Source organism: Corynebacterium hesseae, assembly GCF_037850265.1.
In the GTDB taxonomy this organism is placed as follows: Bacteria; Actinomycetota; Actinomycetes; order Mycobacteriales; family Mycobacteriaceae; genus Corynebacterium; species Corynebacterium hesseae.
This window is the reverse complement of sequence record NZ_CP137211.1, coordinates 167,571-282,365: the sequence shown is the minus strand read 5'-3', so window position 1 is coordinate 282,365 and position 114,795 is coordinate 167,571. Positions and strand designations below refer to the sequence as shown.

The window sequence follows — 114,795 nt, the reverse complement described above, 5'->3', positions numbered from 1 at the left end:
ACACGATCTACGCGATTTCTACATGCGATTGGTGATGCAAGGAAAATTCAGCCAGCCACGAAAAACTTGACACCATCCATTCAACCGCATTCGCTGCCTGCTCATTTGTTCGTCCGTCTGGCGGGGTGTTGTGCACCGTGACAAGCTTCGTTTAATCGTTCAGCCCGCCTCGACCTAGTCGAGACCTAGTCGAGAGTGGGCTGGATCTTTATCTGGGTTATGCAGCAAGAGTGCACTGGGCAAGGCCGACGTCGTGGTCGCCGGCGGCATCGACGAGCGCTTCATCTCCCAGAAGACACTCACCGGCCACTCCAAAGCGGGTGCCGCGCTCTTCCAAACCGGCGGCATCATCGATGTCTTCCGCACGCACCGCATCCCGGCGAACGTGTCCCTGGACTGCGTCGACCCGCTCATCGCCCCGAAGGCGCCGAACCTGGTGTGGCTGCGCTCCCCGCTGGACCTCGCCGCGGCGGGCCGCAGCGTGAAAGCCGCGGCACTGACCTCGCTCGGCTTCGGCCACGTCAGCGCGCTTATCGTCTACGCCCACCCCGGTGTGTTCGAGCAGGCCGTGTCCCAACAGCGCGGGGCGGATGCCGCTTCCCAGTGGCGTGAGCGCGCCGAGCAGCGCCTGCGCGCCGGCCGCGCCCACTTCGAGGCCGGCATGCTGGGCCGCGCCCCGCTCTTCAAGGTCATCGAGGGCCGCCGCCTCCCGGCACAGGACGCCAAGGCCGCCGAGATTGCCATGCTTCTCGACGACTCCGCGCGCCTCACCGAGGACGGCACCTACCCCTCCGCCTAAGGCGCTGGCCCCTAACAGCAAGCCCTAAGAACAAGCCGAGGACGTCCGCAAAGAAGCGGGCATCCTCGGCTTCTTTTCTGCCTGCGCCCAAGTGCCCCAAAGGCGTCGCAGGTGTCCTATCTGCCAAACTTATCGCCGATCCATGCAACGCGGGGGCAAGGTTTTGTCAGCTAGGCGCGTTTTTGCCTGCTCCCTCTGCTTCCTCCACCAGATCATCCTGCGCCTGCCGCGCGTTATCTGAAATCTCACGCGCCCTTTGCTCCAAGCTCTCCTGGGCGCGGGCCTGAGCTTGGGAAGAATTATCGGCGCGCGGCGGGGCTTGGATGAAACGCTCGGAGTGCAATCCCAGCTGCAGCTCCTTGGCGCGCAGCACCTCCGCATCAATCTTGAGACCGACGATCAGCACCGTGTTCATCAGCCACGTGGCCACGAAGACCGCCATGACGGTGCTCAGCGCACCATAGGCGCTGGCCGCAGCGAAGTACTTCAGGTAGAGGCCTACCAAGCCCCAAGACGCAACCGTGCCCACGAGCGCCACCACGGAACCATAGGTAATCCACCTAAAGCGTCCGGGCCGCACGTTGGGGCTGAAATGATAAAGCACCGCGATGAGCGTGAGCACCACTACCACCGTGACGGGAAAGCGCAGCCAGTTCCACACCGGCAGGAAGATTCGCACCAAGTACGTGGCGACGTCTTCTAGTCCTACGTTGCGCGCAAGCGGAATCAGGCCCTCATTAAGAACTGCATCACGCAACAAGTTGGCAAAGAGCACGATGACCGCGCCGACCACGATGACTGCTGTGAGCCCCCACATCAGCGCCCACGTGCGGATGATGCCGCGGCCCTCCACCCGGCCGTACACGGTATTGGCTGTGCGTGAGAAGGCCCGCACATACGCCGAGGCAGAAAACAGCGAAATAGCCAGAGAGATGATCAGGGCCAGTGTGCCCTGCGCGCTGGATCCGATAATCGTGCCGACGACCGTATGTGCTTGCTCAGAAAGCGAACCGGGGACGTACTGTTCGATGAGCTCTGAGGTCAGTTGCTCCACTTCTGCTTGGCGGGAGGAGAAGATGAGCGTGACAATGGAGTAGGCGGCCAGCACCGTTGGTGCAAAAGCCATGAGTGTGAAGTAGGTCATCCCGGCGGCGCGGTCCATGAAGGCATCGTGGAAGAAGTCATTCCACGTGCGGCGGATGACCAGCCCCCAGCTCTCCTTGCGCAGACGGTTGCCTTTGGCGAGGGGGTTGTGCTCTTCATCGTGGCCCTGGACCTCCAGGACGGTCGAGCCTTTAAACGGCAAGATTGTCTCCGGCTCCTCGGCCGACATAGCGTTGCCGTCAATCTCCTCTTCGCTCATATCTGACCAGCGTATGCGGCACAGCGCGCATTCAGGGGAAGGACACTCGGGCCACAGCCAGAGCCGTGGTTACACTGGGGAGGCATGACTGAGAAGAACACTGAGAACAAGATCAACGTAAAGTCCTTCGAACTCGATCACCGGCTTGTCGCCGCCCCCTATATCCGCGTCGCCGACCGCACCGACCTGGGCGGCGGGGTCGAGATTATCAAGTATGACCTGCGCTTCTGCCAGCCCAACAAAGAGCACCTCGGTACCGAGGCACTGCACTCGGTTGAGCACATGATGGCCAACTTCATGCGCAACTACACCGACAAGCTCATTGGTTTTGCCCCGATGGGCTGCCGTACCGGCTTCTACGCCATCACCAACGGCATGGAGCAGGATGAGCTGCTCCGCGCTGTCGAGGGCGCGCTCAATGACATCCTCAATGCCACTGAGGTTCCCGCCGCCAACGAGGTGCAGTGCGGCTGGGGCGCCCACCACTCACTTGAGGGCGCGCAGGAGGCCGCACGCAACTTCCTCGCGGCCAAGGAAGAGTGGCTCAACGTCATGGCCTAGCCACCCAAGTCCTTCTTAAATACTCACACCCAGCCAGATGGGCTCCGGCTCCAGCGTCACGCCGAAGGCCTTCTGAACCCCGGCGCGGATGTCGCGGGCCAGCGCAACGATATCGTCCGCAGTGGCCTCACCGCGGTTGGTCAGCGCCAGGGTGTGCTTGGTGGACAAGGTTGCCTTCGCACCCGATTCTTCACCCGGGTAGCCCTTGGCAAAGCCGGCGCGCTCGATGAGCCAGGCGGCGGAGAGCTTTTCCTTTTCTTCTCCAGATGCGGTGGACGGCACCGCATGGCGGGGCATGCGGTCGGCATCCTCGTCGCCACGGGCGGCGCGGACGGCTTCCTGGATGGAATCGGCAAGCTCGGGCTCGACGATGGGGTTGGTGAAGAAGGAACCGGCCGACCATGTGTCGTGGTCTTCTGGGTCAAGCACCATGCCCTTGCCGCGGCGCAGCTTCAGTACGTCCTCGCGGACCTCGGCCACGGGGCGGCGCTCACCGGGGTTCTGGGTGAGCTGGCCAAAGCGCAGGGGCCTCGACAGGCCGTCGGTAGTTAGCTGCAGCTCGACGGCCAGCACCACGCCGCGCCCGGTGAACTTCAGGTTGGAGTAGCGATAGGCCAGCTCCAGGTCCGCGGCCGGCACCCACGTCGCGGTCCGGGTAGCGCGCTCGTAGAGATAGACCTGCGTGAGGACGTCGGAGGTCTCCGCGCCATAGGCGCCGACATTCTGCACCGGCACGGCACCCGCATTGCCCGGGATCCCGGAAAGGCACTCGATGCCGCCCAGGCCGCAGTCCACGGACAAAGCCACGACGTCATCCCACACCGCGCCCGCATCAGCACGCACGAGGCCACTGGCCACGGAGACGTCGATGTCCTCAAAATCGAGGATGACCACCACGACATCCAGCTGACCTTCCGCCACCACGAGGTTGGAGCCACCGCCGACGACGAGGTAGTCCTGGGAGGCGTCGTCAAGCGCTGCCAGCGCAGCGATGGCGGCCTCAGCGCTGGCGCAGCGCACCGTCACCAGCGGGGCACCGCCGATGCGCAGCGTCGTGAGATCGGCGAAGGTGGTCTCGGAATCAAGGGTGACTCCGTCAATATCAGCGAGGGTCAGGAATTTATCTAGCACGTCTACCAAGGTAGTCTGTAACTCATGTCAACCCGTAGCGAAAACACCGTGATCATCAACCAGCCCATCGATAAGGTGCACAAGGCACTGTCCACCCAGGAGTACTGGGACTTCATCGTGGCCAAGCTCTCCCCGGAACCGGGCACCGTGCACGAGTTCACCGGCAACACCGCCGTGCTCTACGAGATTCTTCCGACCTCCCTCCTCCCGGAGGCCGTCCGCGCTATGGTCTCCCAGGACCTCAAGGAGAAGCGCACCGTGACCATCGGCGAGGTTGTCGATGATCAGATGTCCGTCTCCTTCACCGCTGACGTCAAGGGCACCCCGGTCGACTTCAAGGGCGACATCACCTACAAGGGCCAGGGCGAGTCCACCGCTCTGGATTACGTCTCTGAGGTTTCCGTCAACATCCCGATGATGGGCGCTGCCATCGAACCGAAGGTTGCTGAGGCTCTGCAGGAGCTCTACACCAACGAGGGCAAGCTCACCGAAGAGTGGATCTCCAACAACCTCTAAACAGCTCTCTACAACGCAGTTGTTGCCATGGCCGATCACGCGCATAACCTGAAGGCTCAGGAAAGCGCTGGTCGGCCTTTTGGCGTTATTACCCGCGGCACCACTAATCCCAACCGCCTGCGCCGCTGCGATCGCTGGATGGTGGCGCACCCGGAAATCTCCTCGCTGCTGCGTTCCACTAAGGAACCGCTGGCTCTCGACGTCGGCTACGGCGCCTCCCACACCACCACGGTGGAGTGGGCCGGGTGGCTGCGCAACGTCAATCCTCACACCCGGGTGACGGGTCTGGAGATTTCCCCCGAGCGCGTCCTGCCGCCGCGCGATGGCGTGGCCTTTGAGCTCGGAGGCTTCGAGCTGGCCGGCTACCACCCGCAGCTGGTGCGGGCCTTCAACGTGCTGCGCCAGTACGACGTGGACCAGGTAGAGAAAGCCTGGAACACCGTGACCTCGCGCTTGGCACCGGGCGGCTTCTTCGTGGAGGGAACCTGCGACGAGCTGGGGCGCAGGGCTGCCTGGGTGCTTCTCGACGCCTCCGGCCCACGCACCCTAACCCTCGCCTGGGATCCCTTCGACGTTGCGCGCCCCAGCGATATCGCGGAGCGCCTGCCCAAAATCCTCATCCACCGCAACGTGCCGGGCGAGCCGATCCACGAGCTCTTGCAGGCGGCCGACGCCGCCTGGGACCGCGCCGCCGGCTGGTCTCCTTATGGCCCGCGAGTGCGCTGGCGCATGGCGCGCGAAGAACTCCGGCACACAGTTCCCATCCATCCGGTACACCGCCGCCTGCGGGATAACGTGCTCACAGTGGATTGGAACCTGGTAGTTGGCCATCTTTAAGCCGGTGCGCCACACTAGTAGTCATGGCTTCTTCTAAATCTTCCGCCTCGACGGCCTGGAAAATCTTCATTGGCGTACTCGTGGTACTCCTGCTCATCATCTTGGTAGCTGAGCTCGGCCTGCGCTGGTTCTTGGGTTCACAGATGAAGAGCCAATTTACCCAGTCCGCCAAGGAGCAGGGCGTGGAGACCTCCGAGGAACCGGAGGTGAGCTTCGGTGCTAGCCCCATGGTCTTTGGCATGCTCAACGGCAAGATTCCGCAGATGGATATGAAGACCCCGTCCACGCTGAAGATTGATGGCACCAACATCGCTGGCCAACCGGCTGCGGATGTCCACGTCGAAGACATGACGCTGTCCCAGGAGCCGGTCGCGGGCACTCTGCGGGCCTCGACGACGGTCCCGGATCAGTTCCTGCTCGCGAGCTTCCAGAAAGCCATTGCTGAGCAGTCTGGCTATGATGCCTTGGGCAACCTCGTGGTCACCGCGATTACCGCCAACGATGCCGAGGATGACCTCGACGTGGAATTTGCCGGCGGCCTGGCCACGCTCTCGCTCAAGCCGGAAGCTCGCGACGGCAAGCTCGCCATCGATGCGAAGGAAGCATCGCTCTTCGGCTTCGACCTGCCGGAGCAGGCGACCTCCGCGATTTCAAATGCCTTGGCCGAAGGCATGGAGGAACAGCTCGCGGGGCAAAAGCTCACCTTTGAGTCCGTGGACGTCGGCGCCGGCGAGCTCACGCTGACCCTCATTGGCCACGACGTCCCGATGAGCGAGCTCGATTCCGCCACGGCACCAGCACCGGAATCGGCACCGGCCAACTAAGGCTTAAGAATTAGGGCACAGGCTCTCTACGGTGAGCTGTGTGTCTAGGTCTTCGTCGTCTGAAACGACGGACCCCGGATCAACAAGGGATTGATAGCCCGCCTGCTCCGCCAGGCGGGCTATTTCTTTAAGCGGCAAGCGCGAGTCTTCGGGAAGAATGAGCCCTAAACGCACGGGCAGCGGGCAGGCCTCGCGGAGGGTGACGAGCTCGGAGAGGAGCGAGGTGACGTCGCCAAGCAGTGCATCCACCGCAACCCACACCTCTGCGGCACCTGATTGCACGGCCAGCCGCGCCTCCGCCGCCTTCACCAAAGAGTGGTGGCGCCCAGTGGGATAGCCGGCGACGGCAATGATGTGCTCGGCGCCCTCGGCTGCAAGCACATGGTGCGGGGAGACAAGCACTCGCTGCTGCCCCGCGGATTGGGTCCGCACCTCCTCCAGGGAGGCCTCAAGCAGGTTCAGCATTAGTAGGAATAATCGCCGTTGATGATGGCCTTGAGCTGCGGGCGCACATCAAACCAGTACACGCCGGTGATGATGGCGCCAATCCAGCTGACAAAATACAGCGGCAGGTTCATCACCAGGGCGGAACCGACGAGCAGCCCGACCCATACCCATTTGTTCTGGCGGTCACCGGCGCGGAAGGCATCCTCCCGCGTCATCGCCGCTAGGACGGCACCGATGAGGGCAAAAAGGGATACCGCCATAAAAATGTACTGCGGTATCGACGAAATAATATTTAGAAAAGTGTGCATTAATTAATTCTCGTCAACGACTTCGCCGTCGATGACATCGTCGTTCGGCTTTGCTGCATAGGGGTTGCGCGGGCTCTGCGGCTCCTGCGGCTGCTGGCCCGCCGCGCGCTGCTCCTTGGCGTTGTTGATAGCGCCCTGAACCCCCTCACGGGTCTCGTTGAAGGCGGTGTTGAAATCCTCACGAGCCTTCACGAAGGACTCCGAGTTGCGGGTCTCACGTGCAGCGGAGGACACAGACTCCCCGATGTTCTTAGCCGTGGAGGTTACGCGGTCAAAGAAGGACTCTTCCTTCGCGGTGCCATCACCCATGCCCGCCGCATCAGCGGCGCGGGCAATGCGTTCCGCCTGCGCGTTCTGGGCCTGGTTCTGGCGCTCTTCCTTGAAACGGCCACCAAAATCCTTGGCCACATCAAAAGCAGAGGAACCGGCATTCTTGATTGAGTCAAATACGGACATGGTCGTCACTCCTTGTTAGACGCCAAAAAGCAGATGATTAACAGTGTAGATAACCAACCCAGCCAGTGCACCCACGACCGTGCCGTTGAGGCGAATGAACTGCAGGTCCTTGCCCACCATGAGCTCGATGTTCTCGGAGGCCTCCTGGGCATCCCAGCGCTTAATGGTCTCCGGGATAATCGCGATGATCTCCGGTGCGAACTTCTCCACCGCGTAGCGCGCGGCCTTGTCCACGAACGCATTGGCCTGGGCCAGGAACTCCGAATCTTCCAGCAGGCGGTGCGCCAATTCTTTCACCTTGGCGGTCATCTTCTGGCGCAGGAAGGACTCCGGGTCGGTGAGCTGTTCAATGAGCGTGGAGGAGACCGTCGCCCACATTGCCGCCGGGGCCTTCTGCGCCTGATCGGAAGTCAGCATTTCCTGCTTGATTCCCTCGATGCGCCCGCGCATATCTTCATCCCACTGCAGGTCCGAGGACAACTTGGACAGGTTGCGGCGAATGGCCAGGCGGGCCTCGTGGTTGCCGTTGCGGCGGACCTCATCGGCGAACTCCACGAGCTCGGCGTAGACCTTCTCCCCCACCATCTCGCGGGCAAAGCGCGGCGCCCAGCCGGGCATGCGCTCATCGATGGCGGTGACCACCGTGGATTCCATGCCGAGGATCTTTCCGTGCGCCCAGTCAATGAGGTCATCTTCCAACGGCCGCGCCTTGCCTTCCGCGATATAGCCCTCCAACAGACGGCCCAGCGGCGGGCCCCACTCGGGTTCTGCCAGACGGTCCATGACCTGGGTGCGGATGAATTGCTCTGCCTCCGCCGGGTCTAGGTCCGCGACCACGCTGGCGGCGCGCTCACCAATCCACGCGGAGACCTCCTCCGCCCGCCCAGGCTCCACGCCCTGGCGCGCCAGCCACAGCGGTAGCTCCGCCTCCCGCACCTTGGCGCTGAGCGCATCCGCGGTGAGGAAGTTCTCCTCCACGAAATCCTTGAGCGCATCACCCACGCGGTCCTTGTTGTTGGGGATGAGCGCGGTGTGCGGGATGGGCAGCCCCATCGGCCGGCGGAACAGCGCGGTCACGGCGAACCAGTCCGCCAATCCACCGACCATTCCTGCCTCCGCCGCCGCGCGCACGTAGCCCACCCAGACGGGAGCCCCGCTTGCCGACGCCTGCCACCACGAGCACCCCAAAAAGATCACCGCCGCACCAATCAGGAAGGACAGCGCAATCGCCTTCCAGCGGCGCAGGTCCGCCCGGCGCGCCTCCTGGTTTCCTGGCTGCGGCACAAACGACGTCTGCGACGCCGACGTTTCCCGAGCCGGCTCAAGCCCTGCGTCTGCGCGGTGCGTCATGGGTTGGTTCTCCTTGGGTCTGCGTAATGATGGGGAATAGTGAATCCATCAATCAACATTAGTGGGCGTACCGGACACATTCGATAGCCACCAACACTAAGATCGACTCCTAGCTTTATGAACGCCAGCCTGCCGAGGGCCCGTTTGTGGTTCCGTGATTCACGCCCCCTTGCAGTGACGCACCAGGGCATCTTTCGTGTTGGCGTAGCCGAGGGTGGTTGCCACGTCCTTGCCGTAGAACAGGACCTGCCCGCCCGAGGTAATGGTTCGGATCGTACCGAACTCGTGGTTGGTTAACACATGTAGCGCGGTAGCCATGACCGACTCCTTTTCCGAGAGCCGGGTAGACAATCGCGGGCGCGGGATACGCCAGGCTCTCACCTGTCAGGCACGGCAGGCACCGAAACCGGACACGGTGTGAGGAAGGCTCTCGCCCCATACGCCCCCGAGCACCGACAAATCCGGACGGGTCAGAGGGCACACTGGTGTGTGAACGAACCGATGGCCCCGTGCCCCGTGCTCTTGCTTCGGCGTCATCAACCAAGTAGCCTTGTAATCAACATGACCGGTTCCGCTGCCCGCCTCGGTGGGAGTCCAGGGCCGGTCTTCGTTTTTGTGTCAAACAGGGGTGCGCGTGGAGCAGGTGAAGCAGTTCAAGACCTACGGTGAACAGGTCGAATTGCTTCGTCAGCGTGGAATGCGAGTGAATGATCCCCAGCATGCTGAGACGCTGCTGGCTCAATTGAACTACTACCGCTTGTCCGGATACTGGTACCCGATGCGCCGTTTCTCCCAAGGCGACGGCACTGCCCGAGATGAATTCGTTGAGGGAGCATCGTTTGATCTGGTGGTAGCTCTCTATGGGTTTGACGAACAATTGCGCCACAGCGTGTTCATCGAGCTTGATCGCGTGGAGTTGGCTATTCGAACCAAGCTCGGTCACGAACTGGGTCGCCTTGACCCGCTGATCTATTTGGATCCCCAGCGTTTGAGCGCCCGGGCACGGCAGCGAAACAAAGACGGGCGTAGCGTGCACGAGGTGTGGCTGAGAAAGTACCAGTCGGCATTGAAAGCGTCGAAGGAGGACTTCGTCGCCCACCACAAATCCAAATATGGCGGGACTCTACCCATCTGGGCGGCTGTCGAAATCATGGATTGGGGGATGCTGTCGTACCTGTACGGCATGTCGCCCAATATCGTGCGCAAACGGATTGCCGAGCCCTGCAGCCTAACTGGCCCTCAGCTTGAATCATGGCTGAAATCCTTGAATATTCTGCGTAATTACGCAGCTCATCATGCAAGGATGTTCAATCGTGTTTACGACATCAAACCGAAACTGAACAATGACGTCAGGCTGGCTCCGGTAGCTGAAGGAATGAATCGCGTGTTCGGACAGCTCTCCCTTATCCAATACTTGCAGCGCCAACTGGACTTGTCTCCAGCCGACCGGCTACCGAAGCTGTTCCACACCTACCCGCACAATCTCATCGTGCCGTTTTCTCGCACAGGAGCACCTGACAACTGGCGCGAGTTGCCTCTCTGGCGCGTCTAATCTTTGCGGTAGTAGTCCCCCATTCGTACCCGTCTGCGTCGAGTGGCAGTCCTGCTGTCCAGTCGGGTGGGAGTCGGGGTCGTCGTGAGCTGGCAAGCATCGGCGATGGTGAAGCCGGAGTCCTCGGGCTCGTCGATGACGATTTCGTCGTGGACGTGGGACAATCTTGTGCCCAGCCTGAGCGACGAGTGCCATGGCGTGGACGAGGAGGTCACGAGCGACTGCTTGGACGATGTTCTCGACGAGTTTCCCGCCGTAGATCTCCAGCCGCCCCCACTTGCGTCCGGTTGTGACACCGCTGTAGGACCCACTTCCAGTACTCCCATGTGATGTCTAGCGACTTTTTGGACACGGAGTCCAGGATGTTTTTGGACGGGATGGCTAGTGGCTTTTTGGACGTTTGCGGCGGTGGAATAGCCGGATGGCTATTCCATTGCATAAGCGTAGAAACCAGAATCCATGTCTCAAATCTAGTCATCGATATCTACCGTTTTTGGACAATTGCAGAAACAGCACACGCTGCGCCAACAGCACAAAGCAATCCGGTCTAACTTCGCGCTACATACTCCACAGACGCCCGCACACTGATTTGTCCCCGCACGAATTCAGGGTGTCTGTAGAACGCCTACTCAGAGGTGCGCTCGATAGATTCCAGTTTTCAATGCCACGTGCCCCCGCTTCTACATGGCCTCATGCCGATTATTGTGCGGACTGCACCCCGCAGCCATGATCCCTGAACTGAGTTTCCTCACCTTCGATTCACCGTACGGGTGAGGAAAGGAATTTACTTTCTCATCACACCAAGACTAAGGTTAGGCTCGGCTATTCAAGGGTAGCCTTACCTTTATCTATCGCTACCCTTCGACGAGCCAGGTTACACACGAGAAAGTTCTAAAAATGTTCATTGCAGCTTTCCTGGTCGGCCTCCGTGAGGGCCTGGAAGCATCCCTTATCGTCGGCATGTTATTCGCCGCCATCCAGCGCCGGAGCAGCACTGCCACCGACGAGGGTCACCTGAACACCGCAGCCCGCACTGTGTGGGTCGGCGTGGTCATGGCAGCAGCAATCTGCACGGCACTCGGCGCACTATTCACCTTCGGCCGCTACGGATTGTCCTTCCGCGCCCAGGAAGCGATCGGCGGCATCATGTCACTGATCGCGGTGGCCATGATCACTGGCATGGTCCTCTCCTTAAGCAACAAGGGCGGGAAACTGCGCACCATGCTCGAGGACAAAACGGGCGTTGCGCTGACCAAAGGCACGCAAGCCATGTTCTGGCTCGCGTTCGTCGCCGTTGCCCGCGAAGGCATCGAACTGACCCTCCTGCTGTGGGGTTGGATGACCACCCCTAGTGCGGTCATTGGCGCGTTCGTCGGCATTGGCGTTGCCATCATAATGGGCTGGCTGATCTACCGGGGCGCTCTCCGCCTGGATCTCGGCACCTTCTTCACCTGGTCGAGTGCTTTGCTCATCGTCGTTGCGGCAGGCATCCTCGCCTACGCCATCCACGATCTCCAGGAGGCGCAGTTCCTCCCCGGGCCGTTCTCCGGCGCACCGATTGCCCCCACGCACCCGCGCACCGGCGAGGTCCTGACCGGTTTTGCCACGTACCCGTTCTGGATGGCGTCATTCCCGTTCGGCTGGGCGTTCAACCTCGACGAGTTCATCGACCCTGCCGGAATCACCGCCACACTGCTCCAAGCGTTCACCGGGTTTATGCCACAAATGTCCTGGCTGCAAGTCATTGGTTGGGGCGTATACCTCGCTGTCATTGTTCCAATCTTTGTGGGGCATGTGCGCGGTGGGCGGCGTGGTGTCGCCGGTAAGCCAAGCAACAAAACTTCCTCCACACACAACGAAAACCCACGAAAGGTCTCATCATGAAGCGCTCTCCCGCTATCGTTGCCGCACTCGCACTCACCCTCCCGCTGACTGCGTGCGTGGAAAACAGCACCGGCGATGCCATCGACGTCCAAGCCAAAGAAGACTCCTGCACGGTCGCCACAAACTCAGCGGAATCCGGCACCAACACCTTTTCCATCACCAACTCCGGTGAGCGCGTCACCGAATTCTACCTCCTGGCCGAAGACGGCCTGCGCGTCATCGCCGAACGCGAGAACATCACCCCCGGCAGCACCGCGGACCTCACCGTCCAGCTCGAGCCTGGCTCCTACTTCACCGCCTGCAAACCAGGCCTGCGCGGACCGAACATTGGCCAAGCCGAGTTCACAGTGACCGGCGAAGCGATCAAGTACGACGAATCCGACGAGAAGCGCTTCAACGAAGCCCGCGACAACTACGTCGCCTTTGTCAAGAACGAGGTCGCAGAACTGCTGCCAAAGGTCGAGGAATTCGCCACAGCATACGCCGCAGGGAACGACGGCAAGGCCAAGGACCTCTACGCCGCCACCCGCGTGCACTACGAGCGCATTGAACCGATCGCTGAGGCCCTCGGCGTCCTCGACCCGCGCATCGACTACCGCGAAGTGGACTACATCGCCGAAGCAGACCAGCTCAAGGAAGATGACCCGACCTTCACCGAGTGGCTCGGATTCCACCGCATGGAAAAGGACCTGTGGCCGCCGGCTGCCGACGCCAAGAACGCCGACGGCGCACCCGCCCGCGAGGGATGGGAGCCGTCCTCGCCGCAGAAGCGCCGTGAGATCGCCGACGCACTCGTCGCCGACGTCGAAGCCCTCAACGACACCGTGCAGGCCAATAACTTCGCCGCAGAGAACGACATCACCGTCGACACCGTCTCTAACGGTGCGATGGGCCTGCTCGAAGAGGTAGCCACCACCAAGGTCACCGGTGAGGAAAACTGGTGGTCGCACAAGGACCTCTATGACTTCCAAGCCAACATCCAAGGCTCGCGCATCGCCTTTGACATGGTCAAAGGCATCGCCGCAGAGCGCGGCGACGAAGGCTCGAAGTTGGTCAGCGAGATCGAGCAGCGTTTCGACGCCATCCAGTCCCTCCTCGACGAATACGGCAGCCTGGAAACCGGCTACGTCGACTACGACGAAGTCGACGCCGGCCAGCAAGCAAAACTCACCCGCGCCATCGACGCGCTGCGCGAGCCGCTGTCCAACCTGACCGGCACCGTACTGGGCCTCAACATTGATACTGAGGCTGATGCTGAAGCGGATTCGGGGGCGGAATCCTAAAATGAGCGGGTTCAACCGACGCACCTTCTTGGCGCTTGGCGGTGTCAGCGCCGTCGGGGCCGCCGCTGCCGCCTGCTCGCAGGAAGAATCCCGTGGGACATCTGGCGACATCGACGGTGCTACGAATGACGAGCTGATCATTGACTTCGCCGGCGAACACCAAGCCGGGATTATCACCCCGATGCAAAACAGCCTCCACTTCGCAGCTTTCGACATGGACGAGAAGGCCTCCCGCGATGACCTCGTTGATCTCCTGCAGCGTTGGACCGATGCTGCTCGACGGTTGACGCTCGGCGGCGAAGTCAGTGCTAAGGGTGCGTTCGGCGGTGGTGCGGACTTCCCGCCCGACGATTCCGGTGAAGCCTTCGACCTAGGCCCCTCCGCCCTGACCATCACCATCGGCTTCGGTCGCAGCTTGTTCCGCGACCAGTTCGGCCTGGCTGACAAACTGCCAACCGAGTTCACCGCAATGCCGCCGATGACCAACGACTTCCTCAACCGTGAGCAGTCCGACGGCGACATCTGCATCCAAGCATGCGCTAACGACCCACAGGTAGCTACTCACGCTATACGCAACCTGACTCGCTTAGCTGTACCCGATGCTGCGCTGCGCTGGTCCCAGATCGGTTTCGGCAAAGCCGCCGTGACCACTCGTGAAGAAAGCACCCCACGCAACCTCTTCGGGCAGAAAGACGGCACCGCAAACATCCGTGCCGAAGATGCTGATGCGTTGGATGAGCACGTGTGGATTCCAGCGAGTTCTTCCCAACCCTGGGCAGCTGGGGGAAGCTACCTTACGGCCCGACGCATCGCCATGAACATCGAGGTGTGGGATACCCTGCAGCTCAAGGAGCAGGAGCGTGTCACCGGCCGTGATAAATTCGAGGGTGCTCCACTGACGGGCACCAACGAATTCGACGAACCAGATTTCGCCGCCACCAACGAGCGAGGCCGTCCCGTCATCGACCACGGTTCCCACGTATTCAACGTGCACCCTGATCAAAACGGTGGCATCCGTATGCTGCGCCGTGCATTCAACTTCGTCGATGGTTCCAACGAACAAGGTCGCCTTGACGCTGGCCTGTTCTTCATGGCGTTCACCCGCACCGTGGACCGGTTCGCCACCGTGCACCAGTCCATGTCGCGCGACGAGATGCTTCTTGAGTACCTCAAGACCACCAAAACCGGCACCTACCTCATTCCGCCCGGTGTAAGTGAAATCGGCTTCATCGGTGAGGGAATGTTCTCTTAGAGCCATGGGGGCATGGCACTAAGGCCGCACTCGGCAGAGCACCTAATCTGGTCTCGATACCGCCGCTAGGGGGCGTCGCCAAGCGCCCGCTCCCCCTCTCCTCCCGCCCAGCACCCACACGCCAACAACCCCCACCTCCTCACATGGTCTCCCATGTGTTTGCTTGGAGGTGGGGGTTGTAGTGTCAGTACAGAAACTTAGGCGTTCAACGTCCTAGGAGGTGCCTAGTTGATGCGGCCGGTTTCCTTGCGGTACTGGCGGTAGTAGCGGCGACCGAAGTGGACGGAGCTGACTGCCAGGATGGCAACAACGACGAGCGCGATAGCGCCGACGATGATGTTGATTTGGTAGTCAGCACCAGCGGTGCCCTGCGGGTAGAGCCACGTACCGAGGCCCCAAATGAGGATGCCGGCTGCCGGCAGGAGCGAGAGAATCAGGCCCATGCCCACCCAGGTGGAGGTGCGCAGCAACGAAGAGTGCGGTGCACCGTAGGATACGGGCTCGTAGCCCTCGATGTAGGAGTCCTGGATCTTGCCGGAGAACTCCGGGTAGGTCTCGCTGTGGTGATCAGCTACTGCCGGGTTGAGGTCGCTCATGGCTGAAACTTTCTCTCGTTCCTGTTAATCCTGTGAATGACTATAGCTTAGTCGTCCTTGCCGCGGAAAGCAGCACGTGCACGTTCGCGGGTAACCGCGGAAACCGCGGTCAGCGGCACACCAGCCGGGCACACATCAGCGCACTCGCCGTAGAGCGAGCAGTGGCCGAAGTTCTGCTCCAGATCGTCCACCATGTTGCGTGCGCGGCGGCCACGCTCTTCCTTGCCCAGAGGCATGAGGGAGAGGTGAACCAGCTTGGCGCCGGTGAACAGGTGAGCAGCACCGTTCGGGCAGGATGCCACGCAGGCACCGCAGCCGATGCAGGCAGCGTGATCCAGGGCGTACTCGGAGGTCTCGTGGTTGATGTGCAGGGTGTCAGCATCCGGAGCGGTACCCGCATCCATGGACACGTAGCCGCCCTGCTCCATGACGTGGTCCAGCTTGGAGCGGTCCACGATCATGTCCTTGATGACCGGGTAGGCAGCGGAGCGGAAAGGCTCCAGCTTGATGGTGTCGCCGTCCTTGAACTGGAACAGGCGCTGCTGGCAGGCCGGGGTGTTCTGGCCCGGGCCGTGCGGGCGGCCGTTGACCAGAAGGCCACAGGTACCACAGATGCCCTCACGGCAGTCGGAAGCGAATGCGTACGGCTCCTTGCCGGCCTCGATGAGGCCGTCGTTGACGTGGTCGAGCAACTCCAAGATGGACATCTGCTCGGCGGCGTCGTCAACCTGCACGGTTTCGAACTTGCCTTCTTGCGTCGGTCCGGCTTGACGCCAGATCTCAAGTGTCAGTTTCATTACTTGTAGTTCCTTGTCATCAGCGGGATCGAATCAAAGTACAGCGGCTCGGCGTGGCGGATGAACTCGCCCTCAGCAGCGCCCGGCTCCCATGCGGAGACGAAGCACCAGTTCTCGTCATCACGCTCGGCCTCGCCGTCCTCGGAGAGGTGGTCATCACGGAAGTGAGCACCACAGGACTCGTCGCGGTCGAGAGCGTCGATGCACATGAGCTCGCCCAGGTCGATGTAGTCAGCAACGCGCAGACCGTACTCGAGAACCTGGTTCATGTCGTTGGCGTCGCCAGTAATGCGGACGTTAGCCCAGAATTCCTTGCGCAGTGCGCGAACCTTCTCGATGGCAACCTTGAGGTCCTCGACGTTACGGGACACGCCACAACCCCAGTAGAGGATGTCACCCAGCTGGCGGTGGTAGTACGCCGGGCCGTGCGGATCCTGACCCTGGATGGACATGAGGCGGTCGATGCGCGCCTGTGCGCGAGCAACAGTCTCGTTGGCCTCTGCCGAGTCCTCAGCCAGCTTGGCCTCACCCAGGTGGTGGGCCAGGTAGTTCGGGATGGTGAACGGCAGGGTGAACCATCCATCAACGGAAGCGGACAGCAGGGAGTTAGCACCCAGGCGGTTCGCACCGTGGTAGGTCCAGGAGCACTCACCGGCGGCGAAGAGGCCGTCGATGGTGGTCATCTCGTTGAAGTCCGTCCACAGGCCACCCATGGTGAAGTGGCAGGTCGGAGCAATACGCATCGGGGTCTCATAAGCGGACTCACCAATAGCCTCTTCGTACATTTCGATGAGGTTGGAGTAGCGCTCACGGATCTTGTCCTTGCCCAGGCGCTCGATGGCGTCACGGAAGTCCAGGTACACGGAGTTGTGCAGCGGACCAACGCCCAGACCCTTGTTGATCTGCTGGGAGATGGCGCGGGAAGCCACGTCACGCGGGACGAGGTTACCGAAGGCCGGGTAGCGGCGCTCCAGGAAGTAGTCGCGCTCCTCTTCCGGAATCTCATTGGCAGGACGGTCATCCTTCTCCTTGATCGGAGACCAGATGCGGCCATCGTTACGCAGCGACTCGGACATGAGGATGGTCTTGGACTGCCACTCGGAGTTGACCGGCAGGCCAGTCGGGTGGAACTGGATGAATGCCGGGGAAGCCAGGTAAGCACCGTTCTCGTACGCACGCATCATGGCGCCGGCGTTCGAGTTCTTGGCCAGCGTGGACATGTGGTAGACGTTGCCGTAACCGCCGGTACCGAGGATGACTGCGTGGCCGGTGAAGGCCTTGAGCTCGCCGGTGATGAGGTTGCGGGTCACGATGCCGCCGGCGCGCTTCTTACCACCGTCGGTGTAGGTGATGATGTCCTGCAGGTCGTGGTGAGCGAAGAGCTCCACGTTGCCCAGGCCAATCTGGCGGTAGAGCGCAGACGTGGTGGACAGCTGCAGCTGCTGGCCTGTTTGGCCACGGGTGTAGTAGGTACGGGAGACCTGCACACCACCGAAGGAACGGGTAGCCAAGGTGCCGCCGTACTCGCGAGCGAACGGAGCGCCGATGGCGTTCATGTGGTCGATGACGCGGATGGACTCATAGGCCAAGCGCCAGCAGTCGGACTCGCGGCAGCGGTAGTCACCACCCTTAACGGTGTCCTTGGTGTGGCGGTAAGCGGAGTCGTTATCCACCTTCTTGTGGCGGGAGGAGTTCACACCACCCTGCGCAGCAATGGAGTGCGCACGGCGCGGTGAATCGTGGTAGGTGAAGACCTTGACCTTGTAGCCCAGCTCGCCGAGGGCAGCGGCGGCGGAACCAGCGGACAGGCCGGTACCGACAACGATGATCTCGAACTTGCGGCGGTTCAGCGGGGAGACGAGCTCCATGTGGTCCTTCTGGTAGCTCCACATGTCCTTCATCGGGACACCGTGCGGCTCGTGGGACTCCAGGATGCGGCCCGGCTTAACGCCCGGGACGATGGACTGCGGGTGCGAGAAGTCAGGGTGCTCGCGCTTGAGTTCAGTGTTCGCGTTAGTCATGGGTTCAAAACTCCTTTAGCTGACCCAGCCCAGGGCGACGGACAACGGCATAACAATGTTTGCCAGGCACACGACGGCCGGGACGATGTACGCCAGGACAACAAAAACCTCGCGCCACTTTGCACCGGTGATGCCCAGGTCAGAAGCCGCAAGGCGGATACCGTGGGTCAGGTGCAGGAAGAGGCACAGCATGGCGACGATGTAGACGATGGTCACCGGCCAGCGCGAGAAGGTTGCGATCATGTTGGCCTTAACGGCACCGTGAGCAAAAGCTTCTGCTGCAACCGGCTGGACACCAATCGTCAGGTCCAGAAGGTGGAAGATGATGAACAGGAGAAGCACGACGCCGGTAACCAGCATGCTCTTGGTGGCAAAGGAATCCATGCCGCCCATCAGGTTCGTGCGCTTGAACTTGCCGCGGGATGCCTTCGAGCGAGCGGTCAAAGCAAAAGCGCCGTAAATGTGAGCGATCACGCAGGCCAGCAGGACGATGCGAATGATCCACAGTGCGTGACCGCTCGGGATCAGTGGCTCACCAAGATTACGCAGGTAAGCGCCGTAGGCATCGAGTGCTTCCTGGCCGTCGTGAGCCGGCAAGTAAAGCTTCAGGTTGCCGGCCATGTGTCCCACAACGAAGAGCGCGAAGAACAGACCGGTAATTGCCATCGTCAGTTTCAAAGCCCAGGACGGAATTCCTGGCTTAGGACGAATCGTTTCATTAGTAATACGGCCGTGAGCGAGGGCTTCACGGTCAGGATTTTTTACAGACATGACACCTCCATTGTCGCCCTTACCTTACGCAGACCTTTGCGCTGACCACTAGTTATATCTTTGCTTTGCATACCCCCTCCCCCTCCTATGGTCCCCGTATTTAAACGAGTTAAGGCAAGGATCACCTTAGGCGCCACACCTCTTTGACCGCTCTACCTTGATCACTTCCTTTTACGCAATATTGAGCTTGCGAAAACATTTCACGGATGAGACTTTTGTCACAGGGTGTGGCCTGAGTGACGACCCTACCCCTTTAGGTGTCAAACTTTCGCTTGGTATACACCCCTATCGCCCGCTCGGCACCCCGCCAGCACCCCCCACTTCGCAGCGGAGTTAAAATACTTCACACATTCCTTGCAAAACAATTGTTATGACCGAAAGGCACTAGGTAACCTAGCTCACATGAGCAAGACATACGTGGGTTCGCGCCTGCGCCAGCTGCGCCGCGAACGTGATCTCAGCCAAGCTACTCTCGCCGCTACGCTGGGGCTTTCAGCTAGCTACGTCAATCAGATTGAACACGACGTACGCCCTCTTACCGTCCCGGTCTTGCTGAAAATCACTGAAGCCTTTGGTGTGGATGCCACGTTCTTCTCCCGTGATGATGATTCACGCCTGCTTGCGGAAATCCAGGATGTCGTCCAAGACCAGGAAATCTGCCCCTCCCCCGTGGAGCTTCAGGAATTGTCCGAATTGGTCTACAACCACCCCACCGTCGCCCGCACGCTCGTGGATATCCACCGCCGCTACCGCAATATTCGTGACAAGCTCTCGCTCGCCACCGATACCCGCCGCTCGGACGGGAACCAGGCACTGTCCATGCCTCACGACGAAGTGCGGGACTTCTTTTATGCCCGGCAGAACTATCTCGACGAGTTGGATATCCACGCAGAAGAAACTGCCTCGGAGCTCAACGTCATCCCCTTCCACATTCGCGACATTGAACAGGCGCTTAATGAGCGGCTCACTTCCAAACACGGCGTGGAGATTCTCACGACCGATCGGATGGATGGCACCCTGCATCGCTTCGACAAGGAGAGTGGCACCCTTCGCCTTGCCAGCCGCCTGAGCGTGGGCCAGCGCGCCTTCCGTATGGCGGCAGAGTTGGGTTTCCTCGAGGCGGGCGCGCTAATCGACGCCCTCGTGGACGAAGAACCCTTCACCTCGGACGCCTCCATCAACCTGGCCAAGCGTGGAATTGCCAACTACTACGCCGCCGCCACACTGCTCCCCTACAGCCTCATCCACAGTGAGGCCGAGCAATCCGGGTATGACGTGGAGTACCTCTGCAACGTCTTTGGCGTGGGCTACGAGACAATTGCCTCGCGCCTCTCCACGCTGCAGCGCCCCAACAAGCGCGGAATCCCCTTTACTTTCGTGAGGGTTGATCGCGCCGGCAACATGTCCAAGCGCCAATCGGCCACGGGCGTGCACTTTTCCAATTCCGGTGGTACGTGCCCGCTGTGGAACGTATATGAGTCTTTCGCCCGCCCCAACACCATCTCGCGTCAGCTGGCGCAGATGCCGGATGGCCGCAACTACCTCTGGATTTCACGGACGGTGAGCTACCCCCAGGGCCGCTTCGGCGATACCAAGAAGCTCTTCTCCATCGGCCTAGGCTGCGAAGCGCGCCACGCCAGCCGCACGGTCTATGCCCAAGGTCTCAACCTCGACGCCCTGTCTGCCGCAACCCCCATCGGCGCCGGCTGCCGCACTTGCCCTCGCCAGAATTGCGCTCAACGCGCCTTCCCGGCCATTAATGAAGAGCTGGTGGTCGACGCCCACCGTTCCGCCGTCGCACCGTATTAATGAGCCAGTAGCGTTACGGCGCTAAAACCAACACTCCCCCTCAATCCCTTCGCCGGGATTGAGGGGGAGTGTTCTTGTTTTGGCTTCTCGCCTTGGCCTTAGAGGTTAATCATGTGTCCGCCGATACCCTCGGCAGCTTCCTTCATAGCCTCAGACAGCGTCGGGTGAGTATGAATGTTGCGTCCGATTTCCTCAGCGGTGAGGTCGAAGCGCTGCGCCAGGGTCAGCTCCGGCAGCAGCTCGGAAACGTTGGAGCCCACCATGTGGCCGCCGATGAGCTCACCGAATTCGCCGTCAGCAATAAGCTTGACGAAGCCCGCGGTCTCGTTGAGGCCGGCCGCCTTGCCGTTAGCGGAGAACGGGAAGGTAGCGACCTTAATGTCGCGGTCAGCGAACCTCTCACGAGCCTGCTCCTCGGTGTAGCCGAAGGAGGCAACCTGCGGGTTGCAGAAGGTGGCGCGCGGCATGTTCATGTAGTCACCCAGCAGCTGGGTCTCAGCGCCGGCGATGACCTCAGCGGCCACGACGCCCTGCGCCTCAGCCACGTGGGCGAGCTGCAGCTTCGCGGTGACGTCACCAATGGCGTAGATGCCCTCAACGTTGGTGCGCATGTAGTCATCGATGGCGATGGCGCCGCGCTCGGTGAGCTCGACACCGGTGTTCTCCAGGCCGAAGCCCTCGGTGCGCGGAGCGAAGCCAATGGAGACCATGCAGCGGTCCACGGTCAGCGTATCGGTCTTGGAACCGTCCTTGGACTCAACCTCAACGGTGACATTGTCGCCGTTGTCCTTGATGGCGGTGGTCTTGTAGCCGGTCAGGAGCTTCACGCCGAGCTTCTTGTATTCCTTGGCGATGGCCTTGGAGACATCCTTATCCTCGTTCGGCAGGACGCGGTCCATGAACTCCACGATAGTCACGTCCACGCCGTAGTTGGCCAGAACGTAAGCAAACTCCATGCCGATGGCGCCTGCGCCAACGATCACCATGGAATCCGGAGCCTCATCGTTGAGGATCTGCTCCTCGAAGGACACGATGTTGCCGCCGATTTCCACGCCCGGAAGGGAACGAACGACGGAGCCGGTGGCGATAATGCAGTTATCAAAGGTAATGGTCTTACCCTTGTCATCGCCCTCAGTAATCTCGATGGTCTTGGCGTCCTTGAAGGAGCCCAAGCCATTGATCTCCGTAATGCCGTTCTTCTTCATCAGGTAGTGCACACCCTTGACGATGCCCTCCGACACCTTGCGGGAGCGCTTGTGCGCAACGCCGAAGTCGAAAGAAACATCGCCGGAAATACCGAAGGCCTTAGCCTCATGGTTGAAGGTGTGTGCAACCTCAGCGTTCTTAAGAAGAGCCTTGGACGGGATGCAGCCCACGTTGAGGCAGACACCACCCCAGTACTGCTTCTCAATAACGGCAACCTTCTTGCCCAGCTGGGCAGCGCGGATGGCGGACACGTAGCCGCCGGGGCCCGCGCCGAGTACTACAACGTCAAAATGTTCATTAGTCACGTTCTACAGGATACGTAACTTTAGGCTCGCTGTCCCACCACCCCCGCCCTGCACCCGCTGGACAGCGCATAGCAGTCAGGATGCTTTCAACACCTTCGGGCAAAAATAAACCCTTAACCCCCAAGAAGGGGATTAAGGGAAAGAAAACGAGGGCACAGCCCTCAACAAATTATTTAGAACAGGCCCCAGTCCAAGGCAGCCTTCGAGGAGGTGGAGGAGCCAGAGTGAGCGATCTGGCCCAGCACCTGGTTGATGGAAACGAGGATGGTGTCAAAAAAGTTCATTCTTCTTCTTTCTGTTGTTGTTCTAGCGGCGCGTACGGCTTAATGCAGCGTCCTCTAGCGAGGCCACGGCGATGCAGGACGGTCGCCGCCAAAAGCGGTCACGGTACCTAGCCCCACTAACGAAGGAGACGGCCGTTGCGTTACATAGCCCACGAATAGGCGCGGAAAGATTATGACACGGTTTTCACTTCAATACCACCATTCACTTTTATAACTTGGTATGTTTAATCTGACTACCCTTATCTTCGGGGGTGCTGAATTACCCATCTATCAGCACTTTTGCCCCTGTCAAGGGTGGTTTGTCCGGAGCATCTTTTAAACTTGCCCCTACACTTCCGCTCATCACTTAGAAAGCGAGATTCCATGAAGATTGCGCGCTCTCTCACGACGCTTGCGGCGGCCTCCGCCTTAGCCCTCGGTGCCGTCGTTTCCCCTATCGCCAGCGCATCCGACGTTAAACCGGATCAAATCAGCGGTGAGGCTACACCGTCCGATATTTCCGAGCTCGACCTTTACACCGAACTCGAGGAGTACCTGCCCAAGGATGAGGCCGGCAACCCATCGCCGTCCCGCGAACAGTATGAGGCTTCCTTCGACAAGCAGGTCACCTTTAAGAACGTCGACATCAAGAAAATCCCGGACAACAAAAAATGGATGGGCTACGTCTTCAAGTACTGGGATTACCGCCACAAGGTCAAGACCATCAAGGCCACCGCTCCTGCAATGGATAACCGCGACATCCCCCTCGCAGTGATCACCCCGGACGGCACCTTTGATGCTTCCCGCCCTACCCTCTACTTGCTCAACGGTGCCGGCGGCGCCGAGCAGGGCATGGACTGGATTGTCTCCACCGTGGCTAAGGATCTTGATCCGAAGACGGAGAAGACTCAAGACCTCGTTCACTATTACGCCAACCGTAACGTCAACGTTGTCATCCCGCAGGCGGGTGCTTTCTCCTACTACACCGACTGGCTGACCACCCCGGACCGCAGCTACCTCAAGGGCCCGCAGAAGTGGGAGACCTTCCTAACCAAGGAGCTTCCTGGCCCGCTGGAGAAGCACATTAACGGCAACGGCAAGCGCGGCATCGCCGGCATGTCCATGTCCGCAACCTCCTCGCTGGTACTGGCCCAGCACAACCCGAACTTCTACGATGCCATCGGCTCCTACTCCGGTTGCGCTGCTACCTCAACGCCGCTGCCGAACTTCTACTCGCAGCTCACGGTGAACCGCGGTGGCGGAAACACCGAGCAGATGTGGGGACCAATGGGCGGTGACTACAACCGCTACAACGATGGCCTCATCAACGCCACGAAGAACAACATGGGCAAGTCCAAGGTCTACGTTTCCGCCAACTCCGGTTTGGCTGGGGCAACTGACTTGGGCTCGTCCAAGATTGATGCCTTGGGCTCGTCCCAGGCCTTCAAGTCCTCCTCCACCCTCGTGGTTGAGGGCGGCGTCATCGAAGCAGCCATGAACGCCTGCACCCATGACCTGAAGGCAAAGATGGAGCGCGAGGACGTCGACGCGGTCTTTAACCTGCGCAACACCGGTACCCACTCCTGGCCGGGCTGGTTGGATGACGTCAACTCCTCCTGGCCTACCTACGCACGCGCCTTTGGCCTTCCCGTCGATCCAGCTGAGCCGGTAGCGACTGCGTATTCAGCAGATGCGGATTCGGACGCTAACGAAAAGGCCGCCGATGCCGATAGTCAGGATGCGAAAAAGGCGGAGGCGGAAGCAGACACCGAAGGCCTCGCTGATTCCCTGCCAGAAGATCCTGCGGTGACCGAGCAGTAAGCTCAATCGCCGTACCAATTGTTGAATAAGGAACGTAATGAAGCGTCTTAGCTCTCTCCTCGCCGCCGGCGCGCTCAGCGCAGCCGCGCTGGTCAGCCCCGTTGCAGGTGCTGCCACCACCACCCCGCAGCAGGTTGCGGGTGACACTGCCCTCTCCACCATCTCGGACCTGCAGGTCACCCCGGAGGTGGAGAGCCAGAAGTGGTATGACCACTATAAGGATGACGCCCGCGTTCTGAAGCTGGAGGCTACGTCGCCAGCGATGAACGGCCGCGCCATTCCGCTGGCTGTCATCCCGGCCAAGAACCCGGACCGCCCGACGGTCTACCTGCTCAACGGCGCTGGTTCCGCCGAGCAAGATTCCGACTGGCTGTACATGTCCGATGTCGTGGATTTCTACGCGGACAAGGACGTCAACGTTGTGGTTCCGCAGGCAGGTGCCTTCTCCTACTACACCGACTGGCTGGAAGTGCCCAACGGCAAGTACCTCAAGGGCCCGCAGAAGTGGGAGACCTTCCTGACCAAGGAGCTTCCTGGCCCGCTGGAGGAGCGTCTGAACGCAAGCAATAAGCGAGCCATCGCCGGCATGTCCATGTCCGCGACGTCCTCGCTGCTGCTTGCCCAGCACAATCAGGGCTTCTATGACGCAGTCGGTTCCTTCGCCGGCTGTGCCGCAACCGCCTACCCCACCGAGTACGAGTTCCTGCGCCTCACCGTCAACCGCGGTGGCGGCCAGCCGGAGCAGATGTGGGGCCCAATGGGCTCTGCCTACAACCGCTACAACGACGCCCTGATGAACTCCGAGAAGCTGCGCGGCACCAAGCTGTACATCTCCTCTGCATCGGGCTTCGCGGGTGAGCAGGATACGCCGTCTTATTACATCAACAAGGGATACAACCCGGCGGCTGCTTATCTGGGCTCAGCGCAGCTGCAGGTAGAAGGCGGCGTCATCGAGGCGGCCGTGAACCACTGCACCCACATGCTCAAGGCAAAGCTGGATCAGCAGAACATTCCGGCAAACTACAACTTCCGCAATGTGGGTACGCACTCCTGGCCGGGCTGGCGCGAGGACCTAGTGAAGTCCTGGCCTACCTTTGAGGAAGCCTTCAACTCCTAAACAGCAAGCCGCGCACGTCACACCGTGCGCGCTCCCCTGGCTTCGGACAAGCCGGACAAGGGCGGTAGGATAGCGGCATTATGAAGCTGCTATCCACCGCCCTTTCGCATATCTCAGCCGCTCGCGACCGCGCCGCACTCACTCGAGATAGCTACACGGGGGTGGATTTCAACCTCGGCTTCGAGGTCACCCACTATGACTTGGATCTGACCTACCGCGTGGAGCCCAACCTGCTCCAGGGTGAAGCCGTGCTCCATATTCGTGCGCTGGAGGACCTAGACAAGCTCACCCTCGACCTCGGCGGCGCTATGGTGGCTCGCCGCATCACGGCGAAGCACGCGCCGCGCGTGGCCAAATTCCGCCTGTCCGGCGGAAAGCTGCGCCTAAACTTTGCCGACATGATCGCCGAAGGCCAAGAGTTTGAGCTTTGCATTCGGTATGGCGGAGCACCCCGCCCGCTGCGCACGCCGTGGGGTGACATCGGGTGGGAAGAAACAGAGTCAGGCTCGCTGGTGGCCAGCCAGCCCAACGGCGCCCCCAGCTGGTTCCCCTGTGATGACACTCCGTCCGCGAAGGCCACCTACGATATTCGCATCACCGCGGATGATCCTTTCGTTGTCATCTCCAACGGCAAGCTGGTCTCTCGCCGCCGCGCGGGCGGATCCATGACGCGCTGGCACTACCGCGTCAAGCACCCTATGGCCACCTATTTGGCCACGGTCCAGGTCGGCGAATACATCGACATTCCCCTCGGCCCCAACGTCCGCGCGTGGGCGCCGGCCCGCCTCAAGCAGGTGGTACTCGAAGAATTTGCCCAGCAGCAGGAGATGGTGGATTTCTACTCCGCACTCTTTGGCCACTACCCCTTCTCCGACTACCAAGTAGTCATCACCGACGATGAGCTGGAAATCCCCCTCGAAGCCCAGGGCTTGTCCATTTTCGGTTCCAATCACGTCAAGGGTGATCACGTCTTCGAGCGGCTCATCGCGCACGAGCTCTCCCACCAGTGGTTCGGCAACTCCGTGGGCCTTTCGGAGTGGAAGGATATCTGGCTCAACGAAGGTTTCGCCTGCTACTGCGAGTGGCTGTGGTTCGAGCATGCGCATGGCCGCCCAGCACATGAATCGGCGCGCTCGCACTATCAGGTGCTGGCCCGCAAGAAGCAGGACATCGTGCTCAGTGATCCTGGTACGCGCGATATGTTTGATGACCGCGTCTACAAGCGCGGCGCTCTGACCGTCCACGCGCTGCGCTGCCTCGTAGGCGATGAGGCCTTCTTTGCCACGGTGCGGGACTACCTCACCGCAGCGCAGCACTCGGTCGTGACCCCGGAGGACCTCATCAGCCGCATGCGCAAGGTTGCTGAGAACCCGGGTGACGTCGACAAGCTCGTGGCACAGTGGCTGGATCAACCGGCGCTGCCTCATTTCCCCACAGTCGCCTAAACAGGGCATGCTCTAAACTGGGAGACCATGCGCAGACTGCTTGTTACCGGCGGCGCCGGCTTTATTGGTGCAAACTTCGTGCGGCTCGTGGCCCAGCAGCGCCCGGAGGTGGAAATCACCGTCCTGGATAAGCTCACCTACGCGGGCAACCGCGCCAACCTCGACGGCGTGGACGCCGAGCTCGTGGTGGGAGACGTAGCGGATGAGGGGGTCGTCGACAAGCTCGTAGCGCACGCCGATACCGTGGTGCACTTCGCGGCGGAATCCCACAATGACAACTCCCTGTGGGATCCTTCACCCTTCCTCCACACCAACATCATGGGTACCTTCGTGCTGCTGGAGGCCTGCCGCCGCCACGATGTGCGCCTCCATCATATCTCCACCGATGAGGTTTTCGGGGACCTGGAGATTGGCGCCGATACCTACTTCACCGAGGAGACTCCCTATAACCCGTCTTCGCCCTATTCGGCCTCGAAGGCCGGTTCGGATCACCTGGTGCGCGCGTGGGTGCGCAGTTTTGGGCTGCGGGCAACCATTTCGAATTGCTCCAATAATTACGGCCCCTACCAGCACATTGAGAAGTTCATTCCGCGGCAGATCACCAACCTGCTTCTAGGCCAGCCTGCGAAGCTTTATGGCACGGGCGAGCAAGTGCGGGATTGGATTCACGTGGATGACCACAATGAGGCGGTGCTCGCCATCCTGGACCGCGGGCGCCTTGGGGAGACCTATAACATCGGCGCCGACCAGGAGGATACGAATAACCGCCAGGTCATCGAGATGATCTGTGAGCTCATGGGGGCGACGGATAATGGTCGGGCGCGTTTCGAGCACGTGGCGGACCGCCCGGGCCATGACCAGCGCTACGCCATGGATGCCAGCAAGCTGCGCCGCGAGCTGGGCTGGGCCCCGCGCTACACGGATCTGCGGGAGGGCCTGGCCGCCACCATTGAGTGGTACCGCACCCACGAGGAGTGGTGGCGCGCGGGCAAGGAAGAAGTCGAAGCCAACTATGCGAAGCAAGGACAATAAATAGCCATGAAGGTGCAGTCAACGGCCATCGAAGGCCTGCTCATTGTGGAGCTCGACGTCCACGGGGATAACCGCGGCTGGTTCAAGGAGAACTGGCAGCGCGAGAAGATGGTGGCGGCCGGCTTGCCAGACTTCCAACCGGTGCAAAACAACGTTTCCTTCAATGCGGAGAAGGGTGTCACGCGTGGGCTGCACGCGGAGCCCTGGGACAAGCTGGTCTCCGTGGCCTCCGGCCGGGCCTTCGGCGCGTGGTGCGATCTGCGTGAGGGCTCTGCCACCTTCGAGCAGCTGGTGACTCACGAGCTACGCGAGGACGTGGCGGTCTTCGTGCCGCGCGGCGTGGCCAACGGTTTCCAGGCGCTGGAGGCCTGCGCCTACTCCTACCTGGTCAATGACCACTGGTCCCCGGATGCGGAATACACCTGCGTCAACCTGGACATGGTGGACTGGCCGCTGGAGCCGACGGAGATCTCCGACAAGGACAAGGGGCACCCCGCGCTTGCCGACGTCTCCCCCATGCCCCCTCGCCGCATCCTGGTCACCGGGGCCAACGGGCAGCTGGGCCGCGCCCTGCAGAAATTCCTGCCCTCCGCTGGCTTGGGTGCGGTGGAGTTCTGCGGGCACGAAGATTTCGATATCACCAACCCGCCTGCCCGCCCGTGGAAGCAGTACTCCGCCATCATCAACTGCGCGGCCTATAACGATGTCAACGGTGCGGAGGACGATCGCGCCGCGGCCTGGGCGGTCAACGCTTCCGCACCGGCGAAGCTCGCGCGCATTGCGGCGGAGAATAACCTGACCTTGGTGCACGTGTCCAGCGACTACATCTTCGACGGTTCTAACGAGGTCCACTCCGAGCAGGAGATGCCTTCCCCGCTGTCGGCCTACGGGGCGTCGAAAGCCGCGGGCGATACCGCCGCGCAGACCGCCCCGCACCACTATGTCATCCGCACCTCGTGGGTCTTTGGCGATGGCGCCAACTTCATGTCCACGATGCGCTCGCTGGCGGATAAGGGGGTCAAGCCCTCCGTCATCCATGATCAGCGCGGGCGCCCCACCTTTGCCGAGGACCTGGCCAAGGGCATCATCCACCTGCTCAAGACTAAAGCTGAGTACGGCGTGTACAACATCTCCAACTCCGGTGATGCCGTGGGCCGCGATGAGATTGCCATGGCTGTCTTCACCGGCGTGGGCAAGGACCCCGCGGATGTCACGCCGGTGAGCACCGAGCAATACCGCGAGATTGCCGGGCCCGAAGCTCCCCGCCCGAAGGAGTCCACCTTCGACCTGTCCAAGATTGAAGCCACCGGCTTTAAACCTATGAATTGGCGGGCCGCTTTGGCACTCTACCTGGGGCTTTACCCAGCATAACACTCAACATAACACTTAACTTCCCACGTGTTATGTTATGTGTTATGTTGAGCGGTATGTAGAGAGAAAGGCCTGCTCATGACCCCTTCTGAGCTTGATGAGTTAATTGCACAGCTGCGAGTTATCGGCAGCGATAAGCAATCCGTAGAGGTAAAATCATCCGTCAGCAAGGAAGTGCTCTCCACACTCAGCGCGTTTGCAAATGGGGACGGCGGGACGCTCATCATCGGCCTTTCAGAGCAGGACGGCTTCACCCCAGTTAAGAAGTTCTCTGCCTCCACCGCCCAAGACCAATTGGAGACTCGCTGCCAACAGCTCATCCCGCCGGTCCGCCCGCAAATCGACATCATCGAATTTGAAAGCAGCAACATACTCGTCGCAGAGATCGACGAGCTTCCCGCGCGCGATAAGCCCTGCTATGTGGCCGAAAGGGGGCTGCACAAAGGGAGCTATATTCGCACCGGCGATGGTGATACGCGCCTGTCCCAGTACGAAGTAAATCGACTCGTCGAAGAGCACACGCAACCGACCTGGGATGAAGATGCCATCCCAGATGCCACGCTGGAGGACATCGAGGGTGCCGCTCTTGACGGCTTCCTCCAAGTGCAGAAAGAGCGCCGCCCCAAGACCTTTGCGAATGGACAGGACACAGCCCTCAAGCGCCTGCGAGTCCTCAAGGACGGCCACCCTACGCTGGCCTCACTCCTTGTCATGGGAGACTACCCACAGGAATTCTTCCCTCGATTAACGGTCACCTTCGCCCTGTTCCCCGGAACGTCGAAAGGTGATGTCACCACGGGCGTTCGCCTCCTCGACAGCGCTACCCTTCACGGCACGATTCCAGAGCTCGTGAGCGAAGGCATCGACATCGTAAAGAAGAACATGCGCACCGCCGGCTTTATCGGCGATAAATCCCGGACCGCACTTCCGGATTATCCACTGGTCGCTGTTCGTGAAGCACTAGTCAATGCGCTCATGCACCGTGACTACTCCCCGACTGCTCGCGGCAGTCAGGTGCAAATCAACATGTTCGTCGATCGCTTGGAAATCACCAATCCGGGAGGCCTATATGGCGGGGTTACGCTCCGAAATCTTGGAGAAGCTGGCGTCAGCTCTACCCGCAATCAACGCCTTGCCACGTTCCTAGAGGACATTCCCCTACCGGAAGGCGGCGTCGCCGCAGAGAACCGCGGCACGGGCATCGCCACCATTCATCAGGCCTTAGCTGATGCACTCATGCCCAAACCGGAAATTATCAACCGGCTCGACAGCTTTACCATCATCTTCCACCGCCGCAGGGTAGCCACCCAGGAACGCTATGGCACCGCACGTGACCATGTGGAACACCTGCTCCACGGCAGCCCGTCCGTATCGACAACCGAATTAGTTGAGGCTACAAAGCTCAGCCGGACAGCGGTCCAGAAAGCACTGAATGAGCTCATCCGCGATAACATCGCCGAAAAGACTGAACCCGGACGCAGCCCTAAGCAGCGCTACAGGCTGCGCAAATAGAGCATAACACTCAACATAACACTTAACTTCCCACATGTTATGTTATGTGGGAAGTTAAGTGTTATGCTCGCCAGCCCGCGCCGCCGCACCCCAGCGCGAGACCCCTCCGATAAGCTTAAAGCCTATGAAGGGCATCATTCTCGCAGGAGGTTCTGGGACCCGCCTCTACCCCATCACCAAGGGCATCTCGAAGCAGCTCATGCCCATCTATGACAAGCCGATGGTCTACTATCCCCTGACCACCCTGATCCAGGCCGGCATACGCGAGATCCTCATCATCACCACCCCAGAAGACCAGGCCGCCTTCCAACGCCTGCTTGGCGATGGCTCCCAGCTCGGCCTCATGCTGCACTATGCGGTGCAGCCGCGCCCCGAAGGCTTGGCCCAGGCCTTCCTCATCGCCGAAGACTTCATCGCCGAGGATGACGTGGCCCTTGTCCTGGGTGACAACATCTTTGACGGCCACGGCTTCTCCACCGCGCTGAACGAATGCCACCGCCCAGACGGCGGCATCATCTTTGCCTACGAGGTCTCCGATCCGCAGCGCTATGGCGTTGTGGACTTTGACTCCGCAGGCCAGGCTCTATCCATCGAGGAAAAGCCCGCCGCGCCCAAGTCCAACCACGCTGTGGTCGGCTTGTACTTCTATGACAATTCCGTGGTGGAGATTGCCAAGTCCATCACGCCCAGCGCGCGCGGGGAACTAGAGATCACCGCTGTCAACGAGGAGTACCTGCGCCGCGGGCGGCTACGCGTCAAGCGCATGCAGCGCGGTGATGTCTGGCTGGATACCGGCACGGTGGACTCCATGAGTGAGGCTTCGGCCTACGTCGAGGTGATGCAGAAGCGTACCGGCACCGTCATTGGTTCGCCGGAGGTCGCAGCCTTTGCGGAAGGCTTCATCGATGCCGCGGCACTCACGGAGCTGGCAGAGCCCCTCCTGAAGTCCGGCTATGGCCGTTATCTTCTCGCCGCTGCCCAAGAGGGCTGAGACCGAGGTACATATCGATCAAATAAGGTCCGAAAACCAACGGAATCTGAGGCCTTATTTGATCGATCCGTACGTGCTTAAGCCTCCCCGCCTAGTTTCAGGACGTCCTTAAGCATCCCCGCCCTGTATCAGGAGCCGCCTCACCCAAACGGGTCTAAACGCGTTAAGGTAATCGCATGCCTAGTTCATCCTCTCGCCCCACCAGTGATTCGAAGAAATCAGCGCTATCCACCATCAGCCCCGTGGCATGGGGATTGTTGGTGATCGTTGTTATCTTGGCCGTCATCATTGGCTTCCTGCTTGCAGAGCGCACCTCTTCCGGCGATGAAAGCACTCCCGCAGCGCAGGAGACCGCAACGAGCACGGCGACAGCCGAAGACCTGGCGAAAGATGCCGCCAAGGCCACGCCCGGCACGAAGTTCTCCGATGGGAAGGGTGACCCGATGATGTTCGGGCCCGGCGGTGACACCATGTCTAGGGATATCACGGTGGTACACCGCAAAAAGGAGAACGATCCTTTCGCCGTGGGTGCGGTGGATGCGCCCGTGGTGATTTCGGAGTTCTCCGATTTCGAGTGCCCGTTCTGCTCCCGCCACGCCAATGTCACCGAGCCGGATATCCTTAAGAAGTACGTGGAAAAGGGCCTGGTACGCATCGAGTGGAATGACTACCCTGTAAACGGCCCCGCCGCCATCGAGGCCGCCAAGGCTGGGCGCGCGGCCGCGGCGCAGGGTAAGTTCCAGGAGTTCAAGCACGAGCTCTATGCCGCCAGCAAGGACATCAGTGGCCACCCGGAATTCGGCATCGAGGACTTCATGAAGTTTGCCAAGAAGGCGGGCGTTGCGGACCTGGATAAGTTCCGCCAGCAGGCCACGGATGATACCTACACTGAGGTCGTTGAAACGGCCACCAGCTATGCCTCCCAGATCGGCATTACGGGCACCCCGGCATTCGTGGTCGGAGATCAGTTCGTCGGTGGTGCGCAGCCGCCCGAGGCTTTTGAACAGATCATCCAAGAGCAGCTGGGAAAGGCGGCCAATGCCTAAACCACCGCTGATCGTGTGGGTCTTCATCGCGCTGGTTATTGTGACCGCCTTATTGGGCGGTTATGCAGTGGGGGTGAGCCTGTGAGCATCGGAATCTTCGGCGCCGTCATCGCCGGCGTGCTGACCTTGATCAGCCCCTGTTCAGCGCTGTTGGTGCCAGCCTTCTTTGCCTATGCCTTCGATTCGCAGCGCCAGCTGCTGTTCAAGACTTTGGTCTTCTTTTTGGGTCTGTGTACCACGCTCGTGCCCATCGGCATGGGCTTGGCCGCGGTGCTGGCGCAGTATCGTAGCCAAGTCATCACGGTGGCAGGCTGGATCATCATTGCGCTGGGAATCTTTACCGCCCTAGGTGGTGGTTTCCGCATCCCCGGCATGGATGCCCTGTCCGGCAAAGCACGGGGCAAGGTGTTTCTGCTCGGCGCGGTTTATGGCTTCGCCGGCTTTTGCGCGGGCCCGCTCCTGGGCGCTGTCCTCACCACGGCCGCTGCGTCGGGAAGCGCGCTCTACGGCGGGCTCATCATGGTGGCCTATGCCGCGGGCATGGCCGCACCGCTCTTTGTGCTGGCCGCGCTGTGGGAGCGCCTCGATGTGGGTTCGTGGTCGTGGCTTCGCGGACGCGAAGTCACTCTGGGCCCCGTGCGCACTAATACCCTCTCCCTCGTATCGGGCGCATTCTTCGTGCTCATCGGCGTGCTGTTTATCTTGAGCTACGGCAGTGCAACACTACCCGCAGTCTTAAGCACGGATGCGCAGTTCGCGGTGCAAGAAAAAGCCCGCGCCTTCAGCGCGGGCGTGGCGGATGCGTGGGTCTGGTTCGGACTTTCACTCGCCGCCACGGTGGTGGCAGGAGTAAAGGCCGCCCGCACGCCGGCCTAGAGCTAAGCTCTAGGCCAAGGTTTAAGAGTTAGTAACCGCGCGCGACGTACTCATCGATGCGCGCTGCCTCAGCGCCAATGGTGGTCTCATCGCCGTGGCCCGGCAGGACGCGGGTCTCCGGCGGGAGGTTCAGCACGCGATTGCGCAGGGACTCGATGATGACGTCGAAGTCGGAGTACTTGCGGCCGGTGGCGCCGGGCCCGCCGTTGAAGAGAGTATCGCCCGACAGAAGCGTGGCCTCGTCCGCAATGTAGAGCACCACGCATCCCGGCGAGTGGCCCGGCGTGTGGAAGACCACGAAGTCGCTATCGCCCACGGTAAAGAGCTGGTTATCCTCCAGCGGAACGAAGGTCGCGTCCTCGTGCGTTTCCTCCCACAGGGGGCGGTCATCCGGGTGCAAGTAGATGGACACATCGAAGTGCTCAGCCACCTGGGGAGCGAGCTCGCAGTGGTCGTTGTGCGCGTGGGTGAGAATAACTCCCTTGACCGTGCGCTGGCCCACCTCTTCGATGACGCGCTCCGCGTCGTGGGAAGGATCGATGATGTAGCACTCGGCGTCGCTAGTCGCGCTACCTGCGGCCAGGATGTAGACGTTATTGTCCACGTCCCACTCGCCGCCGTCGAGGCGGAACTTTCCTGAAGTTACAAACTGTTCAATGATCATTTACAGCTCCACTACGGATCGAAGTACCTTGCCGGCCTTCATGGTAGCGAAGGCCTCTTCCACGTCGTCGAGACCAATGCGCTCGGTCACGAAATCCTTGAGCGGGAAGCGGCCCTGCAAGGAGAGGTCGACGTACATGGGGAAGTCACGCTCCGGCAGGCAGTCGCCATACCAGGAGGACTTGAGTGAACCGCCGCGGCCGAAGAAGTCGATGGCCGGGACGTCGAAGCGGCTGGTGAGGTTCGGCACGCCCACCATGACCATGCGGCCGGCCAGGTCGCGGGAGTAAAAGGCCTGGCGGGTGGTAACGGGAATGCCCACAGCGTCAATGGCCACGTCGGTGCCGAAGCCCTCGGTGAGCTCGCGGACGGCCTCAATGACCTCTTCTTCAGACTTGTCCTTCGCCGCAACGGTGTGGGTAGCGCCGAATTTCTTAGCCAGCTCCAGCTTGTCCGGGTCCAGGTCCACGGCGATGACCTTGGAAGCACCAGCCAACGCCGCACCGGCGATGGCCGCCATGCCCACGCCACCGCAGCCGAAGACCGCGACGGACTCGCCGCGCTTGACGTCCGCGGTATTCACCGCAGCGCCCAAACCGGCCATCACGCCACAGCCCAGCAGGCCCGCGGCGGCCGGATCCGCCTCCGGGTTGACCTTGGTGCACTGGCCTTCGTGGACCAGGGTCTTCTCGGCGAAGGAACCGATGCCGAGCGCCGGGGTGAGCTCAGTGCCGGCGTCCTTATCCCCGTCCGCGAGCGTCATCTTCGCGGAGGCGTTGTGGGTGTTGAAGCAGTACTTCGGCTCGCCCTTCTTGCAAGCGCGGCACTCGCCGCACACCGCGCGCCAATTCAGGACCACGAAGTCCCCGACCTCGACGTGGGTAACAGCATCGCCCACGCGCTCGACGACGCCCGCCGCCTCGTGTCCGAGCAGGAAGGGGAAGGCATCCTCGATATCGCCATCGCGGTAAGCCAGGTCGGTGTGGCAGACACCGCAGGCCTGAATCTTGACCACGACATCGTGCTCGCCCGGGGCGGGCACGACGATGTTGACGGTCTCGACGGGCTCGCCTTTCGCGCGCGCAATCACACCGCGGACAACCTCCGCACCTTGCTGGGAGTTGTTTTCATTTACGTTTTCATTAACAGTCATGCTCGCGAGGGTACGCGAAAGGCCCGGGCGGCGTCGCCCGGGCCCAACAAGATTCAAATCCCTCTAGAAGCTAGCGAGGTGGTTGGCCACAAACTCGTGACCGCGAGCATTAATGTGCAGCGGCAGGTTGCCCGGCCCCGCGGAGAAGTCCACCAGACCCGCCCATAGGCGCTTGTCGGCGTCGGCACACATACCGCGATCCCAGGTCATTGGCTTCATGTCCACGAACTCGGTTCCAGTAGCGCGCGCCAGGTCCACCTGCATCCACTGCGCGACGTTTTCATAGCGCTGCACCATCGGCAGGGCCGTGGCGTCGGCCGGCTTCGGACCAAAGTGGATAAGGCAGTAGCGGTCGCCCGAGCCGATGGTCGGGTAACCCACAATCTGGATGCGTGCATTGGGGGCTGCCGCGCGGATCTTGTGAATCAGCGGCGCGTTGGCACCGACCCAGCGGGCGCGCAGGTCACCGTCGGAAAGCCCGGCGTTGTTGTACGTGTCGTTGAAACCGCTAGAGAAGAGCACGCGCTGCGTATCCCCGCTGAGCGCGCCGCGGCGAATAGCATCGTCGATCTGCGCGTTCACCTGCGGCCCCTGGGACATGGACACAGCACCAGAGCAGGAGAAATCCGCCACCGGCATACCCAGCTTGGCAGCGGTGCGCTTGGCGTAGTTATTGCCAGACGGGCAGTTCAGGCTCGGATTGCGCTGAGAAGAGCCCACCCGCGAGGCAAGGTAGGTATCAAGTTGCGGATCCGCCAGCACGGAATCACCAAAAGCGACGAGGTTTCGCTCGCCGGCAACTGCCTGCGGAGCTTGGGACAGGCCTACCGCCACGAGGAGGGAGGCGCAGAGAGCAGCGATGCGCTGAGTAGACTTCACGTGACTAATGTCCTTCCGAAAGAGTATGTTCTAGACCGAAACCATAATAGACTACGTTGACGGTCTAAGCTTATGTAACAATAGCAACACCTTTAACAGTTTGTAGTTTTAATTGTGGCGAGTCCGCCGTCTCCGTAACCTCTTCTCCCCTCCCCTCGATGAGAACCTTATGAAGCTTTCTGATGTAACCTTCCACGCCGCCGCCCTCGCGCGCTTTATCCCTTCGCTCTTCCGCGCCGGCCTCATTAGCCCCGCCGGCGGGCCACGGGCGGTGGCCCTGACTGCGCCGGTCCTCGCGCGTTACCGCTTCACCACCGCCCGCGAAGTAGAGCAGGCATACATGACCTGCCCGGAACGCCTGGCGCTTATCGACGACGACGGGGCCCTCACCTACCGCCAGCTGCGCGAAGAATCCCAAACCTTCGCGCGCTGGCTGCTGTCTTTGGGGCTGGAGGAGATTCGCCTCGGCGTGATGGCCCGCAATGGCCGCGGCATCATCACCCCGCTGGCTGCCAAGGGCTATGCGGGGGCACACATCTTTTTGCTCAACGTCGGTTCCTCCCCCGAGCAGCTTGCCGGGTGCATTGAGGAAAACCGCATCAACGTGCTCGTTATCGATGATGAATTCATCGACCGCCTCGACAGCTCTAGCACCATTGCTGGCCTGCACGTGGTGATTGGCCACGAGTCCGGTAAAGAGATCCCTACCGAGCTGGCGCAAGCGGCAACGCTGCGCAAGATCGTGGAGAATCCGCGGGACGTCGAGAAGCACAAGCTTCCCACTTGGCCCAAGCACGGGCATATCGTGCTGATGTCCTCCGGCACCACGGGCATCCCCAAGGGAATCATGCGCCCGGAACCGACGCTGCCGGTGGTGGTTGCGTCCATCGTGGATGCGGTGCCGTGGCGCGGGGACCAGAAGGTGCAGATGACCGCCTCCATCTTCCACACGTGGGGCTGGGCCTGCCTCAACATCGCGTTGGGCCTGCGCAATACCATCGTCACCCGCCGCGTCTTTGACCCGGCGGCCGCACTGGATGATATCCAGCGCTACCAGCTCGATGGTCTGCTTTCCTCCCCCGTCTTCTTCCGCCAGATGGTTGAGGTTGACCCGGATTCGGCCTTCGATACCTCGAGCCTGAAGTTCATTGCCTCCGCCGGGCATGCGCTCACCCCGGAGATCGTCAAGGAAACCCACGAGCGCTTCGGCCCGATTCTCTGCAATGTCTATGGCTCCACGGAGCTGGCGCTGGCATCGACGGCCAGCATGGAAGAGGTGGCCAAGGATCCCACCATCGGCGGCAAGATTGCCTCCGGCACAAAGCTGCGCATCCTCGATGAGGAAGGCAACGAGGTTCCCCGCGGTGAGGTCGGTGAGATTTACCTGACCAACTCCACCGCGCTCATTGGCTATACCAACCCCAAGATCCCGCTCAACAAGGTCGATGGCCTCATCTCCATCGGGGACTTGGGTTATATCGACCCCGAGGGCTACCTGCATGTGGTGGGCCGCGCGGATGACATGATCATTGTCGGCGGCGAGAACGTGCACCCGCAGTCGGTGACGGAGGTGCTCGAGGCCATGCCGGGCATCGCGGAGGTGCATGCCGGCGGCGTGGAGGATGAAACCACCTTCCAGCGCATCGCCGTGTGGGCGGTGACTACGCGGGACGCCCTCGGCAACGCCGTGACTGCCGACGCCATCCGCGCCTGGGTCCGCGAGAACCTCGCCGACCACTCCGTGCCGCGCGATGTCCACTTCCTGGACAAGCTGCCGCGCAATGCCACGGGCAAGGTGGTGCCGCGCCTGCTGCACGGCACCGACTAGCCCGCGCCTTCGCTCCAGATTTCCCGGCTGAAATAGGGCCTCCGAGCCCAAACTGCCCGAGTTGCCAAAACTAAGCTTGTTTCATGTGGCGGTTTCAAGTGGTGGATGCATCACTTGAATAGTTCATTTACAAAAAAGGGGCCGAGCTGCAGCAGCTGCGCTTGTTGTCCTAGGGGCCGTTTCAGTTGCAGTACCGTCTGCTTCGGCAGCCACTGTCACAGCCCAATGCCAGGTCATCAAAAATGGATTAGGGGGAGATATAGTCGGTCACGTATATGGCAATGCGCCAACTTTGAATGACGCCAAGAAAGATGCTAATAAATACGTTCCCAGCGGGCATTACAAGCGCCATTGCAGAGGGGTCGGCCAACATCCTTCTGGTTACTTTCCAGGAGGGGAGGAGGAATTAGAGGGGTCAGCTTTTAATCACATCATCGGCGACGACAAGGAAACTTATCGAGAAAGATTCTATATCAACGATTTCTCGCAATTTCCCTAGCCAACCCTTTCCTTATTTATTACCCGGCGCTCCGCGTAAGCGGAGCGCCTCACTCTATTTACCTGTAGAAACCGGCGAAGAAATAAGCTCCCTTACTCCAACACTACTGGGAAAAACATCAGCCTTTGCATATTCCTCATCCATTAGAAAAAATGACGCTAAAGGGGCCTCAGCCTTTGTAAAAAGCTCTTGTTCAGCAGAAACGATTGCCTCGCAAAGGTATAACCGTAAACTCTCAAAATCCTCGTTGGGCCTTTCAACCCTGAACTGAGTAATGAGATCTTTTTTCATCTCTTCGGAATCCACTTCAACTGGTTCGGAGCAAATAAAAAGTACGTCGACTCCAGGCAGGCGCGCTGCTTTACCCACTACTTGCGAATACGTTTTATATGCCGATTCCAGAACACACTGATCGGCCACGAAAAAAGTATCTAAAGCAAAAAATATACGCATTGTAATGCTTTCCAAAAAGATAAAGCTTGTCAACTCGCCTGCGGCGTGGAGCGAAGGTTTTGGCAACTAGGGCAGTTTTGGTGTCTGGGCTTTAGTCCCGCCGGCCCCTGAGGTGGGCCGGGGGCAGATTAGCTGCTGCGCTTGACGGTTGCAGCAACCTCGCCTGACTGGGTATGACCCTCGCGAGCGATGTCGACTCCGGCGACCTGCTTGGCCGTCGGGCACACCACCGGGGTGATGAGGTTGACGCCGCGCTCGCGCAGCTTCTGCGCCTCCACCGCGATGATCGGTGTGCCGGCGGTGACTGTATCGCCCTTCTTGGCCAGGGCCGTGAAACCTTCGCCCTTGAGCTCCACCGTGTCGATGCCGATGTGAATGAGCAGGTCCAGCCCATCCGCGGTCTTCATGCCGAAGGCGTGGCGGGTCTTGAAGACCATGGTGATGGTGCCGTCGACCGGGGCACAGACGTCGAAGGCATCGACGGCATCAGGCATCACCGCGAAGCCTTCGCCCACCATGCCCTGCGCAAAGGACGCATCCGGGACCTGGGAGAGCGCGACGACGTCACCGGCGAACGGGGCACGCACGTCCACGTCAGCGGCATCACCGTCAGCGGTATTACCGCTGACGCTCTGAGCGGAAGCGGCGCTGGCTCCAGCACCTGCGGCGCTCGCAGCACCCGCCGTGGCGAGGACCGGAGAACCGTGGCGCAACTGGTGGCTGACCTCGTCATACATGAATTGCACGGCCGGGCCCACGATGACCTGGACGCTCTTCTCGGAGGGGTGGATGACGCCGGAGACGGCGGCGCGTTTGATCACGGAGTCGTCGACAAGCGCGCGCTCCTTTACGCCCACACGCAGGCGCGTGGTGCAGTAGTCCAGTGAGTCAATGTTGTCCTTGCCGCCGAGACCCTCGATGATGCGCGCGGCATCACGAGCAGTCTTGTCATCGCCGGTAGCGGAATCCTCCATGGGGTCTGCTACCGCATCGTCCTCACCGCGGCCCGGGGTCTTGAGGTTGAGCCAGCCGATGAGGAAGTAGAAGATGACGAAGTAAAGGAAGAAGAAGCCCACGCCCATGACCAGCAGCATGTACCACTTATTAGCCAGCGGGTTCTGCGAGGAGAGCAACATGTCCACGAAACCGGCGGAGAAACCGAAGCCGGCGGTCCACTCCATGGTGGAAGCGATGAAGACGGACAGGCCCATGAGCAGCGCATGCACCACGTAGAGCAGCGGAGCAACGAACATGAAGGAGAACTCCAGCGGCTCAGTCACGCCGGTGAAGAAGGAGGCCAGCGCACCGGCAGCCATGAGGGAGCCGACGACCTTGCGCTTGTTCTTATCCGCGCGCAGGTACATAGCAAGTGCCGCGCCCGGCAGGCCGAACATCATGACCGGGAAGAAGCCCGCCTGGTAGCGGCCGACGACACCCTCGACAGTGCACTGGCCGTTGGCCCAAATGCCCGGGCAATCGGCGGCGGAAGTGGCGGCCGCGGCTGCCTCGATGGTCTTTTGACCGGCCTGGAAGTTGCCGATGTCATTGATACCGATGACATCGAACCAGAAGACGGAGTTCAGCGCGTGGTGCAGGCCGGTCGGGATGAGCAGACGGTTGGCCACACCGTAGATGCCGGCGCCCGCCGCGCCCAGGCCCTGGATGGAGGTACCGAAGTTAAAGAGCGCGTTGTAGATGAACGGCCACACGAAGTAGAGGATGCCGGAAATCACTATGGCGATGACGGCGGTAAGAATCGGTACGAGGCGCCGGCCTGAGAAGAAGGCCAGGAAATCCGGCAGCTTGGTGCCGTGGAAGCGGTTATATACCCAGGCCGCCATGACGCCGGCGAGGATGCCGAAGAGGACGTTGCCGCCACCCACGGCGTTCCAGCCTTCCGAGGCCCATTCCAGGGCTTCATCGCCGGTCAGCGCGGTGGGGTCTTCGATGCCACGGTAGCCGGCCACGGCCTCGGGGCCGAGCAGTTTCATAAACGTGGCGAAGGCCAGGAAGCCAGAGAGTGCCGCGGCACCGTTGGAATCCTTGGCCAGGCCGAAGGCAATGGCGATGGCGAAGATCCAGCCCAGGTTGGCCAGGACCGCGTCGCCGGAGCTGATCAGCAGCTGGGCAGCGAGATTATCCGGGCCAGCCGCGCTGGAGATCCAGTAGCCAACACCACTGAGGATCGCCGCGACGGGCAGTACCGCCACAGCGCCCATGAGGGCTTTTCCGAGCCGCTGCAGCGGCCCCATGACATCGACTTTCATGCGAGGAGTCCTTTCACACTAGTAAGGAATTAGATGGAGTTTTTAGAAAAAGAGTGGGCGGTGCGGACGGTGCTTGTCCGCGAAAACGTAGTACTCGCGGTCCTCCAGCTGGGAGGCGGCGGCTTCATCGAGGATCACCGTGGCGCGCTGGTGCCACTGCAGGATCGACGCGGGGCAGTGCGCGGAGAGCGGGCCTTCCACCATGGCGTGGACCGCGCTGGCCTTGTTGCTGCCAGTGGCCAACAAGAGCAGGTGGCGGGCCTCACTGATGGTGCCCAATCCTTGGGTCAGCACGTGGCGCGGGACCTCGTCTTCGTTGTCAAAGAAGCGGGCGTTATCCTGCACGGTTTGCGGGTGCAGCGTCTTGATGCGGGTGCGCGATTGCAGGGAACTCGACGGCTCGTTGAAGCCAACGTGCCCGTTGGCCCCGATGCCCAGCAGCTGGATGTCCACGCCGCCGGCATCACGGATGGCTTTGTCATAGGTGGCCGCGGCGGTGGCAGGGTCATCGGAGTCACCAGCGGGGCTTTTTACCAGGTCATCATCGAAATCCACGTGGCTGGTGAATTCGCGGCGGATGGTGGAATAGTAGGACTGCTCGTGGGTGCGCTCCAGCCCGATGTATTCATCGAGCAGGAATGCGCGGCTACGGGCAAAGCTCACCTCGCCGCGCTCATGGCGCGTAATGAGCTCCTTGTACATCGCTACCGGGGTCGAGCCCGTGGCCAGGCCCAAGGTGGCGCCGGCGTTGGCGTAGTGCGCGAAGATGTCAGCGGCCTCCACGGCCACTTCGGCCGGCGTGGAGCGGATGAGGATTTCCATGAGATGCCTTCCTGTGTGTTTAAGAGAGTGGGATGTCCGCGCCGTCGACGATGACGCGCACCGGTTGGTAGTGAGAGTTAAGGCCAACCAGGTTGGCGCGCGCGCCAACCGCGATTCGGCCTAGATTCGCTTCCCCCAGCACATCCGCGGCTGTAGTGGAGGTAAAACGAACTGCTTCCCCGAGGCCGTGGCGCGCGGCGAAGCTGGCGAATTGCTGGGACAAGGTAGAGGTGCCGCCCGCGATGGCGCCGCTGGGCACGCGCGCGACTCCCCCGCTCACGGTGACAGGCAGCGAACCCAGCTCATAGTCACCATCGGCCATGCCGGCCGCCGCCATGGCATCAGTGATGGCGAAGGCGCGGTGACTGTGAGCCATGTCCACGGCGCCGTCGACAAGATGCACACCATCTGCGATGAGCTCGACGGACACATCCCCCGCCTTCGCTGCGGTGAGCAAGGCCGCTACCGGGCCCGGCGCGCGGTGGTGAATAGAAGGCATGCCATTAAAGAGGTGCGTTCCGGTCACGGTCAGGCCGAGCTCCTTAGCCTTGGCGATAACGCTCAGCGTGGTGTCATAATCGGCCTCGGTGTGGCCCAGGCTGGCGATGATGCCATGCTCCGCACAGACGTCGAGCAGCTTGTCAGCGTTTTCCGTTTCCGGCGCGAAGGTAATCGAACGCAGGTGGCCGCGGGCCGCGGCGATGACCGCGCGGAAGAAGTCCGGGTCACCGGGCACGATGCGCGATGGGTCCTGTGCGCCGCACTTGGCCGCCGCGATGAAGGGGCCCTCCATGTGGATGCCGGCGATTTCACCTTCCTCTGCCAGCTGGGCCAAAAGCTCCGCCCGGGCGCAGAGCTCTTCTTGCGTGCCGGAGACCAAGCTGGCCAGCAACGTCGTGGTGCCGTGCGCGCGGTGGAAGCGGGCGGCGGCTAGGCACTGCTCGTAGTCGCCGTTGGGGAATCCCCCGCCGTTGCCGCCGTGGTTGTGCAGGTCCACGAAGCCGGGCACCCACAGCAACGCATCCGGGTCCCCGGCGCGCCAGGCAGCCTCGGCTTGGGGGACGTCGCCAAGCGCTATGCCCTCAATACTCTCCCCGAACGTGACGGCCCCAGCGCGCAGCTCGAAGTTTTCATCAATATAGAGGCCCTCGACGTGGCCTTTCTCCTTTGTCTGCATGGTTCATTCGGTCCCGCTTGTACGGGCTGACGTGGCGCAGCCCGGTTGACAATTCACTTGAAATTTATCAGGGCTACCAATTTTTGTGAACCACACTTCCTCCTAAGGGGGTGCGTGAGCGCAGGTGACTTTTAGCGCGTTAGGTGCACCGCGTGGAATGTCGAAAGGCCCGGTGAGCTACCAGCCGCGGGTGGCCACTCGGTCCCAAAGCGCGTTGCTCGCTAGCTCACCGGCACCCGCTGGTGAGGTGCCAACGAACACGTCTCGCGCATCAGGATCATCAGCCAGAATGTAGCGGAACCACGCGGTGGCATAGCCGTCCCCGAACTCTAAAACGTCCTTGTGGTCCGCGCCCAGGCGGCGGGCAATGATTGCCGGACCACCAGCTGATTCAAAGCTCTCCTCCAAGTCTGACCACGGGCTGACAAGCCAGCGGTCTGAACGGCCATCGCTCGTCATCAAGAACAGCGGTGCCTCGACGCCCGCGGTGGTGTAGTCCCAGTCATTGGACTGTGCCACTTTGTGGGAGGCCGGGCTCGCCGCATACACAGCTGCTACCTCCGTGTGGGACGCTGCGTTGATAGCGCCCGCACCGCCTTGTGAGTGTCCGAAAATACCGACCCGTGATCGGTCCGCACGAGAATCCAGTTCCGGCAAGCGCTCAATCAAGTGCACGACATTCTCCCCTGTACCTGTGTGGGGAGTCTCATCGCCGACGACCACGAAGCCCCAACTAGCCAGGTGCTCCGCCACGGGCAGGTAGCTGCTCAACGGCGTGTTCGTGCCGTTAGCCATGACCACCGCCGGAAACGGTCCCGCGCCTGTCGGTGCCGCGATGGTCACGTCGCCATCACGCCGCACGTCGACCTCGTGCGGCCCCTCGCCCGCAAACGACGCTTCCAGCGGACCACCTGTCTCAGCGCTGTATCCGGCGGCCACGCCATCATCACCGGTCACGCTGTCTGCGTCCACCCACTGCATGAATCCCACAAACCCGACAAACGCCACCACAATCACGGCCACCACGGCAGTAATGCCAACCACAAGCTTTTTCATGCTCTTTATTGTGTTTCGCACGAGAGCGAAGGTCACTAGCGCTAGCACTACTTTTCCTATACACGGTGCAAGACCTAGCACCACCTATAAGAAGGACGATACGGCGAATCAAAGTGCGGGCGCTCCCCGTCCCACAACGGTAGAGCTGGGGCCGCTTAGCCCCACCTGCCCCCACAACTCATACGGAGCTTTCCTCATGGCCCGCTTTTCTGCACGCCAGCTCAAGCGCTTCATGGGCTTCTGGCCGCCCTTCTTGGGCGCTGGCATCAAGATCCAAGAATTCGCTGATGACGGAACCCGCGTCGTTGTCAGCCACAAGCCAAACATGCTGACCAAGAACGCCATGGGCGTTGCCTTCAGCGGCACCCTCTCCGCCATGACGGACCCGTTCTTCATGCTTGCGTCCATGCATCGACTGGGCAAGGAGTACCGCATCTGGGATGCCGCTGGTGAGATTAAGTACCTGAAACCCGGCCGCGGCACGGTCACCGCCGATATGCGTATCCCCGAGGAGACTTACGCGCTCATCGAAGAAAAGACGGCCAACGGTGAGAAGTATTTGCATTGGTTCGACGTGGACATTCTCGATGAGGAAGGCGATGTCGTCGCTCATGTGCGCCGCCAGGTGTACTACCGGCGCAAGCAGAAGTAAGCGCTGAATGAGCAAGTCCCACCCGGTTTTAGACACAGTGGATCAAATTTGGATCATATGAAGCCAAAATGTAGCCACGGAGGCCGATATTACACTGGATGAAACAATCCCCCGCAACCATTCATGCTGGTCACGGGGGATTTAATATGGAGCCGCCTGCGAGAATCGAACTCGCGACCTTCTCATTACGAGTGAGATGCTCTACCGACTGAGCTAAGGCGGCACGGTGCAGTGTGTATATGCACCGCGTGAGAGTTTAGCCTAGGCCGGGGCTGAGAAAGAAATCGGGCCACTTGATGTGGGGCACGCACAGCACTTGCTGCAGGTTAGCGCGCACCACAGGCCAGGCGCAGGCGGCCCACCATGCCGTCGAAAGCCACCTGCGGGGTGACGTTCTGCGGCAGCTGCTCGCGGCAGGTGCGGATAGCGGACTGGGCGGCCAGCAAGCCATCTTCGCTCACGCGCTGGGCAAGTTCGCCCGCCAGGCCCGCGAAGTCCGGGTGGGTCATCTCCACCTCAGCGCCGACTTTCAGCATGAGCGCATCGCGGTAAATACCGGCGAGATCCACGAGGGCGATGTCGAGGCCGTCGGAGATGCGTCGTTTAGCGCGCTTCTTGTGGAGCTCCTCCAGATCCTTCAGGGCACTGCGGGCGTCGCGTTGCGCCTTGGTCGCGCCCTTGCCCTTGGCGCCGACGCCGAAGGATTGTTCAATCTTGGAGCGCTCCGCCTCCTCCGCCGCCGCGTGGGAGTCCTTGGCTTCCTTCTCAATGAACTTCAGCAGCGCCGTGACGGATTGAAAGGCCTGGGAGCCGTGGAAGACGTCTTCGGCCAGGTTGATGGCCATGGCGCGGCGCTTCTGCGCGGCGGGCTCGTTGACTAGGTGTCGCGCACGTCCCACGTGGCGCAGGGTGGTCACGGCGGCCAGGCGCGCGTCATCCTCGCTGGCGCCTTCGGCGACGAGCTGCTTGACGACGCCCTCCACACTCGGCGCCGGAATATAAAGGTGACGGCAGCGCGAGCGCAGCGTGACCGAGAAGTCCTCCGGGTCCTCCGAGGGCGCCACCATGATGATGACGGTGCGCTCCGGGGGCTCCTCCACGGTTTTGAGCAGCGCGTTGGCGGCCTCATTGCGCAGGCGGTCGGCCTTGTTGAAGATGACCACGCGCCACGGCGCCACGCTCGGCAGGCTGGCCGCGCGCCCGATGACGTCGCGGGCCTCGCCCACGGTGATGAACTGCTCCTGCGGATCCACGTAGACCAAGTCGGTGTGCTCTTGATTGTCCAGGACGCTTTGACAGGAGGGGCAGCGGCCGCAGCCGGGGTTGCCGTTCTCATCGGCGGACGTACACATGAGCGCCGCGGCAAAGCACTGCGCGGCCAGCGAACGGCCGGCACCGGGAGGGCCGGTAAAAAGCCAGGAATGGCTCATCGCGCGCGGGTCACCCTCACCACGAGCCGCGCGGGCAGCACTGAGGATGGTGTGGGCGACGGAGGGGGCGTCGGCAAGCCTTTCGGCAACGCTGGAGGTGTTCACTCGCCCTAGCCTACTGGGATAACTAGAGTTGTTAATCATGAACAGACTGATGCGTGGCGCCCGCTGGTTATGGGGTACTCAATGGCCGATGTACGCCGCGCTCGTCCTTGGAGCCAACATCATCGGCGCCATTGCGATCATGACCTTCGTGGTCTTCTTTCTCCCCATGCCGGAGATCTCCGATTTCATCGCTCACACGCCCCACCTGTGGACCTACGGCACGCTGTTCGTGACCTTTGCGGTCATCATCGGCATAGCGGTAACACTTCGGCTGTTCAGGCCGGTGTTGGACTGGCAGCGCAGCCCCGACGACCATGACCCCAATATGGTGCGCAACCTGGTCCTGCGCATCCCGCTCTACCAGGCCGGTGTGGCCGCGGGCGTGTGGCTGCTGGGCATCATCTTGGCGGTGGTGCTGGCAGGCCAGCACTCGGCGCGGCTGGCCGTGGTAGTCGGTGTTTCTGCTGCATTGGCCGGCGGCCTCATCGTGCTGTTGACGTACTTGCAGGCAGAGCGCCTCGTACGCCCCGTGGCTGCGGAGGCCGTGGCCCGGCGTTTCGAGGATTCCACCTTGGAGCCGCCGATTAAGTACCGGCTGCTTTCCACCTGGATGATGACCTCCGGCATCCCGCTCATTGGCATCGTGCTTGTCCTCATGGGCCAACAGGCAGGCCTGTTTAGCCCTGAGACCTCAGACATCATGCCGGCCATCGTCGCGCTGACCGTTACCGCGCTGGGCACCGGGCTCATGGGCACCATGTTCGCGATGATGAGCGTGGTCGATCCCATCATTGAGCTGCAGGACGCCATCAACCGCGTGCGCCGCGGCGAGAGTGACGTCCAGGTGGACATCTACGACGGCTCCGAGCTCGGCGTTCTTCAGGCCGGTTTTAACGAGATGATGCGCGGCCTGCGCGAGCGCCAGCGCGTGCGCGATATTTTCGGCCGCTATGTCGGCGCCGAGGTGGCCCAGCGCGCCTTGGAGGAACGCCCGGAGCTGGGCGGGGAGGACCGCAAAGTGGCCGTGCTGTTTATCGACGTCATCGGCTCCACCACCTTCGCCGTCAACCACACCCCGGAAGAAGTGGTGGAGGAGCTCAACAAGTTCTTTGAGCACGTCGTTGAGGTGGTGCACCGGAACAAGGGCATCATCAACAAGTTCCAGGGTGATGCCGCCCTGGCCGTCTTCGGTGCCCCGCTGACGGTCTACGACGCGAACTCCATGGCTTTGCAGGCCGCCCGCGAGCTTCGCCAGGAACTGCGCGGGTTGCGGCTGCAGGCGGGCATCGGCGTGGCCGCGGGCCACGTGGTGGCCGGGCACATTGGTGGTGCGGACCGCTTCGAGTACACCGTCATTGGTGATGCCGTCAACGAGGCTGCCCGTCTCACCGAACTGGCCAAGGACACCCCGGGCCAGGTGCTCACCAACTCCGCCACGCTGCGCGGCGCCAACGAGGCAGAGCAAGCGCGCTGGACGCTGATGAAGTCTATTGAGCTGCGCGGGCGCCGCCGCATGACGCAGCTGGCGCGCCCGATTCGCCCGACCTTGGCGGAACGCGCTCTCGGATAAATAAGTTTTTGTGCTTCTGGTAGCTTGGGGCCATGCCTCATCAGCCCCACCAGCCCCATCCGCCACGCCAGTATTCGAGTCCTCGTCTTCTCGTCCCCGACGTCGCCCGCGGCATGGCCCTGCTGGGCATCGCGCTGGCTAATGTCTGCACCGCGTGGATTATGAACGACGGCGATGGCCCCGATGCCTATTTCGGCGGCGTCGATACCCTCGTTGACGAAGTCTATGTGGTCTTTTCCGCCATGTTCGTGCATGTGCGCGGCCTGCCGATGTTCTCCACGCTTCTCGGCTTTGGCGTGGGGCTTATCGCAATGAGCTTGTGGCGACGCGGCTTCCCACTGCGGCGCGCGCAGGCCGTGTTGGCAAAGCGCTATGGCTTTCTTGCTTTATTCGGTGCCCTGCACTGCCTCTTCCTCTTTTCCGGCGACATCATGCTGCTCTACGGCGCGATGGGCATGCTCATTGCGTTGCTGCTTACTTTAACCGACAAGCTCCTCATGCGCGTGGCCTACGGGTTCTGTGCGCTGCTGGTTGTGGCGGGTATCGGAATGGGCGTTGGGGCCGCGCTTGTCGATACGTCGGAGTTTGATCTCAGCGGCTTCACCGCCGCCGAATCCTACTGGGAGCTGCTGGGTGAGCAGGCCATCATGGTCGGCGCCCAAGCTTTTTCCGTTCCCCTGACGGGAGCCTTGGTCCTTCCGGTGATGCTCGTAGGTTTCGTGTGGGCGCGCCGCGGAACCTTGGCCGGGGGCCATCGGCGCGAGCTGTGGGCGTGGACCATTTTGGCCCTAGCCATCATCCTTTTCCTCGGCCTGCCCTGGGGCTTGTCGACGATTGGGGTGCTGGACCCAGCTCTAGCGGAACCCCTCAACGCGGCGAATAGCTGCATCGGCATGCTCACCGGGCCGGGCATCGTGGCGGGGGCAACACTCGCCCTAGAACCCCTGCAGCGCCGTGGTGCGCGCCCCTGGTTCCTGTGGCCGCTGATTGCGCTGGGCAAGCGTTCCATGACCGGCTACGTGCTGCAGTCCGTGTTCTTCCTGGCGCTGGTCTACCCCTTTACCCTCAACATTGGCCCGGAGCTCAGCGCCGCGGGCCAGGCAGCGCTAGCCACCGGCGTATGGCTAGCAACGCTCCTCATCGCCTGCGCGCTCGAGGCCGCGGGCAAGCCCGGGCCCTTCGAATGGGTACACCGACGCTTGTCCTATGGCAAGACGATGCGCCCGGAATTAGGCGCTGCGCCTAACCGCGGCCCTTCCGCGCCAGCCCATCCACCAGCAGCACCAGGCCTACCGTCTGTGCCGCCGACTGCGCCGCATCCAGAACCCGGCCACGCAGGCCCGCATCCTGGCGCTGTTCAGCCGGGTTCAGGACCGTCAGCGCCTCAGAGGCCAGAAGCAGGTTAGCACCGTGGCTCAGCCCCTGCGTAGATTCAGCAGCGCGCAGGGCTGGGTCACCAGCTAGCGCGGAGAGCGCAGCCGCCGGGATTCCGGCGATAGCCGTGGCGCGGCGCTCGCAGCGAGTACGGGACAGTGCACTGCCCGCGGCCCACGCGCCGGCGCGCAGGCCCCAACCCAGCGCATCATTGCGCGCACCGCGCAGCGCCCACGCGAAGGATGCGTATTGCACGCTCACGCACGTCACGCCGAACGTCGTTGGTGCGCCGCGCTTGGCGGCCTGGCCAAGCGAAGCGGCGATAAGCCCCACGCGGGTCTCCGGTGCGCAGTCTGGGCGCAGGGCCAACAGCACGGGTACAGCGGCGGTCGTGGCCGTGCCGAGCATGCGCCAGTTAAACAGGCGTGACCAGACTGCAGTCTCCCCCGCGGCGAGCGCGCCGAGGGTGAGGTGATCGCGGCCAGCAAAGGCCGGGCCCACCGCGCGCAGGAGAGCCTCGGTGCCCTCTTGGGTGCGGTCCAGCATGTCGCGGGCGAAGCTGGTCTTCATGTCCTGCTACTTCCTGCGCGATCCGGCCTTGACCACGTTCTTCGTGCCCGGTGAAGGCTTCTTCGTCGCCTTCTTGCTCGACTTCTTCGTGGCCTTCTTGGTCGATTTCTTGGTCGACTTCTTAGTGCTCTTCTTCGTCGACTTCTTCGCCCCACCGTTCGCGGCGTCCTTGGCGCGGCGCTCGGAAAGGAGCTCGTTCGCGCGGGCGTCGGTAAGCTGCTCCGGATCGTCACCACGGCGCAGCGAGGCATTCGTCGTGCCGTCAGTGACGTACGGGCCAAAGCGGCCGTCCTTGACCGTCATCGGCTTGCCAGAGACGTCGTTGTCACCCAGCTGCTTAATCGGCGGCTGTGCGGCCGCGCGGCCGCGGCGCTTCGGCTCCGCGTAGATGCGGCGCGCCTCGTCCAAAGTGATGGAGAAGATCTGCTCCTCCTTGGCCAAGGAGCGGGAATCCTTGCCCTTCTTCAGGTACGGGCCATAGCGGCCGTTCTGCGCGGTGATGACCTCGCCGTCCGAGGGGTCCACGCCCACCTCACGCGGCAGGCTCAGCAGCTTCAGTGCTTCCTCCAGCGTGACGCTGGCCGGCTCCATCGAAGCAAAGAGTGAGGCAGTGCCCGGCTTCAGCTTCTCCTCGACGTACTCAGCAATGCGCTTTTCCTTCTGCTTCGCCGCGGTCTTGGTCTCCCAATTCTTGGCACGCTTGCCCTCGGCCGCGCGCTGGGCGTCCTCGGCGGCGCGCTCCTCTTTAACGATCTCCTCGGCTTCGGCCTCGGCCTTCTCGCGCTCGTCGTCACGCACCTGCTCGGTCACGTACGGGCCGAAACGACCCTCCTTGGCCACGATGGTGCGTCCGTTTCCCGGGTTCTGGCCCAGCTCGCGCCCGCCCTGCGGGGTGGCAAAGAGCTTCTCCGCCAAAGCCTCGTTGAGCTCATCCGGGGTGACCGTCTCCGAGAGGTTGGCGCGCTGGTACTCCACCGTGCCGTCCTCGTTAGTGCCCACGGCGCGCTCGATATACGGACCGTAGCGGCCCACGCGCACGAAGACATCGCGGCCTTCCGCGTCCGTGTAGAGGCGCAGGGAGTTGACCTTGCGGGCATCGATGGCCTCCAGGTTGATGTCCACCAGGGACTTCAGGCCGCCGTGGCGCGCGATGGACGCGGCCTTGCGCTCGCCGGCCTCCGTGTTTCCGAAGTAGAAGTTATTCAGCCAATCCGTGCCGTTCTCCGAACCGGCGGCAATAGCATCGAGCTCATCCTCCATGGAGGAGGTGAAGTCATAATCCACCAGCTCAGTGAAGTTATTCTCCAACAGGCCAACGACCGCGAAGGCAACCCACGAGGGCACCAGCGCGTTGCCGCGGGAGAGCACGTAGCCGCGGTCCTGGATGGTCTTGATGATGGAGGCGTACGTCGACGGGCGCCCAATGCCCAAATCTTCCATCTTCTTGACCAAGCTGGCCTCGGTATAGCGCGCCGGCGGGTTGGTGGAGTGGCCGTCGGCAGTAACCGCAGCGGTCTTCAGCGTGTCGCCCTCATTGAGGTGCGGCAGGCGGGACTCTCCCTTCGAGTCCTTCGCCGCGACGTCTTCGTAGGCCTTGAGGAAGCCCGGGAAGGTAATCGTGCGGCCGGTTGCGGAGAAGTCAGCGTCGTGGCCGCCGGCGTTGACAGCTGCGGTCACCTTCATCGAGGTTCCCTTGGCGTCGGCCATCTGGCAGGCCACGGTGCGCTTCCAAATCAGCTCATAAAGCTTGTATTCCTCGGCGTCGAGCTGCCCGGCCAGCTGGCCCGGGGTGGCAAAACGCTCGCCGGCGGGACGGATGGCCTCGTGGGCCTCCTGGGAATTCTTCACCTTGCGGTCATACCGGCGCGGTCCATCTGAGACGAACTCCGCGCCGAAGATGGAGGAGGCAGCCTCACGCGCAGCATCCAGGCCCTGCTTGGACAGGGAGGTCGAGTCGGTACGCATATAGGTGATGTGACCGTTCTCGTAGAGGCGCTGCGCAATGCGCATCGTGCGCTCCGAGGTGTAGTGCAGGCGGCGGCCAGCCTCCTGCTGCAGCGTCGAGGTCATAAACGGCGCGGAAGGCTTGCGCGAATAAGGCTTGTGTTCAACGCTAGCCACGGTCATGGTGGAGCCTTCCAGCGCACTGGCCAGCTGCTCCGCCTGGGCCTGCTTGACGACGACCACCTCGTCGCTCTTCAGCTGACCCCTATCGTTGAAGTCGCGGCCCGCGGCCACGCGCTTGCCGTCGAGGGCGCTCAGGCGCGCGTCGAAGTCCGGCGTGGATTTCAGCGTTGCCGTGAGATCCCAATACTCGGCGGGGATGAATGCCATGCGCTCGCGCTCGCGCTCGACGATGACACGGGTGGCCACCGACTGCACGCGGCCAGCCGACAGGCGCGGCATGACCTTCTTCCACAGCACCGGGGAGACCTCGTAGCCATAGAGGCGGTCCAGGATGCGGCGGGTTTCCTGGGCGTCGATGAGATTCTCATCAAGCTCACGGGTGTTTTCCGCTGCCTCCAGGATGGCGGACTTGGTGATCTCGTTGAAGACCATGCGGCGCACCGGCACCTTGGGCTTGAGTACTTCCAGCAGGTGCCAGGCAATGGCCTCACCCTCGCGGTCGGGGTCTGTTGCGAGGTAGAGCTGATCGCACTGCTTCAGCTTGGCCTTGAGGTCAGCGACCTTCTTCTTCTTGTCCTGGCTGATGACGTACAGCGGGGTGAAGTTATCCTCCGGGTTAACACCGAGGCGCGCCCAGGATTCCTTCTTATACTTGGCGGGGACGTCGGCGGCGCCGCGGGGAAGGTCCCGGATGTGGCCGACGGAGGCCTCAACAATGTACTTATCGCCGAGGTAAGGCTGAATCTTCTTCGCCTTGGTTGCTGACTCGACGATGACCAGGGTCTTCCCCGGGCCGGTAGCTTCTGCCACTTCGACTTCATCCCTTCCGATGGCTAGTCCTCTGCTGGGCAATTGCCCCTAGAGTACACAGATAGAGGCTTACTCTAGTTATTCAGGCCAGTTCACGTCCACACAACCGGGGGTCTATACTGGCCGTCCGAGGATTCGCCTCACAGCACACAACTGGGAGACAGCGTGATTGCGTCTATTACTGCATGGTTCGAGGTCATCATGGCCACACAGTGGATTTATCCGCTGGTGGGTTCACTGATTTTCCTCGACTGCTTCTTCCCCGTTTTGCCTTCGGAGGTTCCCCTCAACATGGTGGGCGCCTGGTCTGGCTCCCAAGGTTTCCCCCACCTTCCCACCATGTTTTTCGTCGCCATGGTTGCCGCAATTTTGGGGGATAACTTGTGCTTCCTCCTGGGAACGCGGCTCATCGCCCTTATTAATAGAGCCCAAAAGGGAACGAAGGCCTACGACGCTTTGACGTGGGTCAAGCGTAATATTCGGCGCAGCGGCGGCGCGGCCATCATCATCGCGCGCTTCATCCCCTCGGCCCGCCTGTTTATGACGATTCTGCTGGGCTCCATGCGCTATCCCTGGCCGCTGTTTTTCTTCTTCGACACCTTCGGTGTCCTGTTGTGGGTGGCGCAGGCGCTAGCCATTGGCTACCTCGGCGGCGTGGCCTTCTCCGGCTCACCCGCGATAGCCATGCTCATTTCCATCATCGCCGCCATCATCATCGGCTTCGGCCTGCAAAAGGGGCAGAATAAGCTGCTGGAATGGTGGGATACCCGGCGCGGCTACGCCGAGTCCCCCTAAACCACCTCGACGTTGGTGGCCTGCTGGCCTTTAGCGTCTTCCCCAATCTCAAAGGAGACGCGCTGGTTATCTTCGAGGGTGCGGAAGCCGGTTCCTTGGATTTCGGTGTAGTGCACGAAGATGTCGCCGGAGCCGTCCTCCTGCTCAATGAAGCCGTAACCTTTTTCGGCGTTGAAGAACTTGACGGTACCGTATGCCATGATGAGTTGTCCTTTGCGGAAATAAAGTAGTGCAAACTAGTGCACCAGTGTGCCACGTTTGGGCACCTACAGCAGATTAGTGGAGGCAAGCGTGAGTGAGAACCCTCTGGGTGAGGAGCTCGTCGAGCACCTTGTTGAGTGTTTCCCCGAGTCCGAGCTAACGCACTCCACCACCCTGCCTGCCCAACCAGCACGCTATGCCGAGTGGCCCGAGTGGGTCCTGCCGGAGTTGCGGGAGGCGTTGGAGGAACGAGGCGTCGCCAAGCTCTATGCCCACCAGGTCGCCGTGGCACAGGCCGCGTGGGAGGGGCGTGATGTGGTGGTCTCCACCGGCACGAGTTCCGGAAAGTCCCTGGGTTACCGTTTGCCCATTCTGTCCCGTCTGGCGCAGGACCCGACCGCGTGCGCGCTCTACATCACGCCGACGAAGGCGCTGGGTTCGGACCAGCTGCGCGCGGTGCTGGAGTTCACGCAGGGCATCGCTGCGCTTCACGACGTCCACCCCGCCCCCTACGACGGTGATACCCCCACCGAAGCCCGTGCCGGTATCCGCGATCAGGCGCGGTTTATCTTCTCCAACCCAGACATGATTCATTCTTCTCTGCTGGGCGCACACCAGCGGTGGGCGCGGGTGCTGCGGCACTTGAAGTTCATCGTGATTGATGAGGCGCACGCCTACCGCGGGGTTTTCGGGGCGAACGTGGCGCTCGTGGTGCGGCGTTTGCTGCGGCTGTGCGCACACTACGGTTCGCGGCCGGTGGTGATTGCGGCTTCGGCGACCATGCGGGATCCCGCCCGGCATGCCGCACGGCTGACGGGGCGCGAGTTTCTCCCTGTAACCGAGGATGGCGCGCCGACGGGCGCGCGGACGGTCGCGCTGTGGGTACCGGGCTTCATGGAAGGCATCGAAGGGCAGAACGGCGCCCCCGTGCGCCGCGCCGCCACAACGGAGGCGGCCTGGATGATGGCCGCGCTCGTGGCGCAGGGCGCGCGGACGTTGACCTTTGTGCGCTCGCGGCGCGCGGCAGAGACCACCGCGCTGCGGGCAGCAGAAGAGCTCTCCGGGAGGCTAGGCCGGCCGGATTTCGCGCGCCGAATTGCCGCCTACCGCGCGGGCTATCTGGCCGAGGACCGCCGCGCGCTGGAGCAGGCGCTGGATGATGGCTCCCTGCTCGGCGTGGCCACCACCTCGGCTTTGGAGCTGGGCATCGACGTCGGCGGGCTCGATGCCGTGGTCACCGCTGGGTTCCCGGGCACGGTTGCTAGCTTCTGGCAGCAGGCCGGGCGCGCGGGCCGCCGCGGCCAGGGCTCGCTGGTGGTGCTGGTGGCCCGCGATGAACCGATGGACACCTACCTGGTTCACCACCCAGAGGCACTGTTGGGCCGACCGGTGGAGGCCAGCGTGTTCAACCCGGCTAACCCCTATATCCTGGCCGGGCACGTGTACTGCGCGGCGGTGGAGAAACCGTTGTCTGATGCCGACGTAGCTGCCTTCCGCGCCGAAGACGTGGTCCACGACCTAGCCCAGCAAGGCTTGCTGCGCCGGCGCCCGCAGGGTTGGTTCGCCGCTCCCCTGCCGGCTGGCTCAAGCGAGCTCACCCCGGAGACCGCGCACACAGCCGTCTCGCTGCGCGGCGGTTCGGGCGAGGAAGTCATGATTGTGGATTCCTCCGATGGCCGCCTGCTGGGCACCATCGATTCAGCCCGCGCGGTAAGCCAGGTGCATCCCGGCGCGGTGTACCTGCACCGTGGCGAGAGCTTCGTCATCGAGGAACTTCACCTCGGCGGAGGCGATGGTTCGGCGTCCGCCGAGCCGGGCGTGGCCCTCGCCGTGCCAAAGGCCCCGGACTACACCACGCAGCCGAAGTCCACGACGGATATCCGCATCCTGAGCGAGGCCGATGACCTGGTGAACTACGCCCCCGGCCTATGGGTGGCCAGCTTGGAGGTTGAGGTGACCGATAAGGTCACCGGCTATCAGGTACGGCTTCCCGATGGCTCCGTGGGCGAGGATATCCCCCTTGACTTGCCGGAGCAGCGCCTGGTGACCCGGGCGGTGGCCTACACCATCGATCCGCTGGCACTCGCAGCGATGGGAGTCACCGCCGGGCGCACCCCGGGCACCCTCCATGCAGCTGAGCACGCCGCCATTGGGTTGCTACCGCTCATTGCCACCTGCGACCGCTGGGACATTGGTGGCGTGTCCACCGCGCAGCACGCCGATACGGGCTTGCCCACGGTCTTCGTCTACGACGGCCACCCCGGCGGCGCCGGCTTCACCGAGGAAGGTTTCCGCCGCTTCCCCGAGTGGATCAAGGCCACCTTTGAGGCCGTGCGCTCCTGCCCCTGCGAGTCCGGCTGCCCGTCGTGCGTGCAATCCCCCAAGTGCGGCAACGGCAACAACCCTTTGGACAAGGCAGGCGCCATAGCTCTCCTCGGTGCGTTGGTCACCATGACCTCTTAGACCGGACCAGCGCGGGCGATGGCGCTGCGCCCGCGCAGCCGGGCAGTAACCTCAACGTCGCGCCCATCGATGACGCAGGAGCCGAGTTCCGCGCCGTTAAGCGCGGCGATCTCTGTGGCCTTCGTGCAGGCGTCTCTGCCCTTGGCCACCTCCCACGCCCCCGATACCGCGGCGAGGTCCGCCGCCACCTGTGCTTCGTGCCGCGCTACAACGAGTGAAGCAACTGCCGCAACCGCCAGCAACAGAGAAGCCACCGCGGCGATGATCCCGGCGGTAACGACGGTGGCATAGCCCTCCTCCCCCGCCAGGATCCGCGACCATCTGCGCCGATGACGCCTCATGGCTGCGCCCCGTTGTTCCCACCGGCTGCCATCTCCGCGGGAAACACCGCCTGCGCGCGCATGGTCCCCAGCGGTGCCGGCACGGCGGCCTCAGCGGTCATAAGCCCGGAGCCTTCGCTCACGTTCACCGTCACTCCATCGCGCTGAAAGTCCACGCCGATGGCGACGGAGCGGGCTGCAGCGCCCGCGGCGTCAACGGCAGCGAGGTGGGCCGACAACGTGGCGATGCCACCCACGATTCCCGCGGCAACGATGACGAGTGCGGACAGCGACAATGCTGCTTCGATGGTGACGGAGCCGGCGTCATCAAGCGCGCGCATTAGCCTGGGGTGTTGGACAGGGCGTCGGTGATGATGGAGGTAATGGCGCTGGTGACTTCGCCACCATTGACCACGGCATAGAGGACCGCGGCAAGCGCTGCCGCGGCCAAACTACCCATGGCATATTCAATCGTGGACATACCATCATCATTTCCTAATAGTGACTGGTAGTTTACCTTTTTCTGCATGATGTACCTAGCTTTCTTTTCCAGTGTTTGTGTCGGTTACATGTACTGAGTTGGTGAGTGGTTAGTTGTATGTGCTGACTTAGAAAAGTTGCTGGCCCAAACTGATGAGGACAGGTATCAACCCAAGGACCAGGAAGGCGGGAAGGAAGCACACTGCCAGCGGTGCTGCGATGAACACACCAGCGCGCTCCGCCCGCGCGGTAGCTTGTGCCGAGGCTTCGGCACGCAGCTGCGCCACCAACCGGTGGCACCCCGTAGCCATGGCCGCGCCCGATTCACCAGACAACTGCGTAAGCCGCACCAGTTCTTCCAAATGCGGCTGACTGGCCAGCGCCGACCACGCGGTACTCATGGGAACCCCCACCCCGATGAGAGCGGCTGCCTCCGACCACTGCGGTGAGGCTTCAGCGACAGCTAGCACAGCACTGCGCGTGGAGAGACCGGCCTCTAGGCATGCGGCGAAGAGCTCCAGGTCGCTGGCAGCATCGAGCGGACTATAGTCCACTTCGGGACCATCGCGCGGCGTCTTCGGGCGCGGTGTGCGCGATCCCGACTGGGCTATTCGTCCAGACGGTGCAGCAGAGGTAACAGCGAATGCCGCAGCCATGAATGCAGCGGAGATACACGTCAAGACCATCACTGCGCCGCCTTTCGCAGAATGAGACGCGACCAGGCAAATCCGGCGCAGACGAGGGCCACGCCGACGTCGAGAAGCACGCCCCCAAGGCCACCACGGAGCAAGAACCCCAGGGAATCCGCGCCCATCGCCCCACCCATAAGGATGCCCGCCAGCGGCAGGCACGCCAGGATGACCGCGGTGGCCTGTGGCCCTTGCAAGGAGGCCGCGGTCTCACCGGCATGGCGGCGCGCGGTATCCAGCTGGCTTTGAGCCTGCTCGATGAGGTTCGCCAACGCCACGCCATGGCGCCCGGAGAGCGTGAGCAGCGCTGCATAGCGGGCAACCTCCGGTGCATTGAGAGCAACCGCAGGCGAACCTCCTTGCGCCGCGAGACCCGCCGCCGTACTCAACGCGGCGCGGAGATTCTCCGGGGTGGAGTCTGGAAGGGCGTCGGCGCCCCGGCGAAGCGCTCCCGCCGTTGTCGATCCCGCCCGCAGCTCGGCGGCAACAGAACCGAAGTAGGAGGCGAGCGCCTCCGAGCCACGGCGCTCACGCCGGGACGCCGCCAGGTCATTGGCAAACCACAGCGCACAGGCCACAATGCAGCCCACCGCCACCACAACAGTGGGCCTGCCGAAGAAGACACAGCACCCGACCCCGAGGAAGAGCGCCCCGGGTGCCAGCGAGCGAGGCTTCGGCGATTCCAGCCGCGTCACCGAAGCAGGCTGCGAGAGCAAACACGCCGCCGCGAGGAATAGCCACATCATGGTTCCACCCCCAGCCGCGAGCACAGCTGCGCAAACCCGGGAAGCGGGCCGTCTTCGGCCGTCCACACCAGCTGCGGTGTAACTGGGTTTCCCTCGAGCACGCCAAGGTGCGCTAGCCGACGCCCCTGCGGTGTGCGCTCCATCCCGAGGACCACATGTACCGCAGCCGCCAATTGCGAGTGCAGCGCCACGCGGTCGAGCCCGCCGAGAGCGGCGAGGGCCTCCATGCGGGCGGGCACTTCATCAACAGAGTTGGCGTGCACGGTGCCCGCACCACCATCGTGCCCGGTGTTGAGCGCGGCAAGCAGTTCCACGACCTCCGCGCCGCGGATTTCGCCGACGACGATGCGGTCCGGGCGCATGCGTAGCGCTTGGCGGAGAAGGAGCGACATGGAGATCTCGCCGCGCCCTTCCGCGTTGGCCCGGCGCGATACCAGGGTCACCACGTGCGGGTGATTCGGGGAAAGCTCCGGAGTGTCCTCGATGATGAGCAAGCGCTCGGTGGCAGGCACGCACCCCAGCAAGGCGGCGAGCAACGTCGTCTTGCCGGAGCCGGTTCCACCAGTGACCAGGAAGGATGCCCGCCGCTCAACCACGGCGCGCAGGACGTGCTCCAGGCTGGAATCAATGCTGCCATTAGCTATCAGTTCCTCCAGGCTGGTTTGCGCTTGGCGCAGCACGCGGAGGCTGATACAGGTTCCACTTGCCGAAGGAGGAGCAAGCAACGCGTGGAGGCGAATTCTCGTGCCATCGGGGCGGGTCAGGCGCCCATCGGCAAAAGGTTGCGCATCATCCAACCGCACGCCCGCCACCGCAGCCAGCCGGGTGGCCAGCTGGCGCACCTCGGCGTCGTCGGCGAAGCCAATATCGCGTGGCTGCAGGCCCTGCCCGCAATCAACGAAACAGGCATCAGGGCCATTGACAACGACATCGGTCAGCCCCGGCAGCGACAGGACCGGCTCCAGCAGTCCCAAGCCCACGGAATCGTGGCGCAGGCGCTGCAAAAGGTCGAGCACGTCGACATCACTGATGACACCGGCTTCCTGGCGAATGCGCCGTGCCAAGGCCGGTGCATCATGGGCCAGCTGTGGCTCGGAGGCCACGATGGTGCGCATCGTATCAATCAGGTTCATGCCACGACCTCCCACATCTGGCGCGCGACACGAGCTAGAGCTCGGGGCAACTGGCGCGGTAGCCCACTAGTTTCCACCGTGCGGGTTAGACCACGGATGGTGGGCAACTCAGCGATGGGATCCGCGTGAGTCACCGTGGCAATATCGCTGGCATCCAGGCCCGCCCACTGGCGGTTGCGCACGACGACGGAGCACTCCTGCGGCCGGGCACGAAGCTCTGCCACCAGCTGCGCACAAGCGGCGGCCGCCCGCACCTCTGCGGCAGTCAGCACCACCACGTGATCCGCCGCATCGGGGATATCCCACGGCGGGCAATCCACCACCACGGTCCCCGGGTATAAACACGCAGCTTGCATAATGGCCGCGCGCCGGGCAGCACTCATCTGCACCACCTCTGCGCTGGCAGACCTCGCAGCGGAAAGAACCGCGATGCCATCCGGGGTGGTAGGCAGAGCACGGACGAGGTCTGCTGCATCAACTGAACCGGTCCCCGCGGCAAGATCCGGCCAGCGCGCGCCGGGCTTGTTCTCAATGCCGGTGAGCAAATCGAGGCCGCCGGAATAAGGGCTCGCATCAACGAGGAGATCCGCGCCTGCCTCGCGGGCCAGCGCGACCGCCACGGTCGAAGCACCCAAACCTCCGGCGGAACCGGTCACCGCCAGGGTTAAGCCGGTGGACACGGTGGTTTCCGGAGTGGCGTCTGCTGCTAGTGCGCCCAGGAGCTCTTTCGATTGCGCTGGCACGATGAAGGCGGCAGTCGCACGGCAGCACAGCGCGGCCTCATAATCGATGGGCCCCGGATCCAGCGCCAAGAAATACACCCTCGGATGCCCCGCCACGAGACGAGCCGTCAGCGAATCAGCCAAGACGGCGTCTGCCTTGGGCAAGTGCCGGGAGAAGTCCCGCGGGTCCTCCACGGTGCTCACTTCCGCAGTACTGGCGGCTGCTGCGGAGGCTGCCTCTGCTCGCAGCGTGGAATCCCCAACGGCGATAACTAGGTGAAACGTGCTCATGCCTGAAGCATGCGCGAGCGCGCCAACCGCACGCTAGAGCTTCCTCACCACCTGTGGATAACTTCGCCATTGTGGCGTCTTTCGCCCCTATTTTGCTGACGCTTGAACAAAAATACCGGGGCTCACGTACCAAAACTCACAGGAAACCGTGCTTCCACAATCCTTAGAATCCGAGGAGTAAGAGTCAAAAGCAAATACCCCCGAGCCACGCTCGAGGGTATCGCAATAAGTGCGGTAAAGAATGGCTTGGTTAGCCATAAAACTCGGGTAGTAAGTCTGAGACTAGGCCCGAGGGGCGCTTGCTTTTAGCCTGCGGCTATGGCGTTCAGCGCCTCACCTAAGAGTATCGTTGGCGCTTCAATTCTGTCAATGACCTCTCATGGCTTGTCTCAATCTTCAAAAGTGGTGTACGGCAGTCACCAAAATGACTCTCGCCTAATGCGGCCGCAATGCCCTTCGAAAGCCGGGCCTTTGGCGAACGATCTTCCAAGAAAGCCTCCAACCCCACGTCTTCGATCTTTTTTCGCGCATGGAAAACCGAACTAGCAAGCAGATCTGCCACCTGTAGTGCCGGACAAGTCCGAGAATCCAGACTAACGGCCGTTGCAAACCGCTTATTTCCAAATCGATTGTTGAGAGAGTTCACTAGAGTGTCTCCGTAGGAAACCCCTACTGGGACATCAATGTGGTCGAGCATCACCACCCCAACTTCACGACGAGTAACCAGACCCCGCAGCAGCCGATCTGTCGCGAACAAATGCCCCTGCCACTGTTCTCGACTACTCCACGGATCGAAATGCCTCTTGTCCAAAACAAAAGCACCGAACGTGCACCCCGAGCTTATCGCTGTTCGAAAAACATCAAGCAAAATCGGCTCAGAGTGCTAAGTAACTTTCGAGAACTTAATCTCGTCAGCCTTTGTGAAGTTATTCCGCTCACGACATGCCTTAATCTCCCGCGAAAGGAAATCAGGATCCTTCGTGCGCACAGCCGCAACAACGAAATGCTTACCTAACGTGCCTTTACTTCCGGCTTCATCTACAAAGTAGACGGCACTTTCTGCAGCAAGCGGCAAACTCACCTGAGGAGGACCTGCTCCCTTTTGGTGAGAAAATGAATTTGCTCGATAGCTTGTCACAGCTGAGAGTATATCGCCGTGCTAGGACATCAAATATGTCTCAGCTCAATGGCCACAGGCGAGCCCGGTTTTTGAAAAAGGTGATGGCCCGCGCCTCGGGGGGGGTGTGCGCGGGCCATCGGTAACCCGGCATCGGGGGGTGCGCCGGGGCAGGCCGCACTGTATATCGGGGCCTTGCACCTGACATTATGACATGCGAAAGAAGAGATGACAACAGCGAACGACAAGATTCCTTGAGATTTCGGACAATCTCTTTGCGTACTCCCGATTCTGCCTGCTAAGGGGCTACGATGAGCAGGGTAACTCGCACACAAACGGCAGGCCCTCGATGACCGGTACCCCTTTCCCCTCTCACGGCACCACTCGCGCAGCCGCGTTCTTCGACTTGGACAAGACGATTATTGCCACATCCTCGGCATATGCCTTCGGCCGCGAATTCATGCACAACGGGCTCATCACGCATGCAGAAGCACTACAGCTGTCTTTAGCCAAGGCCAGCTATATGCTCGCCGGCCACAGCAGCGAGCACATGGACACCACCCGCGATCAGCTCGCCGCCATGGCCGCCGGCTGGTCCGTCCAGGAGGTCCACGACATCGCGGTGGAGACCATGCACACCGTGGTCACCCCTGCCATTTACGCGGAGGCACGCGCGCTTATCGACGCCCACCGCGCCGCCGGCCACGAGGTGGTGATCATCTCGGCGTCGGCAAGCGTACTGGTCGAGCCCATCGCGCAGGAGCTGGGCATCGAGCACGTCGTGGCCACCGAGCTCGCCGAGAAGGACGGCCGGTTCACCGGGGAGATCCTGTTTTACTGCAAAGGCGCCGCAAAAGCTGAGGCACTGGCGCGCATTGCTCAGGAGCTCAACGTCGACCCCGACGCGTCCTTTGCCTACTCCGATTCCGCCACAGACATCCCGATGCTGGAACAGGTTGGCCACCCCGTTGCCGTGAACCCGGACCGCCTGTTGAAGAAGCACGCCCTTGCCCATGACTGGGAAATTCGCACGTTTAAACACCCCGTTCCGCTCTTCACCGCACCCAGCGCACGCGAATTCGGTATCGGCTCGGCGGTCGTGGCCGGCATCGCAGCCTTAGTGGTCGGCGGAATTTTATTTGCACGGCAGCAGCTGCGCGATTAGGCCGCTTGCGCGATGCCGTCGGCTTCGCGGGCGCCGGCCTCCCAGGCGTCGAGAAGCAGCGTAATGAGCACCGCTGGAGCCTTGTCATAGATATCAAGTGCCGCACGGTAGTCCGCGCGATGCCGGTTGAGGTAGGTCTCGGGCACGGCGAATCCCCGAGGATCGAAGCCCGTATGGATAGCGGCAGTGCGGGCGGCGACGAGCGCCACGGCGGTGCTGCGCGCACCGAACAGCGAGCGCGCAGCAATCTCCGCGTGCAGCACCACCGGCAATAAACGATCGAAATCCACGCCGGCTCCGCGCGTGATGAGCTGTGCCAGCGCCTGTGCCACCGCCGGGTTCTGATCGGGATGACCCACACCGCCCGCCGCAACATCGATACTGGCCAAGACCTGCAGCGGGGCCCGCGCGAAGGTCCGCACCGTGGCGGCCTGTTTTTCGGGAGCGAGGAGGGAATAAGCGCTAACTGCGGGCGGGATACCGTCAGCCTCAAGCGGCGCGCCGTCGATCGCCGCGGCCGCCCGCGCACCGCGCAAGAGTGATTCGGAAGAGATAACGTCAAACTTGCGCAAGCCCGCGGGGCGGCGGTGCACGCGTGCTATCGCGGCGGCGGCAGAACCGGCTTTATCCTCCACCCCAGATAGGGCCATCAGCGGGGTCAGCGGGTCAGAATGCGGCATACCCATTACAATAACGCCGTACCCACTTTGCGGGCCGCACCACATGAACTCTGGAAAGTTCATTACTATGGCCGATATAGATTGCGACAAAACAGTAGGAGTTTTTAACCGTGAGCAACGACGGACTATTCACTGACGGGTCCAACAAGTTCGCCCCGAAGGTAGACGGCATTCCCTTGAGCGATGCAGATACCTCCCGCCGCGGCGAAGCATCCATCGGCCAGCTCGTATCCAACGCCACCGAGCAGATGTCCCAGCTGGTTCGCTCCGAGGTCGAGTTGGCTAAGACCGAGCTCGCCGCTTCCGCAAAGAAGGGTGGCATCGGCGCGGGCATGTTCGGCGTTGCCGGTACCGTGGCGCTGTATAGCTCCTTCTTCTTTTTCTTCTTCCTGGCGGAGCTGCTGTCCAAGTGGCTCGACCGCTGGGCAGCCTTCCTGATTGTCTTCCTGCTCATGGTGGTCATCGCCGCCGTCGTGGCCTTTATCGGTTTCAAGCAGGTCAAGCAGGTCAAGGCCCCGGAGAAGACCATCGAGTCCACGAAGGAACTCAAGAAGCTGGTTCCGGGTAAGGCTGAAAAGTCCATCGAGCGTGGCCTCTACACCTAAACCTTTAAGGTCCTTTTAACTCTCCCGCCCCGAGCACATGCGTTCGGGGCGGATTTCGCCTGTGCACCCTTCCCATGAAAGGCCCGCCTATGAATCCCCTACCGCCCTCCGTAGTGGAGCTTGACGGCCCCTTTGAGCACGAGTTCTTGCACACGCGCGGCATCCGCCTCCACGCGGCCACCGCCGGCAACCCGGATGACCCGCTGGTGCTGTTGCTCCATGGTTCTTTCGGCGGGTGGTTCGACTTCCGGAATGTCATTGCCCCGCTTGCCGCCGCAGGCTTCCACGTCGCCGCCCTCGACATGCGCGGTTTTGGTATGTCCGATAAACCACCGCTCGAACCCGGCCAGGATATCCGCGTGGCGGTTGGCGATGTCAGCGGTGCCATCCGCGCATTAGGCCACGACGACGCCTACCTGGTGGGCGCGGATACCGGTGGTGCGGTGGCGTGGGCGCTGGCTACCGAGCGGCCCGAGCGGGTACGCGGGCTGGTATCTGTTTCGGCGGCACACCCAGCTGATCTCCGCCGCGCCATCGCCGCACGCCCCTGGGATTTCGGATGGGTGCTCCTGCGCGCGGCATTGTGCCGCCTGGGAAAGATTGGCGCCCCGAGCCTTCTGCTGAGAGAGTCCACGTACCTCCGGGAGATGGATCTCGACGCCCTCGGCTCCTTCAGCGGCGCCGAGCGGGAGGAGGCGCTGCGCCTGCGCGTGGCTTCCTCGCACATCGGAAACGTCCGCCGCGGAATCATCTGGAATCACCGACTGCGCACCGCCGTCGTTCCGCTCAGTTGGCTCGAACTCACAGTTTCTTGCCCCACCCTGTTTATCCACGCAGATCAGATGCTCTGGCGGCCAGTTGCGCGGCGGGCGGCGCGGCGCTGCCGTGCGGGTTTCACCGCCACCACTATCCCCGAGTCCAAGAACCTGCCCTATCTTGAGAACCCGCATGGTTTTACTCAGACCATCGTTCACTGGCTGCGAGATAGGTAACATTCACCGCCCTCCGTGCCCCACCCCTCTCAGGGGGATGGGGACTTTTTAATTCGTTGACAAAACCGCAGGTTAAGAAAGAATACCTACCGCACTATAGCTTTTATCACAGGACATATTTTTCAATTCCTTGTATATGAGACGCGCCACGCGGTAGCTTCATATCAAACCAACACCACAGGTTTTCTACATCTTTCGCACCACGGAGGTCTAAGACCCACATGACGCTCAAGAAGACGCTCGCTGCTCTCTCTGTCGCTACCCTGCCGCTCACCCTCGCGGCTTGTGGTGGCGACAACTCCGGTTCAGACTCTGCTTCCGGCTCCGGCGATGGCATCGTCACCGTCAACGGCTCCGAGCCGCAGAACCCGCTCATCCCGGCCAACACCAACGAGGTCGGCGGCGGACGCATTGTCGATTCCATCTACGCCGGCCTGGTCTACTACGACGGCGATGGCGAAGCCCAGAACGAGCTGGCTGAATCCATCGAGCCAAATGAGGACAACACTGAGTTCACCGTCAAACTCAAGGAGTCCAAGTTCTCCGACGGCTCCCCGGTCACCGCGAAGAACTTCGTGGACGCCTGGAACTACGCCGTGGCCAATGACCAGCTCAACGCTTCCTTCTTTGCCAACATCAAGGGCTTCAAGGAAGGCGTCAAGGAGATGGAGGGCCTCAAGGTCGTCGACGACCACACCTTTACCATCGCCCTGAACAGCCCTGAGCAGGACTTCCCGGCGCAGCTGGGTTACTCCGCGTTCTACCCGCTGCACGAGTCCGCCCTGGAGGACATGGACGCCTTCGGCCAGAACCCGATTGGTAACGGTCCGTACAAGCTGACCGAGTGGAACCACAACCAGGACGCCACCGTCGTCCCGAATGAGGAGTACAAGGGCGGCCAGACCCCGCAGAATGACGGCATCAAGTTCGTCTTCTACGCAGGTCAGGACGCGGCCTACGCCGACCTGCTGGCAGGCAACCTGGACGTCCTCGACGCCGTCCCGGACTCCGCTTTCGATGTCTACGAGGCCGACCTCGGCGACCGTGCCGTGAACCAGCCGACCGCCATCTTCCAGTCCTTCACCTTGGGCGAGAACCTCGAGCACTACTCCGGCGAGGAAGGCGTGCTGCGTCGCCAAGCCATCTCCTACGCCATCAACCGCGAGGAGATCACGGACACCATCTTCAAGGGCACCCGTACCCCGGCCAAGGACTTCACCTCCCCGGTTATGCCGGGCTACTCCGAGGACATCAAGGGCAACGAGGTCCTGAAGTATGACCCGGAGAAGGCCAAGAAGCTGTGGGCCGAGGCTGACAAGATCAACAAATGGGATAACCCGACCCTGGAGATTGCCTACAACTCCGACGGCGGCCACAAGAGCTGGGTGGATGCAACCACCAACTCCATCAAGAACACCCTCGGCATCGAGGCAGTCGGCGCCCCGTACCCGGACTTCAAGTCCCTGCGCGATGAGGTGACCAACCGCACCATCAAGTCAGCCTTCCGCACCGGCTGGCAGGCAGACTACCCGAGCCAGGCCAACTTCCTTACCCCGCTGTACAAGACCGACGGCTCTTCTAACGACGGCGACTACAGCAACCCGGAGTTTGACAAGCTTCTCGACGAAGCCCTGACCTCCTCCTCCGAGGAAGAGGCCAACAAGAAGTACACCGAGGCCCAGGAAGTCCTGTTCAAGGATCTGCCGGCCATCCCGCTGTGGTACTCCAACGCCACCGGCGGCTACTCCGAGAACGTCGACAACGTCGTGTTCTCCTGGAAGTCCCAGCCGGTGTACTACAACATCACCAAGAAGTAACGCCACTTCCGCTACTTCCCACGACCCCCGCAGCCACCGTGGAGCGGGGGTCGCCCCACGTTTTCACTCATAAGTGTGATTCGAAACGCGCTATAGATTTCTCGCAGACTTGGATCACACACTAAAATTCTTATGAGCTACGTAGGCGCCTGCTAAGAAGGCGTCGACAAGCACCTGCCCACAACGAGTAAAGGACCACACTATGCTGCGCTATATCGGGCGCCGAGTGCTCCAGATGATCCCGGTGTTCTTCGGAGCCACCCTACTCATCTATGCGCTCGTCTTCTTGATGCCCGGCGACCCCGTCGAAGCCCTTGGCGGTGACCGCGGCCTTACCGAGGCTGCCCGCGCCCGCATCGAGGCGGAATACAACCTAGACAAGCCGTTCATCATTCAGTATCTGCTCTACATCAAGGGCATCTTCATGCTGGACTTCGGCACGACCTTCTCCGGCGTCCCCGTAACCCAAGTGATGGCCAACGCCTTCCCGGTCACGGTGAAGCTCACCGTCATGGCCATCATCTTTGAATCCGTCTTCGGCATCCTCTTCGGCGTCCTCGCCGGCATGCGCCGCGGTGGCTTCTTCGATTCCACCGTGTTGGTCATCTCCCTGCTCGTCATCGCAGTGCCGTCCTTCGTCATCGGCTTCGTCTTCCAGTACCTCGTGGGCATCAAGTGGGGTGTCCTGCCGGTCACCGTCGGAGCGAACGCCACCGTGAAGTCCCTCCTCATGCCGGCCATGGTGCTCGGCGCGCTCTCCCTGGCCTACGTCATTCGCCTGACCCGCCAGTCCGTGGCTGAGAACCTGCGCGCCGACTACGTGCGCACCGCTCGCGCGAAGGGCCTGTCCAACGGCGCGGTGACCCTCCGCCACGTGCTGCGCAACTCGCTGATTCCCGTGGCCACCTTCATCGGTGCTGATATCGGCGCGCTCATGACCGGCGCCATCGTGACCGAAGGCATCTTCGGTATCAACGGCGTCGGCGGCACGATGTACCAGGCCATCCTGCGCGGTGAGCCAACCACGATTGTCTCCTTCACCACGGTGCTGGTGATCATCTACATCATCGCCAACCTGCTCGTTGACCTCCTGTACGCCGTACTTGATCCGAGGATCCGCTATGCCTAATTTCGAGAAAAACACCCCCTACCCGGGCCAAGAGCACTTCGTCTCGGAAACCGATGAAACGGGCCTCGGCGCCGTCGACGCCGTCAAGGACGAGTCCGCCCCGTCCTCCCAGTGGGGCGAGGCCTGGCGCTACCTGCGCCGCCGCCCACTGTTCTGGATCGCGGCCGTGATGATCCTCGTGGCCATCCTCCTAGCCATCGCACCGGGTCTTTTCACGAGCACCGACCCGCGCCTGTGCGAGCTGTCCAAGTCCCTCGCCCCCGCCGAGCCGGGCCACCCCTTCGGCTTCAACCGCCAGGGCTGCGACATTTACGCCCGCGTGATCTACGGTGCGCGCGCGTCGGTTGCCGTCGGCGTCCTGACCACCATCCTCGTCGTGGTGCTGGGCTCCTTGATCGGCGCCATCGCCGGCTTCTTCGGCGGCTGGATTGACTCCGTCCTGTCCCGCATCACCGACATCTTCTTCGCCATCCCGCTGGTGCTCGCCGCCATCGTGGTCATGCAGATGTTCAAGGAGCACCGCACCATCGTCACGGTGGTCTTGGTGCTCGGACTCTTCGGCTGGGTCTCCATCGCCCGCATCACGCGCGGCGCGGTGGTCTCCATCAAGAACGAGGAGTTCGTCCAATCCGCCCGCTCCATCGGCGCGTCGAGCTGGCGCATCCTGTTCAGCCACATCCTGCCGAACGCGGCCGCGCCCATCATCTCCTATGCCACCGTGGCGCTGGGCACCTACATCGTCGCGGAGGCCACCTTGTCCTTCCTGGGCATTGGCTTGCCGTCGACGTTCGTGTCCTGGGGCGGCGATATCTCTGACGCGCAGGCTTCACTACGCGTTGCTCCGGCAGTCCTGTTCTACCCGGCGGGTGCTTTGGGCCTGACCGTGTTGAGCTTCATCATGATGGGTGACGTCGTCCGCGATGCACTCGATCCGAAGGCGAGGAAGCGCTAATGACTAACTCTCCACTTCTTGAAATGAAGGACGTCCACATTTCCTTCACCACCTCCACCGGTGTAGTTGAGGCAGTGCGCGGCGTCAACATGTCCATCTACCCGGGCCAGTCCGTGGCGATTGTGGGCGAGTCCGGCTCCGGTAAGTCCACCACGGCGATGTCTATCCTGGGCCTGCTGCCGGGCACCGGCAAGGTCACCGGCGGCCAAATCCTCTTCGAGGGCGAGGACATCACCCACTACGACAACAAGCAATTCGAGTCGCTGCGCGGTGACAAGATTGGCCTGGTCCCGCAGGATCCGATGTCCAACCTCAACCCGGTGTGGCGCATCGGCACCCAGGTCGAGGAATCCCTCAAGGCCAACCACGTGGTGGAGGGCTCCGAGCGCCACCAGCGCGTCGTGGAGCTTCTAGAGGAAGCCGGGCTTCCCGACGCCGAACGCCGCGCCAAGCAGTACCCCCACGAGTTCTCCGGCGGTATGCGCCAGCGCGCGCTCATCGCGATCGGTCTGGCTGCACGCCCGAAGCTGCTGATTGCCGACGAGCCCACCTCCGCCCTCGACGTGACGGTGCAAAAGACCATCTTGGATCACCTGGAGCACCTTACCGAGGAGCTGGGTAACGCGGTGCTTTTCATTACCCACGACCTTGGCCTGGCCGCCGAGCGCGCGGAGCACCTCGTCGTCATGCACCGCGGCCGCATCGTGGAATCGGGCCCCTCGCGTGAGATCCTGCGCTCCCCGCAGCACCCGTACACGCGCCGGCTTGTCGACGCCGCCCCCTCCCTCGCTTCCTCCCGCATCCGCGCGGCCAAGGAAGCCGGCGTCGAAGCCAAGGAACTCAAGTCGGGCGAGGCCATCGGCTCCACCGCTGCAGATTCATCTTCCGCGGCTCAGGCCCCGGTCATCTCGGTCCGCAACCTCACCAAGGAATTCGATATCCGTGGCCAGCGCGGCGGAAAGAAGCTATTGAAGGCCGTCGACGATGTCTCCTTCGATATCCGCCGCGGCACCACCCTGGCGTTGGTGGGCGAGTCCGGCTCCGGCAAGTCCACGGTGGCCAACATGGTGCTGGGCCTTTTGGAGCCGACCTCCGGCACCATCGAGTTCGAAGGCCGCGATACCTCGACGCTGTCGAAGAAGGAGCTGTTTAAACTCCGCCGCAAGATGCAGGTGGTTTTCCAGAACCCCTACGGTTCGCTGGACCCGATGTACTCGATTTACAAGTGCATCGAGGAACCTATGGCCCTGCACAAGGTGGGCTCGCGCAAGGAGCGTGAGGCCCGCGTTGCCGAGCTTCTCGACATGGTCTCCATGCCCCGTTCCGCCATGCGCCGCTACCCCAACGAGCTCTCCGGCGGCCAGCGCCAGCGTATCGCTATTGCCCGTGCGCTGGCGCTGCGCCCGGAGGTCATCGTCCTCGATGAGGCTGTCTCCGCCCTGGACGTGTTGGTGCAGAACCAGATCATCCAGCTGCTCGCGGAGCTGCAATCGGAGCTCAGCCTGTCCTACCTCTTCATTACCCACGACCTCGCGGTGGTCCGCCAGACTGCCGACGACGTCGTGGTCATGAAGAAGGGCCAGGCCGTCGAGCAGGGCACCGCCGACGACATCTTCGACAACGCCCAGCAGGAATACACCCGCAACCTCATCAACTCGGTTCCGGGCATGCACCTGGAAATCGGCACCGGCCACTAACCTACAACGCCGCCTAACCCGTCAGCCTTCATCCGGCTGGCGGGTTTCGCCTTTAAGGGGGGCTCGCTCTTTAAGGGCTAAGCGTCCCGTTGCTCCTACTGCGTCTGACGGCAGTCGAATCGCGACCAGGATCCCCGATTTCCCCGCGCACCATGCTGCGGTTTGCAGGGATCACCGATGTGCCCGTCAACCATCTTTGGGTTGGCGGGATCGGTAGTTGGCGTTGTCCTCTCTGTGTTTAGTGGCTGTGGGTGTTAGCTGCTGTCGGGTGGTTCCTCTGGTGGTTGTCCTGCTTGTTCGGCGGCGAGTCTGGCTACTGCTTCTTGGTATTCGGGCATTGCGGTGATTGGTGTGCCCCAGGGTGGGATGAAGCTGACCCCGGTGTTAAGCCGGTACATGTAGCCGCGCCCGGTAGGCCTTTGTGGGTCATCATCATTGATCCCGTTGTGGTAGGCGCACAAGAACGTCAGGTTCTTGATGTTGGTGTAGCCTCCTGCCTGCCAGGGGATGAGGTGATGGACTTGGCAGTAATCAGCGGGCTTATTGCAGCCTGGTCTAGAACACGTGTGGAATTCAGCATGCAGGGTAAGGCGTTGTTTGAAGTTTGCCCCTCGTGATAGCCGCCAGGTGTCGATGGGTCCTTCAATGGGGTGCACGATGGTGGCATACCCTATTTCGGCGAATTTGTGGGTGAGGAATTCTGCCCCGGTCATGCGCCCGCCGTTAGTGAGGTTGAGTTCGATGTCGTCCCCGTCACCGTTGATGATCTGGTCGAGCTCGTTCAGGGTGACGATGACTTGGGTGCGCACCGCTGGTTTAGAGCCGGTGCCCTCTTTGAAGAAGATGTCGTTGGCGGCTTGAAGCAGGTCGGTGGTGTTGGTGGACTCTAAGACGCCGCGCATGTTGGCGATCGTGGTGGCGTCGTCAGTGATGGAGAGAGTGTTGGGGCCTTGTTCCCGGTAGGTGATGCGCACGCCTGGTTTGGCTATGCGTTTAGAGCGGAGTTCTTTCAGTCGTGTGGTAGCAACGGTGGGGATGCGGTGTGCGGGTGTTCCTGCGAGTTTGATTCTGAGGTTCCAGGCGTCGAGGGTTTTCTTGACTTTTGCGGTGTAGGACTCGATGAGTGTGAGGGTGCCGAGGCTGTGGCGTTGTTGAAGGGCTGCGGTACGGGCTTTGCGTTGTTTGCCGCTAAAGCGGGTGGGCCCGAAATACACCTGGTTAAGGCGTGCTAGTTCGGCAGCATCGGAAGCAGAGGCGCCGAGCGCGCGGAGCTCATCGGGTGAGCCAGGTATATGTTCCACCAGCGCAATCCCCGAGTTGCGTAGGCGGATGTAGGTTTCAATATCCCCCATGAGCACAGAGACTAAAACAGCACCGTGGGCCCCGCAACCGGAAGAAGAAACTACCTGGTCTTAGCCGACGCAGGAGCCGGTTGGGGTGGCGTCGACAAGCTGCGTGACATCACCCACGTGGCCGCCCACCTCGTCCGCGGTAAGCGCATAGCCCGTATCGGAATCCTCCACGGAGGCACCAAACACAACGCCCAGCACCTGACCCGCCGGGTTGATCATCGGACCGCCGGAATTGCCCTGCCGGATGCTACCGCGCACCGTGTAGGCATCGCGCTCCACGCGGCCCGTGGAGTAGATATCCGGCCCAGCGATGGTGAGGCGGTCGCGCACGCGCGCCGGCTCCGCAGTGAATGGACCCGACTGCGGGAAGCCCAAGACGATGGCATCGTCCCCAGTCGCGGCTGCTTGCTCCGCCCACGGCAAAGGTTCCAATCCCAGACCCGGGCTATGCAGCACAGCAATATCCACGTCCGGGTTGTAATACACCACGTCCGCTTCCTTGAGGCCAAGGACCGTATCGAGGCGAACCTTATCCGTGCCCGCCACCACGTGGGCGTTCGTGATGACGTAGTCCGGCTTCGTCACAAAGCCCGAGCCCATGAGGCGGCGCGAGCATGCCTCAGCATCACCCAGCACGTGAATGACGGAAGGCCGCACGCGTTCTGCGAGTTTGGGATCCCCAATGTTTACCGCCGGCGCATCCACCTCGACATCGGCGCCAGATCGCTGCCAAGGCGATACTAACGGCGGCAGCCCGGACTCGTTGAGGAGCGCAGCCAAGCCATTCGGCAGCGCCGCCAGGCGCGAGGGCGCCACCGCATTCAGCGAGCTCAGCACACGCGATTCTCGCAGCGCCTGCCCCGGCTGGCCGCCCAGGTTGGAGGCCAAGGGCAAGGACACCAGCCAAATCACCACGATGGCCGCCGCGGCTTGGAAGACCGCGCCAATCGACGAATCCACGCGCTGCCCCGAGCGGGTTCGCATGCGGTCTCGCAGCGCCATGCCAAGCGACGTCCCCACCAGCTGCCCCAGCCCCACCAACAAAATGAGCACACCGACAGCCAGCAAAAAGCGCACGGCCGCCTGGTCCGTCAGCCCCATCACCAGCGGGGCAACCACGGTTCCTAAAACCAACCCCGCAATGATTCCCACCGCTGCGAGGACCGCCGCTAAAGCGCCCTGCCGCCAGCCCACGCGCACAGCGAGGAGCACGGCAATCACGATCAGGATGTCAACAGCTAGGGACACAGGGGGAATACTTTCTTAAGGGCTAAAAAGGAGCAGAACTAGCCTATCTTCTCATTATTCAAAGAGCGATTGAGTGAGTCACGCAGATCATGAACCATATTCTTATCCCATTCCACGCTCCAGCCCGCATGGTCCATCAGCCCGGAGAGCACTCCCGCGGTAAAACCCCACACCACGTATCCCCGTGCCCGGAAGGCCGGCCCCTTCCAGCGGCTTAAGCCCACCATCATGCGGTTGGCCGGATCCGCCAGCTCCCGCAGCGAGACGGTGAAGACATCGTCGGTCTCCGCCGGGCTCGCCGGCCACACGGTGCCCGGTTCATGCCAATACGCCAGGACCGGGCTCACGGTGTTGCCGGTAGCCCGGATGTCCAGTTTGCCCCACTGCTCAAGAGGGGTGACCGTGGAGCGGTCGAGGCCGGTTTCTTCCTCGGCTTCGCGCAGGGCGACGTCGACAAGCGAGGCGTCCCCCTCCTCCCTACGCCCGCCGGGAAAGGCAATCTGGCCGGAGTGCGAGCGCATCGACGGCGAGCGGTGCGTGAGCAGCACCTCACCATCCTCAAAACTCTCGCCCTTCAAGAGCACCAATACTGCCGATTCACGCCGGCGCTTGGCGGCCGGGACATGCCGAATGAGGCGTTCTTGGACCTTGTCTGTATCAACCCCGAGCGCCGGGCGCAGCCACTCCGGGGCATGAGCAGGAAAAAGGCGGCTCACTTGAGCACCTCCTCGACGGCCTCCTCCAAATCTTCTGCGGAGTCGAACGGCTTCACAAACTTCTCCTCCACCGTGCCATCGCGCACCACCAGGGTGATGGGGATAACGCCCGGCAACCCGAGCTCACCTGCGAAGGCGCCGTCATCGTCTTGGTAGCTGGGGATATCAACCTGCAGGTCGCTGAGAAGAGCGGCCCCGTTGGCAGCGTTCGCGTCCGCATGCACGCCGACGACATTCCACGTCGGGTGCGCTCGCGCAAGGTCTTCGAAGAAGGGCAGCTCCGCGCGGCACGGTTCGCACCACCACGCCCACACAGTGACGATCTGGACGTTCTTGGCCGCCGCAGTGCCGGCCGCACCCAAGCACGGAAGGTCCACACCCGCAAGCGGTCCCTCGGGGCATTTGGGGCGCTTGGCCACCTCTTGCTCCTGTGCCTCGGGGAGGGCGACCTCCGGCTCATCATTCTCAAGCAGGTTCACCACGCCGACGAATGCGAGCGCCGCCAGCGCGACAATGGCAGCGATGCTCGCCTTCACGTATCCGGGCCACCGAGAATATTGGCTCATTGCTCCACCTTAACCCCGCGACGGGCACCATGGGGCGAGGACGCAGGCCGCGCACCGTGGCTTTCGCGCGGTGCACACGCGCCGTCCATGGAGGATGAGGCGGTGCGAAAACACCGTTTGCTCCTCTTCGGGCACGCGCTTGGCGACGTCTCTCTCAATCGCCCTCGGAGTCTTCGCCTCGGTCAACCCAAGACGCTGGCTCAGGCGCGTGACGTGGGTATCCACCGTGATCCCCGGCAGGCCGAAGGCATTGCCGCGCACCACCAGCGCGGTCTTGCGCCCGACGCCGGGCAGGGAGGTGAGCTCGTCGATGCCGCGGGGCACCTGCCCATCGAAGTCCGCGACGAGCTTTTCTCCGATGCCTAACAGGTGGCCGGCCTTCGTGCGCTGGAATCCGAGCGGGCGGAGGATGCGCTCGAGGTCAGCACGGTCCGCGGCCGCGTAATCCGGTGCGGAAGGATACCGAGCAAAAAGCTCCGGGGTGACCTGGTTGACGCGGGCATCCGTGCACTGCGCCGAGAGCACCGTAGCAATAAGTAGCTCGAGCGGCGTGGTGAAATCTAGCTCGCAATCGGCGTCGGGATATTCATCCGCCAAGGCGGTACGAATATGAACGATGCGAGCGGCCTCGTCAGCGTCATCGTGGTGCACGGGAAGGTCAGGGGACATAAAAGAGATCTTAGTGACGGCGGCTAGAATGAGAAGCATGATTTCGCTCGTCATCTTTGTGCCGCTGTGCCTCGCGCTGTTTGCCATCCTCATGGAGAAACTTGAGGCGACGGCCTTCGAAAACTAAATAGACCATTCAAGGCGTGTGATTATTTTTCACGTTGGTGGAAATAGTGACTAATTACACTGTATGATATTGTGCAGTGCCTCGTGGCGCACTGGAGACTAGGTGCGTCAAATCAAACCAAACCAGCTTGTGTCCCAGTGTTTTCCGGGCTGCGCAGGCTTTAAGGAGTAACAGTGGAAGGCGTACAGGACATTCTCTCCCGCGCTGGCATTTTCCAGGGCGTCGATCCGGTAGCAGTACAGAACCTTATTGAGCAGATGGAAACCGTCCGTTTCCCGCGCGGCACCACCATTTTCGAGGAAGGTGAGCCGGGAGACCGCCTCTACATCATCACCTCGGGCAAGATTAAGCTCGCCCGCCACGCCCCGGATGGCCGCGAGAACCTCCTGACCGTGATGGGCCCGTCCGATATGTTCGGCGAGCTCTCCATCTTCGATCCGGGCCCGCGCACCTCTTCCGCTGTCTGCGTCACTGAGGTCACCGCAGCCACGATGAACTCTGAGATGCTCAAGCAGTGGGTAGCCGATCATCCGGCAATTGCTCAGCAGCTTCTGCGCGTGCTGGCCCGCCGTCTGCGCCGCACGAACGCCAACCTGGCGGACCTCATCTTCACCGACGTGCCAGGCCGCGTGGCCAAGACCCTGCTGCAGCTGGCTAACCGCTTCGGTGTGCAGGAGGGCGGCGCGCTGCGCGTGAACCACGACCTCACCCAGGAAGAGATCGCCCAGCTCGTTGGCGCTTCCCGTGAGACCGTGAACAAGGCTCTGGCCACCTTCGCTCACCGCGGCTGGATCCGCTTGGAGGGCAAGTCGGTGCTCATCGTCGATACCGAGCACTTGGCCCGCCGCGCACGCTAGGTCTTAAAGGCCGAGCCCGCCTATGCGGCCCTCGGCCTTCGACTTGTCCTAACGCAAAATCCCCCGAGAATTTCTCGGGGGATTTTCCTATGTAGTGCTTTAGTTCTGAGCCGCGAGGTACTTCAGCGCGGTGCGCGTCGACTGCTCAGCTGCGTGACGCAGGACCGGATCGACATCGTCATACATCTCATCAACGAGAGTCTTGACGTCGACGTCCTCACCCAAGCGCCCACGGACCTCCTTGATCTGGTCCAGGCGGTGGTGGCGACGGTCAATGTACTTGCGGGCAACCGCGGAGGTGTCCTCCAAGTCCGGGCCGTGGCCCGGGAAGAGCGCCACGTCCTTGCCGCGTTCTTCCAGAAGATCCAGGGTCTTCAGGTAATCAGCCAAGTCGCCATCCGTCTCAGACAGCAGCACGGTGTGGCGGCCTGCGATGGTGTCACCGGTCAGGATGCCCTCCAGGGTGGAGTTCTTCGCTTCCGCGGACCACACAAAGAAGCAGGTGGAATCTGCGGTGTGACCCGGGGTGTGAACGACCTCAAGCTGCGGGGTGATGCCGTCGACGGTGATCACTTCTCCGTCGACAAGCGCGTCGCCCCCATTGCAGTAATTCGGATCGAAAGAGCGAATGGGAGCGCCGGTGAGCTGACGCAGGCGCTGGGCGCCTGATGCGTGATCATCGTGGCGGTGGGTAAGAAGGATCAGCGCAACCTCGCCCGCCTTCGCGGTCACGACGTTGAGATGACCTTCATCCTCCGGGCCCGGATCAACCACAATGGCGCGGGAATCTTCTCCAGCGCGGATGATCCACGTATTGGTGCCCTCCAAAGCGGTGTAACTGGGATTATCGCACAGCACGACACCGACGGACTGGCTCACGGGACGCAGTTGGCTATATGCAGGATGCTCCATGGTTCTAACCCTATCCGATTACTCAGCGATTTCTACGATGACTTCGATCTCAACGGGGGAATCTTTCGGTAGGACCGCTACCCCCACCGCAGAACGCGCGTGGATTCCGGCATCTCCGAAGACCTCACCCAAGAAGTCGGAAGCACCATTGATGACCGCAGCTTGCTCAGTAAAGGAGGGGTCCGAAGCCACGAATCCAACCACCTTCACCACGCGGGTTACGTGATCAAGACCTACGAGACCATCGATTGCAGCCAAAGCGTTCAGCACGGCCACACGTGCCAATTCTTGCGCCTTTTCTAGGCTCACCTCTGCGCCGACCTTGCCGGAAGCCGGCAATTCACCGCCCACGACGGGCAGCTGGCCAGAGGTCCACACCTGGTTTCCCACGCGGGTAGCTGGGATATAGGACGCGAGGGGGACAGCGACAGAAGGCAGCTCGACGCCGAGCTCTTCAAGGCGGGCAAGCGCACCCATTAGGACTCCTCCACAGGACGCTTGAAATAGGCGACAACATTCTCCGGGTTCATACCCGGGGTGATGGTGACGAGCTCCCAGCCGTCCTCACCCCAGGAATCGAGGATTTGTTTCGTCGCGTGCGTAAGAACCGGCGCGGTGGCATATTCCCATTTAGTCATGGGCTCAATGCTACTAAATACCGATGAGTTCGCCACCCTCAGCGAGGTAATGGGCCCAGCTCGTGATGTGCGGGTTCTTGCGCAGAAGGGCGCGGCGCTGACGCTCCGTGAGGCCGCCCCACACGCCGAACTCCACGCGATTATCAAGCGCATCCGCGCGGCACTCATTGAGCACCGGGCAATGGCGGCAGATTACTGCAGCTTTACGCTGCTCAGCTCCTCGTACAAAGAGTGCATCAGGATCACCGTTGCGGCACTTAGCTTGGGTAACCCACTCACCACGCTCTGTGGTTAACGAGGCATTCTTTACCATTGCGGACCGTCCTGCACCTTTGACACTGACTGCCATGGCTAGGTAACTCCTTCCAAGCTCACCCCCGTCGAGCTCAAAGATCATGAATAACCCTCTACCCGACGGAATATTATGTACCCTTGGTAAGTCTATTCACAGACCGGTATACCTGTCTAACAGGTCACACTTTAGGGGGGTCTCCCGGATATCCTCCTAAACCACTAGTGTGTGGAGGGTGACTGTGATCAAATCCCTGGGAAAGCTCGTCCTGTCCACAGCACTGGTCGGCATCCTCATCGCGCTGGCCATCGCCCCCGTCGCTGGCGTCAGCGGTGTCGCCGTGGCCAGGACCAATGAGACGATGCAATCAGACGTCCAGGATCTCACCAACGGTGATACCCCCGGCGTGAGCACCATCTTGGATGCCAAGGGCAACCCCCTTGCGTATATCTATGAGCAGCGCCGCCATCCAGTGAAACCGGATGAGATCTCGGACGCCATGAAGAAGGCAGTGGTGGCTATCGAGGACCGCCGTTTCTATGAGCACGAGGGCGTCGACTTGCAGGGCAATGTCCGTGCGTTGTGGACCAACCTGGTTGCGGGCGGTGTCTCCCAGGGCGCATCCACGCTTGACCAGCAGTACGTAAAGAACTACCTCCTTTTGGTCAACGCGACTACCGACGAAGAACGTCAGGCCGCGACCGAACAATCCGTGGCCCGTAAGCTGCGCGAAATGCGCATGGCTACGGACATCGATGCCCGGCTCTCCAAGGATGAGATCCTCACCAACTATCTCAACCTCGTCCCCTTTGGAAACCACTCCTTCGGCGTTGAGGCCGCTAGCCGCACCTACTTCGGAACCGATGCCGCGCACCTCACCGTGCCGCAGGCTGCGATGCTCGCCGGCATGGTGCAATCCTCGGAATACCTCAACCCCTATACCAACGAAGAAGGCGTAACTGAGCGCCGCAACGTGGTACTCCAAGCCATGGTTGATAACGGCTCCCTTTCCCAGGAGGACGCCGACGCCTTTTCCCAGCAGCCACTCGGCGTGTTGGACAGCCCTGCAACCCTGGCTAACGGCTGCATCGGCGCGGGCGATCGCGGCTTCTTCTGCGACTATGTGCTGGAATACCTCAACGAAAAAGGCATCGACCGCGAGCACCTTGCGCGTGGCGGTCTGACCGTTAAGACCACGCTTGACCCCGACGTCCAAGACCAAGCGCTCAACGCAGTGCGAAGCAACACCGCCCCGGATGCGGCGGGCGTGGCGGAGGTCATGAACGTTATCAAGCCGGGCACCGATTCCCGCAAGGTCCTAGCCATGGTGTCGTCGCGCACCTATGGGCTCGACCTGAACAACAATGAAACCCTTCTGCCCCAGCCCAATTCTTTGGTGGGCAACGGCGCAGGCTCCGTGTTCAAACTCTTTACCGCCGCGGCCGCCCTGGAGGCGGGCTACGGCATCAAGGACAAGCTGGCCGTGCCCAATCGCTACGAAGCGGAAGGCCTGGGATACGGCGGCGCAGCTAACTGCCCGCCCAACAAGTACTGCGTGGAAAACTCCGGCAGCTACGCCTCCACGATGACCATGCAGGACACGCTGGCCTACTCCCCCAACACCCCCTTCATCCAACTCACCGAGCAACTTGGCGTCGAGCGCCTGGTCGACATCGCCGTCAAGCTCGGCCTGCGTTCTTATGAAGAACCCGGCAGCTACGACGGCGAGTCCTCCATCGCCGACCACATTAAAGACTCCAACCTCGGCTCCTTCACGCTCGGCCCGACAGCAGTGAATGCACTGGAGCTGTCTAACGTGGGCGCGACGGTGGCGTCGCAAGGCATGTGGTGCGAGCCCAACCCCATCGAGGAAGTCACGGACTCCCACGGCAACGAGGTCTACCTCAAACACACGCCGTGCGAACGCGCAGTGGACAAGGAAGTGGCAAAGGCGCTGGAAAACAACATGACCGCCGATACCGAAAAGGGAACCGCCTCCGACTCGGCACGCGCTGCCGGCTTCAGCGGCCAGGCCGCCGCCAAGACCGGTACCACCGAGTCCAACCAGTCCTCGGCTTTCCTTGGATTCAACTCGGCAGTCGCTGCCGCACCGTACATCTACAACGACGGGACCACCACGAGCCCGCTGTGCACCGGCCCGGTACGCCAGTGCCCCAGCGGCAACCTCTTCGGCGGCAAGGAGCCGGCGGCAACCTTCTACACCATGGCCGCGCGCGTCCCCGAAGCACAGAAAGGCACGGTGCCCGATTACGACCGGGCCTACGACTCCGGCAAGGTTTCGCCGCTTATCGACGGCGTGAAGGGCAAGTCCGAAAGCCAAGCCCGTTCCGCGCTGGAGAAAGCCGGATACAAGGTCAGGACCACCGAGGTCCCCGCGCCCGGCGTGGGCTACGGCAAGGTAGTTCGCGTCATCACCGGTCCATCCGGCGCGAAGAAGGGCGCGGAGGTCACGCTCCAGCTTTCCGACGGCTCCGCGAGCGACTCCTCCGATTCTGCGAGCACGAGCCCAGTAGCCTGGGACTCCAACTCGGGCTCCCCGTCCGCACCGAGCGGCGGCGAGCCGGGAGGCGGCCAGTCCGACCCACTATTCACTCAAGAAGACGTTGACCGCTTCACGAATGATGTGCGGAGCTTCTTCGGGCTCTAGCGCATTAGTTCAGGGCGGCCTTCACGGCCGTGGACAGGCGCTTGCCGTCCGCGCGTCCGGCAGCCTTGGCGGTGGCCACCTTCATGACGTTACCCATCTGCTTGATGGTCGCCGGCTCACCGGAGTCCTTCTCAACCTCGGCGATGGATTCTTTAACAAGGGCGTTCAGGGAGTCGTCGTCAAGCTGCTCCGGCTGGTAGGCCTCGAAGAAGGGGACGTCGACAAGCTCCGCCTCCGCCAACTCCGGGCGGCCATTCTCCGCGTAAACCTCTGCGGACTCGCGGCGCTTTTTAATCTCACGGGCGATGACCTTGAGGATGTCCTCATCGGTGATCTCGTGGCGAGAACCGGAAGTTTCCTCCGCCTGGATGGCAGACAGCAGAGAACGGATGGCGCTCGTACGGGCCTTGTCCTTGGACTTCATCGAGGTCTTAAGGTCAGCGCGGATAGTTTCTTTCAACTCACTCATGCCCTTCAATCTACGCCAGCCGGCCAGGTAGTGTGGTGAGGGTGAAGAGTTTCCCTGTCCTTGGCGGACTCGCCGCCGCCGGCCTGGGCACCGCCGCATGGGCGCACTCAGAGCTCACCAAGTTCGAGCTCAAGGAGTACACCCTGCCGCTGCTGGAGCCCGGCACGCTGCGCGAGGAGTCCGAGTTCCGCATCCTGCACGTGTCCGACCTCCACATGATTCCGGGCCAGCGCGCCAAAATCGAGTGGGTCTCAGGCCTCGACGCCCTCGACCCGCACCTGGTGATCAATACCGGTGACAATCTTTCCGACGAGCGCGGTGTCCCCGAGGTCCTCCGCGCGCTTGGCCCGCTGCTGAGCCGCCCAGGGATGTTCTGCTTTGGCACCAATGATTACTGGGCGCCGCGCATCCCGAATCCCTTCAACTACCTGATTGGGAAGAAGAACGAGCCCTCTTATGTGAACCTGCCGTGGAAGGGCATGCGCGCGGCCTTCCTTGAGCACGGCTGGCACGATGCCAACCAGGCTCGCGTGGAATTCAAGGTGGGCGATGTTCGCCTGGCTGCCGCCGGTGTGGACGACCCACACCATGATCTGGATGACTACTCGGAAATCGCCGGCGCCCCGAACGAGGATGCCGACCTTTCCTTGGCGCTCCTGCACTCCCCGGAACCCCGCGTCTTGGAGAAGTTCGCCGCTGACGGCTACCAGCTGTCCTTGTCGGGGCACACGCACGGCGGCCAGTTGTGCCTGCCGTTTAAGGTGTTGGGCTCGCGCTCCATCGTGACTAACTGCGGCATCGACCGCGTCCGCGCCCAGGGCCTGCACCTGTTCGGAGAGATGTACATGCATGTCTCCAACGGGTTGGGCACCTCGAAGTTCGTTCCCTTCCGGGTGTTCTGCCGCCCGTCGGCCACGCTTCTGCGTATCACTGAGAAGGCCGCCTAGGGATACCCCCTCCACGCTGCCGTTTTGTCCTTTCAGACCGGGGTGAGTTACAGTATTCCGGTACCGCTTAGAGCGAGACACCGGGATATGGCGCAGCTTGGTAGCGCGCTTCGTTCGGGACGAAGAGGTCGCAGGTTCAAATCCTGTTATCCCGACCATTAAACCCGCAGGAAACTGCGGGTTCTTTTTCGTTTTCCGCCTGCCCTAGAAGCTGGAAGAACCACCCGAACCGGAAAAGCCCGAGCTAAACCCGCTGTTGACGCCGCCGCTGGAGGAGGAGCTGCTATTGGCGGCGGTGGCGTCGCTGTCCCAGGTGCTCACAACGTAGAAGGGCACGTAGCCGTGGTAGCCGGAACCGGCGAAGAAGTTGGAATCATAGATGCGCGTGCGCTCTGGGCGCTCGTCGGCCTCGTTGCGCTTCTGCAGCTGCGCCTGCAGGTGCTCAGAGAGTAGCGCGGTGCGGTCCAAGAGCTCCAAGTAGCGTTCCATGAACTGCGGGTGATTGGGCTCGTTGGAGAGTGCAACGGCGGCACCTTCCAGCTCCTTGGCGTGACGCTCAAGCGCCGAGTCGATATCCGCCGCCAAGTAGCCTGCCTGGGCCAGGTCTTTACCCAACTCGTAGAGCTCGAAGCGGCGGGCATCGGCATCAGCGTCTTCGATGCGGCGCAGCTTTTCAATGTTGACTTCGGCGGTTTCCACGCGCTCACACAGCTCGCGCGCGTGGGCGATGGGCTCGGCATACGAGCGGAACTGTTCATCCGGCGCATCGGCCGGAATCGACATAAGGGATCCCACCTGGGCATCGATGGCGAGGAAGTCATCGCGAAGGCCCTCCCAGTCCTCACGCAAACGCTCATCCACCAGACCCGATTGCAGCGAGTGCGCCCGGATATCGATCTCCCTCAGACGCTGCGCCACATCGGTATAGGTCTGCGAGACATAGTCCCAGTTCTCGCGCGCCTGCTGCGCCTTCTTCTGCCGGCTGCGACGAGTACCGCCGACGATGCCTGCGCCCGCGCCACCGACGCCCAGGCCCGCCGCCCCGAGGCCAATGGCCGCTCCAATGCGCCCATCTTTCGCGCTCTCGTACTGGGCATCCGCAGCACGGTCCACATCGATCGCTGCCGCCGCGCCAGCAAAAAGCCCAGCAGGAATGTTGTCATCCCGCACGCCCGGCTTAATGGCTTCGATGGACTGCTCCAAATGGCTGTCACCTTTGCGCAGCTTCATCGGCCCGGACACGTCCTCACCCGCAAAGACGAAGGCCTGGCGCGGGTCGAGTCCCACGCCGACGAAGACCTGACCATCGGCGAACTTATCCTTTCCGATGAGCTCCGGGTGATTATCGCGCAGGTACTCCTCCACGGAGTCGTTAACGTTTTCTTTGTTCTTGGCAAAGACCATGTAATGCAGCCCCTGGACCACGTCTGGGGCGGCGATCCGGGAGACATCGCTAAGCATGCGCTCTTCTTCCTCCTGGGTGAGCACATCGTCCGGGTCCATGATGTCAGCCTGCACCTCACGCTGTGCGGGCTGGATGACATAGTCGGAGCGCTCGGGCTCATCGAAGGCCGCCAGGCTCGCACCCGCGCCGATTCCCCCGAGCAACAGACCACCCACCATCGCCGCACCGATGATGGCGCCAACGGAGGTTATTTTGGGTCCGCGGCTGGCAGCAAAAGGTTTGATATCGCGGGAGTCGGTCACGGTGATTCTCCAATTCCTGGGCAGTCGGTGCCGCCAACTTTACCCCCACAATTGGAAACGACGCGGTGCCCCTACAGCAGCCGCGTCGCCCCTATTCCCTATCACTCACAACGGATTGGAGAAACCGTTTGCCTACCCCCTAAGTAGGCTTTGTGAGCGACTTTCACTCTAGCACTCTTTCCATTCACAGCGGTAGCAAAATCTGGAAAACCGAGTAACATATCGTGGTACTTCTGCGATGTGTCGGACGCAGGGCCGTGAGCTAGGCTTTTTCCTTTTCGGCCCGCCCTGCAGGTGCCCCCACGAGCACGAAGGCCGCAATGGTGATTACCCCCAAAATGGCCAGAGCAGTCCACAACTGTGGGGACTGCCCGCCATTACCTGCCACGGTGATGGCGGAGGTGGCCCACTGCATGGGGAAGAGGTGCACGAGCGCGCTCATCGCAGCGTTGAGATCGGTGCCGGTCGACGCCGCCTTCCACGCCCAGCCCACGATGCCAACCTGCGCCACGGCGAGCACGCTGCCCAGGACCCAGCCGCCCGCGCCAAGGCCGCGCGCAAGCGCGTACGCAATGCTTGCCGACGCCACCCCGGCCCCCGCCGCCGCGAGCCCCGCCCAGGCCACCGCGGCTGCGGTCACGCCAGTAGCCAGGAGGGCCACGAGCAAGCCCACGACGACACCAATCAGCACCGCCCCGCCGAGAAGCGTGAGGATGCGGCGCTCCACGCGCGTCAACAGCGCGCCGATAACACCGCCGCCAAGAGCAGCGATGGCTGCTAGCAACATAGCGACAATGGGGCTCAGCAGCTGGGCGGGCTCGCTGCCGCCCTCGGCGGGCCCGGCGACGGTCGGCATCGCACGCTGCGCGCCCTGCACCTTGGTCCGGTTCTGCTTGGCCATGCCATCGACCTTCTCCGCACCGGCAACAAGCTTGTCCACACCCTTCAAGGCCTCATCGACCTTCGCGTTGAGCTCACCGATACCGGCATTGAGTTGCTTCGCGCCCTCGGTGGCTTGGTAGACGCCATCGTGATAGGCATAACCACTGACGGCCAGCTGATTAGAAAGGTCGCGCGAGCCATCCTTGAGTTGCGTCAATTGATCCTGAACGGATTGGTCGAATTGGAAGTTCTCCACCTGGCCGCGCAGATCACCAAGCTGCGAGCGGATGTTCTTCGCCTCCGCCGAGTTGTTTCCTTCTAGGTCCTTTAAGGTGCCGTCGATTGCCTGCAGGAGCTGTCCGCGAACCACGCCGAGGCCCACGACTTGGTCGACGGCCCCGCCGACGCCGTCGGCCAGCTCGGTGGCACCGTTGCCCAGCTGGGCGGTGCCGGACTGCAGCTGCACGAGCCCGTCATAAAGCTCCTGCGAGCCGCCGGCCAGCTGGTCTACTCCACCGCCGAGCTCATCAGCGCCATCCTGGAGCTCCCCTGTGCCGTCAGCGAGTTGCTTCGTGCCGTTGGCCAAAAAGCCGGCTTGGGCATTGGCTTCCGAGAGGGCACGGGAGACGTCGTAAAGCTCAGCCGGATCAATGGTGCCATCACTGGGAGCCCCGGCCTGTTCTTGCGACCAGGTTTCGGCTGGCTGCCACTTGGACACGGCGGCGACGACCGCACCGACAATGAGCGGCACGATGAGCACGAGGGTGAGTATAAGAGCGCGGGTGCCAACCTTCCGGTTAGCGTCAGCAGGGCTGGCTAGGCGTGAGGTCATGTAAAAGAAACTATCGTTCACGCTGGGCAAAAGCGGTCAGGCGCGCGGAAAAGCCCCGCCAGTACCGTGTTCTTCGGTCACTAGCGGGGCTACTGAGGTTACGTAATTAACGCGTATGCGTTAATTACTTCTTCTCCGCGAAGAGCTCGCGCACGCGCTTGCCCAGCTGCGGGGAGACGGCATCCCAGTAGGCGTAGACGCGCTCCTCGGTCTCCGGGGACACGCCAGCCATAGCGTTGGTGATGTTGTCTGCGAGGCGCTCCTTGGCGCCGTCGTCGTAGACGTTCTCGTACAGGTCAGTGGCCTGAACGGTGTCATTGTCCTCGGCGTGGCGGACGTAGGGCGCACGAACCAAGTCGATACCAGCCGGATCCGGGTTCACGTAAAGGTCCGGAGCGGTGGTGGTCTCCTGCTCCTTGAAGCGCAGGTTCTCATCGCCGTCCATGTAGCCGCCGCCCTTGGCGTGGCGGTTCGGCGAGTAGACCGGATCCTCCGGGGCGTTGAACAGGTACTGCATCGAGCCCTCGTGCTCGTAGGTGTTGACCTGGTTGAGCGGCTGGTTCACCGGCAGCTGCTTGTAGTTCGGTCCGATGCGGTAGCGCTGCTGGTCGGCGTATGCGAAGACACGTGCCTGCAGCATCTTATCCGGGGACAGGCCAATACCCGGGACGATGTTGGACGGATCCAGGGCAACCTGCTCAATCTGCGCGAAGAAGTTACGCGGGTTGCGGTTGAGCACGAAGTATCCGACATCCACCAGCGGGTAGTCCTTCTTGGACCAGGTCTTGGTGAGGTCGAACGGGTTGAAGCGGTATTCCTCGGCCTCTGCCACCGGCATGATCTGGACCTTGACGTCCCAGACCGGGAAGTTGCCTTCCTCGATGGCGTTGTAGAGGTCTTCGCGGTGGTAGTCCGCGTTCTTGCCGGCCATCTCAGTCGCCTCGGCGTCGGTGAAGTTCTCCACGCCCTGGCGGGTCTTGAAGTGGTACTTCACCCAGAAGGCGTCACCGGACTCGTTGACCCACTGGAAGGTGTGGGAGCCGTAGCCGTTCTGGTGGCGGGTGGTCTTCGGGGTACCGCGGTCACCCATGAGGTAGGTGACCTGGTGGGTGGTCTCCGGGTTACGGGTCCAGAAATCCCACTGCATGTCAGCATCGCGCAAACCATTAGCGCCCAGACGCTTCTGGGAGTGAATAAAGTCCGGGAACTTGATACCGTCACGCAGGAAGAACACCGGGGTGTTGTTGCCCACGATGTCGTAGTTGCCGTCCTCGGTGTAGAAACGCAGCGCGAAGCCGTGGACATCACGCCAGGTATCCGGGGAGCCCTGCTCGCCGGCGACGGTGGAGAAGCGGCCCATCATCGGGGTCACGGTGCCCTTCTGGAAGAGCTTGGCCTTGGTGTAAGCGGATACGTCCTCGGTAACGTGCAGCTCGCCGAAGGCACCGTGGCCCTTAGCGTGCGGGGTGCGCTCCGGTACGCGCTCGCGGTTGAAGTGTGCGAGCTTCTCAATAAGGTGGATGTCATTGAGCACGACCGGGCCGTTTTCGCCAGCAGTGATGCTGGTGTTTTCCGTTGCAATGGGCTGACCGGAAGGGCGGGTGGTGTTCTCGCCGCCCGGGGCGCGCTGGCCCTTATCCAGAACCTTGTCTGCAACGAACTCGTTTGAAGCGTTAGTCATGGGGTTAATGCCTCCTACAGTTGTTGATAATTTGTGATTCGTTATCAATCTCGGACCTTTCATAGCCTACCCGTTAAAAATGACCTACGCAACAGATTTTTTCCCAAATGTAGACGCCCACAGAGGAGCCCCAGCGGTTCCCGAGGCCCACGCCCCCGACTGGTAAATTATGGGAGGTGAAACGACACTCCGAGCGCGACGATGCGCGCGTCACCGATCTCGCCCTCAAGGCGGGCCGCGGCGACCGCGCAGCCCTCACGGAGTTCATCAAGTCCACCCAAGATGATGTCTGGCGCCTGCTCGCCCACCTCGGCGGCCCAGATATCGCGGACGACCTCACCCAAGAAACCTACTTGCGCGTCATCGGCGCGCTCCCCCGCTTTGCCGCCCGTTCTTCAGCACGCACGTGGCTGCTCTCCCTCGCTCGCCGCGTGTGGGTGGACAACATCCGCCACGACATGGCCCGCCCGCGCAAGTCCGCCACCGAGTATGAGGACGCCGCCGCCCTTGCCGCGACCCCGGAAAGCTCGGGCACGTGGAGCGAGTGGATCGACGCCCGCGCGCTGATCGACGCCCTCCCAGAAGACCGCCGCGAAGCCCTCATCCTGACCCAAGTCTTGGGCTACACCTATGAGGAGGCCGCGAAAATCGCCGGGGTTCGTGTGGGCACAATTCGCTCCCGCGTCGCCCGCGCCCGCAAGGACCTCATCGACCAGCGCGGATAATCGTTATCGAGCCGTTATAAATGGGCGTCGGGAGTCACAGCACCTGCGCAGACGTGCGGCAACTGACAGGTCCTGGCGGCCCGTCCGGTGCCAGCTCAGCGAGAAATCGTAGTGTCAGCTGGAAAATACCTATCGACCACACCTAATCTTTTTCGAGGCACACGTGATAAATCGATAGTCGAACCGGGCCCGCGAGGCTTTCCCGATTGCCCGCACCACACCTTGGGTTGTGATGACATTCCCCGGCGCGTGTGAGATTGAGAGACCTCTTTACCTTATGTGGAAACGCGCAGTGGCCATTTCCATGGCCTTCATTGGTGTCGTCGTCGGCGCCGGCTTTGCCTCCGGACAGGAAGCAATCCAGTACTTCGTGGCTTTCGGAAACATGGGACTGTGGGGTGTACTCCTCGCCTCCGCCCTCATGATCATTACTGGTGTAGCCATTTTGCAGCTCGGCTCCTACTTCCAAGCGGACGAGCACACGGCCGTCTACGACAAGATTAGTGGCCCCATCGTCTCCCGAGTGCTGGACTGGGGCACCCTAGCCACGTTGTTCTCCATCGGCTTCGTCATGTTCGCCGGTGGTGGCTCGACCATCAGCCAGCAGTTTGACGGCGTGCCCATCTGGGTGGGTGGGGCCGTGATGCTCGTGCTCGTTCTGCTGGTAGGCCTCCTCGACGTGGATAAGGTCAGCAACGTCATCGGCGCGATTACGCCCTTCATCATCATCTTCGTGGTTCTGGCCACCGGTTACACCATAATCGTGACGGATGTTGACTGGTCTAGCGCCAATGATTTCGCGGTCAACAACGTCGAAAGCCCTCTCAGCAACTGGTGGCTGGCCGCGCTGAACTACACCGGCTTGAATGTCATGTGCGCGGTGTCGATGTCCATCGTCATCGGCGGCAACATCCTGGATAACCGCGCCGTCGGTGTCGGTGGCCTCATCGGCGGCTTCTTCTACCTGCTCCTGCTCGCCCTGCTCGTGGTCTCCCTCTACATGGTGGCGCCGGACGTATACCATCAGGATCTTCCGGTGCTCACGTTGATCAACAACGTGAACCCGATCCTGGGTTACTTCATGACCTTCATCATCTACGGCATGGTCTTTAACACCGCCATCGGCATGTTCTATGCCATGGGCAAACGCCTAACCCGCAAGAAGCCGAAGCTCTTCTACCCCGTCTACGCGGGCGCCTGTGTCGTGGGCTTTATCCTTTCCTTCGTCGGCTTCAAGCAACTAGTATCCAGCGTTTACCCGATCCTGGGGTGGATTGGCCTGCTCATGATTGCAGTCATGGTCATCAGCTGGATTACCCAGCGTGACAAGATCACCTCCGAGTCTGACCGCCGCGTGCGCGCCCGCACCTTGGTCAAGCGCCGCCTCGACCCGCGCGAGCACTTCACCAAGAAGAACGAGCGCGAGCTGCGTAAGCTGGCCGCTGCCTCCAACATGGAAACGGAGGAGTTCGTCGAAGTCGTCGCCGAGGAAATCCACGAGGAACTCGAGGCCGACGATGAGATTGAATACGACCGCGAGGATCCAGACCCCTCCGTGACCTTCGTGGAGCACACCAAGCCCGAGGTCCCGAAGGACTAGCGCTTCCCGCATGTGTAGCGGGCCGCGCGTCCCGCTACACATAGCCACAATTAGAAAGAAGTCCGCCCCAGAATTCACTCTGGCGGCGGACTTCTTTTATTGAGGAGAACAGTGCGGCACTGTCGTGCGCCACACGCTAGACCAGCAACTCCGCAATCTGAATAGCGTTGAGCGCTGCGCCCTTGCGCAGGTTATCGCCAGACACGACGAAGACGAGGCCCTTGTTGTCCTCGACCGTCTGGTCCTGGCGGATGCGCCCGACCAAGGAAAGGTCGATGCCGGCTGCCGCCAGGGGCGTCGGCACATCGACGACCTTGACACCCGGCGCGGCCGAGAGCACCTCGCGGGCCTGCTCCGGGGTAATCGGCTTCTCAAACTCCGCGTGTACGACCATGGTGTGGCCAGTAAACACCGGGATGCGCACGCACGTGCCGGACACCTTCAGCTCTGAGATGCCCAGAATCTTGCGGGACTCGTTGCGCAGCTTCTGTTCCTCGTCGGTCTCTTCGGTTCCGTCATCCACGAGGTTGCCCGCCAACGGCAGCGCGTTATACGCAATCGGAGCGACATAGGGGCCCAAATCCTCCTCGGAGACCTCAAGCGCAGAGCCGTCGTGGACGAGCTCAACGTTGCGGTCACCGATTGAGGCCACCTGCTTGACCAAGGTTTCCACGCCGGCCAATCCGGAACCGGACACGGCCTGGTAGGAGGCGACGCGCATGGTGGTGAGACCGGCGGCGTCGTGAAGCGCCTTCGTCACCGGCATGATCGCCATGGTTGTGCAGTTCGGGTTGGCGATGATGCCCTTGGTGACGTTGTCCTTATCCTGCGGGTTCACCTCTGACACGATGAGCGGCACGTCCGGATCCCGGCGCCACGCAGAAGAGTTATCCACCACGGTGGCGCCGGCCTCGGCGAAGAGCGGTGCATACTGCTTGGACGTCGAACCACCGGCGGAGAACACGGCGATGTCGATTCCTGCAAGGCTCTCCACAGTCTGCTCAGCCAAATCTTCGACGACGACCTTGTCCTCGCGGAAGGTGAGCTCCTGGCCGGCGGAGCGTGCGGAGGCAAAGAAACGGACCGTATCGGCCGGGAAGTTGCGCTCCTCCAAGAGGGTGCGCATCACGCGGCCAACCTGCCCGGTAGCGCCTACAACTGCAACAGTGGTCATGACCTTTACTCCTTAATTTTTAGCGTCCGGTACCAGCATAAACGGTGGCCTCTTCCTCGCCACCCAGCTGGAACTTATCGTGCAGGGCCACGGCAGCCTTCTCCAGATCGGCCTCGCGGGTAAGCACGGAAATTCGGATTTCGGAGGTTGAAATGAGCTCCATGTTGACCCCGGCGTCACGCAATGCCTCCGTGAAATCTGCGGTAACGCCCGGGTGGGACTTCATGCCGGCACCGACGAGGGAGACCTTGCCCACCTGGTCGTCGTAAAGCACGTTGGTCCAGTGCCCCTCCTCCTTGAGCTTGGCCAGGATCTCCATGGCCTTTGGGCCATCCGCGCGCGGGCAGGTGAAGGTGATGTCGGTGGTACCGGAGTCCAGCGAGGAGACGTTTTGCAGGACCATGTCGATGTTGATCTCGGCGTCCGCGATGGCGCGGAACAACTTGGCCGCCTCACCCGGGCGGTCCGGTATGCCCAGGACGGTGACCTTAGCCTCGGAACGGTCGGTTGCGATACCAGTAAGTACTGCTTCTTCCACGGGGATATCCTCCATTGAACCGGCGATGAGCGTGCCGGGGTCGTTTGAATAAGATGAGCGGACTCGAAGGGGAACGTTGAACGCGCGGGCGTACTCGACACTGCGCAGGACCAGAATCTTGGAGCCCACAGCTGCCATCTCCAGCATCTCCTCGAAGGACAGCTGGTCGAGTTTCTGGGCGTTGTGGACGATGCGTGGGTCGGCGGTATAAACGCCGTCGACATCGGAGTAAATCTCACACACATCGGCCTTGAGCGCTGCCGCCAGCGCCACCGCGGTGGTGTCCGAGCCGCCGCGGCCGAGGGTGGTCACATCACGCGATTCCTTGTTCACGCCCTGGAAACCCGCAACGATGCAGATCCGGCCTTTCTCCAAGGCTTCGGTTAGACGGCCCGGGGTGACGTCGACGATGCGGGCGTTTCCGTGGCGCTCGGTGGTGAGCACGCCGGCCTGGGAACCAGTGAAGGACTGAGCCTTGGCACCAAGGGACTCCACGGCCATGGCAACGAGTGCGTTGGAGATGCGCTCGCCGGCGGTCAACAGCATGTCCATCTCACGCTGCGGCGGGACGGGGTTGACCTGCGCTGCAAGATCAAGCAGGTTATCGGTGGTATCTCCCATGGCGGAGCACACAACAACGACGTCGTTGCCCTGCTTCTTCGTCGCCACAATGCGCTCCGCCACCGCGCGAATGCGCTCTGCGCTTTCGAGGGAGGATCCCCCGTATTTCTGTACGACTAGGGCCACTGACGGTCCCACCTTTCCTGTTTGTGAGGGCCATTACCTGTTCACCGCCCAATACCTATAGACCGGCAGTCAACTCCTTTAGACTACCGCCCTTTGGTTCCCATCGAAACACGTGCTGGATATTAATTCCAGGTAGGGTAGAAACGATGCTTTCAAACCTGGTTGCCATTACTTTTGCACTGGCCTCCGCGCTAGTCGTGGCCTGGGGCACAGTCATACGCCACCGCATCGTGTTGGACGCTAGCTCCAGGAGCGTCATGCGCACCGCTATTCGGACTCCCTTGTGGTGGGTGGGGACCAGCGCCGCCGTTATTGCCTACGCGCTACAGCTCGTCGCTCTCCACTTCGGCACGCTGCTCATCGTGCAGCCAATCCTCATCCTGTCCCTCATGTTCACGCTGCCGCTCGCCGCCTGGTATTCCCGGCGGCCGATGCCGGCACGGGAGGTGTTCTGGTGCCTCACGCTGACCATCGCGGTGAGCATCATGGTGGTCTATGGGCGCCCCACCGCAGGCTTGACGACGCCCACCTGGTCCCAATGGTGGCCCGCCTTCGCCCTCGGCGCGCTTGCCCTCACCGCTCTGTTCGTGGCGGCCTATAACCGGCCGGAGGAGTCCGCCCTAGCGCTCGGGAGCGCGTGCGGCATCCTGTATGGCTACGTGGCGCTCGTAGCCAAGGCAGTGGTGGACGTCCTCTCCCACGAGGGCATCACAGCCTTGCTGGCCAGCTGGGAGCTGTACGTGCTCATTGGGCTGGCGGCTGCCGGAACGGTGATCCAGCAATATTCCTTCCACGCTGGCGCGCTTGCGCACTCTTTGCCTGCGATGACCATCATGGAGCCCATCGTGGCCTTCGGTTTGGGCTACTGGGTCTTGGGCGAAAAATTCCAGGTCAGTAGCGTTGCGGGTTGGTGCGTGATGGGGGTTTCGCTCATCATCATGATCGTTGCCACAATCGTCCTATCCCGCGTGCCGGTCAACCCGGGAAGCGCTCAGCGCGCGGAGCAAAGCCCACGCTAGGACGAGCTTCCGCGCTAGATGGCCCACTCAAAGACCACCAGCATATAAGCGGAGAACCACGCCGACCACAGGACCCAGGCGCTACATGCGAGCCAGAGCTCGCGGGGTCGCAGCACCTCAGACGCGCGCACGGCCCAGGGAAGCGCCAAGATAATCGCGGGCAGGAGGAGACGCGGGCGCGAGTGCATGATGCCGTCGGAAAGCAGCACATTCGCACACAGCGCGGCGCTAAACCACCACGCCACCGGATTCAGCCTTCCCCACGCCGCCACCAGCAGCACGGGGACGCCCAGGATCACCAGAACGCTAAGCAGGTAGCCCACATCGTTCTTCTCCGTCAGAACTTCCCACACGAACCGTACGGTGGCAGCACCCCAGTCGAAGGTGGAATGCCAGTGCTCGGTCTGGATGCCAAAGTAGCCGCCGGCCTCTGCGAGGTAGCGCTGCGTCCACAATAAATACGCTGGCAGCGGAAGCGCTGCCACGATGAGGCTGAGCCAGGCCTGCCACGAGCGCCGCCCATAGATGAGCACCCACAAGGCAAAGACAGCAAGGAAGTCCACGGAGGTCAGCCGCACAAACGATAAGGCAAAGCCGAACGCCGCCGCGCGCCACCAGGCGCGATCATCCAGCGCGACGAGTCCCCACACCAGGAGGGCCCCGAAGAGAGCTTCGGTATAAGGCATCGAGAACACGATGGACATCGGAGCGCTGCTCACCACGATGGCAGCGGCGCATTGCCCACGGCGCCCCGCCCCCAAGCGCTGCGCCAAGACCATAACGCCGGCAGCCATGGCCACGGTGAGGAGGGTGTTAACGATGAGCGCGGCTACTTCGAGGCTGATCCCGGTCCATCCCAGGACCCGCAACAGCATGGGAAAGCCCGGGAAGAAGGCCATTGTCGTCTCATAGACTGGGCCATCAGTGTGGATATCCGCGTCAAAATATCCCACTCGAGCAATTTCCAGGTAGTACTTGGAATCCCACGACGTGAGCCGATCCCACAGCTCCTGGTCATTGACGGCGGCGATGACGTTCAGAACGGCAATGCGCACCGCAGTTCCAACAACCGCGACCAACGTGGCAAGCGGCACCAGTGACAGCGCCCTGTGCGTGCCAGCAGGGGAGGCGTCTGCCGCGCGCCCGCTATCCGCCGTGGGCTCTTCCCCCGGATCCTGAGTAGTCTTCGTGGAGTTTTCTTCATGCACGCCACAACATCCTAGCCACCCACATGAGGCATCCCAATATGTGAAATCGGTTGCCATAGAATGAGAAGCGCTGTATTGTGGCTCACATGACTTTGCGGCACACTCTCCTCCTTAGTAGCCGCGGCGGGTTTTAGGTTTCTAGCTTCACGGCCAGCGCCCCGCCGCGGAGCGCGGTGATGCCAACACACCGCAGCTGGCCGTCCCCCCACGATTCACGCCGAAGCTGCGCACCATAAATAGCGCAACACAGTAAAACGCCTTTGGCCCCAGACCCATAAGCCCCAGACAAGGAAGAGAACAACCACCATGTCCCCCAACGATTCTTTCATCTCCGCTCCCCGCGAAATCACCACTCCGGCTGGCCCGCGCAACGAAAACCAGCCCGCGTGGAACAAGCAGCGCGGTTCTTCGATGCCAGTAAACCGCTACCAGAGCTTCGCCGAAGAGGTAGAACCGGTCTCGCTGCCTGACCGCACGTGGCCAGACAAGAAAATCACCGTGGCGCCACAGTGGTGCGCCGTGGACCTGCGTGACGGCAACCAGGCCCTCATCGACCCGATGAGCCCTGAGCGCAAGCACCGCATGTTCGACCTGCTGGTCAAGATGGGCTACAAGGAGATTGAGGTAGGCTTCCCCTCCGCCTCCCAGACGGATTTCGACTTTGTTCGCGAAATCATCGAGGGCAATAAGATCCCGGATGACGTCACCATCCAAGTCCTGGTCCAGGCGCGCGAGCACCTGATCCGCCGTACTTTTGAGGCTTGCCAGGGCGCGAAGAACGTCATCGTGCACTTCTACAATTCCACCTCAAAGCTGCAGCGCCGCGTAGTCTTCCGCAAGGACCGCCCGGCCATTAAGAAGCTGGCCACGGACGCTGCGGAGCTCATCAAGGGCATTGCCAAGGATTACCCCGATACCAACTGGCGCTGGGAATACTCGCCGGAATCCTTTACGGGCACCGAACTGGACTTCGCCGTCGAGGTCTGCGATGCCGTTGTTGACATCATGGAGGCAACTCCGGAGAACCCCATGATCATCAACCTGCCCTCCACGGTGGAGATGATCAGCCCCAACGTCTACGCCGACCAGATCGAGTGGATGCACCGCAATTTTGCGAAGCGAGACTCCATCATCATGTCGCTGCACCCGCACAATGACCGCGGCGAGGGAATCGCCGCCGCCGAGCTGGGTTACATGGCCGGGGCGGACCGCATCGAAGGCTGCCTGTTTGGCAACGGTGAGCGCACCGGCAACGTGGACATCATTACCCTGGGCCTGAACATGCTGACCCAGGGCGTGGACCCGCAGATCGACTTCTCCGATCTGCCTAAGATCCGCGAGACGGTGGAGTATTGCAACCAGCTGCGCGTGCCGGAGCGCCACCCCTACGGCGGCGAGCTGGTATTTACCGCCTTCTCCGGTTCACACCAGGACGCCATCAACAAGGGCCTGGACGCCCTGGCGCAGGAGGTGCGCCCAGGCGCGAACAACACCGAGGTGTCGTGGGAAGAACTGCAGGAAACCACCTGGGAAGTTCCCTACCTGCCCATCGATCCGAAGGACGTCGGCCGCGATTACCAGGCGGTCATCCGCGTCAACTCGCAGTCCGGCAAGGGCGGCGTGGCCTACATCATGAAGACCGATCATGGCATCAATATGCCGCGCGCCATGCAAGCGGAGTTCTCCTCCGTCGTGCAGGCGGTGACTGACGCCGAAGGTGGCGAAGTCAACTCCAAGAACATGTGGGATATCTTTGCCAACGAGTTCTTAGAGCGCACCTCCCCGCTGGAACTCGTCACCTTCCAGGTTGATAACTCAACCACGGAGGATGAAGACGCCAAGGTCACCGCAACCATCGTCTTTAACGGCGAGAAGCGCATTGTCTCCGGCATGGGTAACGGCCCCATCGCCGCATACGCCAACGCGCTGGAAGACGTCGGGATCGACTTCGAGGTCATCGACTATTCCCAGCAGTCCCGTACGGCCGGCGACGATGCCGAAGCCGCCTGCTACATCGCCGCCGAAGTCAATGGCGCACAAGTGTGGGGTGCCGGCATCGCCGGATCCACCACCCGTGCGTCCATCAACGCCATTACTTCAGCGGTCAATCGCGCGGACTAATCCTCCGCCGCGACACAGGGCGACACAAGGAGGAGGCGAGCTGGTCCGCGCGCCTCCTCCTCGCTAAAGCTACTGACCGTAACATCGCGCTGGCTACACATTGTTGTAGGCCAGCACGGAGAGCTATAGAATAAATACGCGACACAATTGCACAAAGGCATTGAATACCTTGTGCACCCAATAAGAATTTCAGCCCGAACTTCGGCATTCCCTACTGCGCTCAGTTTTGCAACTGCGCGCATTTGTTGCAGTTCGGCAGGCGAAGGCGAACACTATGACGGTCACTAACTACGTGGTCCCCCACTCTGGGTTTGGTGAACCTCGCCGCCTCACGGTTGACGCCGTTAACCCGGAGATGTTCCTGCAACTGCTCTCCCTGGCGGATAACAACCACCTCAACGTCACCCTGTGTGGGCACTCAAGCTCCGGCTTCCGCGTCCGGTATGAAGATGACATCGTTGGCGTCATCCCCGCTTCCCAATCCGCCGATTACACGGAATTGGATTGGATCATTAGCGCGGGTTTGACCCCACAGGCCACTGCAGAAATTTCGCTCCGCGAGGACGCGGTGGAAGAAACCGTTCCGGTATTCGAGGTTCTCCTCCCGGAGCCAGGCCTGTGCGTCCCGATCAATGTTCCCCCGGCTCAGCGATGGGGCATGCTCGACGGCGACCGCGCCCTTCGCATCACTGACTTTTCGGCTCCCACCCGTTCCCTGCCGAAGCACCCTGCGCATCTACTCGTACGCTTGACCAACAGCCGGCGCTTCTTCCGCCGCGCCATCGAGATTCATCTCGATGACAAGCTCATCGCCACCGTTCCGCGCGATCAGGCCACGTGGCTGAGCGATACCATCGCTGGATTCAAGCACGAGGGTCTCATTGCCATTGCGCGCGCCTACTTCACACCGGATGATAAATCCCCAGCCCTGACCGTCTACTCCGAAGAAGGAACACCAGACGCCCACGTCGCCGTGGGGGCCGCCGGTGTCATCGCTGCCGCCGCTGGCGCGGTTGCCGCGACGGCCACAAACACCGATAGGGCTCATGCAGCAACCGCTCCGGTAGGCGGGTTCCAGGCAACGGGCACGGCACACACCGCAAGTTCCGCTGCCACACAGGGCGCACAAGTCCTCTCCTTGAAATCCTTCGGGACCGCCGCAACAGTTGGCTCAAAGATCGCCGCTGCTAGTACTGGTGTCAAGCTGGTGTGCGCGGCAAGCGTTGCCGTCATCATCGGCGGAACCGCTAGCTTCGTATCCTCTGTGCACGCACTTCACTCCGCCCCCAATCAGGTTGCTGACTAGGCTTTAGAGGAGCACACCACTTCGCTCCTTGCCCCCAGCCCGGCCAATAATGCAGAAGCTGACGCCGCGCTTACCAGCGAAGCTGACGCAACCGAGGACACGGCTGCAGGCGCCCACCGCCCCGATAACCAGGGGCACTCGGTAGTACCACGCGCCCTCGACCGAACCACTGCCTCGACTCCGGCGGAGCCAACGGAACTGTCTGCGCCGACGGAGCCGATTAAGCTGGCCGGGCCCACGCAACGTGCAGAGCTCGTCACGCCCGGGGAGGCAATTCCTTCCCCGCGCAACACGCACCACGCTGAAGTCACACCACCAGCACCGCGGGAAACCGAAGCCGCAGAAGAGTCCACGTCGCGCACGTCACGGCCCCGCCAGGAGGATTCCACCTCCACCACCACAACTACGAGCGCACCTAGCTCCACGCGGAGCGTGCCGACGTCATCGCCTTCAGCGACCCCAACTTCTTCGACGACACCGACCTCATCAACTTCGGCGTCGAAGACGACTGCTACGACGAAGCCAACGTCCCGCACCACCACACCTGTCAGCACTCCGCCCACGACTAAGCCAGCGGAGTCGACTACTCCTGCGCCGACGACCTCCAAGCCCGCTGCCTCCACGACTGCTACGCCAACCACGACAAAGACTCAGCAGCCCAAGCCGAGCACCTCGTCTCAACCAAGCACCACGACTAAGCCCAGCACCTCGTCTAAGCCGAGCACTTCGCCCAAGCCGAGCACCACACCTAAGCCCAGCACCACGCCGAAGCCGGAACAGACTTCTGAGCCCACATCGGACCGCACTCCTGAGCCGAGCCGTGAGCCCGAACCGACCCCCGAGCCCACGCCAGACCACGACGGCTGGGTCATCATCATCGAGACCGACTAGTCCGCAACACGCCCTGCCTCGCTGCCAATTCGGGGGATACGGCAGCTTCACGTGTGCCCTTTCCAGCTTCCTCGCGGTTGGGTACTAAACTGTGAACAATGACTACGACACCCGGCCCCACCGAACCTGCAGCGCAGCTCAGCGCAGCAGAGACGCCGGCCGCGGCGTCGCCACAATCCAGCGCCCCGAAACCAGGACCGCGCCCTCACCCAGCTGAGAACAAGCAGAACAGCAAAGAAGATAGGGCGTCGGCCCGCGAAGCAGCCCTCGCTGCCTTCCCCTTTGTTGCGCTGACCATCCAGACCACTGGCATTCACCCCTCCACAGGTCGGTTGCTTACCGTGGATGCGCTGACACTCAACACCGCGGGTGAAACCGGCCAAGAGTTCCACGCCGTCCTCAACCCCGGCGAAGACCCTGGCCCCCGGCATCTTCACGGCTTGAGCGCTGAGGAAATCCAGGCGGGTCAGTCCTTTTCCATGTTGCTCAAGCCGCTGGATCGGCTCATCGATGGCCGCACGCTCATCGTTCACGATGCCCCCTATACCTGGGGTTTCATCGTCGCCGAAGCGCGCCGCGCGATGACTGCCGCCGCCCGCCAAAACCGTGCGCGCAACCGCAACCGCGGTAAAGGCCGGCGCCGTCGCTTCAAGGTGGGACACGTTCCCACCCCAGTAACCATCGTGGATACGCTTGCCACCGCTCGCCGCCAAAGCGTGTGGAGCACCGATATCCGCCTAGCGGCCGTCGCGCGGGATACCGGTCTTCCCGCGCCCGACCCCACCGCCAGCGTCGCCCGTGCGCACCGACCGGAAAAGGACACCTCCCGCGAGGCAACCCGTCTGCTCGTGGACCTCTACCGTGCGCAAGCCGCGGGCCCGCTCAGCAGCGCGGCACCGGATGAGCTGCGAGCTGATCGCTTTGGGCTACAGCGTTCCCACGTCCGCGTCGACGCTGCCGAAGCTCCCCGTCAGCACCACAACCCCGGCCCCTATGTGCCCGGCAAGGAACTCATCCGTGGCATGGAGATCGTCGTTGCCCCGGAGATCACCGAGGACCCCGACACCATCATCGCGGCGTTGGCCCGTGAGGAGCTGAACTACTCGGAGAAGCTCTCCCGCGAGACGTCCCTCGTGGTCTGCAACATCACCACCAACCTCGTGGGCAAGCCCATGCATGCTCACCGCAAGGACATCCCGCTGATGTCCGATGTTGCCTTCCTCGCGGCCCTTGAGCGTATCGAGGAACCGACCGAACCTGAGGAGCAATCCACCTCCGGCGCAACGAGCAATTCGGGTAAGCGCCACAGCAGTGGGCAGCCCAACCGCAATCGTTCCACGAACAAGAACCGCCGCCGCTCGCGCCGCAAGTCCTCCAACGCCCAGCACTCCCCTAAACAGGGACAAGGGCAGAAGAAACACCAGGGCTCCCCGGCCGACGGATCCGCAAGCGACAAGCCTGCTCAGTCGGACTCCAACTCGAACAACCGGAACAAGGGCGGCAACAAAGGGCGTCGGCGTCGCCGCCGCGGCGGACGCGGCCGTCGCAGCAATGGCAACCAGCAGAACCAGCAAAACTCGGGACACAACCGCTCCCACAACACCGATAGCTAGCATCCCCCGACTACTCTGGGGAGCATGAATTTTAACTTCCGAAGCGCGTTTTCTTCCGCGCGCACCGCGGTTGCAACCTCCGCCGCGGCGTTGGCCACCACCGCCTCGCGCGCCACGGGCCGCGGTGCGGGCGGCATGATCGGCGGGCTCATCGCTAACGCCATTGACCCCACTATCATGCAAAACCTGGCCAAGCAGCGCCCAGCCGTCTTGGTCACCGGAACCAACGGCAAGTCCACGACCACGCGGATGCTCGCCGCAGCCGTGCGCACTACGCACACCGTGGCCACCAACGATGGCGGCGACAACATGGATGCAGGAATCATCTCCGCGCTCTTAGCTGGCAAAGATGCAAGCCATCTTGTCTTAGAAGTAGACGAGCTCCATGTCCCCCACGTTGCGGATAACCTCAACCCCACAGCGCTCGTGCTGCTGAATCTCTCCCGCGACCAGCTGGATCGCGTCGGTGAGATCAACAAGATTGAGCGCGCCCTGCGCGGCGCCGTCGAGGCCCACCCGGACATGCTCGTCATCGCCAACTGTGATGACGTCCTCATGACCTCCGTGGCCTATGACGCAAAGAATGTCATTTGGGTGTCCGCGGGTGCCGGCTGGATGGGCGAATCCGTCACCTGTCCGCGCACCGGCGGCCACATCGTGCGTGACGGTGAGGACTGGCGCGCGGTCAAGCCGCTTGCCGACGGCCGCGAGTTCCGCCGCCCCACCCCCACCTGGGCGGTGACGGAGGAGGGCATTGTGAGCCCGGGGGGCGTCGACAAGCTCAAGCTTGCTCTGCCGGGACGGGCCAACCGCGGTAACGCCGCCCAGGCCGTCGCCGCCGCCGTGGAGGCCTTCGGCGTGGACCGCCACAAGGCTATCGCCGCTGCCGAAGGCGTCAACGACGTAGCCGGACGCTACTCCACCATCACGCTGGGCAAACGCGAAATCCGCCTGCTCTTGGCTAAGAATCCGGCCGGCTGGCAGGAGGCGCTGTCCATGGTGGACCGTGACGCCGATGGCTTGGTCATCGCCACTAACGGCCACGTGGCCGACGGTATTGATATGTCCTGGCTCTGGGACGTGCGCTTCGAGGATTTCGAAGGCATCCCTGTCAAGGCAGCCGGCGAGCGCGGCACGGATCTGGCCGTGCGTTTGGTCTACGCGGATATCTCGCACGAGCTCATCGCAGACCCACTCGCCGCTATTCAATCCTGTCCGGAAGGCCGCATCGAGGTTTTGGCCAACTACACTGCCTTCCGCGATCTGAAGAAGGCGCTCACCGCCGCAGCAGCAAAGGAGCATTCGAATGACTAGCCTGCAGATTGGCCTCATCCTCCCTGACATCCTGGGCACCTACGGCGATGACGGCAACGCCCTAGTCCTGCGCCAGCGCGCCCGCATGCGCGGCCACGAGGCGGAGATTGTCCCCATCAAGCTGGGTGAGCCGGTGCCGGAATCCTTTGATGTCTACACCCTCGGCGGCGGCGAGGACACCGCGCAGATTCTCGCGGCAGAGCACCTCATCGCTGACGGTGGCCTCACCCGCGCTGCCTCCGCAGGTCGCCCGATTCTGGCGATTTGCGCGGGCCTGCAGGTACTCGGCGAGTCCTTCCGTGCATCTGGCCGCGTGGTGGATGGCGTGGGGCTTATCGACGCCACCACCGCCTCCATGGCCGAGCGCGCCATCGGCGAGGTAGCCACCGAACCCACCAAGGCCGGCATCACCGCTGAGCTCACCGAACCGCTCACCGGTTTTGAAAACCACATGGGTGCCACCATCCTGGGCCCTGCCGCCCAGCCGCTGGGAACGCTCACGCGCGGTACCGGTAACGCAGATACCGCCGCCATCCTGGATCTCTCCGACAAGGCCGTCCAGCGTGAAGCCGAGGGTGCGGTACAGGGCAGCGTCATCGCCACCTACATGCACGGTCCAGTTCTGGCACGCAACCCGCAACTGGCTGATCTGCTGCTGGCCAAGGCCATGGGAGTCGCGCTTAGCGAACTCGAGCCCTTGAACATCCCCGCCATTGATCAGCTGCGCACCGAGCGTTTTAATGCCTCGGAGCCGCCGCGCTCGCAACGCTAGGGGCGCTCGGAGGCACCGCGCCGCTAGACCGTCAGGCGGCCGCTCAACGCACGCGAGAGCGTGAGCTCATCGACGAACTCAAGGTCGCCTCCCAGCGGCATGCCGGAGGCTAGGCGCGTGATCTTCAAGCCTGGAAAATCCCGCAGCAAGCGCACGAGGTAGGCCGCGGTAGCCTCGCCTTCGGTGTTGGGATCGGTGGCGAGGATGACCTCGGTGATGTCCGGGGAATCGTCGTAAAGCGGCTCTTCCGGGGTGGAATCCGCAAGCTCTCGGTCCGGTAGTACGCCGCCGAGGCGCTGCAGCAGTTGCGAGATGTTGAGGTCTTTCGGGCCCACGTTGGCCAGCGGGTCGAGCGCGCCGCCCAGTACGTGGTAGCGGCCGTTATATTCGCCGGTGCGCTCGATGACCTGGATATCCTTGGGCTCTTCCACCACGCAGATAGTAGAAGCATCGCGCTGCGAGTTCACACAAATGCGGCAGACTTCCTCGCGGGAAATATTGCAGCAGATGCGGCAGAAAGTCACACCATCACGCACCGCTCCCAGTGCCTTCTGAAGGCGATCGATCTCCTCCGGGTCTTGATGCAGAACGTGGAAGGCGATGCGTTGCGCTGACTTCGGGCCAATCCCCGGCAGGCGCGAGAACTCATCGATGAGATCCTGCAGTGGTCCTTCAAACACGCAATGCTCCCCTCACTTAACAATCCCCACGACCTTGACGGCCGGAGACACAATAAAAGGCCGCGCCGCCCTCCGCGAAGAGAGCAACAACGGCCTTTAAGTCTAACGCGCGGCTTACTGGTTACCGCCGAAGACATCCTGGATGGACGGACCATCATAGTTTTGCTGGGACTGGCCCATGCCCTGGGACAGCGGGCCAATCTTCTCCTGTGCCAAGCGGCCGGCTGCGGCGTGAGCCTCCTTGAAGGCGCCGACGATGAGGTCCTGGAGGGTATCGATGTCCTCCGGGTCCACCACAGACTTATCAATGGAAATGCTCTGCAGCTCAGCGCCACCGGTCATGGTGACCTTCACCAGGCCATTGCCTGCGCTGCCTTCGACGGTGGCGGCCAGGATTTCCTTCTGTGCCTTTTCTAGTTCAGCCTGGACGCGAGCGGCCTGCGCCAGGATCTCGTTCATGTCATTTGCCTGCTGCATCGGATCGTTCTCAGTCATGCTAAAAGTCCTTTCGTGCGGTTATTTTCACTACGCGCCAAGTGTACAGATGCCGCGCTACAGCCGCCGCGCTCCCAACTCCTGCGCGAGGAGCTCCATGGCGACCTCCGTGGCGTTGCGGTGGTCCATCTCTCCGGCGCTCTGCGCGGCCTCCATCATCTCGCGCTCCTCATCCGCGCGGGTGTACTCCGGCTGCGGTGCGGGCGCATGCTGGGGAGCTGACTGCTGCGGCGAAACAGACGTGTGGCCTGCGCTTTCCGACGCTCCATTCGCCCCCGCCGGTGGACCGTACTCCTCCGGTGGGGCCTCGAACTCGCCTTCGTCCGGACCCGGCTCCGGCGGCAGCGGAACGCCGTTGCCGAACTTGGGAACCTTGGAAAACTCTTCATCGCGTTGGGCCGCGACCTGGGTCGCCTGCGCGATGCGTGATCGCCATTGGCTGCCACGGGCCTCCCTCTTTGGGGGCACCGCCGCCCCGCGCGGGGCGGCCTCCGACCGCTGTGGTTCTGCCGGCGGGCGCGAGTCTGCCTTCTCGCGCACACCGTGCTGGGGCTGAGGTTGCTCCCTCGTCGTTTCAGACGACGGAGCCTGCTGCCCGATTTGGCGCGGCGCGCCCCATGGATCATCGCTGGCGTTATTGGGTTCCTTCGCTGCCGGACTCTCTGCCTCCTCGTCGGGCTCGGAGGCCTCACGTTGCGGTTGGTTGGGGTTCCACTGGGTGCGCTGGGTGGGCTCTGGCACCGTGAAACCGTGTGCCTTCGGGTCGGTACCGATAACACACGTGACCTTCAGTTCTCGGCTGAGCTCTTCCTTGAGGACGGTCACGATGACCTCATTGGTGCCTGGTGAATTGATGCGTTCAGCCAACGCGCCCGTGGTGTGTCCAAGGACGAGAGTCTCATCCCGCACGCCGAGGACACGGGCTTCGGCGAGCATGATTTCAGCGACCTTATTACGCCGCCCAATCGTGGCGCGCAGATCAGACCACCGCCCGCGAATCTCCGCGGCAAGGTCCTGGGGCTGCTCAGGCTCAGGTTGCTGTTCCTGTTGTTCAGGCTGTTCCGATGGCTGCGGCTGTTCCGGCTGCTCCTGCTGCGGCTCAGGCTGCACTTCCGGTTGTGCAGGACGCTCCGGCGCCTGAGACTGCGAGGCCTCGGGGGCTGAAGGTTGCTGCTCCTGAACCTCCTGTTGCTGCGGCGCCTGTTGCTGCGCCTCTTGAGGCTGGGCTGGTTCTTGGGGCCGCTCGGCCTGCTGTGGTTGCTGTTGCTGGGCCTCCTGCTTCGCTGCCTGACGGCTGCGACGCTGCGCGATGATGGCCGCGGCAGCGGCCGCCGGATCCTGTGCGCTGGCGACCGCAGATGGCTGGCGCTGCGCAGGCGCGGAGCCCTGCACAGCGGGTGCGGAAGGCTGTGCCCCCGCACCTTGCGGCAAGGAACTGGGTACCTGACCGGCAGCTGCCGCAGCGGGGGCGGAGCCAACGATCAAGTGGGCACAGAGGATTTCTAGAAGTAGGCGCGGGGACGTTGCACCCCGCAGGGAGGACACGCGCTCGTTGACGGTTTCCGCCAAGTAGGCCAGCTGCGGTCCGGAGAAACGCTGCGCTTGGGCGGTAAGGACTTCCCCGCGATCAGTCGGCGCCGAGACCAGACCTTCCTCCAATGCTGAGGGCACGGCTTGCAGGATCATCAGATCCCGCAAGCGATCCAACAGGTCGATGGCAAAGCGGCGAGGTTCGTGGCCGGCTTCAATGACATCGTCGACAAGCCGGAAAAGCCCCGCCTTGTCCTGGTTAGCCAGGGCATCCACCGTGTTATCCAGCAACCCCACGTCCGTAACACCCAGAAGCGGGCGGGCTACCTCGTAGGTCAAGCCATCGGGCCCGGCACCCGCCAACAGCTGGTCAAGGATGGACAAGGTATCACGCGGCGAACCCCCGCCAGCCTGGATGACCATGGGGTACACGGTGTCATCCACGTGGACGTTCTCCGAGGCCACGGTGCGCTCCAGCAGCCCCTTCATCGCCGGCGGGGTCAGCAGACGGAAGGGATAGTGGTGGGTACGCGAGCGGATGGTGCCGATGATCTTCTCCGGCTCCGTCGTGGCGAAGATGAAGATGACGTGCTCCGGCGGCTCCTCGACAACCTTGAGCAAGGCATTCGCACCGGAGGCAGAAATCATGTGGGCCTCATCGATGATGAAGATGCGGTAGCGCGACTCCGCCGGCGCGTAGTAGGCGCGGTCACGCAACTCGCGCATATCCTCCACACCGTTGTGGGAGGCGGCGTCGAGCTCCGTGACGTCGAGGTTGCCCGGACCACCCGGGGCCAGCGAGACACACGAATCGCACACACCGCACGGCGTTGAGGTTGGCCCCTGCTCACAATTCAGCGAGCGGGCCATGATGCGCGCCGACGACGTCTTTCCGCAGCCACGCGGGCCGGAAAAGAGGTACGCATGGTTAATGCGCCCCGCATCGAGGGCGGCGGATAAAGGCGTGGTGACCTGCTCTTGGCCTACCACTTCCGCGAAGGTTGCTGGACGATATTTCCGGTAAAGAGCCACGGTTAGTCAGTGTAGCGTCTCAACCCGACACGTCACTCTGAGCGCTTCCAATCCAGCAGATCGATGCCTTGTTCAGCCACCGCTTGTTGCAGCGCCGGCACGCCTTCCTCAACGGCGTAGGCATACTCGGCGTCGCTTAGCATGAGCAATTGGCACACCAGCGTCAGGCGCTCCTTTTCCGCCAGCTGCGGGGTCTGTCCGCCCCACAAGTATGGGGCGATGAGCATGCCATGGCGCATGCTGAAATGAGCGAAGCGCTCGTCATCCTCCGCAAAAAGCTTGGGCAAGAGCAAGCCCGGCTGCGCGGGCAGCAGCCCTGCGGCTTGTTTAAGCAATGCCGCTGCCGCGCTCACCGCAGCGGCAACCTCCGATTGGCCGGTGCGTGCAACGGTGAGCAGTTCGCAGCGCACATCGATCCCCTGCTCGGCATGCGCCAGCCCGGTATCGACGTCAGCAAAGCCACACGTGACCGCGAGGGATTGCTCACCCTCCAGCGAGGCTAAGCCCAAGCGCTGCCCCTCGACATTTTTGAACTCGAGGTCAGCCGGGATGATCTGGTCGAGCCAGTAGGCCGTCTCGTCGGAGTTGATTGCCTTATGCCCCCAGCTTCTCTACTGCGGCGAGCAGCACACAGGTGGCCACGCCATCCATTGCTGCCTCGACTTCTTCCTGCGGCGGCAGGGACGGTGCCAAGCGAATGTTGTGGTCCTTGGCGTCCTCGCCGTATGGGTACGCCGAACCAGCCTGGGTCAGGAGAATGCCGGCGTCACGGGCCAGCTCCCACACGCGGGTGGCGGTGCCCTCCATCACGTTGAGGGAGATGAAGTAGCCGCCCTTGGGGTGGGTCCAGTCCGCAATCTCATGGTGGGTGAGGTTCTTATCCAGGATGCGAAGAACCGCCTCGAACTTCGGCGCCAGCAGCGCAGCGTGGCGGCGCATAACCGCGCGCACGCCCTCGGCGGAACCGAAGAACTCGTAGTGCGCAAGCTGGTTGATCTTGTTCGGGCCAATGCCGCGGATACCGGCGTGCTCCAGGTACCACTCGAGGTTGTCTTCGGAGGAACCGAAGAAGCTCACTCCGGAGCCAGCGAAGGTGATCTTCGACGACGAGGACATAGCCCAGAAGCGGTCCGGGTTTCCTTCCTGTTCCGCAATCTCCAGAATCGGCAGAACCTCCGGGAAGTCCTCGGTCAGCGTGTGCACGGCATAAGCGTTGTCCCACACGATGCGGAAGTCCGGTGCGCCGGTCTCCATCGCAGCGAGGCGGCGGGTCTTCTCTTCCGAGATGACGGCACCCGTGGGGTTGGAGAACATCGGCACAACCCACATGCCCTTAACCTGCGGGTCCTTGGCCAGCTCCTCGACTGCTTCGATGTCCGGGCCATCTTCTTCCATCGGCACCGAAATCAGCTCGAAGCCGAAGGATTCCGTGATGGCGAAGTGGCGGTCATAACCCGGGGTGGGGCAAATCCACTTGATGGTCTCTTCCTTGGACCACGGCTTCTCAGAGCTGTTGGTGCCAAAGGTGTAGGCCCACAGGATGAGGTCATACATGATGTTCAGGGAGGAAGAGTCCGCCGCGACTAGGAGCTCTGGGTCCATGTTGGTGAGCTTGCCCCACAGATCGCGCAGCTCCTTGATGCCCTTCTGGTTGCCGTAGTTGCGCAGGTCATTGCCGGCAGCGTCGGTGTAGTGACCACGGCCCGGCAGGACGAGCAGGTCATTAGACAGATCCAGCTGGGCCTTGGACGGCTTACCGCGGGTCAAGTCAAGATCCAACCCCTCAGCCTTGAGGGCCTCGTAGTCCTTGCGCACCTGCGCGGCAAGCTCATCAAGCTCGGACTTTTCAAGATTAAGAAGAGACATCCGTCTTCCTTCCGGGACGTAGTGCGGGCATATGGCAACCATACTAACGCCCCGTCACATCCCCCGTGTGAAGGCATACATACAAAAAGGGGACCCCGCGCACCCGCCAGAGCCTCCTGACCCTTGCTGCATTCCTGCCCTGGGGGAGTTCAGAGGATGGACGCCACGCGGAATCCTGCGGTCTAGCCTAGCGCGCCTTGCTTGTCGACGCCAAACCGCTCCCCCGCCACCCAGCTCCCCACTCCGCTTTCAAGTGCACTCCCCACCTCAAGCCACTAAATTCTTAAGTTTTTCGCCCTGACCTGGCGATTTTGCTTCATTAGGGGGCTCATGTAATGTTTTCCAGCGGAGGATTCGACTAGCGGCCTATGTCACACGCCTGGAACGCGTGCGGGAGTCACATCCCTCAGGGGTTCAAATCCCCTATCCTCCGCCATTGGGAAGTCCCCTGGATGATGACATCCAGGGGACTTCTTCTTTATCTCGAAGCTAGAGGCCGGTACCCTTCGGAGTTAATGCCTTAATGACCAGGTACCGCGTCTCAACTAGGGAATCAATATGGAGCAGATAGAATCGGTTGACGATTTAAAGAAGGCGTTAAAGGTCGACGACTTACGCCAGATGAGCAGCGAAAAGGTTTTAACTCTTGTCCAACTAATCCAAAAGGGACAAATTAGTTCCGGAGTGCTTTCCGCGCTACTCTCAACCGCGCCCAATACGATGGCATCTCTTGCACAAGCAATGGACAACTCCGTCCAGAATGCAGCCACAAGTAACGAGAAAAGCTCAGACAACTTTTACTCCAGTATTGCTTTCACGAAAAGGCTCCTTGCACAAATTGCACAAGATCCAAATGCGAGTGAAGATGCGAGACGAGATGCTCTCGACCGCCTTGAACGGTATGACAACAAGCTTTTCGAACACGATATAAACAACAAACGGTTCAATCTAGAAGCCCTCAAGCTCAACAAGGAAACTCTTGGGGCAATTGCTGCCGGCGTTGCTCTGGTCGCAGTTGCAGCTATAAGCCCTGATGCCCGGAAGGCCATAACAAAGAACGCCCCAAAGGCCCTGTCGGTGGCAAAGCAGATACTGCCGGGCGCTTAGGACCTACAGTTTCGATAGTGCGTCTAACTACGTGACGCGCCAGCGCGCCCAGTTTCTGGCCCAAACACTCGGGCAAAGGAACCAAAGTAAAGGCACCATTTGCGGGGCCCAGGCTGGAAAACCCCAGGTGATTGCATGCGGAGCTTTGCATAAGGTGTCAGTGCTTTGGTTCCTTTGCGACTAAGGGAGGCGCCTCCATCGAACGCCCATGGTCAACCGCCCCTAATCGAACTCGGGGGCCGCGAAACCGTCTTCCTTGAGCCACTCCACGTGCGGCGGGGTGTTCATGCCCCACTCGGTGCGGGCGAGCAGGAAAGCCTCTTTCACCTCGTCCTCGCCATAGCCGCCATCGCGCAGGAACTGGCGGAAGCCGCGGGGGCCAGGTTCTTTGATCCACAACCAGACGTAGTCTTCCAGGGTGTGGTCGCCCAAGATGTCTTCCATGCCTTCTGGCAACAGCTCACGCCCGGCGCGCACGCGCTCCTCCAAGTCAGCATCGAAGAAGTCGTAGAGGTAATCCAGGCCGTCTTCCAGCTGGGCGTACTCATAGGCGTCCATTGATTCGCTCCTCTCGCCACCATTCTTAGTCACGGATCAGCACTCCCCTCAACTGTGTTTCTTTGCGCCGAGGGACATCCGGTCGACGTCGGCAAGCACTTCGTCCACAATCATCGGGTTGAATTCCCTATCGCGGCGCAGGCGCAGCAACTCTTGTTGGGCGCCGGCGAGGGCTGTTCGCCGTGCCGCGAGGGCCACCTCACGGGCCTCGATGGCCATGCGCAGACGAGTTGTAGCGTCCTCACCGTCCTCGTCCTCACCGAGGCGATCCTCAAACCACTGGGCAATATTTGCCGCAGTGTCGGGGTCCAGTTCCTCATACTTCGCGCGCATCGCAGCAATGCCGGCTTTACGCGCGCGGGAGGTAATGGTCGCGCGCATCTTATCCGTGGCTGCCTGCGAATACGTAGTGAGGTCGAGCTGACGCATAAGCCACGGCAGCAACAGGCCGGGAATCACCATGGTCATGAGCAGCACCACGAGGGCGATAACGGTCAACTCGTTGTAGAAGCTCAATCCACTTGGAACAGACAGAACCAGCGCAAGAGTCACCAAACCGCGCATGCCGGACCACGTCATAAGCAGCACTTCTTGCAGGCGCAGCGGCGCCAGGCGCGGCTTCCCGCGGCGCCTATTAATGAGATAGAAGGCGTACATCCACACCAAGCGCACGAGGAAGGCAACAACGGACAGGATGACGCCGATGATGACCGCATGCCAGAGATCCGCGCCCGCGGCGTCGATGGCGCTGAACACGGTCAGGCCGATGAGGCCGAAAGCCACACCCGTGAAAAGCAGCTCGACGGTCTCCCAGAATGACTGGCCGGAGAGGCGGTCCTCCGCTTGAATCGGTGCGCGGGAGTGCAGTTCCACCGCGGCAATCACCACCGCGATGACACCGGAGGCGCCGAGCTCCTCCGCAGCGATATACACGGCAAAAGGAATCACCCACGTCAAGGCGTTGCGAGCGACAACCTCGTGAACCGCGCCGACGAACCACGAAGACACGCGCCCCACGACGAGCCCGAGGATGGCGGCTACAGCCGCGGAGTAGAGGAAACGCGTCACCGCTTCCCCGGCGTGCATCTCACCCGAACTCGTCACGGCTTCCAGGGCGAGGTGGAAGGCCACAATAGACGCGGCATCATTAAACAGGCCTTCGATCTGCAGCACAGAAATGATGCGCCGTGGGATACCGGCAGGTTCTGCCACGGCCTCGACGGCCACCGGATCCGGCGGGGCAATCGCGGCGCCGATAAGGATGGCGGCAGCTAGCCCCAAGCCTGGCATGAATGCGCGAGCGGTGAATCCCACCGCAAGGGTCGTAGCCACCACGAGCAGCACGGACAGCGCCAGGATGGTCATCCACTGCTCACGAATAACACCCCACGATGTCCTCCTTGCCAGCGCCCACAGCAATGGCGGCAAGAAGATCGGAAGAATGAGGTCGGCGGGTACGGCGAACTCGAATGTGCCATTCGAAAAAGTGGCGTATACCGAAACCGCCACCGCCGTGAGGATGGTCAGAAGCGCTGGCCAGGGAAGCCCGATCTTGTCCCCCACCGCCATGACAATAACGGTCAACAGCATCAGGCCAATAAGGACAAATAAAACTTCCATACGCGCTTCTTTCCCCGTTTAAGTTTTTCTGTTCTCAGACTACCGTTGTGCGGCCGGCGAGGGAGAGCAGTTACACAGCGCCATCCCAGACGAAGGCCTCCCGCGATAGCTTCTCCGGCTGAAACTGTTGGCACAGCTCCTGTACGGAAGAGGCCTCATACCCTAAGGAGTGGGCCAAGAGCTTGACGACGTCCCCCGCATCCCTATCGTGCCCCTCGAGCAGCTGACGCAGGGTCACCGCCCCATCGCGCTTGGACAAACGCACACCCTCAGCGTTGAGCACGAGCGGCACGTGAACGAACTCCGGCTCCGGATAGCCCAGCTTGTGCGCCAAGTATGCCTGACGCGGGGCAGAAGACAGGAGATCATCGCCGCGCACGATCTGATCGACGCCTTGGAAGGCATCGTCGACAACAACCGCCAGGTTATAGGCCCAGTCCATGCCCTGGTTCGGATCCGCCGGGGGCTGGCCGCCGCGGCGCAGGATGAAGTCATCCACTTCCCCGGTGTATTCGCCGGCGAGGGCGTCGTGGATGGTGAAGGAGGAAGCGTCGGCACGCAGGCGTATGGCTGGCACGCGGTTCTGGGCGGCGAGTTCGGCGCGTTTGGTGGCCCGCTGATCGTCGCTAAGCGCACGGCACGTCCCCGGGTACTGCCCAGGGATGGCATGCGGCGCGCGGGAGGCTTCCTGGATATCTTTGCGCGAGCAATAGCACTCGTAGGTAGGAAGCTGCGCCAGGGCCTCCTCATAAGCCGCGTAGCGATCCTGCTGGTAGATGACTTCCCCGTCCCAGTCCAGGCCGAGCGCGGCGAGGTCCTCCAGCTGGCGCTGCGCCGCCTCCCGCGAGGAGCGCTGCGTGTCAATGTCCTCCACGCGCACAAGGAAGCGGCGCCCGCTACTCCGGGCGTAGAGCCAGGCGAGCAACGCCGTGCGCAGGTTACCCAGGTGAAGATCGCCGGACGGGCTCGGGGCGTAGCGTCCGGCGGGGCTAAGAGAATCCATGGCCACCAGTCTACGAGGAGCCCCGCGCGCGCCGGAGTCCTCTACTAGACTCTCCCCCATGGCTTCTGATGCGACGTATCCCCTGCTTGATTCTGCCGACGCCGAAAAAATGCTCGCCTATGCGCGCGCCCAGGCTCCCGGGCTTTCTCTTCCCACCGATGAGTCCGCCCACATTGATGAGCAAATTAACCGAGTACTCGCAGACGATACTTTCCTAGGCAGCTTGGAAGATGCCGTTCCCGCCGCCCTCTATTTGGAGGCCCGGGAGACCCTCCGCGTGGCCGCCGGCACCATCAAGAACGTCGACGATTCCTTCACCATTGCCGCACTCGGCGCGCTGACCGGACAGCCATCGCTGGTGGCCGCAGGCTATACCCGCGTCGCCCGCGCATGGCTGGATCACAACGACACCGAGGAAGCAGAGAAGTTCGCCGCCAAGGCAGCCGCGGCTGGAGATGACACGGCGTTGAATGAGATTGCCGCCGCCCGCATCGCAGCAAGCCACAAGGACTTCTCCGAGTCCGCCCCCGCCAGCGTGGATGCTTCAGCCGACGCCAATAGCCCATCCTCGAACTTCGGCAACAGCGTCTCGCTGGCCGAGCTCCAAGAGCGCCTAGAATCCGCCAAGAGCGGCGAAGCGAAAACACACGCTGCTGAATTCGTGGCTATCAACGACGCCGTGACCGCAGGAGAATTCGACGGCGCAGGGGCCACGATGGGGGATATCCTCCGTACCATCCTCGAATCCGCCGTGGGCGCGCTGTGGGCATCCGGCTCTGCCGCCGACTGCGAGCGCGTTGCTGCGCAATCCTTCACCATCCTGTCCAACGCACGCGCGGATGAGGAATACCAGCAGCTCCCGGCACCGATGCTGGCCCGCTTTTACAGCGATGCTGCACAGCACTCCGCTGCGGATATGGAGCAGCGCGTGGCCTGCTTCGCCGCTGCTGCCCGCGAGTATCAGCGCTACGGAGACCTCGACGGCGAGCTCCGCTCGATCCTCAAGACCGTGACCCTCGACGTGCAACACCGCGCCCCTGAGGAAGCCTATGACATCCTGGCCTCACGCTACGTGGATTCGCTCAAGCTCCAGAGCCTGCCCGTGTCCGCTAAGTGGACCGTCCTGTACTCCGAGAGCCTGCGCTCGCAGGCGCAGGACATGTATAAATCCACCCAGGTTCTGCTCAATTTCTTAGACCGGCACCCTGACACCGAGGCCACGACACCTTCGGAGCACAACGCCCTCGCGGAAGTCGCCGAGCTCCTAGGTGATCGCCACGCCTCCACCGGCAAGGCCGACCTCGCTCGCAGCATGTATTTCTTGGCCTACAACCTGTTTGAAAAGGCCCACAATGTCCGCGCACTCGAGGAGCTACGCAAGAAGGCTTAAACCACAGTGCACGAGTTCTAGCCTCATCGCGCCTGGCCGCCGAACCACTGCCGGTTCGCCGGCAGCCACAGCAGCACAATGACCACCGCCGATGCGATGGACGCGGGCATGACCGAACTCGCCGGAATAAGCAGCACCACGATGGCGCTGATAACGGTCAGCGCAATCCGCGCGGACTGCTGCGCGTGCAGGACATAGGTGGTGAGGACGCACACCAAAAGAACCAGCGCGCCAAGCGCTACTCCCAGCTCGGTGGAAAGCTGGTCCGTGCGGGTTACCGCCGCCGGACTGTTTTCAAAGGCAATGAGCCGGCAGATGTTGTAGACGGTGTAGCTCGTGATGAAGACCTCCAGCACCGCTGCGATCTTCAACGGCCACGGGGCCCATTGCGCCTTCATATCGGCCGCGCGGCGGGCCTGGCGGACGGTGTCGCTGACCTGCCCATAGCGATAGTCCGGCGCGGGTGCAGCAGGCGAGCCTGGCTGTGGGGTTCCTGGGGACTGCGGGTTGCCGAAGGTCATGACACATCCTCAGCAAAGACGCCGCGTTGACTCAGCAACCAGCGGATGGGATCCAGAACGCGATAGGGCGCAATGCCGCTGCGGGCTAGCTGGCGGCCCGTCGGGGCCTCACCCAACGCCGAGGTCACGAAGAAACTACCGCCACTCGGCGCTGCCGAATAGATCTTGTTGATGAGGTCGTTGGCACCCAGGAAGCGCAACAGCGATTCGGCTTCGAGGTGAACCATCCAGCGGTCCGAATCGCGGAAATTCCACCCGGTATCCCGGCGGAAGGCGGAGCCGCGGTTGGCCATGAGCTTCTTCCAGCGCACGTCATCGACTTGTTCCAGCTTCTGCACCGTGTCGAACTTCGAGATGGTCACGGCCAGCGGCGGCGGAGTATCCGTGTCGAGCAACGCCAGTAGGTTATCCAGGACCCGCAAGGAATCCGC

At 62.0% G+C, this 114,795-nt stretch carries 104 protein-coding genes, 3 tRNA genes, 1 other RNA gene and 2 pseudogenes (1 of these 110 cut by a window edge); 47 read left to right on the top strand and 63 right to left on the bottom strand.

Features of this window, described 5'->3' with window-relative positions; genetic code table 11:
• Positions 1-283: 283 nt before the first annotated feature.
• Positions 284-799, top strand: a pseudogene (locus R3O64_RS01405) (hypothetical protein); the annotation flags it as partial.
• A gap of 166 nt (positions 800-965) precedes the next feature.
• Here the strand turns inward: R3O64_RS01405 and R3O64_RS01400 are convergent.
• Complete coding sequence (locus tag R3O64_RS01400) at positions 966-2,162, bottom strand: YihY/virulence factor BrkB family protein (protein WP_269948808.1); 1,197 nt, start codon at positions 2,160-2,162, stop codon at positions 966-968.
• 84 nt (positions 2,163-2,246) lie between these two features.
• On the opposite strand from R3O64_RS01400, the gene R3O64_RS01395 reads away from it, so the two are divergent.
• Entirely contained in the window at positions 2,247-2,723 is a 477-nt protein-coding gene (locus R3O64_RS01395; protein ID WP_070533976.1) for an S-ribosylhomocysteine lyase, read from the top strand.
• A 15-nt stretch (positions 2,724-2,738) separates the two neighbouring features.
• Here R3O64_RS01395 and R3O64_RS01390 read toward each other — a convergent pair whose 3' ends face one another.
• Positions 2,739-3,854 carry a UDP-N-acetylmuramate dehydrogenase gene (locus tag R3O64_RS01390; protein ID WP_339017161.1) on the bottom strand — a complete coding sequence of 372 codons (1,116 nt, stop codon included), beginning with the start codon at positions 3,852-3,854 and terminating at the stop codon, positions 2,739-2,741.
• Between the two features lie 24 nt (positions 3,855-3,878).
• Between R3O64_RS01390 and R3O64_RS01385 the strand changes: the two genes are divergently transcribed.
• Genes R3O64_RS01385 through R3O64_RS01375 form a run of 3 tightly spaced genes read left to right on the top strand, consistent with a single transcriptional unit; the run spans position 3,879 to position 6,031 of the window.
• Complete coding sequence (locus R3O64_RS01385) at positions 3,879-4,370, top strand: DUF2505 domain-containing protein (RefSeq protein WP_070521152.1); 492 nt, start codon at positions 3,879-3,881, stop codon at positions 4,368-4,370.
• Positions 4,371-4,397: 27 nt separating this feature from the next.
• Entirely contained in the window at positions 4,398-5,207 is an 810-nt protein-coding gene (locus R3O64_RS01380; RefSeq protein ID WP_339017160.1) for a class I SAM-dependent methyltransferase, read from the top strand.
• A gap of 23 nt (positions 5,208-5,230) precedes the next feature.
• Positions 5,231-6,031: a DUF2993 domain-containing protein gene (locus tag R3O64_RS01375; protein ID WP_154761902.1), complete on the top strand. Its 801-nt coding sequence runs from the start codon at positions 5,231-5,233 to the stop codon at positions 6,029-6,031.
• A gap of 3 nt (positions 6,032-6,034) precedes the next feature.
• Here the strand turns inward: R3O64_RS01375 and R3O64_RS01370 are convergent, their stop codons facing one another.
• From R3O64_RS01370 to R3O64_RS01350, 5 genes are all read right to left on the bottom strand, one after another.
• Positions 6,035-6,496 carry a deoxyribose-phosphate aldolase gene (locus R3O64_RS01370; protein WP_339017159.1) on the bottom strand — a complete coding sequence of 154 codons (462 nt, stop codon included), beginning with the start codon at positions 6,494-6,496 and terminating at the stop codon, positions 6,035-6,037.
• Positions 6,496-6,786: a DUF2516 family protein gene (locus R3O64_RS01365; protein ID WP_070561538.1), complete on the bottom strand. Its 291-nt coding sequence runs from the start codon at positions 6,784-6,786 to the stop codon at positions 6,496-6,498. The genes R3O64_RS01370 and R3O64_RS01365 overlap by 1 nt, the downstream gene beginning before the upstream one ends.
• A gap of 3 nt (positions 6,787-6,789) precedes the next feature.
• Entirely contained in the window at positions 6,790-7,242 is a 453-nt protein-coding gene (locus R3O64_RS01360) for a CGLAU_01105 family protein (RefSeq protein WP_070521169.1), read from the bottom strand.
• Between the two features lie 15 nt (positions 7,243-7,257).
• Positions 7,258-8,592, bottom strand: a complete 1,335-nt coding sequence (locus R3O64_RS01355) for a DUF445 domain-containing protein (protein WP_070596618.1) — start codon at positions 8,590-8,592, stop codon at positions 7,258-7,260.
• A gap of 159 nt (positions 8,593-8,751) precedes the next feature.
• Complete coding sequence (locus R3O64_RS01350) at positions 8,752-8,910, bottom strand: BRO family protein (RefSeq protein ID WP_284847572.1); 159 nt, start codon at positions 8,908-8,910, stop codon at positions 8,752-8,754.
• A 316-nt stretch (positions 8,911-9,226) separates the two neighbouring features.
• Here R3O64_RS01350 and R3O64_RS01345 point away from each other — a divergent pair, with 316 nt between their 5' ends.
• Positions 9,227-10,144: an Abi family protein gene (locus R3O64_RS01345; RefSeq protein ID WP_101735762.1), complete on the top strand. Its 918-nt coding sequence runs from the start codon at positions 9,227-9,229 to the stop codon at positions 10,142-10,144.
• Here R3O64_RS01345 and R3O64_RS01340 read toward each other — a convergent pair.
• Positions 10,141-10,359, bottom strand: coding sequence for a hypothetical protein (locus R3O64_RS01340; protein ID WP_230307835.1), 219 nt, complete (start codon positions 10,357-10,359; stop codon positions 10,141-10,143). The two genes, R3O64_RS01345 and R3O64_RS01340, sit on opposite strands and share 4 nt — an antisense overlap.
• Positions 10,360-11,041: 682 nt before the next feature.
• Between R3O64_RS01340 and R3O64_RS01335 the strand changes: the two genes are divergently transcribed.
• From R3O64_RS01335 to efeB, 3 genes are read left to right on the top strand one after another with little or no spacing between them, the layout of a single operon-like run.
• The gene (locus tag R3O64_RS01335; RefSeq protein ID WP_101735761.1) at positions 11,042-12,028 is read left to right on the top strand and encodes an FTR1 family iron permease; all 987 of its coding nucleotides are present in this window, start codon (positions 11,042-11,044) and stop codon (positions 12,026-12,028) included.
• Positions 12,025-13,311, top strand: a complete 1,287-nt coding sequence (gene efeO / locus R3O64_RS01330) for an iron uptake system protein EfeO (RefSeq protein WP_101735760.1) — start codon at positions 12,025-12,027, stop codon at positions 13,309-13,311. The genes R3O64_RS01335 and efeO overlap by 4 nt, the downstream gene beginning before the upstream one ends.
• A gap of 1 nt (position 13,312) precedes the next feature.
• Entirely contained in the window at positions 13,313-14,563 is a 1,251-nt protein-coding gene (gene efeB, locus R3O64_RS01325; protein ID WP_101735759.1) for an iron uptake transporter deferrochelatase/peroxidase subunit, read from the top strand.
• A 224-nt stretch (positions 14,564-14,787) separates the two neighbouring features.
• Here efeB and R3O64_RS01320 read toward each other — a convergent pair whose 3' ends face one another.
• The 4 genes from R3O64_RS01320 to R3O64_RS01305 are packed head-to-tail and all read right to left on the bottom strand — an operon-like array spanning position 14,788 to position 18,748.
• Positions 14,788-15,159, bottom strand: a complete 372-nt coding sequence (locus tag R3O64_RS01320) for a hypothetical protein (RefSeq protein WP_070563595.1) — start codon at positions 15,157-15,159, stop codon at positions 14,788-14,790.
• Positions 15,160-15,206: 47 nt separating this feature from the next.
• Entirely contained in the window at positions 15,207-15,956 is a 750-nt protein-coding gene (locus tag R3O64_RS01315; RefSeq protein WP_070521216.1) for a succinate dehydrogenase/fumarate reductase iron-sulfur subunit, read from the bottom strand.
• Positions 15,956-17,977 (bottom strand): fumarate reductase/succinate dehydrogenase flavoprotein subunit, encoded by a 2,022-nt coding sequence (locus R3O64_RS01310; protein ID WP_070521219.1) that lies wholly within the window; start codon positions 17,975-17,977, stop codon positions 15,956-15,958. Before R3O64_RS01310 ends, R3O64_RS01315 begins: the two co-directional genes overlap by 1 nt.
• Before the next feature lie 15 nt (positions 17,978-17,992).
• Entirely contained in the window at positions 17,993-18,748 is a 756-nt protein-coding gene (locus tag R3O64_RS01305) for a succinate dehydrogenase cytochrome b subunit (protein WP_070521222.1), read from the bottom strand.
• Positions 18,749-19,150: 402 nt separating this feature from the next.
• Here R3O64_RS01305 and ramB point away from each other — a divergent pair, with 402 nt between their 5' ends.
• On the top strand, positions 19,151-20,557 hold the full coding sequence (gene ramB, locus R3O64_RS01300; protein WP_101735757.1) for an acetate metabolism transcriptional regulator RamB: 1,407 nt from the start codon (positions 19,151-19,153) through the stop codon (positions 20,555-20,557).
• Positions 20,558-20,655: 98 nt separating this feature from the next.
• Here ramB and lpdA read toward each other — a convergent pair whose 3' ends face one another.
• Entirely contained in the window at positions 20,656-22,068 is a 1,413-nt protein-coding gene (gene lpdA, locus R3O64_RS01295) for a dihydrolipoyl dehydrogenase (protein WP_101735756.1), read from the bottom strand.
• Between the two features lie 647 nt (positions 22,069-22,715).
• Here lpdA and R3O64_RS01290 point away from each other — a divergent pair.
• The 9 genes from R3O64_RS01290 (at position 22,716) to R3O64_RS01250 (ending at position 33,542) form a co-directional block, all read left to right on the top strand.
• Positions 22,716-24,152, top strand: a complete 1,437-nt coding sequence (locus R3O64_RS01290; protein ID WP_339017158.1) for an alpha/beta hydrolase family protein — start codon at positions 22,716-22,718, stop codon at positions 24,150-24,152.
• A gap of 37 nt (positions 24,153-24,189) precedes the next feature.
• A complete protein-coding gene (locus tag R3O64_RS01285) occupies positions 24,190-25,269 on the top strand; it encodes an alpha/beta hydrolase family protein (protein WP_339017157.1) in 1,080 nt (359 codons plus the stop codon).
• Positions 25,270-25,349: 80 nt separating this feature from the next.
• Entirely contained in the window at positions 25,350-26,714 is a 1,365-nt protein-coding gene (locus R3O64_RS01280; RefSeq protein WP_154761898.1) for a M1 family metallopeptidase, read from the top strand.
• Between the two features lie 27 nt (positions 26,715-26,741).
• Complete coding sequence (gene rfbB, locus R3O64_RS01275; RefSeq protein ID WP_339017156.1) at positions 26,742-27,746, top strand: dTDP-glucose 4,6-dehydratase; 1,005 nt, start codon at positions 26,742-26,744, stop codon at positions 27,744-27,746.
• A 6-nt stretch (positions 27,747-27,752) separates the two neighbouring features.
• Positions 27,753-29,117, top strand: coding sequence for a bifunctional dTDP-4-dehydrorhamnose 3,5-epimerase family protein/NAD(P)-dependent oxidoreductase (locus tag R3O64_RS01270; protein WP_339017155.1), 1,365 nt, complete (start codon positions 27,753-27,755; stop codon positions 29,115-29,117).
• A 78-nt stretch (positions 29,118-29,195) separates the two neighbouring features.
• Entirely contained in the window at positions 29,196-30,629 is a 1,434-nt protein-coding gene (locus tag R3O64_RS01265; protein WP_154761896.1) for an ATP-binding protein, read from the top strand.
• Between the two features lie 124 nt (positions 30,630-30,753).
• On the top strand, positions 30,754-31,620 hold the full coding sequence (gene rfbA / locus R3O64_RS01260) for a glucose-1-phosphate thymidylyltransferase RfbA (protein WP_070534049.1): 867 nt from the start codon (positions 30,754-30,756) through the stop codon (positions 31,618-31,620).
• 176 nt (positions 31,621-31,796) lie between these two features.
• Positions 31,797-32,666 (top strand): DsbA family protein, encoded by an 870-nt coding sequence (locus tag R3O64_RS01255; protein ID WP_118781231.1) that lies wholly within the window; start codon positions 31,797-31,799, stop codon positions 32,664-32,666.
• Positions 32,667-32,747: 81 nt separating this feature from the next.
• Entirely contained in the window at positions 32,748-33,542 is a 795-nt protein-coding gene (locus tag R3O64_RS01250) for a cytochrome c biogenesis CcdA family protein (protein WP_070521252.1), read from the top strand.
• A 28-nt stretch (positions 33,543-33,570) separates the two neighbouring features.
• Here R3O64_RS01250 and R3O64_RS01245 read toward each other — a convergent pair whose 3' ends face one another.
• The 3 genes from R3O64_RS01245 to R3O64_RS01235 all read right to left on the bottom strand — a co-directional run bounded on the left by R3O64_RS01245 (position 33,571) and on the right by R3O64_RS01235 (position 36,237).
• Positions 33,571-34,206 carry an MBL fold metallo-hydrolase gene (locus R3O64_RS01245; protein WP_070521255.1) on the bottom strand — a complete coding sequence of 212 codons (636 nt, stop codon included), beginning with the start codon at positions 34,204-34,206 and terminating at the stop codon, positions 33,571-33,573.
• Entirely contained in the window at positions 34,207-35,358 is a 1,152-nt protein-coding gene (locus R3O64_RS01240) for an S-(hydroxymethyl)mycothiol dehydrogenase (protein ID WP_339017154.1), read from the bottom strand.
• A gap of 63 nt (positions 35,359-35,421) precedes the next feature.
• Positions 35,422-36,237, bottom strand: a complete 816-nt coding sequence (locus R3O64_RS01235) for a GDSL-type esterase/lipase family protein (RefSeq protein WP_070521261.1) — start codon at positions 36,235-36,237, stop codon at positions 35,422-35,424.
• Between the two features lie 169 nt (positions 36,238-36,406).
• Here R3O64_RS01235 and R3O64_RS01230 point away from each other — a divergent pair, with 169 nt between their 5' ends.
• Positions 36,407-38,065 (top strand): acyl-CoA synthetase, encoded by a 1,659-nt coding sequence (locus R3O64_RS01230; RefSeq protein ID WP_046647859.1) that lies wholly within the window; start codon positions 36,407-36,409, stop codon positions 38,063-38,065.
• A gap of 553 nt (positions 38,066-38,618) precedes the next feature.
• Here R3O64_RS01230 and R3O64_RS01225 read toward each other — a convergent pair.
• The 5 genes from R3O64_RS01225 to R3O64_RS01205 form a co-directional block, all read right to left on the bottom strand.
• Positions 38,619-39,083 carry a hypothetical protein gene (locus tag R3O64_RS01225; RefSeq protein ID WP_144269132.1) on the bottom strand — a complete coding sequence of 155 codons (465 nt, stop codon included), beginning with the start codon at positions 39,081-39,083 and terminating at the stop codon, positions 38,619-38,621.
• A gap of 62 nt (positions 39,084-39,145) precedes the next feature.
• Positions 39,146-41,284: an N-acetylglucosamine-specific PTS transporter subunit IIBC gene (nagE, locus tag R3O64_RS01220; protein ID WP_339017153.1), complete on the bottom strand. Its 2,139-nt coding sequence runs from the start codon at positions 41,282-41,284 to the stop codon at positions 39,146-39,148.
• Positions 41,285-41,326: 42 nt separating this feature from the next.
• A complete protein-coding gene (nagB, locus tag R3O64_RS01215) occupies positions 41,327-42,106 on the bottom strand; it encodes a glucosamine-6-phosphate deaminase (protein WP_070531469.1) in 780 nt (259 codons plus the stop codon).
• Between the two features lie 19 nt (positions 42,107-42,125).
• Positions 42,126-43,283, bottom strand: coding sequence for an N-acetylglucosamine-6-phosphate deacetylase (locus R3O64_RS01210; RefSeq protein WP_339017152.1), 1,158 nt, complete (start codon positions 43,281-43,283; stop codon positions 42,126-42,128).
• A 177-nt stretch (positions 43,284-43,460) separates the two neighbouring features.
• Positions 43,461-44,339 (bottom strand): hypothetical protein, encoded by an 879-nt coding sequence (locus tag R3O64_RS01205; RefSeq protein ID WP_070686561.1) that lies wholly within the window; start codon positions 44,337-44,339, stop codon positions 43,461-43,463.
• A 196-nt stretch (positions 44,340-44,535) separates the two neighbouring features.
• Here R3O64_RS01205 and R3O64_RS01200 point away from each other — a divergent pair, with 196 nt between their 5' ends.
• Positions 44,536-44,991 (top strand): DUF4442 domain-containing protein, encoded by a 456-nt coding sequence (locus R3O64_RS01200; RefSeq protein ID WP_144269134.1) that lies wholly within the window; start codon positions 44,536-44,538, stop codon positions 44,989-44,991.
• Positions 44,992-45,138: 147 nt separating this feature from the next.
• On the opposite strand, the gene R3O64_RS01195 is transcribed toward R3O64_RS01200, so the two are convergent.
• Positions 45,139-45,214 (bottom strand) — tRNA-Thr (locus tag R3O64_RS01195).
• Between the two features lie 103 nt (positions 45,215-45,317).
• Complete coding sequence (locus R3O64_RS01190; RefSeq protein WP_339017151.1) at positions 45,318-46,565, bottom strand: DNA polymerase III subunit delta'; 1,248 nt, start codon at positions 46,563-46,565, stop codon at positions 45,318-45,320.
• Between R3O64_RS01190 and R3O64_RS01185 the strand changes: the two genes are divergently transcribed.
• Together R3O64_RS01185 and R3O64_RS01180 are read left to right on the top strand one after the other, a co-directional pair.
• Entirely contained in the window at positions 46,564-48,096 is a 1,533-nt protein-coding gene (locus R3O64_RS01185; protein WP_070511233.1) for an adenylate/guanylate cyclase domain-containing protein, read from the top strand. The genes R3O64_RS01190 and R3O64_RS01185 overlap by 2 nt on opposite strands.
• 32 nt (positions 48,097-48,128) lie before the next feature.
• Entirely contained in the window at positions 48,129-49,502 is a 1,374-nt protein-coding gene (locus R3O64_RS01180) for a DUF418 domain-containing protein (protein WP_046647867.1), read from the top strand.
• Positions 49,503-50,046: 544 nt separating this feature from the next.
• Here the strand turns inward: R3O64_RS01180 and topA are convergent.
• The gene (gene topA, locus R3O64_RS01175; protein WP_339017150.1) at positions 50,047-52,977 is read right to left on the bottom strand and encodes a type I DNA topoisomerase; all 2,931 of its coding nucleotides are present in this window, start codon (positions 52,975-52,977) and stop codon (positions 50,047-50,049) included.
• 201 nt (positions 52,978-53,178) lie between these two features.
• Between topA and R3O64_RS01170 the strand changes: the two genes are divergently transcribed.
• A complete protein-coding gene (locus tag R3O64_RS01170; protein WP_154736787.1) occupies positions 53,179-53,772 on the top strand; it encodes a DedA family protein in 594 nt (197 codons plus the stop codon).
• Here R3O64_RS01170 and R3O64_RS01165 read toward each other — a convergent pair.
• Positions 53,769-53,972 (bottom strand): cold-shock protein, encoded by a 204-nt coding sequence (locus R3O64_RS01165; RefSeq protein WP_010189920.1) that lies wholly within the window; start codon positions 53,970-53,972, stop codon positions 53,769-53,771. The genes R3O64_RS01170 and R3O64_RS01165 overlap by 4 nt on opposite strands.
• A 91-nt stretch (positions 53,973-54,063) precedes the next feature.
• Between R3O64_RS01165 and R3O64_RS01160 the strand changes: the two genes are divergently transcribed.
• Positions 54,064-56,436: a DEAD/DEAH box helicase gene (locus R3O64_RS01160; protein WP_339017149.1), complete on the top strand. Its 2,373-nt coding sequence runs from the start codon at positions 54,064-54,066 to the stop codon at positions 56,434-56,436.
• Here R3O64_RS01160 and R3O64_RS01155 read toward each other — a convergent pair.
• The 8 genes from R3O64_RS01155 to R3O64_RS01120 form a co-directional block, all read right to left on the bottom strand.
• Positions 56,433-56,777: an Rv3654c family TadE-like protein gene (locus tag R3O64_RS01155; RefSeq protein WP_154761890.1), complete on the bottom strand. Its 345-nt coding sequence runs from the start codon at positions 56,775-56,777 to the stop codon at positions 56,433-56,435. The genes R3O64_RS01160 and R3O64_RS01155 overlap by 4 nt on opposite strands.
• The gene (locus R3O64_RS01150) at positions 56,774-57,097 is read right to left on the bottom strand and encodes a hypothetical protein (RefSeq protein WP_070624610.1); all 324 of its coding nucleotides are present in this window, start codon (positions 57,095-57,097) and stop codon (positions 56,774-56,776) included. Before R3O64_RS01150 ends, R3O64_RS01155 begins: the two co-directional genes overlap by 4 nt.
• Positions 57,097-57,285: a DUF4244 domain-containing protein gene (locus R3O64_RS01145; RefSeq protein ID WP_049157884.1), complete on the bottom strand. Its 189-nt coding sequence runs from the start codon at positions 57,283-57,285 to the stop codon at positions 57,097-57,099. Before R3O64_RS01145 ends, R3O64_RS01150 begins: the two co-directional genes overlap by 1 nt.
• A 79-nt stretch (positions 57,286-57,364) precedes the next feature.
• Entirely contained in the window at positions 57,365-57,922 is a 558-nt protein-coding gene (locus R3O64_RS01140) for a type II secretion system F family protein (RefSeq protein ID WP_339017528.1), read from the bottom strand.
• Positions 57,922-58,671 (bottom strand): type II secretion system F family protein, encoded by a 750-nt coding sequence (locus tag R3O64_RS01135; RefSeq protein ID WP_339017148.1) that lies wholly within the window; start codon positions 58,669-58,671, stop codon positions 57,922-57,924. The genes R3O64_RS01140 and R3O64_RS01135 overlap by 1 nt, the downstream gene beginning before the upstream one ends.
• Entirely contained in the window at positions 58,668-59,804 is a 1,137-nt protein-coding gene (locus R3O64_RS01130; RefSeq protein ID WP_070624613.1) for a TadA family conjugal transfer-associated ATPase, read from the bottom strand. The genes R3O64_RS01135 and R3O64_RS01130 overlap by 4 nt, the downstream gene beginning before the upstream one ends.
• Positions 59,801-60,817 (bottom strand): septum site-determining protein Ssd, encoded by a 1,017-nt coding sequence (ssd, locus tag R3O64_RS01125; protein WP_339017147.1) that lies wholly within the window; start codon positions 60,815-60,817, stop codon positions 59,801-59,803. Before ssd ends, R3O64_RS01130 begins: the two co-directional genes overlap by 4 nt.
• An 883-nt stretch (positions 60,818-61,700) precedes the next feature.
• Entirely contained in the window at positions 61,701-61,955 is a 255-nt protein-coding gene (locus R3O64_RS01120) for a hypothetical protein (RefSeq protein WP_339017146.1), read from the bottom strand.
• Between the two features lie 328 nt (positions 61,956-62,283).
• On the opposite strand from R3O64_RS01120, the gene R3O64_RS01115 reads away from it, so the two are divergent.
• On the top strand, positions 62,284-63,099 hold the full coding sequence (locus R3O64_RS01115) for an HAD family hydrolase (protein ID WP_144269140.1): 816 nt from the start codon (positions 62,284-62,286) through the stop codon (positions 63,097-63,099).
• Here the strand turns inward: R3O64_RS01115 and R3O64_RS01110 are convergent.
• The gene (locus R3O64_RS01110; protein WP_143334428.1) at positions 63,096-63,785 is read right to left on the bottom strand and encodes an oxidoreductase; all 690 of its coding nucleotides are present in this window, start codon (positions 63,783-63,785) and stop codon (positions 63,096-63,098) included. The two genes, R3O64_RS01115 and R3O64_RS01110, sit on opposite strands and share 4 nt — an antisense overlap.
• Before the next feature lie 104 nt (positions 63,786-63,889).
• Here R3O64_RS01110 and R3O64_RS01105 point away from each other — a divergent pair, with 104 nt between their 5' ends.
• The 6 genes from R3O64_RS01105 (at position 63,890) to R3O64_RS01080 (ending at position 70,971) form a co-directional block, all read left to right on the top strand.
• A complete protein-coding gene (locus tag R3O64_RS01105) occupies positions 63,890-64,384 on the top strand; it encodes a phage holin family protein (RefSeq protein WP_070531763.1) in 495 nt (164 codons plus the stop codon).
• A gap of 89 nt (positions 64,385-64,473) precedes the next feature.
• Positions 64,474-65,376 carry an alpha/beta fold hydrolase gene (locus tag R3O64_RS01100; RefSeq protein WP_070531765.1) on the top strand — a complete coding sequence of 301 codons (903 nt, stop codon included), beginning with the start codon at positions 64,474-64,476 and terminating at the stop codon, positions 65,374-65,376.
• 221 nt (positions 65,377-65,597) lie between these two features.
• On the top strand, positions 65,598-67,193 hold the full coding sequence (locus tag R3O64_RS01095) for a peptide ABC transporter substrate-binding protein (RefSeq protein ID WP_070531768.1): 1,596 nt from the start codon (positions 65,598-65,600) through the stop codon (positions 67,191-67,193).
• Between the two features lie 202 nt (positions 67,194-67,395).
• The gene (locus tag R3O64_RS01090; RefSeq protein WP_070524085.1) at positions 67,396-68,322 is read left to right on the top strand and encodes an ABC transporter permease; all 927 of its coding nucleotides are present in this window, start codon (positions 67,396-67,398) and stop codon (positions 68,320-68,322) included.
• A complete protein-coding gene (locus R3O64_RS01085; protein WP_070531771.1) occupies positions 68,315-69,274 on the top strand; it encodes an ABC transporter permease in 960 nt (319 codons plus the stop codon). Before R3O64_RS01090 ends, R3O64_RS01085 begins: the two co-directional genes overlap by 8 nt.
• The gene (locus R3O64_RS01080; protein WP_070524081.1) at positions 69,274-70,971 is read left to right on the top strand and encodes an ABC transporter ATP-binding protein; all 1,698 of its coding nucleotides are present in this window, start codon (positions 69,274-69,276) and stop codon (positions 70,969-70,971) included. The genes R3O64_RS01085 and R3O64_RS01080 overlap by 1 nt, the downstream gene beginning before the upstream one ends.
• Positions 70,972-71,225: 254 nt before the next feature.
• Here the strand turns inward: R3O64_RS01080 and R3O64_RS01075 are convergent, their stop codons facing one another.
• Genes R3O64_RS01075 through nth form a run of 5 tightly spaced genes read right to left on the bottom strand, consistent with a single transcriptional unit; the run spans position 71,226 to position 75,522 of the window.
• Positions 71,226-72,323 carry an HNH endonuclease signature motif containing protein gene (locus R3O64_RS01075; protein ID WP_339017145.1) on the bottom strand — a complete coding sequence of 366 codons (1,098 nt, stop codon included), beginning with the start codon at positions 72,321-72,323 and terminating at the stop codon, positions 71,226-71,228.
• 60 nt (positions 72,324-72,383) lie between these two features.
• Positions 72,384-73,571 (bottom strand): MarP family serine protease, encoded by a 1,188-nt coding sequence (locus R3O64_RS01070; protein ID WP_339017144.1) that lies wholly within the window; start codon positions 73,569-73,571, stop codon positions 72,384-72,386.
• A gap of 38 nt (positions 73,572-73,609) precedes the next feature.
• Positions 73,610-74,287 carry an NUDIX hydrolase gene (locus R3O64_RS01065; RefSeq protein ID WP_143336229.1) on the bottom strand — a complete coding sequence of 226 codons (678 nt, stop codon included), beginning with the start codon at positions 74,285-74,287 and terminating at the stop codon, positions 73,610-73,612.
• Positions 74,284-74,853, bottom strand: coding sequence for a TlpA family protein disulfide reductase (locus tag R3O64_RS01060; RefSeq protein ID WP_070524075.1), 570 nt, complete (start codon positions 74,851-74,853; stop codon positions 74,284-74,286). The genes R3O64_RS01065 and R3O64_RS01060 overlap by 4 nt, the downstream gene beginning before the upstream one ends.
• 9 nt (positions 74,854-74,862) lie before the next feature.
• Complete coding sequence (gene nth / locus R3O64_RS01055) at positions 74,863-75,522, bottom strand: endonuclease III (RefSeq protein ID WP_339017143.1); 660 nt, start codon at positions 75,520-75,522, stop codon at positions 74,863-74,865.
• Between the two features lie 300 nt (positions 75,523-75,822).
• Between nth and glxR the strand changes: the two genes are divergently transcribed.
• The gene (gene glxR / locus R3O64_RS01050) at positions 75,823-76,506 is read left to right on the top strand and encodes a CRP-like cAMP-activated global transcriptional regulator GlxR (protein WP_010189962.1); all 684 of its coding nucleotides are present in this window, start codon (positions 75,823-75,825) and stop codon (positions 76,504-76,506) included.
• Positions 76,507-76,605: 99 nt separating this feature from the next.
• Here glxR and R3O64_RS01045 read toward each other — a convergent pair whose 3' ends face one another.
• Genes R3O64_RS01045 through R3O64_RS01030 form a run of 4 tightly spaced genes read right to left on the bottom strand, consistent with a single transcriptional unit; the run spans position 76,606 to position 78,405 of the window.
• Positions 76,606-77,418, bottom strand: a complete 813-nt coding sequence (locus R3O64_RS01045; RefSeq protein ID WP_070524074.1) for an MBL fold metallo-hydrolase — start codon at positions 77,416-77,418, stop codon at positions 76,606-76,608.
• 18 nt (positions 77,419-77,436) lie between these two features.
• Positions 77,437-77,895, bottom strand: a complete 459-nt coding sequence (locus tag R3O64_RS01040) for a RidA family protein (protein WP_070565226.1) — start codon at positions 77,893-77,895, stop codon at positions 77,437-77,439.
• The gene (locus tag R3O64_RS01035; protein WP_154737218.1) at positions 77,895-78,056 is read right to left on the bottom strand and encodes a DUF4177 domain-containing protein; all 162 of its coding nucleotides are present in this window, start codon (positions 78,054-78,056) and stop codon (positions 77,895-77,897) included. The genes R3O64_RS01040 and R3O64_RS01035 overlap by 1 nt, the downstream gene beginning before the upstream one ends.
• 13 nt (positions 78,057-78,069) lie before the next feature.
• Positions 78,070-78,405 carry a WhiB family transcriptional regulator gene (locus tag R3O64_RS01030; protein WP_180952135.1) on the bottom strand — a complete coding sequence of 112 codons (336 nt, stop codon included), beginning with the start codon at positions 78,403-78,405 and terminating at the stop codon, positions 78,070-78,072.
• A 178-nt stretch (positions 78,406-78,583) separates the two neighbouring features.
• Between R3O64_RS01030 and R3O64_RS01025 the strand changes: the two genes are divergently transcribed.
• Complete coding sequence (locus tag R3O64_RS01025; protein WP_246818390.1) at positions 78,584-81,016, top strand: transglycosylase domain-containing protein; 2,433 nt, start codon at positions 78,584-78,586, stop codon at positions 81,014-81,016.
• A 4-nt stretch (positions 81,017-81,020) separates the two neighbouring features.
• On the opposite strand, the gene R3O64_RS01020 is transcribed toward R3O64_RS01025, so the two are convergent.
• Positions 81,021-81,485, bottom strand: coding sequence for a GatB/YqeY domain-containing protein (locus R3O64_RS01020; RefSeq protein WP_070533780.1), 465 nt, complete (start codon positions 81,483-81,485; stop codon positions 81,021-81,023).
• A gap of 41 nt (positions 81,486-81,526) precedes the next feature.
• On the opposite strand from R3O64_RS01020, the gene R3O64_RS01015 reads away from it, so the two are divergent.
• Positions 81,527-82,432, top strand: coding sequence for a metallophosphoesterase (locus R3O64_RS01015; protein WP_339017142.1), 906 nt, complete (start codon positions 81,527-81,529; stop codon positions 82,430-82,432).
• Between the two features lie 81 nt (positions 82,433-82,513).
• Positions 82,514-82,590 (top strand) — tRNA-Pro (locus R3O64_RS01010).
• A gap of 46 nt (positions 82,591-82,636) precedes the next feature.
• On the opposite strand, the gene R3O64_RS01005 is transcribed toward R3O64_RS01010, so the two are convergent.
• The 3 genes from R3O64_RS01005 to R3O64_RS00995 form a co-directional block, all read right to left on the bottom strand.
• Positions 82,637-84,139 carry a DUF5129 domain-containing protein gene (locus R3O64_RS01005; RefSeq protein WP_339017141.1) on the bottom strand — a complete coding sequence of 501 codons (1,503 nt, stop codon included), beginning with the start codon at positions 84,137-84,139 and terminating at the stop codon, positions 82,637-82,639.
• A 262-nt stretch (positions 84,140-84,401) separates the two neighbouring features.
• Positions 84,402-85,853 (bottom strand): hypothetical protein, encoded by a 1,452-nt coding sequence (locus R3O64_RS01000; protein ID WP_339017140.1) that lies wholly within the window; start codon positions 85,851-85,853, stop codon positions 84,402-84,404.
• 124 nt (positions 85,854-85,977) lie between these two features.
• A complete protein-coding gene (locus R3O64_RS00995) occupies positions 85,978-87,534 on the bottom strand; it encodes a catalase (RefSeq protein ID WP_070533789.1) in 1,557 nt (518 codons plus the stop codon).
• A gap of 176 nt (positions 87,535-87,710) precedes the next feature.
• On the opposite strand from R3O64_RS00995, the gene R3O64_RS00990 reads away from it, so the two are divergent.
• Together R3O64_RS00990 and R3O64_RS00985 are read left to right on the top strand one after the other, a co-directional pair.
• Positions 87,711-88,259, top strand: a complete 549-nt coding sequence (locus tag R3O64_RS00990; RefSeq protein WP_070524053.1) for an RNA polymerase sigma factor — start codon at positions 87,711-87,713, stop codon at positions 88,257-88,259.
• 277 nt (positions 88,260-88,536) lie between these two features.
• Positions 88,537-89,859, top strand: coding sequence for a hypothetical protein (locus R3O64_RS00985; RefSeq protein ID WP_339017139.1), 1,323 nt, complete (start codon positions 88,537-88,539; stop codon positions 89,857-89,859).
• Positions 89,860-89,995: 136 nt separating this feature from the next.
• On the opposite strand, the gene R3O64_RS00980 is transcribed toward R3O64_RS00985, so the two are convergent.
• Positions 89,996-91,033, bottom strand: coding sequence for an aspartate-semialdehyde dehydrogenase (locus R3O64_RS00980; RefSeq protein ID WP_070524049.1), 1,038 nt, complete (start codon positions 91,031-91,033; stop codon positions 89,996-89,998).
• Between the two features lie 19 nt (positions 91,034-91,052).
• A complete protein-coding gene (locus tag R3O64_RS00975) occupies positions 91,053-92,318 on the bottom strand; it encodes an aspartate kinase (RefSeq protein WP_070533793.1) in 1,266 nt (421 codons plus the stop codon).
• Between the two features lie 146 nt (positions 92,319-92,464).
• Between R3O64_RS00975 and R3O64_RS00970 the strand changes: the two genes are divergently transcribed.
• Entirely contained in the window at positions 92,465-93,337 is an 873-nt protein-coding gene (locus R3O64_RS00970) for a DMT family transporter (RefSeq protein ID WP_070561342.1), read from the top strand.
• 14 nt (positions 93,338-93,351) lie between these two features.
• Here R3O64_RS00970 and R3O64_RS00965 read toward each other — a convergent pair whose 3' ends face one another.
• Positions 93,352-94,545 (bottom strand): mannosyltransferase family protein, encoded by a 1,194-nt coding sequence (locus R3O64_RS00965; RefSeq protein ID WP_339017138.1) that lies wholly within the window; start codon positions 94,543-94,545, stop codon positions 93,352-93,354.
• 306 nt (positions 94,546-94,851) lie between these two features.
• Here R3O64_RS00965 and leuA point away from each other — a divergent pair, with 306 nt between their 5' ends.
• Together leuA and R3O64_RS00955 are read left to right on the top strand one after the other, a co-directional pair.
• Positions 94,852-96,666 carry a 2-isopropylmalate synthase gene (gene leuA / locus R3O64_RS00960; protein WP_070533800.1) on the top strand — a complete coding sequence of 605 codons (1,815 nt, stop codon included), beginning with the start codon at positions 94,852-94,854 and terminating at the stop codon, positions 96,664-96,666.
• 274 nt (positions 96,667-96,940) lie between these two features.
• On the top strand, positions 96,941-97,972 hold the full coding sequence (locus tag R3O64_RS00955; protein WP_339017137.1) for a hypothetical protein: 1,032 nt from the start codon (positions 96,941-96,943) through the stop codon (positions 97,970-97,972).
• Here the strand turns inward: R3O64_RS00955 and R3O64_RS00950 are convergent.
• A complete protein-coding gene (locus R3O64_RS00950) occupies positions 97,969-98,613 on the bottom strand; it encodes a hypothetical protein (protein ID WP_339017136.1) in 645 nt (214 codons plus the stop codon). The genes R3O64_RS00955 and R3O64_RS00950 overlap by 4 nt on opposite strands.
• Before the next feature lie 36 nt (positions 98,614-98,649).
• Positions 98,650-98,850: a hypothetical protein gene (locus R3O64_RS00945; RefSeq protein WP_339017135.1), complete on the bottom strand. Its 201-nt coding sequence runs from the start codon at positions 98,848-98,850 to the stop codon at positions 98,650-98,652.
• Between the two features lie 111 nt (positions 98,851-98,961).
• Here R3O64_RS00945 and R3O64_RS00940 point away from each other — a divergent pair.
• The 3 genes and pseudogenes from R3O64_RS00940 to R3O64_RS00930 form a co-directional block, all read left to right on the top strand.
• Positions 98,962-100,128: pseudogene (locus R3O64_RS00940) on the top strand (DNA polymerase III subunit epsilon); the annotation flags it as partial.
• A 372-nt stretch (positions 100,129-100,500) separates the two neighbouring features.
• Positions 100,501-101,790 (top strand): Mur ligase family protein, encoded by a 1,290-nt coding sequence (locus tag R3O64_RS00935; RefSeq protein ID WP_070561332.1) that lies wholly within the window; start codon positions 100,501-100,503, stop codon positions 101,788-101,790.
• Positions 101,783-102,562: a type 1 glutamine amidotransferase gene (locus tag R3O64_RS00930; RefSeq protein ID WP_143334438.1), complete on the top strand. Its 780-nt coding sequence runs from the start codon at positions 101,783-101,785 to the stop codon at positions 102,560-102,562. Before R3O64_RS00935 ends, R3O64_RS00930 begins: the two co-directional genes overlap by 8 nt.
• 23 nt (positions 102,563-102,585) lie before the next feature.
• Here the strand turns inward: R3O64_RS00930 and recR are convergent, their stop codons facing one another.
• From recR to ffs, 6 genes are all read right to left on the bottom strand, one after another.
• Entirely contained in the window at positions 102,586-103,242 is a 657-nt protein-coding gene (recR, locus tag R3O64_RS00925; RefSeq protein ID WP_070524029.1) for a recombination mediator RecR, read from the bottom strand.
• A 114-nt stretch (positions 103,243-103,356) separates the two neighbouring features.
• Positions 103,357-103,737, bottom strand: coding sequence for a YbaB/EbfC family nucleoid-associated protein (locus R3O64_RS00920; RefSeq protein ID WP_070524027.1), 381 nt, complete (start codon positions 103,735-103,737; stop codon positions 103,357-103,359).
• Positions 103,738-103,794: 57 nt separating this feature from the next.
• Positions 103,795-106,299 carry a DNA polymerase III subunit gamma and tau gene (locus R3O64_RS00915; RefSeq protein WP_339017133.1) on the bottom strand — a complete coding sequence of 835 codons (2,505 nt, stop codon included), beginning with the start codon at positions 106,297-106,299 and terminating at the stop codon, positions 103,795-103,797.
• Between the two features lie 32 nt (positions 106,300-106,331).
• Positions 106,332-106,808, bottom strand: coding sequence for a suppressor of fused domain protein (locus R3O64_RS00910; RefSeq protein WP_339017132.1), 477 nt, complete (start codon positions 106,806-106,808; stop codon positions 106,332-106,334).
• Between the two features lie 85 nt (positions 106,809-106,893).
• Entirely contained in the window at positions 106,894-108,165 is a 1,272-nt protein-coding gene (locus R3O64_RS00905) for an aminotransferase class I/II-fold pyridoxal phosphate-dependent enzyme (protein WP_070533811.1), read from the bottom strand.
• An 81-nt stretch (positions 108,166-108,246) separates the two neighbouring features.
• Positions 108,247-108,345, bottom strand: an RNA gene (ffs, locus tag R3O64_RS00900) — signal recognition particle sRNA small type.
• A gap of 167 nt (positions 108,346-108,512) precedes the next feature.
• On the opposite strand from ffs, the gene R3O64_RS00895 reads away from it, so the two are divergent.
• Positions 108,513-108,601 (top strand) — tRNA-Ser (locus tag R3O64_RS00895).
• Positions 108,602-108,723: 122 nt separating this feature from the next.
• A complete protein-coding gene (locus R3O64_RS00890) occupies positions 108,724-109,272 on the top strand; it encodes a hypothetical protein (protein WP_246816450.1) in 549 nt (182 codons plus the stop codon).
• A 222-nt stretch (positions 109,273-109,494) separates the two neighbouring features.
• Here R3O64_RS00890 and R3O64_RS00885 read toward each other — a convergent pair whose 3' ends face one another.
• From R3O64_RS00885 to gluQRS, 3 genes are all read right to left on the bottom strand, one after another.
• A complete protein-coding gene (locus R3O64_RS00885; protein WP_070524540.1) occupies positions 109,495-109,830 on the bottom strand; it encodes a hypothetical protein in 336 nt (111 codons plus the stop codon).
• A 48-nt stretch (positions 109,831-109,878) separates the two neighbouring features.
• Positions 109,879-111,450 carry a cation:proton antiporter gene (locus R3O64_RS00880; protein WP_070564255.1) on the bottom strand — a complete coding sequence of 524 codons (1,572 nt, stop codon included), beginning with the start codon at positions 111,448-111,450 and terminating at the stop codon, positions 109,879-109,881.
• Between the two features lie 70 nt (positions 111,451-111,520).
• Positions 111,521-112,453: a tRNA glutamyl-Q(34) synthetase GluQRS gene (gluQRS, locus tag R3O64_RS00875; protein WP_339017131.1), complete on the bottom strand. Its 933-nt coding sequence runs from the start codon at positions 112,451-112,453 to the stop codon at positions 111,521-111,523.
• A 58-nt stretch (positions 112,454-112,511) separates the two neighbouring features.
• Between gluQRS and R3O64_RS00870 the strand changes: the two genes are divergently transcribed.
• Positions 112,512-113,843 carry a hypothetical protein gene (locus R3O64_RS00870; protein WP_339017130.1) on the top strand — a complete coding sequence of 444 codons (1,332 nt, stop codon included), beginning with the start codon at positions 112,512-112,514 and terminating at the stop codon, positions 113,841-113,843.
• Positions 113,844-113,866: 23 nt separating this feature from the next.
• Here the strand turns inward: R3O64_RS00870 and R3O64_RS00865 are convergent, their stop codons facing one another.
• Both R3O64_RS00865 and R3O64_RS00860 read right to left on the bottom strand, forming a co-directional pair.
• Positions 113,867-114,364 (bottom strand): hypothetical protein, encoded by a 498-nt coding sequence (locus R3O64_RS00865; protein ID WP_070562448.1) that lies wholly within the window; start codon positions 114,362-114,364, stop codon positions 113,867-113,869.
• A protein-coding gene (locus tag R3O64_RS00860) for a TRAFAC clade GTPase domain-containing protein (RefSeq protein ID WP_339017129.1) crosses the window boundary here: on the bottom strand, positions 114,361-114,795 show its 3' portion. Its footprint extends 576 nt past the window's final position; 435 of the gene's 1,011 nt are visible here — the last part of the coding sequence; its start codon lies beyond the right edge, outside the window — the gene reads right to left on this strand; its stop codon occupies positions 114,361-114,363. Before R3O64_RS00860 ends, R3O64_RS00865 begins: the two co-directional genes overlap by 4 nt.

Coding starts and splice junctions, on each gene's coding strand:
- R3O64_RS01400 (WP_269948808.1), bottom strand. CDS start 2,162: ATGAGCGAAGAGGAGATTGACGGCAACGCTATGTCGGCCGAGGAGCCG.
- R3O64_RS01395 (WP_070533976.1), top strand. CDS start 2,247: ATGACTGAGAAGAACACTGAGAACAAGATCAACGTAAAGTCCTTCGAA.
- R3O64_RS01385 (WP_070521152.1), top strand. CDS start 3,879: ATGTCAACCCGTAGCGAAAACACCGTGATCATCAACCAGCCCATCGAT.
- R3O64_RS01380 (WP_339017160.1), top strand. CDS start 4,398: ATGGCCGATCACGCGCATAACCTGAAGGCTCAGGAAAGCGCTGGTCGG.
- R3O64_RS01375 (WP_154761902.1), top strand. CDS start 5,231: ATGGCTTCTTCTAAATCTTCCGCCTCGACGGCCTGGAAAATCTTCATT.
- R3O64_RS01370 (WP_339017159.1), bottom strand. CDS start 6,496: ATGCTGAACCTGCTTGAGGCCTCCCTGGAGGAGGTGCGGACCCAATCC.
- R3O64_RS01365 (WP_070561538.1), bottom strand. CDS start 6,786: ATGCACACTTTTCTAAATATTATTTCGTCGATACCGCAGTACATTTTT.
- R3O64_RS01360 (WP_070521169.1), bottom strand. CDS start 7,242: ATGTCCGTATTTGACTCAATCAAGAATGCCGGTTCCTCTGCTTTTGAT.
- R3O64_RS01355 (WP_070596618.1), bottom strand. CDS start 8,592: ATGACGCACCGCGCAGACGCAGGGCTTGAGCCGGCTCGGGAAACGTCG.
- R3O64_RS01350 (WP_284847572.1), bottom strand. CDS start 8,910: ATGGCTACCGCGCTACATGTGTTAACCAACCACGAGTTCGGTACGATC.
- R3O64_RS01335 (WP_101735761.1), top strand. CDS start 11,042: ATGTTCATTGCAGCTTTCCTGGTCGGCCTCCGTGAGGGCCTGGAAGCA.
- efeO (WP_101735760.1), top strand. CDS start 12,025: ATGAAGCGCTCTCCCGCTATCGTTGCCGCACTCGCACTCACCCTCCCG.
- efeB (WP_101735759.1), top strand. CDS start 13,313: ATGAGCGGGTTCAACCGACGCACCTTCTTGGCGCTTGGCGGTGTCAGC.
- R3O64_RS01320 (WP_070563595.1), bottom strand. CDS start 15,159: ATGAGCGACCTCAACCCGGCAGTAGCTGATCACCACAGCGAGACCTAC.
- R3O64_RS01315 (WP_070521216.1), bottom strand. CDS start 15,956: ATGAAACTGACACTTGAGATCTGGCGTCAAGCCGGACCGACGCAAGAA.
- R3O64_RS01310 (WP_070521219.1), bottom strand. CDS start 17,977: ATGACTAACGCGAACACTGAACTCAAGCGCGAGCACCCTGACTTCTCG.
- R3O64_RS01305 (WP_070521222.1), bottom strand. CDS start 18,748: ATGTCTGTAAAAAATCCTGACCGTGAAGCCCTCGCTCACGGCCGTATT.
- ramB (WP_101735757.1), top strand. CDS start 19,151: ATGAGCAAGACATACGTGGGTTCGCGCCTGCGCCAGCTGCGCCGCGAA.
- R3O64_RS01290 (WP_339017158.1), top strand. CDS start 22,716: ATGAAGATTGCGCGCTCTCTCACGACGCTTGCGGCGGCCTCCGCCTTA.
- R3O64_RS01285 (WP_339017157.1), top strand. CDS start 24,190: ATGAAGCGTCTTAGCTCTCTCCTCGCCGCCGGCGCGCTCAGCGCAGCC.
- R3O64_RS01280 (WP_154761898.1), top strand. CDS start 25,350: ATGAAGCTGCTATCCACCGCCCTTTCGCATATCTCAGCCGCTCGCGAC.
- rfbB (WP_339017156.1), top strand. CDS start 26,742: ATGCGCAGACTGCTTGTTACCGGCGGCGCCGGCTTTATTGGTGCAAAC.
- R3O64_RS01270 (WP_339017155.1), top strand. CDS start 27,753: ATGAAGGTGCAGTCAACGGCCATCGAAGGCCTGCTCATTGTGGAGCTC.
- R3O64_RS01265 (WP_154761896.1), top strand. CDS start 29,196: ATGACCCCTTCTGAGCTTGATGAGTTAATTGCACAGCTGCGAGTTATC.
- rfbA (WP_070534049.1), top strand. CDS start 30,754: ATGAAGGGCATCATTCTCGCAGGAGGTTCTGGGACCCGCCTCTACCCC.
- R3O64_RS01255 (WP_118781231.1), top strand. CDS start 31,797: ATGCCTAGTTCATCCTCTCGCCCCACCAGTGATTCGAAGAAATCAGCG.
- R3O64_RS01245 (WP_070521255.1), bottom strand. CDS start 34,206: ATGATCATTGAACAGTTTGTAACTTCAGGAAAGTTCCGCCTCGACGGC.
- R3O64_RS01240 (WP_339017154.1), bottom strand. CDS start 35,358: ATGACTGTTAATGAAAACGTAAATGAAAACAACTCCCAGCAAGGTGCG.
- R3O64_RS01230 (WP_046647859.1), top strand. CDS start 36,407: ATGAAGCTTTCTGATGTAACCTTCCACGCCGCCGCCCTCGCGCGCTTT.
- nagE (WP_339017153.1), bottom strand. CDS start 41,284: ATGAAAGTCGATGTCATGGGGCCGCTGCAGCGGCTCGGAAAAGCCCTC.
- nagB (WP_070531469.1), bottom strand. CDS start 42,106: ATGGAAATCCTCATCCGCTCCACGCCGGCCGAAGTGGCCGTGGAGGCC.
- R3O64_RS01210 (WP_339017152.1), bottom strand. CDS start 43,283: ATGCAGACAAAGGAGAAAGGCCACGTCGAGGGCCTCTATATTGATGAA.
- R3O64_RS01205 (WP_070686561.1), bottom strand. CDS start 44,339: ATGAAAAAGCTTGTGGTTGGCATTACTGCCGTGGTGGCCGTGATTGTG.
- R3O64_RS01200 (WP_144269134.1), top strand. CDS start 44,536: ATGGCCCGCTTTTCTGCACGCCAGCTCAAGCGCTTCATGGGCTTCTGG.
- R3O64_RS01185 (WP_070511233.1), top strand. CDS start 46,564: ATGAACAGACTGATGCGTGGCGCCCGCTGGTTATGGGGTACTCAATGG.
- R3O64_RS01190 (WP_339017151.1), bottom strand. CDS start 46,565: ATGATTAACAACTCTAGTTATCCCAGTAGGCTAGGGCGAGTGAACACC.
- R3O64_RS01180 (WP_046647867.1), top strand. CDS start 48,129: ATGCCTCATCAGCCCCACCAGCCCCATCCGCCACGCCAGTATTCGAGT.
- R3O64_RS01170 (WP_154736787.1), top strand. CDS start 53,179: ATGGCCACACAGTGGATTTATCCGCTGGTGGGTTCACTGATTTTCCTC.
- R3O64_RS01165 (WP_010189920.1), bottom strand. CDS start 53,972: ATGGCATACGGTACCGTCAAGTTCTTCAACGCCGAAAAAGGTTACGGC.
- R3O64_RS01155 (WP_154761890.1), bottom strand. CDS start 56,777: ATGAGGCGTCATCGGCGCAGATGGTCGCGGATCCTGGCGGGGGAGGAG.
- R3O64_RS01150 (WP_070624610.1), bottom strand. CDS start 57,097: ATGCGCGCGCTTGATGACGCCGGCTCCGTCACCATCGAAGCAGCATTG.
- R3O64_RS01145 (WP_049157884.1), bottom strand. CDS start 57,285: ATGCAGAAAAAGGTAAACTACCAGTCACTATTAGGAAATGATGATGGT.
- R3O64_RS01140 (WP_339017528.1), bottom strand. CDS start 57,922: ATGGTCTTGACGTGTATCTCCGCTGCATTCATGGCTGCGGCATTCGCT.
- R3O64_RS01135 (WP_339017148.1), bottom strand. CDS start 58,671: ATGATGTGGCTATTCCTCGCGGCGGCGTGTTTGCTCTCGCAGCCTGCT.
- R3O64_RS01130 (WP_070624613.1), bottom strand. CDS start 59,804: ATGAACCTGATTGATACGATGCGCACCATCGTGGCCTCCGAGCCACAG.
- ssd (WP_339017147.1), bottom strand. CDS start 60,817: ATGAGCACGTTTCACCTAGTTATCGCCGTTGGGGATTCCACGCTGCGA.
- R3O64_RS01115 (WP_144269140.1), top strand. CDS start 62,284: ATGACCGGTACCCCTTTCCCCTCTCACGGCACCACTCGCGCAGCCGCG.
- R3O64_RS01110 (WP_143334428.1), bottom strand. CDS start 63,785: ATGGGTATGCCGCATTCTGACCCGCTGACCCCGCTGATGGCCCTATCT.
- R3O64_RS01100 (WP_070531765.1), top strand. CDS start 64,474: ATGAATCCCCTACCGCCCTCCGTAGTGGAGCTTGACGGCCCCTTTGAG.
- R3O64_RS01095 (WP_070531768.1), top strand. CDS start 65,598: ATGACGCTCAAGAAGACGCTCGCTGCTCTCTCTGTCGCTACCCTGCCG.
- R3O64_RS01090 (WP_070524085.1), top strand. CDS start 67,396: ATGCTGCGCTATATCGGGCGCCGAGTGCTCCAGATGATCCCGGTGTTC.
- R3O64_RS01085 (WP_070531771.1), top strand. CDS start 68,315: ATGCCTAATTTCGAGAAAAACACCCCCTACCCGGGCCAAGAGCACTTC.
- R3O64_RS01080 (WP_070524081.1), top strand. CDS start 69,274: ATGACTAACTCTCCACTTCTTGAAATGAAGGACGTCCACATTTCCTTC.
- R3O64_RS01075 (WP_339017145.1), bottom strand. CDS start 72,323: ATGGGGGATATTGAAACCTACATCCGCCTACGCAACTCGGGGATTGCG.
- R3O64_RS01060 (WP_070524075.1), bottom strand. CDS start 74,853: ATGAGCCAATATTCTCGGTGGCCCGGATACGTGAAGGCGAGCATCGCT.
- nth (WP_339017143.1), bottom strand. CDS start 75,522: ATGTCCCCTGACCTTCCCGTGCACCACGATGACGCTGACGAGGCCGCT.
- R3O64_RS01045 (WP_070524074.1), bottom strand. CDS start 77,418: ATGGAGCATCCTGCATATAGCCAACTGCGTCCCGTGAGCCAGTCCGTC.
- R3O64_RS01040 (WP_070565226.1), bottom strand. CDS start 77,895: ATGGGTGCGCTTGCCCGCCTTGAAGAGCTCGGCGTCGAGCTGCCTTCT.
- R3O64_RS01035 (WP_154737218.1), bottom strand. CDS start 78,056: ATGACTAAATGGGAATATGCCACCGCGCCGGTTCTTACGCACGCGACG.
- R3O64_RS01030 (WP_180952135.1), bottom strand. CDS start 78,405: ATGGCAGTCAGTGTCAAAGGTGCAGGACGGTCCGCAATGGTAAAGAAT.
- R3O64_RS01020 (WP_070533780.1), bottom strand. CDS start 81,485: ATGAGTGAGTTGAAAGAAACTATCCGCGCTGACCTTAAGACCTCGATG.
- R3O64_RS01000 (WP_339017140.1), bottom strand. CDS start 85,853: ATGACCTCACGCCTAGCCAGCCCTGCTGACGCTAACCGGAAGGTTGGC.
- R3O64_RS00995 (WP_070533789.1), bottom strand. CDS start 87,534: ATGACTAACGCTTCAAACGAGTTCGTTGCAGACAAGGTTCTGGATAAG.
- R3O64_RS00985 (WP_339017139.1), top strand. CDS start 88,537: ATGTGGAAACGCGCAGTGGCCATTTCCATGGCCTTCATTGGTGTCGTC.
- R3O64_RS00980 (WP_070524049.1), bottom strand. CDS start 91,033: ATGACCACTGTTGCAGTTGTAGGCGCTACCGGGCAGGTTGGCCGCGTG.
- R3O64_RS00970 (WP_070561342.1), top strand. CDS start 92,465: ATGCTTTCAAACCTGGTTGCCATTACTTTTGCACTGGCCTCCGCGCTA.
- leuA (WP_070533800.1), top strand. CDS start 94,852: ATGTCCCCCAACGATTCTTTCATCTCCGCTCCCCGCGAAATCACCACT.
- R3O64_RS00955 (WP_339017137.1), top strand. CDS start 96,941: ATGACGGTCACTAACTACGTGGTCCCCCACTCTGGGTTTGGTGAACCT.
- R3O64_RS00945 (WP_339017135.1), bottom strand. CDS start 98,850: ATGATGATGACCCAGCCGTCGTGGTCTGGCGTGGGCTCGGGGGTCGGT.
- R3O64_RS00935 (WP_070561332.1), top strand. CDS start 100,501: ATGAATTTTAACTTCCGAAGCGCGTTTTCTTCCGCGCGCACCGCGGTT.
- R3O64_RS00930 (WP_143334438.1), top strand. CDS start 101,783: ATGACTAGCCTGCAGATTGGCCTCATCCTCCCTGACATCCTGGGCACC.
- R3O64_RS00920 (WP_070524027.1), bottom strand. CDS start 103,737: ATGACTGAGAACGATCCGATGCAGCAGGCAAATGACATGAACGAGATC.
- R3O64_RS00905 (WP_070533811.1), bottom strand. CDS start 108,165: ATGTCTCTTCTTAATCTTGAAAAGTCCGAGCTTGATGAGCTTGCCGCG.
- R3O64_RS00890 (WP_246816450.1), top strand. CDS start 108,724: ATGGAGCAGATAGAATCGGTTGACGATTTAAAGAAGGCGTTAAAGGTC.
- R3O64_RS00885 (WP_070524540.1), bottom strand. CDS start 109,830: ATGGACGCCTATGAGTACGCCCAGCTGGAAGACGGCCTGGATTACCTC.
- R3O64_RS00880 (WP_070564255.1), bottom strand. CDS start 111,450: ATGGAAGTTTTATTTGTCCTTATTGGCCTGATGCTGTTGACCGTTATT.
- gluQRS (WP_339017131.1), bottom strand. CDS start 112,453: ATGGATTCTCTTAGCCCCGCCGGACGCTACGCCCCGAGCCCGTCCGGC.
- R3O64_RS00870 (WP_339017130.1), top strand. CDS start 112,512: ATGGCTTCTGATGCGACGTATCCCCTGCTTGATTCTGCCGACGCCGAA.
- R3O64_RS00865 (WP_070562448.1), bottom strand. CDS start 114,364: ATGACCTTCGGCAACCCGCAGTCCCCAGGAACCCCACAGCCAGGCTCG.